The following is a 98,024-nucleotide window of genomic DNA, read 5'->3' as shown; positions in this document are numbered from 1 at the left end:
GATCCCATCCCGAACTCAGTAGTGAAACGATGCATCGCCGATGGTAGTGTGGGGTTTCCCCATGTGAGAGTAGGTCATCGTCAAGATTAAATTCCAGAACCCCTGTCTGCTCATGCAGACAGGGGTTTTGTCGTTTAGAGGGTTTATAAACTTTGTAAGCGAGCAGATACGCCTACCCAGCTCCAAACATCAGGTTCATGGCGCCAGTCTATTTTTTAAAAGCGCGACACAGGTATTAATGAAAATTTGTCGCACCGTTTGAAGGGATGAAGTCCTTACACCTACATCTTGTACGACAACCTTTGGTCGGCTTCCTACGTAAAAAGACGATTCGTCCCACAATTCCCTAAGTTTTCCTCCTGCTTGGCCGACAGCCTGATGAGCCATGAGTGCACCGAAATAGAGCGGCCCAAGACGCCGCCTATACCGTTACATGGAATGTTCCTCTCGGCACGCTCACCCCCTTTGGCAAAAAGAAGTCGATGAAATGAATCTCAAGTTCAGTCATAAAATTCTGTTGGCCGCGTCAGGCGTTGTGGTTCTGGCCTTCGCGTTATTCACCCTTTACAACGATTATCTGCAGCGCAGCACAATCAAACAGAATCTGGAGTCGTCTATCCAGCAATCCGGCGAGCTCACCGCCAGTAGTGTGCAGAACTGGCTCAGTGGTCGAATACTGGTGCTCGAAAGTCTGACGCAAAACGTTGCCCATCAGGGTAGCGCTGCTGATCTCCCGGGGCTGGTCGATCAACCGGCGTTCACTTCGAACTTCCAGTTCACCTACGTTGGTCAAACCAACGGTGTGTTCACCCAGCGCCCGGACGCAAAAATGCCTGACGGCTACGACCCTCGTCAGCGTCCCTGGTACAAGCAAGCCGTGGCTGCCGATAAACCCATGCTCACGCCGCCCTATATGGCCGCCGTAGGTGGGCAGATCGTAACTATCGCTATGCCGGTGAAAAAGAACGGTGAGTTGCTCGGTGTGGTCGGCGGAGACCTGAGCCTGCAAACTCTGGTGAAAATCATCAATTCGGTGGACTTCGGCGGCATCGGCCATGCGTTTCTGGTCAGCGGAGACGGCCAAGTCATCGTAAGTCCTGACGAAGACCAGGTGATGAAAAACCTCAAGGACATCTACCCAGGCACTAACGTCCGTATTGAGAAAGTTAATCAGGACGTAGTTCTCAAGGGCCAGGATCGCATTCTGTCGTTCACGCCTATCAGTGGCTTGCCCGGTGCAGATTGGTATATCGGCCTGTCGATTGATAAAGACAAAGCCTACGCACCGCTGGGTAAATTCCGTACGTCTGCATTGATCGCCATGCTGATCGCCGTAGTCGCGATTGCCGTGCTGTTGAGCCTGCTGATTCAAGTGTTACTGCGGCCCTTGACTACCATGGGCATTGCCATGCAGGACATTGCCCAGGGTGAGGGCGACCTGACTCGCCGCTTGACGGTCACCAGTAAAGACGAGTTCGGTGAAGTGGGCAGCGCGTTCAACCGGTTCGTGGAGCGTATCCACGCCTCGATTTCCGAAGTGTCTTCTGCAACACGTCAGGTGCATGACCTGTCTCAGCGTGTGATGGCATCATCCAACGCCTCGATCATCGGCTCTGATGAGCAAAGCGCACGCACCAACAGCGTGGCCGCCGCAATCAACGAACTGGGGGCTGCCACCCAGGAAATCGCGCGTAACGCCGCCGATGCTTCACAGCACGCCAGCGGTGCCAGCGAGCAGGCCGATGATGGGCGTAAAGTGGTCGAGCAAACCATCCTGGCAATGTCGGAGCTGTCGCAGAAGATCAGCCTGTCCTGCACTCAGATCGAAACCCTGAACGCCAGCACCGACAATATCGGCCACATCCTTGATGTGATCAAAGGTATCTCCCAGCAAACCAACTTGCTGGCACTGAACGCTGCGATCGAAGCAGCACGTGCCGGGGAAGCCGGACGCGGGTTTGCCGTGGTCGCCGACGAGGTGCGTAACCTGGCTCACCGTACCCAGGAGTCGGCTGAGGAGATTCATAAAATGATCACTTCGCTGCAAGTGGGTTCGCGTGAGGCAGTGACCACCATGAATGCCAGCCAGACCTCCAGCGAGGAAAGTGTCCAGGTTGCCAACCAGGCCGGTGAGCGCCTGGTCAGCGTAACGCAGCGAATTGTCGAGATCGACGGCATGAACCAATCCGTCGCTGCGGCCACCGAGGAACAAACTGCCGTGGTGGAAACCCTCAACGTCGACATCAACCAGATCAACCTGCTGAACCAGCAGGGCGTGACCAACCTCAACGAAACCCTGAAAGACTGCGATGCGTTGTCGCAACAGGCCAATCGGTTGAAGCAGCTGGTCGACAGCTTCAAGATCTGACCCGCTGAGTGTACGAGTAGGAGCGAGCCGTTTCGCTCCTACCGCTTACCCAGCAAGCGGCGAACATTGTCCAGCGCGCTGTCGGCGAAGCCCTGCACAAACTGTTCAAATCCTACCTGTGCCGTGTCCAGGGGGTCGGCAATGATGGTCCAGGTTGCTCTGGAGCAGTGCGCTCCAAGCGCTTCTACTTTGATCGACGCCCACAACCTGGCCACGCCCAGGGTGTTGTAGATCATGGTCCAGGTCATGTGCATCGCGTGCTCTTCCCGGCTATTGAGCTGTTCTACGACGCGGTTGCCATCGCGGAAAAATTTCGTGCGTAAAGCGCCCACTCCGTTGCCGGTCATTTCGATATGCGTCAAGGAAGGGATGAACGCATCGAAGCCTGCAAACTGCCCCACTAGGTTCCACAGGCGGGAAGCATGGCAGTCGATCACCACAGAGGACATTATCGGCTGGCCGTTCGGGTTATGAATTAACGTATCGGGTTGCAGCGGTTTCATGAAGTTGTCCTGAATCGGTTCAAAGAAAGCCGATGGCCTTGAGGTAGTTGCAGCCTTTACTCAGCAGTGCCGGGTCTTTTTCGGGGTATTGCTCACCCATCTGCTGAACGCCGCGTTGCGCGTTGTCATGGAGGATCATCGAGGTGTCACCGATGTCTTCATCCAGTCGATCAAGGTAAAACCCGAGTACACCAAACATCGCATTGTCCTGGCTCACCGTTCGCAGCGTCTGCTGCCAATACGCAGTACTGACCCGCTCGAACCTGTGGCCCGCCCGGTTGAATGCATCCAGGTAGTGCTCCCAGCTCAGTGGTTGTGGGTTATGCAGGTTGAATACGCTTCTATCGGCTTGAAAGCGATTGCAGTGGAACGCAATGAAGCGAGCAAGAAAGTCCACGGGCATCAGGTCGAAATTCAGACCCAGCCTCGGCAGCATGCCCAACTGCAGCGACCCCTTGAGCATCAACATCAGGCGATTCTTCTGTGGCTGGCAGACTCCGTTATGGCTGTTGAAGCTGATATTTCCAGGGCGATGGATGTTCACCCAAGCTCCTTGCTCAACTGCACGTCCCAGGACCCGCTCGGCTACCCACTTGGAGAGGTTGTAGCCATTTCGGATGTACAGGGGCAGGGTGTCTGCCGCCGGAGCTTCGAGCACATGCCCCATCGTGCCGATGCTGCTGGCGGCCGACAACGTCGAGACAAAGTTGAAGACTTTTTTGCAGCGGGTTTCGCACAGGCGCAGGCATTCGAATATGGGGTCGACGTTGTCTCTGGCCAGTGAGGCGTAGTCCATTACGTGGTTGACCCTTGCTGCGTTATGCACCAGCGCGCCAAAGTCTGCGGCGAGTGCGTCATACGCGTCACAGGCCAAACCCAATCGCGGCCGGCTGATATCGGCGGCAAATACTCGTACCCGGCTCAGGTCCAGATGTTCCAGTTGGTAGTCATGCAACGCCTGGGTAAAACGAGCCATCGCAGGATTCCCCGGCAAGTCACGCACCAGGCACGCGACCTCGGTGGCACCGGCGTTCAACAACGCCTCGACAATATGGACGCCGACGAAACTGTTGGCCCCCGTCACGATCACCTTGTGCGGATTGCCTGCGCGGTCCCCTTGCAACGGATTGATCATCCACTCCCGTTGAGCGTCCATGACCGCTTGGGCAGAGGATGCGTCGGGCAGTTCACCATCCTCCATCAGTGTTGCGAGCGTACGGATAGTCGGTACTTCAATGAAATGGCTCAACGCGAAACTACGGCCAAATTGCTCGCGAACACGCAACAACAGTGTCGACAGCAAAATCGAATGGCCGCCCAGTGCGAAGAAGCTTTCATCGATGGGCAACTGGCTGGTGGGCAAGCTCAGCAGCTCACCCCAAAGGTCGCTCAATCGCGCTTGAAGTGGCGTGTGCGCAGCGCGGGGAGTGGCCTGCAAAATGGGGTGGAAGGGGCGCGACAGCAGCCCCTTGCGGTCGACTTTGCCGTTGTTGCTGTGCGGCATGGCTGGCAGTTCCACCCAGAAACCAGGTTGCATGTAGTTCGGTAGCCACTGGCGCGCATGCTGCTGCAAGGCCACCAGCGTAGCGTTGGGTTCGGGCTGGGCGACAAAGGCGCAGATCCTGCTTTCATGGTCGATCACCACGGCCAGCTCACGATAGAGCCTGCTGCTGCGCAGGCATTGTTCAATCTCCCGGGGGTCGACCCGAAAGCCGCGGATCTTTATCTGATCGTCGCGACGCCCACCCAGCACAATGCCTTCGGCGGTCCACTGCGCCAAGTCGCCGCTGCGGTAGGCCCGCAGCGTTTGGCCGCCTGGCACCAGCAGTTCGACGAACGGGGTGTCAGCCTGCCGCGGCGCATTCACATATCCCAGGCTCACTCCGGGCCCGACGATGTACAGCTCACCCATCACCCGCTCGTCCACCGGTTGCAGATCGTCATCGAGGATCAGCACCTGGCTATTGGCGATGGGGTGGCCGACATTACGATTATTGTCATCGGGGTCGAACGTCCGGTGCGTAATCAGTACTGTGGTTTCGGTGGGGCCATAGAGGTTGTGCAACTGACACTGTCCTGCCAGACGCTCGATTACATGGGGTTCGCAGGCATCGCCACCGGTGAGCAGATGCGTCACGCCCAGGGGGGGATCCAGCGGCAGGATATTGAGCAGCGCAGGCGGCAGGAAGGCATGAGTGACACGCTGTCGGCGGAGCAATTCCACCAGTTGTCCAGGGTCGTGTCGCTGTTCCTCGCTGGGTACGATCAACTCGGCGCCGGCAATCAGGGCGGGGAAGATTTCGATCAGTGACGAGTCGAAACCCAAGGGCGAAAATTGCAGGACGTGGCTCCGTTCATCTAGCGTTATGCACGACCCGAACCAGGCCGTGAAATGTGCCAGGTTGCCTTGGCTGAGCAGCACACCCTTGGGCTGGCCCGTACTACCCGATGTATAGAGCACCATGCACGGTATATGCGCGCAGGGGCGATTGTGCATCAACGAGGATGCTGAGTTGGCGTTGAGCGGCTCGACTGCGCTGACATCCAGAGAAATGAAACGCTCCCGTAATGGATGCTGGCCTGCATCCAGCAATACACTCGCCCCGGCGTTTTCGAGCATGGCCCGGTGGCGTTGGGCGGGCTGATCAGGTCCCAGTGGCAGGTACACCGCACCACTGCCCAGCACGGCAAGAATGCTGGCATACAACTCCATGGACTTTTCCAGGCATACACCGATCACCGGTGGCGCCTCAAGCGCCTCCAGCAGCGGGCGCAATCGCTGCTGAATCGCCATGGCCCGCAGGTGTAGTTGGCGGTAGGTCACGGTGTGCCCCGCCATGTTCAGCGCCGGCCGGTCGGCGAACAGATTAAGGCTGGCCTGCACCCGCTCGATCACCGGCACCTGGGCTTCCCGGATCAGATCGGGGTCTGCCGTGCGATTGAATCGATGCATGAATGCCAACGGCTCTAGCCCGTGCAAATCGTGCTCGGGCCAGTCAGTGGCAACCGCGCTCCTAGAGAGATACTCGGGGTCACGTGAGAAGCCACTGACGAGTAGCGCGACCCAATCCACCAGCGCAGTTGTTGCCTGCTGACGCAGACGCTGGCCGTTACCACTGGGCTCCTCGGCAATGCCCAGCGCGGCAAACAAACGTCGGTCATGGTCATAGGCGCGCAATTGCAGCGTGGGTAACCCGCTGCTGGTTAACGGGCCCACCCCCAGGCGCAGGCATATACAGGTGGTTTCGCCCAGGTCATCCGGCAACGGCAGGCTACCGTCTTCAATCCACAGGTCGGTGGCCTCATCCCCCGACACATGGCCGTACTGTTCCAGTATTAGCCTGATTTCGCCAAGTGCCTTGCTTGTGCCGCACCAGCCGATGGTCAGGCACCTCATGGCGACACCGACAGGTAGTCGTTCAGCACCTGCCCCACACTCGGCGTTTGCAGCAAGCCGCTGTGTTGCAGGAAGCCCATGATATTGCTCATCAACGGGTGCTGGCGGGTGATGGGGAACGCCAGCGCTGATATTTCATCGCGCAGCACACCGCGCAGGCGCTCGCTGATGTCGAGGTGTTCGATCAGGTGCAGGTCGAAGTTTTTCTGCAGGTCGTTGGTCAGATAGTGCGCCAGGAATGTTGGCAGTACCTGGGCGATGCTGTCACGGTCGTCCGGGCTCGCGGCTTGCCAGTAGATGCGCACCAGCCGCGTCCAGAACTGCGCGTGGCGACCTTCGTCAAACAGGTGGTCGTCCATCAAACCTCGTATGGAGGCCTTGACACTGCGGTCCTTGGAAAACGCTGCTACATCGTGGGTCACGGTGTTTTCGGCGATGGCTACGCCAATCAGCTCTACTGCATCGCTCAGGTGTGCCGGAGCCTGCGCCTGCGCCGCCGGCAGCGCACGACTCAGTTCGATATGCCCGGGCAGGTCGAGCGGTTGTACGCCCGTCATTGCGACAGTCTGTTGCATGAAATCCAGGGCCACCAAGGCGTGGTAGTCCTCGTCCACCACAACCGTCATCGCATCAACGCGACAGGCGAGGGGGAAGGGCAGCGAGAAGCGATTCTTGGCAATGCTGCGCGCGGTCTTGTCGACGATTTCGGTTTCGAAAATAACCACGTCGTGGATGAATTTGTAGAAGCTCTGCACCAGCACGAAGTCGCGCCACTGCGGGCAATGTTCCATGAAGGTCTCGCTGAGTACCAAGGGCTGACGACACAGTGGGTAGATCAGCTTGTCATCGTCTTCCAGCAAGCGGCGAGGGCGGGTTCGGATGGTTGCGCGGCGTTCCCAGTCGTCGGCGATGGTGGTGTAGCCAGCCGTATTCATGGGTGCACCTCTTGCAGTGCGGCCTGCACCTCGTCCCAGAACGTGATACGGCTTTCTACGGCGGCAAGGGCTGCGTCGTGGGCCTGCTGCGGATAAGTCGGGTCGGCACCCACCAGGCGTTCGAGCAACTGCTCTGCTGCTCGCCCATGATGCTCAGTGTCCACCTCAATGTGGCGCTCGAAGTAACCACACAAGGCGGATGCCTGGCGATGGATGAGCGTGTCGGGCTGCAGGAGGTGTTCGAACATACTTGGGATGACGCGCTCACGCCCATGAAGGAATGCGGCTGCTACGCAATGTGTAGGGGCTTCCAGCGCCATGCGCAGCGTGTCACTGACGAAGCGCGCTGCGCCAGCAGGAACATCGGCCATGCGCAGGGCAGTGCTTGCTTCCACGCCTTCGTGCTGCAGTGCAATGAAACGGTGTATCGCCGAGGTGCTGGCGCCGACTTCGACCATGGCTTCCAGGTACCACTCGAAGTGGCTGCAATGGCCTTGCCTGGGGTGAGAGTCTGATTCTTCGCCCAGCACAATCTCATTGATCAGGCGTGCAGCTTGCGGGTCGGCCGGTGGCAGCCAGGGTAGGCGAGTGCAGGTCAGGTCCTGTTGCAGGCGTTTGGTGAGCGTCATGAAGTCCCAGACAGCGAAAACATGGTGTTCCATGAATAGTTGTAACTTTTCCAACGAACTTATTTCCAGAAATAACGGATGGCTGCACAACAGCCGTTTTCTTTGTTCCAGCAAAGGTTGGTACATGGTTGATGCCTATAAGTTATTGCGTCTGCCGCTAAAACAGCATTGGACTTTTGTATGCGGCAAGAAGATAAAAAGATGTAAACCAGGCTTTGCGCGCACGAGCTCTCACGCAAGTGGGGCTGCACGGTCGATTTGAGTGTCTGGTCTAGTAAGGAAAGATAATAAGCGGGCTAAACAAATTGGCGAGTATATGAATGCATTAGATGTTTTTCTAAATAATATAAGCTGTCGGCAACTTACTTTATAAGAGTGGGAACTTTCTTCTGCGCGGGGCGCCACCGGTCAGGTAGGGAACCCCGCGGCGCTCGGCGGGCAAGATAAGAGACCTGACACCTTGTTAGAGAGTCTTCGCTCCGCTGGCATCCAGGTTATTGAGATAGGTTGTGATCACTTCCATCCCGCGCATCAAGTGATTACGCAGTGTCAGGATACTTTCCTGGACTTTCTTTTGTGCCACAAGGTTCAGCAGTTCGCGGTGGTCTTCCTGGGATGTCTCGCCCAGCCCCATCGCCTCAAGGTTGAAGCGCAGGAAGCGCTCCTCCTCATTCAGCCCGTGCTCCACCAGCTTGAGCAACCTCTGGTTGGGAGCCTTGCTATACAGGGTCATGTGAAACAGGCGATTGAGACGGCCAATCTCGGTGTAGTCTTTTTCCTGTTCCAGGGCACAGATGAACGTGTCTGCCTCGGCGATATCGGCTTCGGTCAGCAAGGGAATCGACAAGCGCAGGGCTTCAGACTCCAGCAACATTCGCAGCTCATAGGTTTCAGCCGAATTGTCTTCGATCAACGGTGCAACCACGGCGCCCTTGTGGGTGACCACGTGCAGCAGCGACTGGGCCTCCAACTGGCGCAAGGCTTCACGCACCGGCATGCGGCTGACCCCGAACAGGCTGGCCAGCTCCTGCTGACGCATGGCGGTACCGCAGGGCAAGCGGCCATCAAGGATGGCATTGCGCAAGGTTTCTTCAATCACGGAGCGAGCAAGATGGGCGGGAATAGGACCGCTGACCTTGATGCTGTTCAAAGGATTCGGCTTCTGCGTCACGGTTACGCTATCGTCCTTATTAAAATAGTGGTGGCTAATTGGATCCAATGCACACTAGAGGCTGCCCATAAGCTTGTCAAACCAGCACAGTTTCGGCTTGTAAGCGTTTCAACGCGTGATTCCGGCGGCCCACATGCAGGCTTTGCGGGGTCTGACGCGCCAGCGCCATGTTGCGACATTCCCCTATATCGATATTCTTTAACGGTATTTAAATTGCCGTTCTTATATCTATAAAGTCACTCTCCTGACTGATCGGGAGTGACCTCATGTCCGCCACCTCTACTGTTCCAACAGCGACCCTCTGCGCCCAAGCATTCGAGATTCGACCACTGCCTGGCAGCGTGGGTGCCGAGATCATCGGCCTGGACTTGTCCCGCCCGGTCAACGATCAGGATTTCGCCCGCATTCACCGCGCGCACCTGAACCATCACGTCGTAGTGTTCCGCGACCAGCGCATCACCCCCGAACAACAGATCGCCTTCAGTCGCCGCTTTGGCGTACTGCAAATCCACGTGCTCAAACAGTTCCTGCTGGCCAACCACCCGGAAATCCTGATCGTCTCCAATATCATCGAAAACGGCCAATCCATCGGCCTGGGTGACGCAGGCAAATTCTGGCACTCGGACCTGTCCTATAAAGAGCTGCCGAGCCTGGGCTCGATGCTCCACGCCCAGGAGCTGCCGTCCGAAGGCGGCGATACCCTGTTCGCCGACATGCACAAAGCCTGGGATCAACTGCCCGAGCACCTGCGTAAAGCCGTTGAAGGCCGCAGTGCCGCGCACTCTTATACCGCGCGCTACAGCGAAACCAAATTCGAAGGCAACTGGCGGCCGACGTTGACGCCCGAGCAGCTTGCCCAAGTCGCGGAAGTGGTTCACCCCATCGTGCGCACCCACCCGGAAAACGGCCGCAAGGCGCTGTTCGTCAGTGAAGGCTTCACCACCCGCATCGTCGGCCTGCCGGAAGACGAAAGCCGCGACCTGCTGGCCCAGCTCTACGCCCACAGCGTGCTGCCGCAGAACACCTACCGCCACCAATGGCAGCCCCACGACCTGGTGTTCTGGGACAACCGCTCGCTGATCCACCTGGCCGCCGGTTGCCCGAGCCATCTGCGCCGCAAGCTCTTTCGCACCACCATCCAGGGCGACGCGCCTTTCTGATTCGGAGCATGACCATGTCCAGGAACATTCCATTTGCACGGCTGGCCGCGACTGTCGGCCTGAGTGTCAGCCTGTTGGCCGGCAGCCTGGTCGCGCCGACGTCCGCGCAAGCCGAAGGCGAGATCCGCATCGCCGAACAGTTCGGCATCGTCTACCTGCTGCTTAACGTGGTGCGCGACCAGAACCTGATCGAAAAATATGGCAAGCAGGAAGGCCTCGACATCAAGGTCGATTGGACCCAGCTGTCCGGCGGCGCCGCGGTCAACGACGCACTGCTCTCCGGTTCTATCGACATCGCCGGTGCCGGCGTCGGCCCGCTGCTGACCATCTGGGACCGCACCCACGGCAAGCAGAACGTCAAGGCCGTGGCCTCCCTGGGCAACTTCCCCTACTACCTGGTGAGTAACAATCCCAAGGTCAAGACCATTGCCGACTTCACCGACAAGGACCGTATCGCCGTGCCGGCGGTGGGCGTGTCGGTACAGTCGCGCTTCCTGCAATATGCCGCCGCCAAGCAATGGGGCGACAAGGAGTTCAATCGCCTTGACAAGTACACCGTCGCTGTCCCGCACCCGGATGCCACCGCTGCCCTGATCGCTGGTGGCACCGAACTGACCGGGCACTTTTCCAACCCGCCATTCCAGGACCAGGCCCTGGCCAACCCTAACGTGCATGTGGTGCTGAACACCTACGACCTGCTGGGGCCAAACTCGCCGACGGTGCTGTTCGCCACCGAAAAATTCCGCAACGACAACCCGAAAACCTACAAGGCGTTTGTCGAGGCGTTGACCGAAGCCGCGCAGTTCGCCCAGAACGATAAAGGCGCTGCGGCCGACACTTACATCCGTGTCACCAAGGCCAGGATCGACCGCGCCGAGTTGCTGAAAATCATCGACAACCCGCAGTTCGAATTCAGCGTCACGCCGAAAAACACCTACCCGCTGGCGGAGTTCCTCTACCGCGTCGGCGCCATCAAAAACAAGCCTGAATCGTGGAAGGACTACTTCTTCCAGGACGCCAAGCCCCTGCAAGGAAGTTGAGATGAACGCGCCCTTGCAAGGCCACACGGCCAGCAACCTGCACACCCGCTTGCCATTGCTGGCGGTGGATAACGTCAGCCTGGAATACCGCACACCGGAGCGCGTGGTGCGGGCCACTCATCAAGTCAGCTTCGAGATCGACCCGGCGGATCGCTACGTGTTGCTCGGCCCATCGGGTTGCGGCAAATCCACACTGCTCAAGTCCATTGCCGGGTTTATCAAACCTTGCGAAGGCGAGATCCGCCTGCTGGGGCAAAAGGTCGAACAGCCGGGCCCCGATCGCATCGTGGTGTTCCAGGAGTTCGACCAGTTGCCGCCGTGGAAAACCGTCAAACAGAACGTGATGTTTCCGCTGCTGGCGTCGAAAACCTTACCGCGTCGCGAAGCCGAAGAGCGGGCACTGCACTACCTCGACAAAGTCGGCCTCACCGCCTTTGCCGACGCTTACCCGCACACGCTTTCCGGCGGTATGAAAGCCCGCGTGGCCATCGCCCGCGCCCTGGCCATGCAGCCGAAAATCCTGCTGATGGATGAGCCCTTCGCCGCCCTCGACGCCCTGACCCGGCGCAAGATGCAGGAAGAATTGCTGCTGCTCTGGGAAGAGGTGCGCTTCACCCTGCTATTCGTCACCCACTCCATCGAAGAAGCGCTGGTGGTGGGCAATCGCATCCTGTTGCTGTCGCCGCACCCGGGGCGCGTGCGCGCGGAAATCCACAGCCATCAATACGACCTGCACAGCCTCGGTGGCGTGGAGTTCCAGGCGTCGGCGCGACGGATTCATCGCCTGCTGTTCGATGAAGCGCCCGAGGCCGAACGTGAGTTGGGTTTCGCCGATATCCGCATCGCTTACTAAGGGGACAACCCAATGCGCCAGGAATACGAAATTGCCCTTGAGCCGCTGCTCAGCGTCCCCGTTGAACGCGAACTGCCCCTGCGCCAACGCCTGTGGCAACAAGGCTGGCTGCGCAAGGGTCTGATCCTGATCGTGCTCGCGATCCTTTGGGAAGCCGTCGCGCGCTACCAGAACAACGACCTGCTGCTGCCGAGTTTCCTGCAGACCTTTCACGCGCTCTACGACGGCCTGCTCAGTGGCGAACTGCTGAGCAAGGTGAGCATCTCGCTGGTGGTGCTGATCAAGGGCTACCTGATCGGCATCGTGCTGGCGTTTGCCCTGACCACCCTGGCCGTGTCGACGCAACTGGGCCGTGACCTGCTGAGCACTCTGACTTCGATGTTCAACCCGCTGCCGGCCATCGCTTTATTGCCGTTGGCGCTGCTGTGGTTTGGCCTGGGCCAGAACAGCCTGATCTTCGTGCTGGTGCATTCGGTGTTGTGGGCGCTGGCGCTCAACACGTATTCGGGGTTTCTCGGCGTGTCCGAAACCCTGCGCATGGCCGGCCGCAACTATGGCCTCAACGGCATGCGTTTCGTGGTGTTCATCCTGATCCCGGCGGCACTGCCGTCGATCCTCGCCGGCCTGAAAATCGGCTGGGCCTTCGCCTGGCGCACACTGATCGCCGCCGAGCTGGTATTCGGTGCGACCAGCGGCAAGGGCGGTCTGGGCTGGTACATCTTCCAGAACCGCAATGAGCTGTACACCGACAAGGTATTCGCCGGGTTGGCGGTGGTGATCCTGATCGGCCTGCTGGTGGAGAACCTGGTGTTCGACACCTTCGAGCGGCTCACCGTGAAGCGTTGGGGCATGCAGCGCTGATACACCCATCCTGCTACGATTGCGGCCAGCTCACTCCCGACTGATCATGAGTGCTTGGCATGCAACTACCCGACATGAACCTGCTGGTCGCCCTCGACGCCCTGCTCGACGAGGGCAGCGTGGTGGGCGCCGCGCGGCGGATGAACCTCAGCCCGGCGGCCATGAGCCGTACCCTCACACGTATTCGAGAAGCGGTGGGCGATCCGATCCTGGTACGCGCCGGTCGCGGGCTGGTACCCACGCCCAAGGCCTTGCAGTTGCAGAGCCAGGTGCGCAACGTGGTGGAGCAGGCGGCGTTGTTGTTTCGCTCGGCGGATCAGGTTGACCTGAGCACCCTGCGCCGTCGCTTCAGCGTGCGCGCCAATGACTTTTTCATCGGCGTGTATGGTGGACGCCTGTTCGACACCATGGAGCGCATGGCGCCGCTGTGCGAGCTGTGTTTCGTGCCTGAAGGCGACACCGATGATGAAGCCCTGCGCGAGGGGCGGCTGGATCTACGGGTGAGCAACACTATGCCGGTCACCCCGGAAGTGAAGGTGCAGAACCTGTTTTCCACCACCTTCGTGGGCCTCGCGCGCGAGGACCATCCGTTGTTTGACGAAGAGATCACCGCAGCGCGCTTCGCCAGCTATTCCCATATAAGCATCTCGCGGCGTGGCATCGCCCGTGGCCCGATCGACACTGCACTGAATGCTCAGGGCCTGGAGCGACGCGTGGCGATGATTGCCCCGGGCTTTCACGGTGCGATGTTCATGTTGCCCGACTCCGACCTGATTCTGCCGGTGCCCAAAGAGGCGCTCTACAGCGCCAATCGCCTGAAGCTGCCACTGCGCGCGTTTGCGTTGCCGATCTCGCTGCCGACGTTGGTATTGGCCCAATCCTGGCACCCGCGCTTCGACAAAGACCCGGCTCATAGGTGGTTGCGCGAGACGATGCGTGAGAGCTGCCACGCCACCTGGCTGGAAGCACAGCCGACCTGATTTACAAGCCATGCACGGTCAAAATGTGGGAGGGGGCTTGCTCCCGATTGCTGTGTGCCAGACCCAGATTTTCTATCTAATCCACCGCAATCGGGAGCAAGCCCCCTCCCACAAGGGTTCTATAGTGAATCCAGGATTGTGTCTGGCGCACTTATACCCTGCCAACATGTAACTTTTTGTCATGCATGTACCTGATTAAACTGCTCGGGTATTTCTAATTCCGAGTTACCTGTTCATGACTTCCCTCGCTGCCCCCACCCTTGCGGCTGCAGCCAAACCCACCGCTATCACCCCGCCTGTATTTGGCTCGCGCATCATCATCGGCCTGGTCGGCGTGTTGCTGGCGGTACTGGTGTCCGGTCTCAACGAGATGGTCACCAAGGTGGCCCTCGCGGATATTCGCGGTGCGCTGTACATCGGTTTTGACGAAGGCACCTGGCTGGTCGCTGCGTACACGGCCACCTCCGTGTCGGCCATGGCCTTTGCGCCCTGGTGTTCGGTGACGTTTTCCCTGCGGCGCTTCACCCTGTGCGCCATCGGCCTGTTCACCGTGCTTGGCATCCTTTGCCCGTTTGCGCCCAACTACGAAAGCCTGCTGCTGCTGCGTACCGTCCAAGGCCTGGCGGGTGGCGCATTGCCGCCGATGCTGATGACCGTGGCGCTGCGCTTCCTGCCGGCCAACGTCAAGCTGTATGGCCTGGCCGGCTACGCGCTTACCGCCACGTTCGGGCCGAGCCTCGGCACGCCGTTGGCGGCGCTGTGGACTGAATATGTCGGCTGGCAGTGGGCGTTCTGGCAGATCGTCGGGCCGTGTCTGCTGGCGATGGCCGCCGTGGCTTACGGCTTGCCGCAAGACCCGCTGCGCCTGGAGCGCTTCAAGCATTTCAACTGGCGCGGCCTGCTGCTGGGGTTTCCGGCGATCTGCATGCTGGTGATCGGCATTCTGCAGGGCAATCGCCTGGACTGGTTCGAGTCGGGCCTGATCACCTTCCTGCTGTGCGGCGGCAGCGTGCTGCTGGTGCTGTTCATGTTCAATGAATGGTCGCACCCGATGCCGTTTTTCAAGTTGCAGATGCTCGGCCTGCGTAACCTGGCTTTTGCCCTGATCGTGCTGGCAGGCGTGCTGATGGTGCTGACCTCGGTGATCATCATCCCCTCGAGTTTCCTCGCTCAGGTCCAGGGTTATCGCCCCCTGCAAACCGCGCCGGTGATGCTGCTGATGGCGCTGCCGCAATTGATCGCGCTGCCTCTGGTGGCTGCGTTGTGCAACCTGCGTTGGGTCGATTGCCGCTGGGTACTGGGGATCGGGCTGGGGATGTTGGTGCTGTGCTGCGTGGGCAGTGCGCACCTGACCTCGGCGTGGATTCGCGACGATTTCTACGGCCTGTACCTGCTGCAAATCTTCGGGCAGCCCATGGCGGTGTTGCCGCTGCTGATGCTTTCCACCGGCAGCATCCAACCGGCGGATGGGCCGTTCGCCTCGGCCTGGTTCAACACCGTCAAAGGCCTGGCCGCCGTGATTGCCACCGGTGTGCTGGATGCGCTGACCACCCAGCGCCTGCACTTTCACTCGACCATGCTGGTGGACCGCCTGGGTAACTCGCCGCTGGCCGACGGCGATGCGCCGGGCCTGGCCCACCGCCTGCACGAGCAGGCCGTGGTGCTGACTTCTTCGGATCTCTATTACGTCATGGCCGCTGTCGCGGTGGCGTTGATCCTGCTGATTTTCTGGATGCCCACGCGGATTTTTCCGCCTCGCGCACCAACCTAGCCACAAGGACTTCCCATGAAACGCAAAGACAAAATCGCCGTCTCCGTTATCGCCGTGTTTGCCGTCGGGGTGCTGGTGTACCTGGTTGCGCCCGGCCTGTTGGGCAACAAGCGCCAGGCTACCAACGACGCCTTCGTCGCCGCCGATTTCACCCTGGTGGCGCCACGTGTGGCGGGCTTTATCAAGGAAGTGCTGGTGGAAGACAACCAGCGCGTCAAGGCCGGCCAACTGTTGGCGCTGATCGACGACCGCGATTTTCGCGCCGCCGCCCAGGCCGCCGACGCCGACACCCTGGTCGCCCAGGCCCAGCTGAAAAACGCCACCGCGACCCTGGAGCGCCAAACCTCGGTGATCGCCCAGGCCCAGGCCACCGTGGCGGCAGACCGCGCCGAAGTGGCCTTCGCCGAACACGAACTGAACCGCTACAACCACCTCGCCGGCGTGGGCGCGGGCACCGTGCAGAACGCCCAGCAAGCCAAGACCCGCATCGACCAGGCCACCGCGCGCCTGGCTAACGCCACGGCGGTGCTGGCGGCCGAGCGCAAGCAGGTGGAAATCCTCACGGCCCAGCGCGATGCCGCCGAAGGTGGGCTCAAGCGTGCCCAGGCCGCGTTGGAAATGGCCAGCTATCAGCTGTCCTATACGCGCATCGTCGCGCCGGTGGATGGCATGGTCGGTGAGCGCGCGGTGCGGGTGGGGGCCTATGTGACCCCGGGCAGCAAGATCCTAGCGGTGGTGCCGTTGGCCGAGGCCTACGTGGTCGCCAATTTCCAGGAAACCCAGCTGTCCCATATGCACGCTGGCCAGGCCGTGCAGGTGCGGGTCGACAGCCTCGACGGGGAGCTGCTCAACGGCCATCTGGAGAGCCTTGCGCCCGCCACGGGTGTGACCTTCGCGTCGGTCAAGCCGGATAACGCAACCGGCAACTTCACCAAGGTGGTGCAGCGTATCCCGGTGAAGATTGTCCTCGAACCCAACCAGCCGCTGACTGAGCGCCTGCGGGTCGGCATGTCGGTCGAGGCCAGCGTCGACACCCAGCCGGTCGCGCAGCAGCGTGAAGTGGCCCAGCAATGAAACACCTCGCCTGGCTCACCCTGAGCGTTATCAGCCTGAGCGCCTGCACCGTGGGCCCGGACTTTCAGCGCCCGCACACCTCGCAAGCCACGCAATGGAGCGAACCTCAGGGGCGACAAGCCGCCAGCCGCGCTGTCAGCGAGCCGCTGCAAGAGCGCTGGTGGGACGTGTTCCACGATGAGCAACTGTCGGCGCTCACACGCCGCGCGCTCAGCGATAACCTCGACCTGAAACTGGCCAGCAGCCGTCTGCAACAAAGCCGCGCCGTGCGCCAGGTGACCACCGCCGAGCGCTATCCCACTGTCGACGCCACGGGTGCCTACCAGCGCAAACGCAACAGCGGCAAAGGCTTGAACGACCCCTCCGGCGAAAACGGCCGTTCCGCGTTCAACCAGTGGGACGCGGGGTTCTCGGCGTCCTGGGAGCTGGACTTCTGGGGCCGGGTCAAACGCGAAACCGAAGCCGCCGACGCCACCCTGCAAGTGGCGGAAAACGACCGCCGCGCCGTGTTGTTATCGGTGCTGGCCGAGACCGCCCAGGACTACATCCAACTGCGCGGCGTGCAAAATACCCGCGCGGTGACCGAGCAAAACCTCGACGTCGCCCGCCACAGCCTCAAGCTCTCGCAACTGCGCCTGGCCGACGGCGTGGCCACAGACCTGGACGTCGCCGAAGCCGCCGCCCAGGTCGCCGCCATCGAAGCGCGCCTGCCGGATCTGCAGCAACGCCAGGACCAGTTGATCAATGCCCTCAGCCTGCTGATGGGCGAGCCACCTCAAGCCCTGCACGCGCAATTGTCCAAGGATGCTGCCGTGCCGCAGACCCAACGCCAGGTCGCCATCGGCCTGCCGTCAGAACTCGCCGAGCGCCGCCCCGACATCCGCCAGGCCGAAGCGCGCCTGCACGCCGCCACCGCCAGCATCGGCGTGGCCAAGGGCGACTTTTACCCGCGCATCACCTTGTCCGGCAGCCTCGGCTCCCAGGCCATGCAACTGTCGGATTTCGGCTCCTGGGGCTCCCGCGCGTTTGCCTTCGGCCCGCAAGTGAGCCTGCCGCTGTTCAATGGCGGCCGCCTGCAAGGCATGCTGAACCTGCGCGAAGCCCAGCAACAGGAAGCGGCCCTGGCCTACCAGCAAACTGTGCTGCGCGCCTGGCATGAAATCGACGACCAATTGACCCGCTACAACGCCAGCCAACTGCGCCGCGACAGCCTCGCCGAAGCCGTGCGCCAGAACCAGATCGCCCTGACCACCGCGCAGCACCAGTACGTCGAAGGCGTGGTGGATTTCGTCAACGTGCTCACCGTGCAAAGTGCGCTGCTGGCCACGCAGGAGCAGTGGGTGGAGAGTTCTACCGGCGTGTCGTTGGCGATGGTGGGGCTGTACAAGGCGTTGGGGGGAGGGTGGGAGTCGGTGTATCCGCTGGCAGAGGTTCGGCGCTGAAATTGGAGCAGAAGTCGCTGTGAAGCAGCGAGAGAAACCCAGTGCTACTTCTAAGACTGCAATAGCATGAAGGTAACATCATCTTCCGTTGAGCAATTTTCGAGGGTTTGCCCTGCGATAGCCTTGAACTGGTCTGCGGCTGAAAGCTCGGCCCAGAACCCATCGGTAGCCAAGATCCATGTTGTACCTTGGGTGATCTGCATGGATTGAATATGAGGCTCATGGGCCCGTCGGTGGCTCATGCAGTTGAGCAGCGTTTTGCGCGCGGGGCTGCTGGCGATGAATGAATGGCTCAGATCACCTTTCCAGTTGGGGCCGCAATGAGGTGGGCTCAGCCAGTTCATGCTTTGATCTGTCTCCAGGTAACCCAGACAGCAGTCACCGGCGTGAATGGAGATGGCCGTTTGGCCAACCACCAGCATTACGAGATAGCTGGTGGAGGCAAATGGAAAGTCTGGGCATATATTCGAGTGCACTTCGTCCAGTGAAGTAAGTACCCGTTTCAGGGCGTGATCGGGACAAGACACGACAGAAGGTTGCGCGCCGGAAAAGCACTCAAGCAGATGGTGGCTCAAGGCTCTCGCTAATTGCCCGCTGCCTGGTTTTGAGGTGCCGTCGGCAATCACGTAGAGGTACGCACCTGAGTTCTGTGTGGAACCGCTTGCATCGCGATTTTCTGTTCTATGAGTTCCTTTGCGACTGAGGCTCGCGTGCAGGATCAAGCGGCCACTCCCAGCTTAATCAATGCCTTCAGGCGTCCGTAAATCAACGCCTCACGATCGTGATCTTGAGCGGTGCTTTGGATTACGTCGTGAAATGCGGATAGCGACAGTAATGCGGTGAATTGTTCGCTCACGAACTGCCGCAGGTCGATGGGTGCACACTTCACCTCTTCAATGAGTTCTTCCCTGCCGTCCAATAGCGCGATGATGTCTTCTATGTCGTTGGACATCAGCACATCGCCACGACCGCGACCCTGATAAGCCTGCAGTTTTGCGGCGAGAAACCACGGTGCGGCAAATACCTTGATGAGCGTTCCGTTGGGTAGTGTGTAGTCGACGGCATTTTCCAATCCGCCGATGAACCAAGTATTGGCAAAGCCCAATACCTTCTGCTCGGTGGGCATAAAATCGACTTTCAGATTGCCCAGTCGTAAACGACAGGTTACCGAGTCTTGGCCGGTATTTTTGAAGCCTCGGTGTTTCAGCGTTTCTTCCAGGCGATACCAGTCAGTGGTGCCGGCCAGGTGAATGACCAAATCAACATCATCCGTGCCGCGAATCGATTCCAGGGTGTATTCATCGGTGATAAGCAAAACGGTGGTGCAACCGCCGACGAAGGCGACTTGCGTGCGCAACTCTTCGCCCAACGCCTCAGCAACCTCCTCAAGCATTTGCAGCATCATTGTTCTGTTGGACGTCACAGGATCCACTCCCGCAGCATGGCATCGGCCACTTTGGCTTCGCGAGGGCCCCCGATGCGGATGGCGTCAACGAGGGCCAGGAAATGATAAAGAAGCTCATCTTTCTTCACCGCGCCAGGAACCGTTTTATACAACGGTGTGATTTCCTGACCTTTGCTTTTTCCGTATGCGTCCGGCCAGACGGGAATGAGGTCGCCGCCGCTCATCACTTTTCCCGCCAAGACTGGTGCGGCGAAGGCTGTCGGAATACCGCGAACGATAGGGCCTGGTTTAACCGGGAAAATATAGCGGATGCCGTACGTGACCAAATCAAGCAGTGCCTTGCTTCTTACCAAAGGAATTCCGTCGGTGTGGCTCGTATAGATCAAGCCAATTTCCCTGCAACGATTCAGGGATGAGGAAACCTCTGTTTTGCTTAGGCCCAACGCTGAGGACAGCGCTCTCACAGAATAGGTTTGTGAGCTGTGTCCTTCAAAGTCTTCGTCTACTCCATCCCAGCCCCGCCAGTCATCAATTGACGAAAGTTGAACAGTTTCGAAGTTTTGAATGTAATCCGGAAGATTTTGAAACCCGAGGCTCGCGCTCTCTTTTTCCACAGAGAACACTCGTTTTTTTACGCGCTCCCCTTTGGCCTGTAGTTCCAGGCTGATCAGTTTGAACAGGATGACGATGTCTTGACTTTTCATGGGGCTCCAAAAGCGAGTGTCCTCTGTCCGCGGACAGAGGACACTTTCTTGCACAGGGTTGACACTCATGTCAACGGTTTTGCAAAAACACCACATACCCCCGAAACCACTCACTCTCCTGCAAATACCCCGGCTCCTCCCACTCCCCGCCCTGAATCAAACCGATTTTGAACGGCAGCCCCATCCGGTTCATCCGTGGCAGATACGCCGCGTAATCCGGAATGCTCTGGCGGCCCTGATACGTCTGTACCACCACTTCATCCACCACGCCCTTGAGCTGGGCGATGGCGGTGGGATCGGCGTTGCTGCTCCAGTCCATCAGGCCGGTGATGCTCAGTTTCAGATCGGCCGGCAGGCGCTGGCGCAGGTCGCGCAGGAAGTCGGCGTACTCGTGCAGGTATTGGGTGCGGGCGTCGAAGTCGATCTGGATGCCGACCACCGGGTTGCCTGCGTCGCGCCAGCGTTGTACCTGGCCGAGCAATTGGGTGTAGACCTGTTCGGGCCAGTGCAGGGTGTGGGCGCGGTAGACCACCCAGACCTCGCCTCGGGTGAGGCGCGGCACGCTGATGCCTTGGGCGATCAGTTGCACACCACGCTGGGGCGCGCGGCGGGTGGCGTTGATCTGGCCCTGGAGGATGTACAAGGTCTTGGCCTGCTTGAGTACCGGCTGCGGAGTGACGCCGCTCCACAGCCAGAAGGCGTCATAGTCGCGGGCATCGACGGCACCGAATGCCGGGCTTGCCAGCAACAGCACGCCCAGCCACAGGTGTTTCACCAGTAGTACTGCAGCGATTTGCCCCACTGGGTGTCGGCGAAACCACTTTTCAGTTGGCGGAACCAGGCTTTGCGCACGGCGGGCTCGACGTCCTGGCCGCCGCAGCTGTTGTAGCCGGCCGGCGCGTAGCAGTTGATGGCGCGAAACAAGGCGTAGGCCTTGTCGTTTTTTGGCGCCTTGGCGTTGGCGATGACCTGCTTGTAACCGTCGAGCCGCGAGAAGGTTTCACCCTTGAAGTCCGATGCGCTGCTGCCCAGGCTGCCGGCGGCACGGGCTTGTTCCAGGGGCATGCCGTCCAGGCCGTTGCGCAGGATGAATTCGCCGAAGCAGTTCAGGGCCTGGGGGTTCTTCGCGTCGGTCTGCAAGGTCGCGGCGGTTTGCGCGATGCTCGGGCAGGCGTAGCCGGATTCGGCCTTGTCGCCGTTCCACTGGAACAGCTTAAGCGTCTGGCTGGCGCTGTAGACATAACCCAGGCTGGTGCCCAGCTTGTCCTCGGGGGCCTGGGCCGGCAGTTGCTTGAGGTCCTCGGCGAACGTGGCGAACTGGCCGTGCAGCAGGTCTTTGTAGAGCAGCACGAATTGCGCCGTCTGGCGCTCCAACGGATCGCTGGCCTGGGCGATCTGCTGGCGCAGCAATTCAGGCCCGGCGACGTTGCGCAGCAGGATGTAGCGCACTTGTTTGGCGCTGATCGGCGAATCGCTGGCGAACACCTTGGCCAACTGGCCGCTGCGCTCGTAGTTCATGGCCAGGGCCAACTCCAACTGGTCGCGTTGCAGCGGCAGTTTTGCCAGTGGCAACAGCTGCAGCCACAGGGCCTCGGCGCCTTTCCAGTCCTGCTTGGCTTCCAGTGCCAGGGCGCGCAGGGTCTGTTGGCTGAAGGCAAAATAGTTCAGGTTCGACGGCACGCTCTGCGGCAACTGCTTCAAGGCGGCGTCCGGTTGATGCTCGATATACAGCGCGCACACGGCCAGCAAGTACTCATAGAGCTCTGGCTCGCTGGCGAACACGGCCTTTTGCTTCTCAAGGTCTGCGCGGCTGATGGCCGGCTGGTTGCCGCCGCGCATCACCATCAGGTCGCTGACGAGCTGGATCATCGGGGTCTTGACGGTATCGCTGTTGACCATCAACAGCTTGAGGTCAGCTTCTTCTACCAGCTCATCCTCAGACACATTGCGCTGCTCGTCGGTGGCCGTCAGTGCCCAGGCGAACGCGTCGGCGAGCTGGGTGTTGTCGTCGGCCAGCCAGTACACCCGGCGCAGCAGACCGTGGGCCGAGGCCGCGTATTCGCCCTGTGGATAAGTCTTCAGGTAGGCGTTGAAGCCCTGCTCGGCCGTGGCCAGTGCGGGCTTATCCACACGGTCCAGGTGCGGCATGCCGTCTTCGTCATAGGTGTCGGCCTGGGCCTGGTTGAGCGCTGTGCGGGCGGTCATGTACAGCGCGGTTTCCTTCAGCCACGACGACTGGGCACTGCCGACGCCAGCAAAGCCTTGCGCGGCCTCGGCGAAGCGGCCGCTGTAGAAATCGGCGGCGGCTTGCAGGTAGGTGCGAAACAGTTGGCCGTCAGCTGACTGGATCTGCTGCGCCTCGGCGATCACCGGGCCATCCCAGGTGCAGGTGGTGAGCAGTTGCAGCCGCGCCTTCGCCAGCAGCGTGCGCTCGGCCGCCGGCATATCGGCCTTGACCACTTGGCGGATAAACGCCGTGGCGCTGTCATCGTCGTTGCTGCGGCAGCGGCTGCCTTCGCCATTGAGGAACGCTTCGCCGGCGGTTTTGTACGCCTCGCGCTTGATGCCCAGGGGCGTCAGCAGGGTGTCGAGTTCGGCGGTAGGCGAATCGTCCGAGTCGGGCTCAGTCTGGGCGCTGGAGGCAGCGGCCAGGCGATACACCGGGAACGGCACCGGGCCGAACCCCTGGGCCAGGTCATCTTCGCTCAACGCCTTGGGCGCCAACGGCGCGGCCTTTTTGTCGGCCAGCAACAGGCGCAGGTTGACCCGGCTGTCATTGCCTGGGCTCAGGAACGGCACGTTGTTGCAAGGGTCCAGGCTGTCACGCGAGACACGCCAGTCGGGGTAGCACGAATCGTCGGAGCTGGCCTGGGCCTGCTGGGAAATACCGGCCAGCAGGGCCAGTGCCACGGGAGAGAGAAAACCGATGCGCATGACGTGTCCTTGATCCTGGGGCCTTGGAGGGCGGCAATCATAGCTCGAACGATAAAAGATCTGGGGTGAAGACCTACACAAAAAACGGAATTCTCCGATTATGGTGAGTGGCAATTTAACTGCACTGACCTAGACTGCCGGCTACCACAGGGAGTAGTGATGTATGGAGCAGTTGCGTAGCTGGGCGTTGGGTTTTTCCTGTCTGTTGGGTGTGGCGCAGATGGCTATGGCAGAGGAGCCGTTGCTGGACCATTCCCCGCCGTCAGTCGATGCTGGGACCGCTGGCGAGGCCCGTGGCGTATTGCGCGCCCGCGACCAGGCGATGCTGGCCAGCGAATTGTCCGGACGCATCGTCGACTTACCGTTCAGCGAAGGCGAGTCATTCAAGAAGGGTGACACCCTGGCGCGCTTCGATTGTTCGGCCTACCAGGCCCAGCTCAACGCCGCATCGGCGGCCAGCCGCGGTGCCGGTGAAGAGCTGGCCCATAACAAGCAATTGGCTGCACTGAATTCCGTCGGGCGTTTCGAGGTGGCCCGCGCCGAAGCCAAGCTCACCGAAACCCAGGCCCAGTCTCAGGTCTACCAGGTGCAGGTCAAGCGCTGCAGCGTATTGGCGCCGTATGACGGCCAGGTGGTGCAGCGCAAAGTCCAGCGTTATGAAAGCGTTTCGGCCGGCGCGCCGCTGCTGGAAATCGTCGATAACCGCAGCCTGGAAATCCACCTGCTGGTGCCGTCTCGCTGGATGGGTAAGCTCAAGCCCGGCCAGACCTTCAGCTTTACCCCGGATGAAACCGGCCAGGCATTCAACGCCACCGTCAAACGTCTCGGCGCACGCATCGATGAAGGTAGCCAGACGCTCTTGCTGGTTGCCAGTGTGACCAATGCCACCGGATTGATGGCGGGCATGAGCGGTACTGCCCACTTCGCGCAACTGCAATGAACGCCCCGATGCCGGGCAATACCGAGCGGGTATTCGCCCAGTTTTTGGCGCTTGAGCACCAGACTCGTGCCGCCCGAACCACCGAGCAGTTGGCCTACAGCCTGGTCAACGACGGCCAGCCGTTGTTCGGCTATCGCCATGCGGCGCTGCTGATCGCCGGCAAAGTGCGGGCGGTGACGGCGGTGAGCAGTGTCGACCCGAATGCGCCGTTTGTGGCTTTTGTCGAGCAGGCTGTGGCGCAATTACACAAGCAGGCGCTGAGCCAGGCCGCACGGGTGGTACCGGCCGAGCAATTGAGCGCCCAGGTGCAGGCCGACTGGCAAAGCCTCTCCGCCGGCCATGTGTTCTGGCTGCCCTTGATTGACCCGCAAGGCCGTGTGTTCGGTGGTTTGTGGCTGGCGCGGGACACCCCGTGGAACCCTGCCGAGCAGGTGTTGCTGGCGCAGTGGGGCGATACCTGCAGCCATGCCTGGCTCGCCCTGCAACCGCGCCAGCCGTGGCGGCTGCGCCTGATCCGCAAGCGCCAGGTGCTGGTCGGGGTTGCGCTGTTGCTCGCGCTGCTGATCCCGGTGCGCCAATCGGTATTGGCGCCGGCCGAAGTGGTGCCGCTGGCCGGGCAGGTGGTGGCAGCGCCATTGGACGGGGTGATTGCCGAATTCCTGGTCAAACCCAACCAGGTCGTCAAGACCGGCGACCTACTGCTGCGCTTTGAAAGCACCACCCTCACGGCTCAGGCCGATGTGGCGGCGCGCGCCCTGGGCGTGGCCGAAGCGGAACTCAAAGCCAATGCCCAACGTGCCTTTGCCGATCCCGAATCCAGTTCGCGCATCGACCTGCTGGCCGCGCGGGTCGAGCAAAAACGTGCCGAACGTGACTATGCCCGCGAGTTGCTCAAGCGCAGCGAAGTGCGCGCCGAACGCGACGGTATCGCGGTATTCGCCGACGCCGAACGCTGGACCGGCAAACCGGTGCAGACCGGCGAGCGCCTGTTGCAGATCGCCGACCCCGCCCAGGCTGAGTTGCGCATTGAGCTGGCGGTGGGCGATGCGATTGCGCTGGAGCCGAACGCCGAGGTCGCGCTGTTCCTCGACAGCGACCCGTTGCAGCGCCATCTCGCCACCCTGCAACGCGCCGCCTACGAGGCCCAGCCCACTCCGGGCGGGCAACTGGCCTATCGTCTGGACGCGCAGTTCGATGAAGCGCCGCCGCGTATTGGCCTGCGCGGTACCGCGAAGATCTTTGGCGAACGTGCGCCGCTGGCCCTGTACCTGTTGCGCCGACCGCTGGCGGGCCTGCGCCAGAGTGTGGGCCTGTGACGAGCCTGCCCAAGCTGCGTGAGGACCTGCAACTGTCCAGCGCCGGCGCCGCCCTGGATGGTTCGCCGCGCTGGACCCTGGCCGACCCGGTACGCGGGCGCTATTTCAAGCTCGGCGCGACCGCCATCCGCCTGTTGCGCCACTGGGCATTGGGCGACCCGGAAAAAGTCCTGCAAGCCGCCAACTGTGAGCCGGGCCTGCCCTTGGGTGGCAGCGAGGTGGATGAGTTGCTGAGTTTTCTGCGCGCCCACGACCTGATCGCCGCCCTCGACCCCGAACAACGGGCCAGCTACCTGTCTAAAGCCGCCGCGCAGAAAAAAAGCCTGGGGAAAGTCCTGCTGCACCAATACCTGTTTTTCCGCATCCCGCTGTGGCGTCCGGACGCTTTTCTCAACCGGGCATGGCCGTGGCTGGCGCGCTTCGGGCCGGGTCTGTTGCGCTATGGTTTGCCGATCATCCTGGGGCTCGGCGTGTTTCTGGTCGCGCGGGATTGGCAGCGGTTCCTGGCGACCTTCCCGCACCTGTTCAGCCTGGGGGGCGCCCTGGCCTTTGGCACCGCGTTGTTTTTCGCCAAGCTGTGCCATGAGTTCGGCCATGCGTTCATGGCCAAGCGCGCCGGCTGCCGGGTACAGAGCATGGGCGTGGCGTTCATGGTGATGCTGCCGATGTTCTACACCGATGTGAGCGACGCCTGGCGCGTCAATGATCGCCGCTCTCGCCTGATGATCGGCGCGGGCGGGGTGATGGCCGAGTTGTTACTGGCCTGTGTTGCCCTGCTGGCCTGGTCGCTGTTGCCGGACGGTCCCGCCCGTACGGCGGCGTTCATGTTGGCCAGTGCCACATGGCTGACCACCTTGGCGATCAACCTCAACCCGTTCATGCGCTTTGATGGTTACTTTTTGATCAGCGACTTATGGGGTGTCGATAACCTGCAAGGCCGCGCCTTCGCCCTGTGCCGCTGGCGCCTACGTGAGTGGCTGTTCGGCTACAGCGAGCCGGCGCCGGAGCCCTGGTCGCCGACGATGCAGCGACGCCTGCTGTGGTGGGGCTACCTGGCGTGGTTGTGGCGAGCGGCGTTGTTCCTGGGGATCGCCTTGGCGGTGTACCACCTGTTTTTCAAATTACTCGGGATCTTCCTGATGCTGGTGGAGTTGGTGTGGTTCATCTTCCTGCCGATCTTCAAGGAATGGCGCGAATGGTGGAGCCGGCGCAGCCAGGCCTATGCACCGCGGGTGCTGCTGACCGGCCTGGGGTTACTGTTGATCCTGCTGGCGCTGGTGGTGCCATGGCGCAGCGCCGTGGAACTGCCGACGATGCTCGAGGCGGGACGCGCCAGTGCGCTGCATGCGCCGGTGGCGGCGCGGGTCAAGGGGCTGAAGGTCGTCGATGGGCAAGCGGTGACCCAGGGCCAGGTGCTGATTGAGCTGGAATCCCCCGACCTCGATGCGCGGCAAAGTATCGTGCGCCGCGAAGTGGAGATCCTGCAGTTGCAGATGCGCCGCCAGGCAGGGCGCATCGAAACGGCGGCGGACGCAGGCATCAACGACCAGCGACTGTCCCAGGCGCTGGCCGAGTACCGTGGCCTGGCCGCCCAGCGTGAGCGCCTGCTGTTGCGGGCGCCCCATGCGGGCATCGTGCGCGATGTGCTGCCGCAGTTGAGCGTGGGCCGCTGGCTGTCCCCCAAGGATGCACTGGCGCGGGTGGTGGAAGATGGCGCACGCCTGCGCGGCTATGTGGCCGAAGCCGAGTTGTGGCGCGTGGCGCCGGGGGCGACCGGGCGTTTTATCGCCGATGATCCGATGCACGCCGCCATCGCTGTGGAATTGACCGACATCGACGCCAATGGCGTGGCCTACCTGGATCAAGAGGCGCTGACCTCCGACCACCATGGGCCGATCGCCGTGCGCCGTGACGAAAACCAACGCCCGGAGCCGGTACAGGCCCAATACGGCGCTCGCTTGAAGAGTGTGCAACCGATCCCGACACCCCATCAGCCGCTGCGCGGTGTGGTGGTGTTGCAAGGGCGCAGCGAGTCGGTGCTGGGTGTGGCCTGGCGACGGGCCGCAGCACTGGGCGTTAGGGAAAGCGGGTTCTGACAGGAGTTGAACGCGATGTTAAACAAGGAAGGCGCTTTGGCGCAGGGCCTCTCGGTGCGCCCGTCACGCAGTACCGACGAGCCGTTTTTGCACAGGCTTTACCGCTCGGCACGCGCGGACTTGCAGTGGATCGATGGTGAGCAGGCCCTGGTGGAAGAGGTGATCGCCCAGCAGTTTCAGGTTCAGGAGCGCGGTATGGGCGAGCACTTTCCGGGTGCGCTGCATTACGTGATCGATAAACTCGATACCCCCATCGGCGCCTTGAGTGCCGACTTCGGGCCTAATGAGATCCGCGTGTTGTACCTGGCGTTTATCCCCGCCGCCCGAGGCCGGGGCTTTGGCCGGGCAGTGCTGCAGGGCGTGCAGCAAGCCGCACAACAGGTGTGTTGCCCGGTGGCCACGGTGGTCTGGGCGAGTAACCCCCACGCGCGCCAGCATTACCTGGCGCTGGGGTTCCGGGTGGAGGAAGAGACGCCTGCCGCTCAGCGCTTGGTGTGGTACCCGTCTCAGTTGAACACGATGCAGAAATAACCGCGCTGCGCGTCACGGCCCATGGCGGGCTCGCGGGACACAAACACGTGTTCCAGGCAGGTGTCCGTCAGTGGCAAACGGCACAGGCCATCGACGAAGTCGGTAGGTTCCAGGCTGTTGAGCAACACACTGAACGCCCCGCGAGGGCTGCCCGGCATGCTCGCTTGCGGCGCATCGTCCAAGCGCTGGATCTGGATCGGCAGCGCCGAACCATCGGGCAGGTACAGCACGCTCGTACGATTCAGCAACGGCCGAAAATGCTCAGGGGTGACCAGGTTCAACATAGGGAGCTCCGCGTCAGAAGGGCCGAGGCCTGCAAGCCTCGGCCACGTGCAGGTGTCAGCTGCGTGATGGAAAGATCCCGTTCAGGGCAATGCTGAAGTTGATCGCCAGGAACGGATTCATCGACCCCATGGGCAGGCCTTGGCCCGTGGGCGCGATGGTTCCCGTCACCGTGGAGGCGACGCCCTTGAGCGGTACCGGGTTGACACCCTGTTGGTCGGAGTAGATCGAGGCACTGCCCGGTCCTGTGCCGGAAGCACCGATAAACGCGTTGGTGGCGGTGGGCACGTTCACTGGGTTGCTGGTGACGCTGGTCAGTTGCACCGAGGTGCTGATGGCGAGGGTCGTTGCATCGTGGGTGTGGGCGGGCAGGTTGGCCAGGGTGGCCGTGATGCTTTCGGTGCCGGCGAATTCGCCCATGACCCGCGGCGACAGCGCTGTACCGTTGCCTTGGCCGATAGGTAGCCGACCTTGCAGGTCAGGCAGCTTGAACGTTTGCACGCCATCGCCGCCGTAGGTGACGCCTATCAGGGCGAACAGCGTTTGGAACTGGCTGAGTGAAAGGGTCTGACCGGCGCACAAGGCCCAGTCTCGTGGGGCGAAATTAAACGCGAAGGGTTGGATGGTGCCGATGAATACTTCCATGAATCGTTCATCCTTGTGTGGGCTTTACGGGGGTGTGACGCCAATCGACCGGGCGTCACCGCAGAGCGTAGACGCCGCTTTTGTTCGCTGCCTGCTGCTTTCGAAACAGCGAGCGAATCGGAGGCTTTTGACCTAGAGTGGCGACTGTTTGTGCATGCACGGGTTTTGCCTTGGAAACAAGCAATGGCAAGGGAATTGAGGTGCGACGGTCTGTGGTAGAGCAAGACGAAAAGGTTGCGGCCGTTGCCGCTTACAACGGCGCTTGGGCAGGTGCCGGATGGCTGAGCCGGCTATGGTGGTTTCCGATTCTGGCGCTGGCCATGGCCCTGCGTTTTTATGGCCTGACGGCGGCGGCGATCTGGGGCGACGAAGGCTCCAGCCTGCTGCTGAGCGAATACGCCGTGGGCGACCTGTGGTTTCACGCCGCGCACGATGTGCATCCACCCCTGTATTTTTTCATGCTGCGTGGCTGGATCGAACTGTTTGGCGACGGGATCTGGTCCATACGCAGCATGAGTGCGCTGCCCGGCGTGGTGGTTGTGGGGCTTGGCGTCTGGCTGACACGCCAGCTGTCGACCCAGCGTGCCGCCGTATTGGCCGGCGTACTGCTGGCGCTGATGCCCACGGCGGTGCGCTACAGCCAGGAAGTGCGGATGTATTCGCTGCTTGGCGTGTGGCTGCTGGCCGCCACGCTGGCGCTGGTGTATTGGGTGCGTCAGCCCGAACGCAGTCGCTGCCTGGTGGCCTATGTGTTGCTGATGGCCGCCGGTTTCTACACCCACTACTTCACCGCGTTGTGCGTGCTGGTGCATTGGGCGTGGCTGGGCGTGCTGTGCACGTCCCAGCGGCCTGGCGAGCGCTTGATTCTGCGTCGGCAGTGGTGGCTGGCCAACGTGACCATCGTGCTGTTGTACCTGCCTTGGCTGCCGAACCTGCTGGGCCTGGTGCAGCATTTCGATGAACTCAAGGTGGGCGGCGATGTAGGCTGGGAAGAACCGGTCAGCCTGCTCTCCGTGCCGTCGATGATCTGGCAGTTCCTGCTCCAGGATGAGGGCCTGGGCATTTGGGCGCCGCTGTTCTGGCTGTTCCCGTTGCTGCTGCTGGGCGTGGTCGGTGTTACGGCCTGGCGTGATCGCGAGCGTTATCGTCCGGCCAGCCTGTTGGCGCTGTTCTTCCTGTTGCCGCTGTTACTGGTCTACGGCGTGTCGTTTATCTCCCCGGTGTTTATCGAGCGTTACCTCACCGTATACGCCCTGGGGTTGCCGATTCTGGTGGCGATAGCCATCGACCGCTTGCCCTCGCGCCTGTCTTTGCCGGGTGCGGCGTTGTTCGTGCTGTTGGTCGGTGTGGAACTGCTGGGGTTGAAGAATAACTTTACGGTGGATGAACATGACCAGTTCAACGGGCCAGTGGAGTTCGTCAATCGCAACTACCAGGAAGACGACCGCATCGTCCTCAGCGACATGCTGTGGTACCTCAGCTACGTGTATTACGACCAGACCGACGCCCAGTTGCAGCTCTACACCCCGCCCAAGGCCGATGGCACGCCAACCCGGCCGAATGCCTACGGCTTTGGCACCCTGGTGGACCAGGACGGTGGGCGCATCTACCTCGACCGCTTGTCGGATTTGCCGGCCGATACCCGGCGTGTCTGGCTGATCAGCAGCAACGAACAACCGGACGAATTTGCGCCGCTGCCGGCGGATTGGCGACTGATCAGCCAACAAGACGGCGGCGGGGCGAGGGCGCGTCTCTACGTGCTATGCCGAGGGCCAGCGCCCTTGCGCCCGGAAGGTTGCCGCTAATACCCATTCGTTATGAAAGGAATGTCAAAATAGTGGCAACTGCGTCCTAGTGGTGCGTGCAATCCTCAGCTACTCTTCGACGACAAATGGATGTTGTCCTACAAAGTGGTGAACGGATGCAGTATCACTTTATCTCGGGTTTGCCGCGTTCCGGCTCGACCCTGCTTTCTGCGATCCTGCTGCAGAACCCGCGTTTCCACGCCGGCATGAGCAGCCCGGTGAGCCCTTTGTTCAACGGGGTTCTGGCGCAATGCAGCGCTGGCAGCGAGTTCGGCTCGGTGATCGATGCCATCACTCGCCGCCGTTTGTTGCGCGGTTTGTTCGACGCTTATTACGCGGATAAAACCTCCACCCCGGTGGTGTTCGACACCAACCGCCAGTGGTGTGCGCGGATGCCCGCACTGCATGACCTATTCCCCCAGGCCAAGGTAATCGCCTGTGTGCGCAACGTGGCGTGGGTCTTGGACAGCCTTGAACGCCTGTTCCGCGCCAATCCGTTCGAGAACACCAAACTGTTCAACGACGATGACGAGCGCAACACCGTCTACAGCCGTTGCGAAACCCTGGCCCAGCGCAATCGCTTGGTGGGCTTTGCCTGGACGGCGCTCAAAGAGGCTTATTACGGCGAGAACGCCGAGTCGTTGCTGATCGTCGATTACGACTTGTTGAGCCAGGCCCCGGAGCGCGTGATGCGGCTGGTGTATGAGTTCATCGGTGAAGCGTGGTTCGAACATGATTTCAACCACCTGACCTACGACGCGCCGGCCTTTGACCAGGCGCTGGGGCTTACCGGCCTGCACAAGGTCAAGCCCAAGGTCGCCCCACAAGCCCGGCGAACCCTGTTACCGCCGGACCTGTTTGAAAAGTATGCCGCATTGTCGTTCTGGCGCGATGGGTCTGCCAGTGCGGCCAATGTCATTCGTATGAAAACCGACGCCGCGATCAACTGATTGCGGCTTTTCTTTTTTTGCGTGTTCAAAGCGTTCGAGTTCAGGTGATCGTCATGTGGTGGAGCAAAGGCAAATCGCGGGTAACCGAGGGTGCACACGCCCTGGCATCGCCAATGATCATGTTCCTGGAGCCGCGAATGCTGTTCGACGGTGCGGTGGCGGCAACCGTGGCCGATGCCGCGCAGCCGGATGCCCAGCCCACGGCCGAGGCGGTCAAGACCCCCACGGCGGATCAGCCGGCGGACACTCACGCGCCCCAGGGCCAGGTCGATGCGACCCACGCGGCGGTGCCGGGTAAAAGCGTGCTGTTCGTCGACTCCCGAGTCAAGGATTCCGCCAGCCTGCTCGAGGGCGTGGCGCCCGGTACCCAGGTGATACAACTGGATGCGACCAAGGACGGTTTGCAGCAGATCGCCGATTACCTGGACAGCCACCAGGGCGTCAGCTCGGTGCAGATCATCGCCCACGGTAACGCCGGCGATTTGTGGCTTGGCAACAGTTACCTGTCGGCGGATAACGTCCAGACCCGCAGCGAGGTACTGGCGCAGATCGGCCAGGACATGAACGTCGGTGGCGACATCCTGATCTATGGCTGCTACACCGCCGAAGGCGAGCGTGGCTTGAGCCTGGTCGATTCATTAGCGCAGTTGACCGGCCGCGACGTGGCGGGGTCAAACGACCGCACCGGCCTGGGTGGCGACTGGGACCTGGAAATCGCCACAGGCAATATCGAAAGTGCCAACGTGTTGTCGGCCAGCGCCATGAGCGAGTATCAATGGGGCCTGGCCACTTGGACGGCCACCAACAATTTCAATAGCGGCGTGGGCTCCCTGCGCGCCGCCTTGGCGTCTGCACAGAACGGCGACATCGTCACCTTCAATGCCGGCATGACCATCGGGCTGACGTCGGTGCTGGTGGTCGATAAAAACATCACCATCGACGGTGACCTCAATAACGACAACGTTGCTGACGTGACCCTCGACGGCCAGTACCGCACCCAGATCATGAACGTGACGTCCGGCACCACGGCCACGCTTGATGGCCTGGTGATTACCCGGGGGATGAAGGCGGGCGATGGCGGTAACGGCGGTGATGGTGCGCTGGTGTCCCAGGGCGGCGGTATTTACAACGCCGGCACCTTGACCCTGAAAAACGTCACGGTGACCGCCAACGCCGCTTCGGGCGGTGGCGGCGGTGGGGGTGTAACGCCGCAGTACGCCGGTGGCGGCGGTGGTGGTGGTGGCGCGATCACCGGAGGTACCGGTGGCAGGGGGGGCGATACGCTCAACTCCACGGGCTCCAACGGCTCGGCGGGGCAAGGCGGTGCAGGCGGTGGCTTCTTCAACATCGGCGGGCGTGGCGGTTCCACCACCGGTGGTGCGGGCGGCGCGGCGTATCCGGGCTACAGCACCGGTTCGGCTGGCGGTAGCGCGGTCAGTGGCGGATTGTCCATTGGCGGCGGCGGCGGCGGTGACGGGTACAACGACATCGGCGGCGCTGGCGGCGGCGCGGTGGGGGGGATCTACAACGACACTGGCGCGACCCTGCGGATCATCGGCAACACGGTCATCTCCAACAACGTCGGCGCGGGCGGCGGCGGTGGCGGTGGCGGCGCGGGTGGTGGCTACTTGCAAGCGGGCGGAGCGGGCGGCGTCGGTGTCGGTGCCATCTGGAACAAAGGTTCGATCCTGATGACCGCAGCCAACTTCGCTGCCCTGGCCGGCAGCGTCAGCAACGTCGGCGGCAGTGGCGTGGGGGGCACAAGTGCGGGCACTGCGGGTGTTTCGCCTGCGTCGGTGGCCAACATCTACAGTGATGGCGGCACCCTCGACACCAACTATGTGCCGGACGAGACGCCACCCACAGCGACCGTCGTGGTCGCCAATACCAGCCTGAACTCCGGCGGTACGTCGTTGGTGACCATCACCTTCTCCGAAGCCGTGACCGGCCTCACTGCGGCAGACCTGACGGTGCAGAACGGCAGCGTCGGCACCTTGACCACTGGCGACGGCGGAATTACTTGGACGGGAACGTTGACCGCGGCCAGCAACATCGCTGACACCACCAATATCATCACCCTGAACAACACCGGCGTGGCCGACTTGGCCGGCAATGCCGGCGTGGGCACCACCGACTCGAACAATTATGTGGTCAACGATACCGTGGCGCCGACCGCATCCATCGTGATCGCCGACACGGCCCTCAGGATCGGTGAAACCAGCCTGGTGACCATTACCTTCAGCGAAGCGGTGAGCGGTTTCACCACCGCCGACCTGACCGTGGCCAATGGCTCTCTCACGGGCCTGAGCAGCAGTGACGGTGGTATCACCTGGACGGCCACGCTGACGCCGGACGCGGTGATCACCGATGCGACGAATCTCGTTGTCCTCAATAACACGGGTGTGTCGGACCTCAATGGCAACGCTGGCGTGGGGACAACCAACTCCAACAACTACGCCATCGACACACAACGCCCCACCGCCACTGTCGTGGTGAGCGACACCGCGCTGCGCATCGGTGAAACCTCCGGGGTGACCATCACCTTCACCGAGGCCGTGAGTGGTTTCACCCTCGCCGACCTGAGCGTTGCCAATGGCGTGTTGAGTGGGCTGAGCAGCAGCGATGGCGGCATTACCTGGACCGCGACGCTCACGCCGAGCGCCAGTATCAGCGACACCAGCAACCTGATCACCCTGGATAACACTGGCGTGAGTGACGCGGCGGGCAACGCTGGCAGCGGCACCACCGACTCCAACAACTACGCCGTCGATACGCAGCGCCCAACCGCCACCATCGTAGTGGCCGACACCGCGCTGAAGATCGGCGAAACGTCCTTGGTCACTATCACCTTCAACGAGGCCGTGACCGGCTTCACCCTGGCGGACCTGGCCGTTGTCAGTGGCTCCCTGAGCGGGCTTAGCAGCAGCGACGGTGGGATCACCTGGACCGCGACCCTCACGCCGAGTGCCAGCACCAGCGATGCCACCAACCTGATCACCCTGGCCAATACCGGCGTGGCGGACGCGGCCGGTAATGCTGGCAGTGGTACCACCAGCTCCAACAACTACGCCGTCGACACCCAGCGCCCCAGCGCTACCATTGTGGTGGCCGACAACGCTTTGAGCGTCGGAGAAACCTCGCTGGTGACCATCACCTTCAGCGAAGCGGTGACAGGTTTTACCAGCGCCGACCTGACGGTCGCCAACGGCACGCTTACCGGCCTGAGCAGCGGCGACGGCGGTATCACCTGGACCGGCACGCTCACGCCGAGCGCCAATACCAGCGATGCCAGCAACCTCATCACCCTGGACAACACTGGCGTGAGTGACGCGGCGGGCAACGCTGGCAGCGGCACCACCGACTCCAACAACTACGCCATTGATACCCTGCGCCCGACCGCGACCATTGTGGTGGCCGACAACGCGCTGAGCATCGGCGAAACGTCCTTGGTCACTATCACCTTCAACGAGGCGGTGACCGGTTTCACCCTGGCCGACCTGACCGTCGCCAACGGCAGCCTCAGCGGCTTGAGCACCAGCGACAACATCACCTACACCGCGACCTTCACCCCAAGCGTCGGCACCAGCGATGCCACTAACCTGATCACCCTCAGTAACACCGGCGTCGTGGATGGGGCGGGCAACGTCGGCAGCGGCACCACCGACTCCAACAATTATGCCGTCGACACCCAACGCCCCACCGCGACCATCGTGGTGGCTGACAACGCGTTGAGCGTCGGCGAAACCTCGCTGGTGACCATTACGTTCTCCGAGGCGGTCAACGGTTTCGACAATTCGGACCTGAGCGTGGCCAACGGCACGTTGAGCGCGGTCAGCAGCAGTGATGGTGGTGTCACCTGGACTGCCACCTTCACACCGGCCCTCGGTGTCAGCGACACGTCCAATGTGATTACCCTGAACAATACCGGCATCAATGATGCTGCGGGCAACACAGGTACCGGCACCACCAGCTCCAATAACTACCAGGTCGACACCAACGTGCCGACGGCGACCATCGTCATCGCCGATACCACGCTGAGTATTGGCGAGACATCGTTGGTCACGGTGACCTTCAACTCGGCGGTCAGCGGGTTCGACAATGCGGACCTGACCGTCAGCAACGGCACACTCGGCACCATGAGCAGCACCGACGGCGGCGTCACCTGGACCGCCACGTTCACACCGAGCTCCAGTATTTCCGACACCAGCAACGTGATCACCCTGGACAATACCGGCTTGGTCAACGGCGCAGGCAACGCAGGCGTGGGCACCACCGATTCGAACAACTACGCCGTCGACACGGTGCGGCCGACCGCGACCATCGTCGTGGCCGACACCGTCATTGCCGTCGGCGAGACCTCACTGGTGACCATTACCTTCAGCGAGGCCGTGACGGCGTTCACCAGTGCTGACCTGACCGTCGCCAACGGTGTGGTTTCGGGGCTGAGCAGCAGTGACGGCGGCATCACCTGGACGGCGGCCTTTACGCCGACCAATGGCGTCACCGACACCAGCAACGTCATCACGCTTAACAGTGGAAGCGTCGTTGACTTGGCCGGCAACGCCAACGTTGGCACCACCGATTCCAACAATTACGCGCTGGATACCCAGCGCCCAACCGCAACGATCGTGCTGGCCGATTCCAACCTGAGTGTCGGCGAAACCTCGTTGGTGACCATTACCTTCAGCGAGGCCGTGAGCGGTTTCAGCAACGATGACCTCAGCGTTGCCAACGGTACCCTGAGCACTGTCAGCAGCAGCGACGGCGGCGTGACCTGGACCGCAGTCTTCACCCCGACCCTCGGTGTGCGGGACACCACCAACCTGATTACCCTGGACAACACCGGCGTGAGTGACGCGGCGGGCAATACCGGAACCGGTACCACCGATGGCGCCAACTACAGCATCGATACGCAGGTGCCGACGGCAACCATCGTGGTCGCCGATACATCGCTGAACATCGGTGAAGCCTCGCTGGTAACCATCACCTTCAGCGAAGCGGTGAGCGGTTTCGACAACAGCGACCTGGCCGTCAGCAATGGCACGCTGAGCAACGTGTCGTCCTCCGACGGCGGCATCACCTGGACGGCCATGTTCACGCCGAGCGCGAGTATTTCCGATGCCAGCAACGTGATCACGTTGGACAATGCCGGCGTGAGCAATGTCTCCGGCAACGCAGGTGTCGCCACCACCGACTCCAACAATTTCACGATAGACACCCAGCGCCCAACCGCGACGATCTCCGTGGCTGACAACAACCTGGGCATCGGGCAGACCACCACGGTGACCATCGGCTTCAGTGAAGCGGTCAGCGGTTTTGATCTGTCGGACCTGAGCGTGGCCAATGCTGTGTTGTCCAACCTGGCCAGCAGCGATGGCGGTAAAACCTGGACCGCCACCTTGACGCCGACGGCGGCCATCAGCGATGCCACCAACCTGATCGTAATGGATACCAGTCTGGTGAATGATGCAGCGGGTAACGTCGGCAGCGGAATCGTAATTTCCAACAACTTTGCGATTGATGGGGAGCGGCCTACTGCGACCATCAGCCTAGCTGACCCCAGCCTGACAGTTGGCCAGACCACCACCGTGACCTTCACCTTCAGCGAGAAAGTCACCGGTTTCGACCTGGATGACCTCAGCGTCGCCAACGGCACCTTGTCCAATCTGGCCACCAGCGATGGCGGCAAGACCTGGACCGCGACCCTGACGCCGACGGCGAATATCAACGACCCGAGTAATTTCATCACCCTCGACACCAGCCTGGTGGCTGACCTGGCTGGCAACGCCGGCAGCGGTTTTGCCAACTCCGATAACTTCGGGGTCAACACCCTTGCACTGACCGGCGACCCGCTGTTTCGCGTCACCGACCCGGTTGCGCCCCAGGACGCGCCGAACCCGCCGTTGCAGCCCATCATTTTCGGCCGCCCAAGTGGCGACCTGGGTTCGCCCATCGGCTTTCCGCCGCTGTTTGAACAACGTGAAATGGGCGCAGGCCTGCCGCCGATCGGCCGTATTTTCATCAACGACGGCGCCTCGTCACCCAGCTATATCGCCCAGGTGTTCAGTACCGATGGCAGTGGCGACGGCAGCGGCAGTGGTTTCCTCGGCTTCGGCGGTGGCGACGGCGGGGTGTTTGGCTCAAGCACGTTGTCGGGCCTGTTCAACCGCGACACCGGTGGCAACGATAGCGGCTTCAAGGCGTTCGACAGCAAGTCGATCAAGGGCGGCGGCGAGGCGGCCCAAGGCCTGCGCGGCGTCTTTGGTGCACCGACCCTTGGCCAGCAATTGCAACAGCTCGACGACAAACAACATCGCCAGGTAATCGACCTGGCCCACGCACTGCAACAGATCGGCATCAGCGAAATGCAGGCTTGAATACAACTAATTTCGAGGCAGGAACAGGGGCAGTACAAGGATGAATACACGTCATAAGGTGTTCGGCGCCAGCTTGCTGGTGCTGGCGATCAGCGGTTGCGCGGTCACCAGTAAGCCGATTGAACGCAGTGTCAGCGAGCAACGCGCCCGCAATGATCTGCAAGGCATGTACACGGGACAGGAACCCCTCAGCGGCCCGCTTACCTTGCACCAGGCCATGGCCCGCGCAGTGAAATACAACCTCGAAGGCCGCTTGAAGGTGATGGAAGAAGCCTTGGCCAAGCGCCAGTCGGACCTGTCCAGCTTTGACATGCTGCCGCGCATGGCGCTGTCCGCCGGCTACGCCGGGCGCAACAATACTAACGCCTCCAGCAGCCAGAGCGTGCTCACCGGTACCCAGTCCCTGGAACCCTCGACCTCTCAGGACCGCGACCGTCGTGTGGCAGACTTGACCATGGTGTGGAACGTCCTCGACTTCGGCGTCAGCTACATCAGTGCCAAACAGCAGGGCGACCAGCGCCTGATCATCCAGGAGCGTCGCCGCAAGGTCATCAACACCATCGTCCAGGACGTGCGCTCGGCCTATTGGCGAGCGGTGGCGGCCGAGCGTCTGCTGACCCAGATCGACAGCCTGATGGCGCGGGTCGACCAGGCCCAGACCGACAGCCAGAGCATGAGCGAGCAGCGCATCGGCGACCCGGTCCAGGCCCTTGGCTACCAGCGCTCATTGATCGAGGCCACACGCCAGTTGCAGGAACAGCGCCGCGCCTTGTCCCTGGCCAAGACCGAACTGGCAACCTTGATCAACCTGCCCATGGGCACTGACCTGAAACTGGCCACGCCGGACGATTACGTGGTGCCCCAACTCAAGGTCAACCTGGCGAGCCTGGAACAGGAAGCCCTGGCCAATCGCCCGGAATTGCGCGAGCAGGACTACCAGACCCGCATCAGTGCTGCCGAAACCCGCAAAGCCATGCTGCGCCTGCTGCCCGGCCTGGAGTTTTCCGCCGGTGGCCACTACGACAGCAACTCGTTCCTGGTGGACAACCGCTGGGCCGACTACGGCGCCAAGATCACCTGGAACCTGTTCAACGTGATCTCCGCCCCGGCCGCCATCGACGTCGCCAAGGCCGGTGAAGAAGTCGCCACTGCAAGGCGCCAGGCCATGTCCATCGCGGTACTGGCCCAGGTCTACGTGGCCAACGCCAACTTCCAGGATGCCGTGCGCCAGTTCAAGACCAACGAACAACTGGCCAATATCGACGGGCAGATCCTCACCCAGCTGCGCAACCGCCACCAGGCGGCGGGCCTGGGCGAACTCGACCTGATCCAGGGCGAGCTCAACACCCTGCAAGCCGACCTGCGCCGTGACCTGGCCTACGCCGACCTGCGCAACGCCTACGGCCAGATCTTCGCCAGCGCCGGGCTCGACCCGCTGCCGGAGCAACTGGACTCCGACCGCGTGCAAAGCATCGCCACCGCCCTGGCCAGCCGTGAATCGGCCTGGGCCGCCGGCAACATCGCCGCACCGGTGCCGCGTGCCGTCGCCCAATAACCTGGTGGCGCCGACGGCGAGCATCACGCGCCGTCAACGCGAGGCGCGCAATGGCCATCGCGCAGTGGCGATCCTGCTCACCGGCTTGCCCGCCTCGGGCAAGTCGACCCTGGCCCAGGGCCTGCAGGCCGCGTTCTTCGAGCAAGGGCGCCAGAGCATCGTGCTCGACGGCGATGCCTTGCGCGTGGGACTCAACAAAGACCTGGGCTTTGCCGAGAGCGACCGCCTGGAAAACATCCGCCGCGCCAGCGAACTCGCGGCGTTGCTGGTGGACAACGGGCAGATCGTGATCCTGGCGCTGATTGCGCCCCTGGTGCAATTGCGCGAGGTCTTCGCCGAGCGCCTGGGCGCCGATTATCGGGAAGTGTGGTGCAATGCTTCGCTGGCGGTTTGTGAGCGTCGCGACCCCAAAGGTCATTACGCCCGCGCACGCCGGGGCGAACTACCGGGGTTTACCGGCATTGGTTCGCCGTACGAGCCACCGCCCCACGCGTCGCTGGAACTGGATACCGGCGTGCTGTCGGCACAGCAGGGCGTCGAGCGGTTGTTGGCCTGGTTGGCGCCTGAACTAGACTCTGGGCATTCATCTTCTTAGGAGCCCGCCATGCAATCGCCCGTGCACAGTTTGCCGTCACTGTTCAAACAGCTTGGGCTGCCGGATGACCGGGTCAGTATTGATCAGTTTGTGACCGCCCACTCGCCACTCAAGCCGGATCTGAAATTGGCAGAGGCGTTTTTCTGGACGGAGAGCCAGAAAGCGTTTTTGCGCGAGGAAATTCTGGACGATGCGGATTGGGCGGAAGTGGTGGATGAGTTGAATCTGATATTGCGGGGTGGGCGAGGGGTGTAAATGTGGGAGGGGGCTTGCCCCCGATGGTGGTGGATCATCTAACGAATCTGTTCACTGACACTCCGCTATCGGGAGCAAGCCCCCTCCCACATTCGTCCAGCGGTGTTGCCACTGAATCGCTCCACCCATCGCTAAATTGTTTCAAAACTTGACGCATCTAGCGCCTTTCTTCATATTGATAGTTAGCAAACTAACTGTATGCGAACTATCCAGTGCCTCAATCCCTCGAACAACTCCAGATGAACCTCAGCAGCAGCATGGTGGTAGGCGCCCGTAACTGGCGCAAAATCTGCCAGAGCACGCTGGTCAGCTATGGCATCTCCGAAGCCTGCGCCGTGCCGCTGTTGATGATCGGCCGCCTGGGCGACGGGGTGCATCAGGTCAAAGTGGCCCAGGCGTCGGGGATGGAAAGCCCGTCGCTGGTGCGTCTGCTCGACCGGCTGTGCCATGACGGCTATGTGTGCCGTACCGAAGACATCCACGACCGCCGCGCCAAGGCCCTGAGCCTGACCGAGCGTGGTCGCCAGTTGGTGCAGGCGGTGGAGGTGCAATTGGTGCGCCTGCGCCGCGAAGTGCTGGCGGACCTTCCGACCGCCGATATGGAAGCCGCACTGCGCGTACTGCGGGCCTTTGAGGCGGCGACGCTTTGAACGGATTTTTTACCGGTTTTCCGCCCGCCCGTGACTGGTTCTATGGGGTTCGTACCTTCGCCGCGTCGATGATCGCGTTGTACATCGCCATGCTGATGCAAATGCCGCGTCCGTACTGGGCGATGGCTACGGTGTATATCGTCTCCAGCCCGTTTGTCGGTCCTACCAGTTCCAAGGCGTTGTACCGCGCCATCGGCACCTTGATGGGGGCGGCGGCGGCGGTGTTTTTTGTGCCGATGTTTGTGCAATCGCCGTACATCCTGGTGGTGGTGATCGCACTGTGGACGGGCACCTTGCTGTTCCTCTCCATGCACCTGCGCACCGCCAACAACTATGCCTTGATGCTCGCCGGCTACACCTTGCCGCTGATCGCCCTGCCGGTGGTGGATAACCCGCTGGCGGTGTGGGATGTGGCCGAGGCGCGCACAGAAGAAATCTTCCTCGGCATTGCGGTCGCAGCGGTGGTGGGCGCGATGTTCTGGCCATGGCGGCTGATGCCGGTGTTCGATGGCGCGGTGGCCAAGTGGTTCAGCGACGCCCAGGTCTACAGCCAGCGCTTTCTCACCCGCAATGTGCAGCCGGAAGAAGTCAGCACCCTGCGCGGCGGCATGGTTGCCACCTTCAATACCCTTGAATTGATGATCGGCCAGCTGCCCCACGAAGGCGCGCGGCCGCAGACGGTGCGCAATACCAAGGAATTGCGCGGGCGCATGATCCACCTGCTGCCGTTGGTGGAGGAACTCGACGATGCGCTGTATGCCGTCGAACAGCGTGCGCCGCAGTTTCTAGAGCAACTGACGCCGCTGCTGGAAGCCATCCGGCAGTGGCTGGAAAACACCACCGAAAGCGCACCGCTGGAACGCTGGCGCGCCCTGCGTGACCAGGTCGACGCCCAGCAACCCCACGGCGAAGCTTTGGATGACCGCCACACGCTGCTGTTCTCCAACGCCCTCTACCGCCTCGGTGAGTGGATCGACCTGTGGCAAGACTGTCGCAGCCTGCAAGCCGCCATCCAGTGCGAAAGCCAGGACACCTGGCGTGCCGTGTACCGCCACTGGCGCCTGGGCCGGCTCACGCCGTTCCTCGACCGTGGCCTGATGTTCTACTCGGCGTTTTCCACCGTCACCGCGATCATCGTCGCTTCGGTACTGTGGATTCTGCTGGGCTGGACCGACGGCGGCAGCGCGGTGATCCTGGCAGCGGTGGCCTGCAGCTTTTTCGCCTCGATGGACGACCCGGCACCGCAGATATATCGGTTCTTTTTCTGGACCGCCATGTCGGTGCTGTTCGCCAGCCTCTATCTGTTCCTGGTCCTGCCCAACCTGCATGATTTCCCGATGCTGGTACTGGCGTTCGCGGTGCCGTTCATCTGCATCGGCACGCTGACCGTGCAGCCACGTTTTTACCTGGGCATGCTGCTGACGCTGGTGAACACCTCGTCGTTCATCAGCATCCAGGGCGCCTACGACGCAGACTTCCTCAACTTCGCCAACGTCAACCTGGCCGGGCCCGTGGGCCTGCTGTTCGCCTTTGTGTGGACGTTGATCGCACGGCCCTTCGGCGCCGAACTGGCGGCCAAGCGCCTGACCCGTTTCAGCTGGCGCGACATCGTCGGTCTGACCGAGCCCGCTACTCTGAACGAACACCGGCACCTGGCCGCGCAAATGCTCGACCGCCTGATGCAGCACCTGCCGCGCCTGGCGTTGATCAACCAGGACACCGGCAGCGCCCTGCGCGACTTGCGCGTGGCACTCAACCTGCTCGACCTGCTGGCCTATTCGCCGCGCATCCTCGGCGTACCGCGGGTGCTGCTCAACCAAGTGGTGGAAGGTGTGGGCGGTTACTTCAAAGCCTGCCTCAAGGCGGGTGAACGCTTGCCCGCGCCCAGCGGTCTGCTGATGACCCTCGACCGCACGCGCCGCGCCCTCAACGGCCAGGGCCTGCAAGACGAAGACGATACCCGCCTGCACCTGCTGCACGCGCTGGCCGGCCTTCGCCTGGCCTTGTTGCCGGGTGTGGAATTCATTGGCGGCACGGAGATGGAAGCGCCGCTACCCGATGGAGCGCCTTTATGATCGGTGACCTGGACATCAGCGGGGTGTTCCTGCCCACGCTGCTGGTGCTGATGGGCATTACGTACGTGTTATTCCTGGTGGTTCACGGGCTGTTGACCCGCGTCCACTTCTATCGCCTGGTCTGGCACCGGGCATTGTTCAATGTGGGGCTCTACGCGCTGTTGCTGGGCGCGGTGGACTCACTCAGTCGATACCTGATGACATGAAAAAACCTTTTTTGACCATCGGCCGTGTAGTCCTGACGTTGTTGATCGTGAGCTTCGCGGTCGTCGTTGTGTGGCGCATGGTCATGTACTACATGTTTGCCCCCTGGACCCGTGACGGCCACATCCGTGCCGACATCGTGCAGATCGCGCCCGACGTGTCCGGGCTGATCCAGCGCGTCGATGTACGCGACAACCAACTGGTGACCAAGGGGCAGGTACTGTTTGCCGTGGACCAGGACCGCTTCAAGCTGGCCCTGCGCCAAGCCCAGGCCGCCGTGGCCGACCGCCAGGAAACCCTGGCCCAGGCCCAGCGCGAGTACAAGCGTAACCGTGGCCTCGGCAACCTGGTGCCCAGCGAGCAACTGGAAGAAAGCCAGTCCCGCGTTGCCCGCGCCCAGTCGGCCCTGGCCGAAGCGCAAGTGACGGTGGATTCGGCCCAACTCAACCTCGATCGCTCCGTCATCCGCAGCCCGGTGGACGGCTACGTCAACGACCGCGCGCCGCGTACCCAGGAATTCGTCACCGCCGGGCGGCCGGTGCTGTCGGTGGTGGACAGCAATTCCTTCCATATCGACGGCTACTTCGAAGAGACCAAACTCGACGGCATCCACGTCGGCATGGGCGTCGACATCCGTGTGATCGGCGACAACGCCCGTCTGCACGGCCATGTGCAGAGCATCGTCGCCGGTATCGAAGACCGCGACCGCAGCAGCGGCTCGAACCTGCTGCCCAACGTCAACCCAGCGTTCAGCTGGGTGCGCCTGGCCCAGCGGATTCCGGTGCGCATCGCCTTTGACGATGTACCGGCGGACTTCCGCATGATCGCCGGGCGTACGGCGACCGTGTCGATCATTGGCGACAAACCCAACGAGGGAGCCAAGCCATGAAGCAGCTTTGGGCAACCGCTGCGCTGGGGTTGTTGCTGTCGGCCTGCCAAGTGGTGGGGCCGGATTACAAGCTGCCGCCAACGTCTGCCGTCAACCGCGCTGACCTGCAAGGGCAACTGGCGGGCGAGGGCAACAACGTGGTGTCGGCGCCAGTGCCGGCCGACTGGTGGAAGCTCTACAAAGACCCGCGCCTGGACGAGTTGGTGCGCCAGGCCATGGCCTCCAACACCGACCTGCGCGTGGCCGCTGCCAACTTGCAGCGCGCGCGTTATCAGACCCAACAAGCTGAATCTGCCGGCGGCTGGAGTGCCGGCGCCAAGGCCGAGGTGCAGCGCCTGCAGGAATCCGGCGAAGCGTTTTTGCAGGCGGACAAAGTGCCGGTGGACAACATCGGCAGCGTGGGCATTACCACCTCGTATCAATTCGACCTGTTCGGCACCTTGCAACGTGGCATCGAAAGCGCCCAGGCCAGCGCCGATGCGGCCCAGGCCGCCGCCGATATCGCGCGCATCACCCTGGTGGCCGATGTGGTGCGCTCCTACACCCAGGTGTGCGCGGCCAACGAAGAACTGGCGATTGCCAACGAGTCCCTCGACCTGCAAGCCCAGAGCACCAAACTGACCCAACGCCTGCGTGACGCGGGCCGTGGTGATGAAACCCAGGTCACCCGCTCGCAAACCCAATACAAATCCTTGCGCGCCGACATGCCGCGCTATGAAGCGGCGCGCCAGGCCGGGCTGTTCCGCCTGTCGATGCTGCTGGCCAAGCCAGTGGACCAACTGCCGGCGGGCACCGGCACCTGCGCCGAGCTGCCGCACATCGCCCAATTGTTGCCGGTGGGCGACGGTGCGGCACTGCTCAAGCGTCGCCCCGACGTGCGCCAGGCCGAGCGCCAACTGGCCGCCGCCACCGCACGTATCGGTGTGGCCACCGGCGCCTTGTACCCGGACATCGCCATCGGCGCCACGGTGGGCACCGTGGGCCTGCTCGACAACCTCGGCCAGCCGGCGACCAACCGCTGGGGCTTCGGCCCGATGATCAGCTGGACGGTGCCGACCAACGGCGCCCGTGCGCGCATCCACGAAGCCGAAGCCGCGACCCAGGGCGCCCTGGCGCATTTCGACGGCGTGGTCCTCAACGCCATCCGCGAAACCCAGACCGGCCTGGCGCAATACACCGCCGTGTTGCAACGGCGCGAGGCGCTGGCGGACGCCGAGCACTCGGCCCAAGAGGCTGCGGACCAGACCCACCGGTTCTTCCAGGCCGGCCGCGAATCGTTTCTCGCCGACCTGCAAGCCACCCGCACCTACACCGCGATGCGTGCGCAGCTGGCGGCGGCAAACACTCAGGTTGCCATGAGCCAGATCGATCTGTTCCTGGCCCTGGGCGGCGGCTGGGAAAGCGGACGAACGCAAGCGTCACAGCCCGGCAAACCCTGAGCGAATGACTATGCTTTGTCAGGTGGAGCGCACTGCGGTTTGACGGGCAGGTGCTCCCCTGACACTGCTCGCGTTTGCTCATGGGGATTCCAATAATGAAAAACCCTTATGCTCCCGCTTTCTGGTGCGTGCTCTTCGCACTGGTGTTGTTATCGGCCGCGTATTTCTACGGCGTCATGCTCGCCCATCAACTCGACAAGGCCATGGTGTTTCTCGACAGCGCCTGCCTGGTGATCGGCACCCTGTCCATCGGCGTCGTCGCCTGGGCCTCTTACCAAAATCAACGGGTCAAGAAAAAACTCCTGGAACAAGGCAAGACCCGCGTAGCGATCTGGGACACCAAGGTCGCGCTGCGCCGGGTCGAAACCGTGTTCGACCGCTATTTCTGGGGCAGCTATTGGCAGCCTGGGCGCACCTTCCAGGAGGTCATGGGCGACCTTACCGGCACGCCCCTGGAAAAAAGCCTCGAAGTCCTGAAAAAACAGTGTGTATTGCTGGATCGGCAGGTCGCCGAGGGCCGGCATTGGCTCAATAACGCGCGGGAATTGTCCGACGTTGCCACGCAGATGGCCCGTGAGCGCTACCAACTGGACTTCTGCGACCCCAAGTCCGACACCCCCGGCAATGCGGTCATACACCGCGAGTTTGAGGTGCTGGTATACACCTGGACGGCACGCCTGAAGAGTTTCGACCACCAACTCGACGAGATCGAATTGGAGTATTCGTGAACCAACTGCACGCCTGACCCCTCTGAGAAAGCTGGGCCGTTCGCGGCTGCCAGTGCTAATCTTCTCCCCGTTTTCGGCGGGCTTGAGCCAACCCCAACAGGGTTCAAGGAAGACAGCCCACTTCTCACAGGATTTGATCAGGTCACTTCATGAATAAGCCAGCAGTCGTTCTTTTGGGTTTTGTTGTCGCCGTAGGCGTCGTCAGTGCAGGCGGCGCCTGGTACACCGGTAAACAGCTGGAGCCGGTGCTGCAAACCGCGATCCAGAACGCCAACAAGGAACTGCAGACGTCCATGGCCGGCGTCGATGGCACCGTGGCCCTGGAGCTGGTGTCCCTGGAGCGTGGCGTATTCAGCAGCACCGCCCATTACCGCTTGAAAGGCCAGGGTTCGGTCTTCGGCGAAGAAAACCCTAATCCGGAACTGCTGTTCGTCGACCATATCGAACACGGCCCGCTGCCGTTCTCGCGTCTGGTGACGCTCAAATGGCTGCCGGTCATGGCCACCAGTCACTACGAACTGGAAAAGAACGCCACCACCGAGAAGTGGTTCGCCGCCGCCAAAGACGTATCGCCGCTCAAGGGCGTGGCCAATATCGGCTATAGCCGTTCGGTCAACGGCAACATCGAATTGCTGCCCCTGGAGTTCAAGGACGCCGCAGCGTCGGCGAGCTTCTCTGGCGCCAACCTGAATTTCGACAGCACCGCCGAAGGCCAGAAGGTCAAGGCTGACGGCTTCATGAACAGCTTCAAGATCGCCGGGCTGGATGGCAAGGGCGAACACTTCGAAGCTGAATTGTCTGGCCTGACCATCGCCAGCAACCTGGAAAAATCCACCTTTGGCTTCTACACCGGGCAAAACACCGTTGAGCTGACCGACAGCAAGTTCACCTTCGGCCCGCAGAAAGCCGTGTTGACCGTCAAAGGCTTCGAGCAGAAAGACTCCAGCGAAACCAAGGACAACAACCTGGCCGGCCGTGTCGACTACAAGATCGACGAGATCGGTTACCAAGGCAAACCCGTGGGTTCGGCGGCCATGGCCCTGAGCATGAAGAATGTCGACATCCCGGCCATGCTGGTGCTGACCAAGCTTTACCAGGACAAGATGCAGCCGGTGCAAGCCGCCGCCGCAGCGGGCGAGCCTGCACCTGAGCTGCAACTGAACGAAGCCGAGCAGGCCCTTGCCGAAGCGAACGTCAACCAGGTACTGGCCGCCAAGCCGCAACTGGCGGTGGAAAACCTGTCCCTGAAAACCACCCATGGCGAAAGCAAGTTCAACCTGCTGGTGGACCTGGCCAAGCCGGCGTCCATGGAGCTGCCGCCGGTTGAACTGGGCAAGCAGATGATTGCATTGCTGGACGCCAACCTGACGCTGTCCAAGCCGATGATAGGTGACGTCGCCGCCCTGCAAGCGCAACTCGGTGGCGTGAGCGACCCGAAAGCCATCGAACAGCAGTCCCAAATGGCCGCCGAGATGGTCAGCGGCATGGCGGTCGGCACTCAGTTGGCGACCCTGGTCGGCAGCGATGTGGTGTCCAAGCTGCACTACGCCAACAATGAAGTGACCTTCAACGGCCAGAAAATGACCGTCGAGCAGTTCATTGGGTTTGTGATGGCCAAGTTCGGCGCGGTCAGCGGCGCTCAGTAATATTTCGCCATCGCCCCGAAGTAAATAATGTGGGAGGCCCCACTACCTTTGCGACCTAGCGCTGTCGCACAGCAAACTGGGTCTCTGTGGCGAGCGGGCTTGTCCCGCGTTGGGGTGCGAAGCGCCCCTGATGAAGGCGAATGCGCTATATCAAGCACTCCTCGCCTGGTTTTGGGGCTGCTGCGCAGCCCAACGCGGGACAAGCCCGCTCGCCACAAGGCTGGCACCCCGTTATCGCAGGCAAGTCCGCTCCCACATTCACATTTCAGGCGGGCCGCGCAATTCTGAACAATTGTTCTGAATTGGTCTTCTTCCTACTTTCCTGAGAGATAGTTCGCACAGGAAAGCTAGGCCGGGTCATTAGACGCCGGCACCCTGCGGCAACTCGCTCAGGACTACTTATCGTTACAGCTTTCCGTGTGTAAGGAAGCTCACGATATGTTGCGAAACCTACCACTCAGTGCATCAGGCCGGTTGCGACTGCTCGTCGGGGCAGCCTTATGCAGCCAATTACTGATGCCTGCCTTCGCCATGGCCGATCCGGCCTATGACGCGCTGATTATTCAGGCGCGCAACGGCAACTTCACCCCCGCCCTGACCCAATTGCGCCAGTTGTCTGCCGAACGCCAGACGCCAGGCCAGGTCAGCGATCATGTGGTGATCGCCGGTTGGGCCGGCCAGGATGCCGAAGTGTTGAAGGTGTACGAGGCCCAGGGCAAACATCGCAACCTCAGCACCCAGGCGCTTGCCACCGTCGCGCGTACCTATCGCAACCAGCAGCAATGGTCCCAGGCCGAGGCGGTCTATCGCCAGGCGTTGCTGCGTGAGCCGAATAACGTTGACCTGCAATTGGGCCTGGCCCTGACCCAGGCCGACGGCGGCAAGGCTGACGAAGCGCTAAAACGCACCCGCGCATTGGTCGCCGCCAAGCCCGATGACCCTAACCGGCGCATGGCCCTGGGGTACGCGCTGACCCGTGCCGGCTTGGACTACGACGCGCTGTTTGAATTCGACCAGGCGTTTATCCGCGCTGGCGACAAGCCTGAAGTCGCTCGCGAATACATCGTCGCCCTGCAAAAGGCTCGTCTGCCGGAAGCGGCGTTGCGCCTGTCCGCCCAGCGTCCGGGCCTGGTGGACGCGGTGACCCAGCGCCGCCTGGAAGGTGACCTCGCCGCCGAACGGGTGCGCATGGCCGAGTTCGCCACGCGCACCGAAAAAGAACGCTACGTGATTGCCGACCGCGCCCTGGCGGATTACGACAAACTGCTCGCCCGCTGGACGCCTGACGCCAGCGCCCATGACGATGTGGTGCGCTGGCGCATCGACCGCCTGGGTGCGCTCAAGGCACGGGCACGCACTGCCGAAGTGATCAGCGAGTACGAAGCCCTTACGGCCCAAGGTGTGCAGCTGCCGACGTACGCCGTGCGTTGGGTCGCAGCGGCCTACCTCGACCAGCGCCAGCCAGAAAAGGCTGCGCCGCTGTATCGCCAGGCGGTGACCGCTCCGGACGCAGACGTAGGTGATCATGTTAAAGACAGCAGCGCCCTGTTCTACGCCTTGTTGGAAAGCGACCAGGTGGAAGAGGCGCGGGCAGTCGCCAATAACCTGGCCAGCACCGAGAAGCCCCGGGTTGAACTCAAGGGCCTGCCCATCGGCAACCCTAACGATGAATGGATGGACGCCCAGCAGCTGGCAGCCCAGGCCGGTACGTATGGCGCTGACCTCAACGCCAGCGAAGAAAGCCTGGAGGCCCTGGGCAATAAAGCCCCCGGCAGCATCGGCGTACGTCTGGCCCAGGCCGAGATGTACCGTGCCCGTGACTGGCCGAGGCGCGCCGAAGATTCACTCAAGGAAACCGAAAACCAGAGCCCGCGCGACATCGGCGTGGAAATGTCCCAAGGCTTCACGGCGTTGGATTTGCAGGAGTGGCGCCAACTCGACCTGCTCACCGACGATGTCGTCGCCCGCGCGCCGGAAAATCGCCAGGTACAGCGCCTCAAACGCCTGCGCGATGTGCACGACATGGCTGAAGTCCGCGTGGAGGCCTACACCGGTAAAAGCTTCGGGGGCGGCAACGACCAGGAAGCCGGTGCGGTGTCCGGCAGCAGTGACTGGGGCATTGAAACCGTGATCTACACCCCGCCCATCGACGAAGACTGGCGCCTGTTCGCCGGTGTCGGTTATGGCACCGCCGACTTTGCCGAAGGCACTGGTCATCATCGTTGGCAACGCGTCGGCGTGGAGCGGCGTACCCGTGACATGACCCTCGAAGCCGAGGTCTCCAACCATTCCTACGGCTTTGGTTCCAAACAAGGCGCGCGGCTGTCGATTGCCCGGGACATCAACGACCACTGGCAATACGGCGGCAGCCTGGATTACCTCTCGGCCACTACTCCGTTGCGGGCGCTTAATACCGACGTCACGGCCAACGGCGGCAGTGGTTTTATCCGCTGGCGCGCCAATGAGAGCCGGGAGTGGAAACTCACAGTCAGCCCGTCCCATTTCAGCGATGGCAACGACCGGGCCGAAGCCTTGCTCACCGGCCGCGAGGGTGTCTACAGCTCGCCCAAGGTGCAAGTGGAGTTAGGCCTGGACGTCAGCGCCAGCCGCAACAGCAAGGAAGATACGTTGTACTTCAACCCCAAGTCGGACTTCGGCGTGTTGCCCACCGTCACCGTCAACCATGTGCTCTATAACCGCTACGAGACCCAGTGGAGTCAGCAGTTCCAGGTCGGTGCGGGCACCTACAGCCAGCGAGATTATTCCACCGGCGGTGTCGGCCTGATCGGCTATGGCCAACGCTTTCGCTGGAACGACGTGCTGGAAGCCGGCGCCAACCTGAGCCTGGTCAGCCGACCTTATGACGGTGAGCGCGAACGCGATCTGCGCCTGCTCGTCGACCTCACTTACCGTTTCTAGAAGAGCCTGACCATGACCCTCCTCAGCCGTTGCTTGTTGGTCCTGGGTGTATTGCTGGCCGCCGCCTGCGCCCAGCAACCCGCGCCATTCACCCCGCCCGCCGAGCGGCCGATCCTGGCCGCCGAAGCGCCGTGGCCGAAGAACCACTTTTTGGGCATTGCCTACCACGATGTCGAGGACAACGATCCCGACCAGGCAGTGGTGGCCGTGCGCACCGAACGCTTGATCGAGCAGTTGGCCTGGCTACGGGAGAATGGGTACCAGGCGGTCAGTGTGGACCAGGTCCTTGCCGCTCGCCGGGGCGGGCCGACACTGCCGCCCAAAGCCGTCATGCTGAGCTTCGACGACGGTTATTCGAGCTTCTATACCCGCGTGATGCCGATTCTGCGGGCGTATCACTGGCCGGCGCTGCTGGCGCCAGTGGGTAGCTGGATCGATACACCGCTCAACCAACCGGTGGATTTCGCCGGTACGCCCCGGCCCCGTGGCGACTTTCTGACCTGGCAGCAGATTCGCGAAGTGTCCCAGTCCGGCCTGGTGGAAATCGCTGCCCACACCGATGCCAATCACAAAGGCATCCTGGCCAACCCCCAGGGCAACCTGGAGCCCGCCGCCACCACACGGCGCTTTGATCCGGCGACCAATCGCTACGAAACCGAGGCACAGTTCCAGGCACGGATGCGTGCCGACGTGGTCGCGATTTCCAACAAAATCCGTACGGTCACCGGCAAGGCGCCTCGGGTATGGGTATGGCCGTATGGCGCTGCCGACGGCACCTCGCTGGCGGTGGTGGGTGAGCACGGCTATGAGATGGCGCTGACCCTGGACGACGGCCTCGACGACTCGAAAAAACTGATGAACAGCCCGCGCTTCCTGGTGGATTCCGACCCGGACGGCGAGCACTTCGCGAGCAGCATTGTCTCGGTGCAGACCAAGGCCCCGCTGCGCGTACTGCATGTGGATCTGGATCACGTCTACGACCCCGATCCGGTGCAACAGGCGCATAACCTCGACGTGCTGGTGCAGCGTGTGGTGGATATGGGCTCCGTGACCGTGTTCCTGCAAGCCTACGCCGACCCCAAAGGTGACGGCCTGGTACGTTCGCTGTACTTCCCCAACCGGCACCTGCCGATGCGGGCCGACTTGTTCAACCGTGTCGCCTGGCAGTTGCACACCCGTGCCCGGGCCAGCGTGTTTGCCTGGATGCCAGTACTGAGTTTCGACCTTGATCCCAAACTGCCACGCGTCACACGCTGGGATCCGGAAACCGGTAAGGTCGGCCCTGATCCCGACCAATACCAGCGCTTGTCGCCGTTCGATCCGAAAGTGCGGCAGATGATCGGCGAGATTTACCAAGACCTGGCGAGCACCGGCAACAGTGCCATCGATGGCGTGCTGTACCACGATGACGCGCTGCTCAGCGATTTCGAAGACGCCAGCCCCGCAGCGCTCAAGGCCTATGCCGCCAATGGCCTGCCCAACAGCATCGCTGCGCTGCGCGCCGATCCGGCCATCATGCAACGCTGGACCCGTTTCAAGAGTCGCTACCTGATCGACTTCACCAACGAATTGACCGCCAAGTTCCGCGCCATCCGTGGTCCGCAGATACAAACCGCGCGCAATCTCTTCGCCGAGCCGATGCTCAACCCCGGCAGCGAAGCCTGGTTCGCACAGAACCTCGACGATTTCCTCCAGACCTACGACTGGACTGCGCCGATGGCGATGCCGCTGATGGAAGGCGAGACACTCGAGAACTCCAATGCCTGGCTGGAAAAACTGGTGGCGACGGTCAAGGCGCGCCCCGGCGCACTGGAGAAAACCGTATTTGAGCTGCAAGCCAAGGACTGGCGCACCAAGGCCGCACCCGATATCAGCGGTACGCAATTGGCCGAATGGATGAATGTGCTCAAGCGCCAGGGTGTCACGAGTTTTGGCTACTACCCGGACAACTTCCTGGAAAACTCCCCGGACTTGAAGACAGTGCGTCCGGCCCTTTCCAATCAATGGAACCCTTGACCATGTTCGACAGAATCCTGGCTATATTCGTACTCGCGCTGGTATTGGGTGTGCCCCTGGGCCTGATCTTTCTGGTCACCGGGCAGTTCCTGATGGACTTCGTGTTCTTCTATCCGCTGTTCATGTCGGCGTTGTGGATCGCCGGCGGGCTGTACTTCTGGCTGCACTGGGAGCGCCACTGGCCCTGGGAAGAAGACACCCCGGCGCCAACCCTGGCCGGCAACCCGCTGATCTCGATCATCATCCCTTGCTACAACGAAGGGGATAACGCCGCCGACACCATCCATGCGGCGCTGGGCCAGCTGTACCCGAACATCGAAGTGATCGCGGTCAACGACGGTTCCAAGGACAACACCGCCGCCGTCCTCGATGCCCTGGCGCTGGAGCATCCACGCCTGCGGGTGCTGCACTTGGCGCAGAACCAGGGCAAGGCCGTGGCCCTGCGCATGGGCGCGGTGGCCTCGCGCAGCGAATACCTGGTGTGCATCGACGGCGATGCGTTGTTGGATAAAAACGCGGCGGCCTACATGGTCGCGCCGATGCTCGACAACCCGCGCCTGGGTGCCGTGACCGGCAACCCACGCATCCGCACACGTTCGACCTTGATCGGCCGCGTGCAGGTGGGCGAGTTCTCCTCGATCATCGGCTTGATCAAGCGCACCCAGCGCGTATTCGGGCGGATCTTCACGGTCTCGGGTGTGGTGGTGGCGTTCCGTAAAAAGGCGCTGGACCGTATCGACTACTGGAGCACCGACATGATCACCGAGGACATCGATGTCAGTTGGAAGCTGCAGCTCGACCACTGGAGCATTTTCTACGAGCCGCGTGCACTGTGCTGGATCCTGATGCCCGAGACCGTCGGCGGCCTGTGGAAACAGCGCCTGCGCTGGGCCCAGGGCGGTGCTGAAGTGTTGTTCAAAAACATCCGGGGTATCTGGCAGTGGCGCCATCGCTACCTGTGGCCGCTGATGTTCGAATACTGCCTGTCCACCGGTTGGGCCTTCACCTTCCTGCTCTCGGTGATTTTCTGGGGCCTGGGCAAATTCATTGTGCTGCCACCGGCGATCACCGTGGACTCCCTGGTCCCGCCGGCCTTTACCGGCCTGGTGCTGGCGATGGTGTGCCTGGTGCAGTTTGCGGTGAGCATCCTGATCGACCGTCGCTACGAGAAAGACCTGTGGAAAACCCTGTTCTGGACTGTGTGGTACCCGATGGTGTTCTGGCTGGTCAGCCTGTTCACCACCCTGGTCAGTTTCCCCAAGGTGCTGTTCAACCAGCACCAGAAGCGCGCGCGCTGGGTCAGCCCGGATCGCGGTATCAAACCTGTTGAAGAGGAGGCGTGATCATGAAACTGGTCAGAACCCGCCAAAGTACCGTGATGTGGCTCATCGATGTGTTGTTGACCCTGATGGCCTGGGCCGGGTTGGTCTGGCTACTGGCGCGCGGGATCACCTCGATGCTGAACACCCACGGCGGCCCACGCATCGAGGCGCCGATTTTCGCGGCGCTGAACACCTTGCAGATCTACCTGTGGATCGCACTGTTCAACGCCGTGATCCTGGTCACCTGGGCACGCTACCAGCAACGCAAGGGGCGCAAGTTCGCCCAGCGGCGCGCCGAGGCCAAGGCGCTCAGCGATCAGAACCTGAACGAGAGTTTCAGCCTGGCCGAGGGCGACCTGGAGCAACTGCGCCGACCGGGTGTACTGGTGATTCACAACGACGAAGACGGCGGCGTGGCGGAAGTCAAAGCCCACGTCTCCCGCGACGTGGAAAAACAAGGATTGACCCTGGTGCCCGAGAAAAAAGACGTCAGCTAAGGACTGTAAATCCAATCCAATGTGGGAGGGGGCTTGCTCCCGATAGCGGTGGTTCAGCTAATGAATACTTGGCTGACACACCGCTATCGGGGGGCAAGCCCTCTCCCACAATTGTCTATCCACTCGACCTCGAACATGAATGTCGACAAGTGGGACCCAATTCACAAAAACGCCGCGAACTATTCGGTTCTTTTCGGTACTAACTTATCTCGGAAGAACTTAGTGGCCAAATACTGGCAGTTATAAGTTCATTCGATAAATCGCCATCAAAAGAGCTGCCGCCTGTCGGAATAGTACTTCGAGTTTCAGGCCGCCTGTATTTTTGATGATTATTTATTGTTAGTAATCAACTAGTTGTGAGATTAACGAGTGCGAATGTGCAACTGGCTCAGCTTCTTGGGTTGGCGCAAGTTCAATGTTAGTTTCGCGGCCCTTGATTTTCGACGGACCGAATATGTTTTTTTTATTGCCACGGACTCGGTATTTCCTCTGCACGTTGCTGCTCGCCTATATGAGCGCAAACAGTGCCATGGCCGCTCCTACGCCCGGGGACCAGGACCTGATCCGCGACCGTCAGAATCGCCTACTCGAAGAGCAACAGCGGCGCCTGCAGGAACTCCAGGATCTGCCCGGCAAAGCGGCCAAGCCCGAGGCCCCGGCCACGCCGGCAGATACCCGTTGCTTCCCCATCCAGGACATCGAACTCAAGGGCGCCGACAGCCTGTCCGCCGCCGACCGTACCCGCCTGCTCAAACCGTACATCGGCCAATGCCTGGGCGTTACCCAGCTCAACGAACTGCTCAAGGTCATCACCGACTACTACATCGCCAAGGGCCACGTCACCAGCCGCGCCTACCTGCCGCAGCAGGACCTTTCCAGCGGCCATCTGCAGGTGCTCGTAGTCGAAGGCAAACTGGAAGGCATCAAGGGCGCCCAGGGCAGCACGGTCACCGACCGCGAGCTGGCGATGGCGTTTCCCGGCAAGGTCGGTGAAGCGCTCAACCTGCGCGAAGTCGAACAATTGGTGGATCAACTGAGCCGCCTGCCGTCCAAACAGGCGCAAATGGAACTGACCCCCGGCACCCAGATCGGCGGCAGCGAAGTGCTGGTCAAGAACCAGCCGCAAAAACCCTGGCGCGCCAGCCTGTCGCGCAACAACGACGGCCAGAAAAGCACCGGCGAACAGCAATGGGGCGCCGGCCTTGAGTGGGACAGCCCGCTGGGCCTGGCCGATCAACTGATCCTGCGCGGCGGCCACGACGCCATCAGCGACCATCAGAAAACCTCGAAAAACAGCATGCTGTATTACAACGTGCCGTGGGGCTGGTGGAACTTCAGTTACACCTACAGTGAGAGCGAGTACCGCACGCCGGGCGACCTTGACGGCTACAAGTACAAGCAAACAGGCGACAGCCAGAACCACCAGCTCCGTGCCGAGCGCGTGGTGCATCGCGATGACGTGAGCAAGACCTCGGTCAACGTCGGCCTGACCCATCTGCGCACCAACAACTACTTCAACGACGAGCGCCTGGACGTCAGCAGCAACCGCCTCAGCGAGTTCCAGGTGGGCATCAACCACGGGCGCCGCATCGGTAGCGCCTTCGTCAACCTGGATGTCGGCATGCAGAACGGCACCGGTGCCTTTGACGCCCAAAAGGACGACCAGGAACGCATCCGCGGCAACCTCACCCCAACCCCGCGCTACCGCAAATACACCGCCACAGTGAGCTACCTGCAACCCTTCATGCTGTGGGGCGAATCGTTGAGTTTTTCCAGCCTGGCCACCGGACAGCGCAGTGAAGACGTGCTGTATCCGGCGCAACGCATGAGCCTCGGCGGCTCGTACTCGGTGCGCGGGTTCAAGGACCAGCAACTGACCGGCGACAGCGGCGGCTACTGGCGCAACGAAGTGCGCTGGGCACGCCCGGTGACCCTCGACTGGATGCGCCCCGCCTTTGCCGAATACGGCGCCAGCGTCGGCTATGACCAGGGCGTGATTCGCAACGATCGCTACAACGATGACCAGCACGGCAGGGTGTCGAGTAACTCCCTGGAGCTGTTCGCTCGCGGCAAAAACGTCAGCACCAGCGTGACCTTTGCCCACTCCCTGGAGCGACCTGGCGTGATGACCGAGCGCGAAGCGCCGATCTATTTCCGCCTGGATTTCTACCTGTAATTCAACGCCCCCAGCCTTTGAGATTTTGAATATGGACGTTCGCCCCGTTACCGCCCTGAAAACCCTGAGCCAACGCGGCCTGGCCTTGATCCTGGCCAACGCGCTGTTCTGGCAGCCACTGCTGGCCCAGGCCGAAGGGATCGTGGTCAGTGGCCCGGGCACCACGGTCGGCCAGGCGGGAAACGGCGTGCCGGTGGTGAACATCGCCACGCCTAATGGCAGCGGCCTGTCCCACAACCAGTTCAAGGACTACAACGTCGGCCCCAACGGCGTGATCCTCAACAACGCCAACAGCATTGTGCAAAGCACGCAACTGGGCGGGATCATTGTCGGCAACCCGAACCTCAAGGGCGGCGCGGCGAATGTCATCCTCAACGAAGTCAAAGGCGGTAGCCCCAGCCAATTGCGCGGCTACACCGAAGTGGCGGGCCAGTCGGCCAAGGTCATCGTCGCCAACCCTTACGGCATCAGCTGCAACGGTTGCGGCTTTATCAACACCCCCAACGTCACCCTGACCACCGGCAAGCCAATTATCGATCAGGCCGGGAAACTGAAAAGCTACCAGGTCGACGGCGGCGCCGTGACCATCGACGGCCAGGGCCTGAACGCCAGCAACGTCGACCGCTTCGAGATCATCACCCGCTCGGCCAAGATCAATGCGCAAATCAACGCGCGCCAGTTGACCGTGATTGCCGGGCGCAATGACGTCGACGCCCAAAGCCTGAAAACTACCGCGCGCGCCGACGACGGCAGCGCCAAGCCGGAACTGGCCATCGACTCGTCGGCCTTGGGCGGCATGTATGCCGGTGCGATCAAACTGGTGGGCACCGAAGCCGGTGTGGGCGTGAAGCTCGACGGCACCCTGGCGGCCAGTGGTGGTGATATTCAGCTCGACGCCAACGGCCACCTGAGCATGGCCCAGGCCGCCGCCAGCGGTGCGGTGGACATCAAGGCCGCGAGTCTGGAGACCAAGGGCGCGGTGTACGCGGGCACCACCCTCAAGGCACAGACCAAGGGCACCCTGAAAAACAGCAAGACCCTCGCCGCGCGTGACAGCATCACCCTGGCCAGCAATGGCCAGTTGACCAACAGCGGCATCGTCGAGGCCGGGGTCAACGCCGACAACACGCGCAACACCGTCGGCGACGTCAAGCTCGAGGCCCAGCACATCAGCAACACCGGCACGATGATCGCCAATCGCGAGCTCAGCGCCACCGCCAATACCCTGGACAACCAGGGCGGTACCTTGAACGCCAAACAGGTGCTGAACGTCACGGCCGGCAGCGTCGATAACCGCAATACAGGTCGACTGCTCAGCGACGGTGCACAAACCCTCAACGTCAGCGGCCTGCTGGACAACAGCCAGGGCGGTATCATCGACAGCACCGGTGCGTTCACCCTCAACGGCAATACCCTGGATAACAGCACCGGTAGCCTGACCGCCGGCGGGGCGATCACCCTGGATTTGATCGGCGACCTGATCAACCGTAACGGCAAGCTGGCCAGCGCCGGGCCGCTGCTGATCCAGCGCGCCGCGCACATCGATAACCAGGGCGGCAAACTCGCCAGCCAGGGCTTGCTGACGGTATTCGCCAACAGCATCGACAACCGTAACACCGGCACCCTGGCCGCCAACGATGGCCTGACCCTGACCACCAGCGGCCTGTTGCAAAACAGCGGCAACGGCCTGATCCATAGCGAAAACTCTGGCGTGACCATCACCGCCGGTACGCTCGACAACGACGGTGGCCGCATCGCCGCCAAAGCCGGTGATGCGCAGATCGACGCCACTGACTTCAACAACGGCAGCGGCGCGCTGTTTGCTCGGGATCGCGTGCACCTGACCGGTAAGAATGTGGATAACGGCGGCGAGATCGCCGGCAACCGGATCGACGTCAGCCTGGACGGCGCATTGACCAACCGTGGCTTGATCGAAAGCGCCACGACGCTCGATGTCGCGACCGCCAGCCTCACCAACAGCGGGCAAATGCGCGCCCTGGGTCCCAGCGGTAAAACGCGCTACGCCATCGGTGGCCTGCTCAACAACAGCGGTAGCCTGGAGACCGCCAACGAGCAATTGAGCCTCGCCGCCACTCGCTTCCAGAACACCGGTGGCAAGGTGTTGCATGTGGGCACCGGGGTGCTCGACCTCAGTGGCATCAGCCTCGATGACGTGGGTGGCAGCCTGGTCACCAACGGCGACCTGACCTTCGACAAAGTCAATTGGACCAACAGCACCGCGATCCAGGCTGGGCGCCTGACCGTCAACGTCGATAACCTGCAACAGACCGCCACCGGCAAACTGCTCGGCACCCGCGCCCTGGTCGGCAGCGGCAAGGACTGGACCGTGGGCGGCAGCGTCGCCAGCCAGGGCAGCCTGGATCTTTCGGTGGGCAACCTGCTCAATGACCACGGGCTGGTCTTCAGCGGCGGCGACATGAACCTCAAGGTCGACCGCCTGAAAAACCTCGGCGCCGCGATCTACGCCATGGGCAACCTGCGCGTCGACCGCGACGGCCAGGGCGGCCTGGCCGCCAGCATCATCAACAGCTCGGGCACCATTGAAAGCGAGCGCAACCTGATCCTGGCTGCCAGCACTATCAACAATATCCGCACCGTGCTCACCACCGAGTCTGGCATCTACAGCGCCTCCATCACGCCCATCGCCTGTATCGACGGGGTGACCGGTGGCGACTGCGAAGGCGGCAAGCAGAACCGGCCGTTCCAGATTACCCAGCGTGATCACTTCATCGTCAGCGATGCCACGGCAGCGTCCAGCATTACCTCGGGCGGCAACATGCTGCTCACCGGCGGCACCTTGCTCAACAGCAGCAGTAGCATCGCTGCCGGGGGCGCCATGACCGTGCGCGTCGACCAACTGAGCAACGTCGGCCTCGTGACCCACGACACCCAATACGACCGCATCTTCACTTCCGAGCGCGAGCGCAAGCCGGGGGGCTGGAACCGCGAGGCGGCGGCCTTCACCCAGCGCTATTCGGCGGGCAACAACATGGACGGTGTGGAAGCCGCCATGGCCGCGTTCATCGGCAAAATGGAGAGCGAAAAGACCGACCTGCGCAAAACCACCCAACTGATGGTGCCCGACCAGAGCTACGCCGCCGTCATCCAGGCCGGCGGCAGCGTAGACGTGAAGGCCCAGGCCGGCATCGACAACAGCGTCGTGCAAGGTGGCTACACCTACGTCGGCAGCGGCGCCAACACCAAAGCGCCGGGTTACTCGACCCAGGTCACGCTCAACCCGCAATTGCCGCCGGACGTTGCCCAGCAACAGGTCAACCCGCTGGGCCTGCCCGGCTTCGACCTGCCCACCGGCCAGAACGGCCTGTTCCACCTCAACGACCGCGATGGCGCAACCGGGCTGCCCACCAGCCAGTTCGCGGCCAACCCGCACAAGTACTTGATCGAAACCAACCCGCTGCTCACCGACATGCGCAAGTTCATGAGCTCGGACTACATGCTGACCAAGCTCGGCTACGACCCCGACACCGCGCAACGTCGCCTGGGCGACGGCTTCTATGAACAACGCCTGATCCAGCAAGCCGTGCTCGCCCGCACCGGCCAGCGTTTCATCGATGGCCAGACCAGCGACGCCGACCTGTTCAAGCACCTGATGGACAACGCCATCAGCAGCAAAAGCGCGCTGAATTTGTCCGTAGGCGTGAGCCTCACCGCCGAACAAGTCGCCGCCCTGACCCACGACATCGTGTGGCTGGAAAACGCCACCGTCGCCGGCCAACAAGTGCTGGTGCCGGTGCTGTACCTGGCCCAGGCGAATAACCGCCTGGCGCCCAATGGTGCGTTGATTTCCGGCACTGACGTCAACCTGATCACCGGCAGCAACCTCAACAACGCCGGTACGTTGCGCGCCACCGGCAGCTTGTTGGCGAACGTCGGTGGCAACCTCACCAACAGTGGGTTGATGGAAGCCGGTGGTCGCCTCGACCTGCTCAGCGGCAACAACCTGACCAACCGCGCAGGCGGTGTGATCAGCGCAGGCAACGTCAACCTCGCCGCCGGCGCCGACCTGCTCAACGAACGCAGCGTCACCACCCACGAAAGCGCCAGCAACTACCGCACCGAACGCAGCGACTTCGTCGACAGCGCCGCGCGCATCGAATCGGCCAACGATTTGGCCATGCAGGCTGGCGGCAACGTCAACAACGTCGGCGGCGTGCTCAAGAGCGGTGCCGACACCACGGTCAAGGCCGTGGGCGACGTCAACATCACCGCCTCGAAAACCCTCGACAGCGGCGCCATCGGCAACCGTTCCAGCTTCACCACCATCGCCCAACAGGGCTCTGTGGTCGACGCTGGCCGCGACTTGCATGTGATCGCCGGGCGCGATATCAGCGCCATCGCCAGCCAGGTCGAAGCCAAGCGCGACGTCAACCTGATTGCCACCCGCGACCTCAACGCCATCGCGGCAGCCAACGAGCAACACTCCACGGGCAACACGAAAAAGGTCAAGAGCATCGAAGACCACGTGCAGCAAGTGTCCAGCGTGATCAAGGCCGGCGGTGACGCCACCCTGAGCGCCGGGCAGAACCTGCAACTGGTCGCCAGCCAGGTCAATGCCGGCAACGAGGCGTACCTGGTATCCGGCAAAAACCTCGAGCTCAAAGCCGCCGAAAATCAGGACTACAGCTTCTACAGCAAGACCAAGAAAACCTCCCAGGGCAAAAAATTCCGCCTGGATGAAACCGACGTCGTGAACAACGTTGGCAGCCTGGTCAGCGCGGGGACGAACAGCACAGTCGTCGCCGGTGCAGACCTGCTGCTGGCCGGCAGTGCCGTCACTGCCGAAAAAGGCGCCACGCAACTGGTCGCCGGCCAGGACGTGAACATCCTCGCCGTCAGCAACGCCGACAGCGCCCGTCACGAACGCAAGGAAAGCAAAAGCAGTTGGGGCGGCCTGAAGTCGAGCAAAGTCCAGGACAAAGTCGACGAAAAACGCACCACCGCCATGGGCAGCATGGTCTCCGGCGAAACCGTCACCGTCGCCGCCAAACGCGATGCCACGGTCACCGGCTCGTCCCTGGTCAGCACCGGCGACCTAGCCGTCCAGGCCGGCCGCGACCTGACCATCGACGCGGCGCAAAACACCTTCGCCCGCACCGACATGCACAAGGAAAAAAATCGCGACCTCACCGGCGTGCTGACCGGCAACAAGCTCGGTTTGGACGACATGACCGGCAACCAGAAGCTGTACATCAACAGCTCGAAGCACAACGGCACGGCCAATGAAATGACCTTGACCGGCAGCACGATTGGTTCGAGTGCGGGCAATGTGTCGTTGACGGCGGGGCGTGAGTTGAAGGTGGTGGCCAGTGATCTGGTGAGCACCAAGAACATGGAGTTGAGTGGGGCTGATGTCACCGTTACTTCGGGGATGGAGACGGCCAGTCAGACCAGTAAGGACAGTTCCAAGAGCTTGGCGGTTGGGCGGGTGATCGCGGGCTCGGTAGTGGACACCGCCACCAGCATGCGCGACGCCGTCAAAGCGGCCCGTAGCGCTGATGACCCACGACTCAAGGCAGTCAAAATCGCCCAGGCAGCCCTCGCCGCCTACAACCTGAATGGCCAGGCTTCGGACGCCAATGCGCAAAGCTCCGGCTTCAAAAACAAAACCGGCGGCACGCCCGGCAACGGTTCGTTGATTAAGATCGGCACCGAACTGGCCAATAACCGCAGCAAGAACAGCAGCGAATTCAACAGTTTCACCGCCAAGCAGAGCACGCTCAACGCAGGGCAAGACTTGTCGATCGTTGCCACGGGCGCTGCGGCGGGTACTCAGGGTGATATCCAGATCACCGGCAGCAGCTTGAAAGCCGCCAACACGTTGTTGTTAGCCAAAAACGATGTGTTGATGCAAAGCGCACAGAACACCACCGACCGCAAAAACGAAGGGTCGAAAAATAAAACCGCCATTGGCGCCAGCTTCAATATTGGCGAGCAAAACGGCTTCACCCTCGACCTCGGAGCGCAGGGTGCCAAGAACAATGGCAACGGTAACTCCGTCACTCAGGTCAATAGCACCCTCGATACAGGCAGCCTGTTGTTACAAAGCGGTGGCGATACCACCCTCAAAGGCGCCCAGGTTCGCGCGGACCGTATCAAGGCAGATATTGGCGGCAACCTCAATATCATCTCCCTCCAGGACACCGAGTCGTCGCGCAGCAAACAGAGCAGCGCAGGCTTCGGCGCGAGTATCTGCGTCCCTCCGTTCTGCTACGGCTCTACCGTAGCGGGCTCGGCGAACCTTGCCGCCGCGAATATGAACAGCGACTACAAGGGCGTGACCGACCAGAGCGGTTTGTATGCGGGCACGGGCGGCTACGACATCAATGTCGGCAAGAACACCACCCTGCAAGGCGCGGTCATTGCCAGTGGGGCGTCAGCTGATAAGAACCGCCTAAGCACTGACCGCCTGATCGTCAGCGACATCAAGAATGTCAGCGAAATCAAAAGTCAGTCTGCCGGTATTTCGGTGTCTTCCAGCAGTACCAGCGGTGCGTCGATGGGCGGCAGCATCCCGATAGCGCTCAAGGAGAAAGACCATAGCTACACCCGTAGCGCGGTCAGCGAAGGCACGATTGTGGTTCGCAATTCCGAAGGCGCCAATGACCTGGTGGGGCTAAATCGCGATACCGCCAACGCCAATCAGAAACTCGACCGGCCTGATGAAAAGGCCATGCAAGAGCGTATTGACCTGATCCAAAGCTCGGCGCAGTTGGCCAGTGGGGTGATCAGTGCGGTAGGCAGGGCGAAAGCCGATGAGGCCAAGAAGCTTGGGCAGGCGGCGAAGGAACAAGCAGACGCAGGCGCGCCTGGTGCTGCTGATACCGCCCGTGCCGCCGATCTGGCTTATTCGGAAGCCAAGCGTTGGCAGTTCGGCGGCGACAAGAAAATGATGGCCGATATCGCGACGGGACTGATCGCCGCGGGCCTTGGTGGCGCGCCCGTCGGTACGACAGTCGGTATCGTTGCCAATACCGCTTCCAGCGAGATCTTCAAACGAGTGGGTGATTACGCCGAGGCGCAATCCCTGAACCCGAAATCGGACGCGGCCACCCGAGCCGCATGGGCAGAAGGTGGAGCAGCACGCGTCATGTTGCACGCGTTGGCAGGTGCCGCCATGGGGTTGTCCAGCGGCAGCGTGCAAAGTGGCGCGTTGGGGGCCGGTGCTTCCGCCGCGTTGATGCCCTCGATTGCAAAGGCGCTGGAAAACAGCAAATTATCTGAGGCCAGCCAGGACAACATCGCCGCGTTGGTAGCGACCGGGATAGGCGCTGGAGCAGGTGCCGGGAATGGTATCGGCGGCGCGGCTGTCGGGAGTGGGACAGGTTACGGCGTCGAAGTATTCAATCGCCAACTTCACCTGACCCAAGAGGTGCCACTACTCAAGAAGAAAGCTGAAGAGTTAGAGAAAACTTGGCGCAAGCCAAAATCGGATGCCTCGTGGGAAGACTTGCTGCGTATGGCAGCAGGATCAAAGGTCGATGCCGTCGAAAACGCCCGTTTAGATGCGCTTGAAAAGAACTGGGGCAATGACCCGACGCGGGATTGGCTGGATCGTGATTTGGCGATTGCCAGAGACGCGATTCAAGAATTGGCGGACCAGAAAATTCCATTAACGTGGAAAGACGGCACCGCAATTATTGCCAATGGTTCTGCAGTTTATGCGTTCAACTCCACCAAAGAGCAGTTTGTAGACACGAGCCTTTTTAATGGCTTGGGCGACGGCCTTTATGGCGAATTGAGCTCATTTGACAAATGGGTTCAATACGGTCGGGAGCAGGCAGATGCTCATGCGACAGAAATCATTAACGTCTCGACCAACGAAATGGCTTCAAAAGACGCGATGTCGAGGCTGTTGTTATTAGCTAGGAAATCGGCTGAACCGGTCACGGCGGTGGATGAGGCGGCCCTTTCGCTCACAGGTGTAGGTCTGGGAGCGAGGATTTCGGCGGCGATTGCCGCTGCCTTTGCGAAAAGGAAATTGGCGACGGAGGCGTCAGGTGAGGTTTTCGTCCTTGGGGCAAACGGTGCAAAAGCCGGTTCTCCAGAAACTGTCACCTACTTCAGGGTTGAGGGCGGCGGATCTGGCACTAAGACCAGTCAGAACCGTATTACTGCCAATGAGGATGGAACCATCACCATCAACCCTGGTTGCGCAGGGCAAATTTGCGTAAGTGTTGGCAATGCCGATCACGCTACGTACTACTTGACGAACAAGCGACCTGATGGCTCTGTAGTGGTTTTTGACGTTAATGCTGGTCTTCATAAGGAAATTATGGACAGAGTAGTCCCTCAGCGGCCTGTCGCTGGTATGACGAAGGATCCTGATGCACCTAAGAGGGTAGACAAGGACCAGCCCGGTTACTCCCTCGAGCTACCCAAGATTTGGGAGTCGCTACTCGAAAAGAACTCTAGTAATGCTCGTGTTTATACACAGGATGAATTTTTCAAGGAGTTCAAGCAATGAAGGTGAACCAGACAGTTTTTGATGATCTTTGGAATGGAGAGAGAAGTATCTGCTTTTTTGTACACTCTGGAAGATGTTATTGGGTGATAGATGAGAAATATAATTTCTCCCTTGACGCGGAAAAAGACTATCGCGCCTATCTTGAAGATGGCGATATAACCCAGGAGCAATACGAGCAGTCTTGCAAGAGCTTCAGGGGCGGTATTCTGAAAATGACTTCGGAAAATTTTCCGCAGTATCTAGATGATTCAAGTGAAAAGATTCTAACTTCAAGCGATTTGAAAAATTTTATAGAAGCGGATTATGAGGTTTTTGAAAAAGCAGAACATTATTTTTTAACCGGTGAGGGTTTGTCACCAGCCCTATTTAAAAAGGCCAATATCATTCATTCCAGGTTTCCTAAGTTCTACATAAATTTCGACAGAAAGATTTTTATGCATATGGATGACGTGCGTGCTCATGAAAATCTAGCGTATTCGGACTGGATTGCTGAATGCTTTGATTTTAGCTTTTTGATCCCTGCTCGTGAGCGGTACTGGATAGTGGCGGGTAATGACTATTGGAAACTTCGGTTTATATAAAGCGAGAAAGGTGCCAAAGGGCCGGGTTCTGCTGGTACGGGCACGACGGCGGGGAGTGATGTTGCAAGTACAACGCTTAAAGCTGGTGTTTTTTGGAATAAAACAACAGTTCTACGAAAATAGGGGTCAAACCACGGTTACATTAATGGTGGTCTGACCCCTATTTTCTCGCGATTCCGCTCCCCAGCTCGGTTCATAGTAAGCAACCGGGATGGGGTATTTGGCATCCCGAACATTCAGGTTAATAGGTCACGTGATGATTAATGATTTAGGTGGGCTAATAAAATATTCCGAAAAAATAGCTGCTAGGTTTTCCGTCATTGCCTCAGAAATAAAGCTGTGTTCTCCTGGTTACTCAAAGAATTATTTGTCCTCGCTGAGGGAGGATGGACAACATTTTCCTGATGACTATCTGGTGTTGCTTGAGCGCGTGCAAGTGCTCGGCGTTTCAATAGGCCAATTGAATTTATGGCCAGTACCTTACGGGCGGCGCGAGTTATCGTCCGTCCTGATAGAGGCAAACAGAAGCCCTGAAAATCCATGGCTTACATTTTACAATGATAACGAAATTGTTGAGGTTGCACGTTGGGAAGCCAATATTATTTGTTTAGGGCGAAAAGACTCCAGTAATAACGGCAAAGTCTACTTCTTGGATATAAGTTCTGGTCGTAAGTTGAGTTTGCGGCCAATGGCAGACTCTTTTGAACAACTGATTATTGTCGCGAGCAATTTGCATGAAGTCTCAATAGATTATGAGGAAGAACCAGAATCCGGCGTACAGGCGTTTTCTTTGCGCTTAGTAACTCTTGGAATTAAGGCGGATTCTTCCGCTTTATGGCTTGAGCTGTTGAATGAGGCACTTTACTAATGGAAAGTCGCCCGTCGGTGTCTCTTTTCTAGTTAATAGGTCGGGAAATCAGAAGTCGGGGGCAGACCACATTTTTATAAAGTTCCCAAGTAAGCGGGAAAATTTTCTTGGTGGCGTGGCGGGCGTAATTACTGTAGTTATTGATGCTTTTTAAAAATCCATTTTTTTGGATTGTTTTTTTCGTGGGTTTTATATGCGGCTATGCTTAAGTCTCTGAAATTTTAAGGGGTTAATGTTGGAATAGGGGCAGACCACGATTAGTGCACCAATGTATATTGGTGGTCTGACCCCTATTTTCCACTAACTACTGGTGGGGTGAGCGTCGGACTGCCAACGGTTCAATGGCCGTATCCTTCTTGTCAGGCTACTTGAAAGACGAACTTCCAGAGGCTGCCACGAGTAACGCGCTAAGTATGGGGTTTGAAAAATTTGCAGTCGCGAAAGGTGTAACACCTGAAAACGCTTCGAGACTTTCTAGTGCTTTAGGAACAGCGGGGGCGTGGGATAAGTTGGTTGAAGGGCTCAGGGATGCTATTAAGGGTGAATAATATGATCGAAAATTTTTACAGATATAGGCATGGCATTGGCCTAGTTTTATTGCTAGGTGCGCTACTGAATGGGTTTTTACGCTTTGATGGTAGTTGGAAAAGATTTTTTACTATGGTTCTGGTTCAGTTGTGGTTTGGCCAAGCGGTCTACAATTATGCGCGGGGACATAGAGTCGCTATAGCGCCGGGAGGTATGAGTAGAGATGCCAACCCGGAGTGGCGAGCGGTATTAGCCGGCTTTGCGTTATTTCTGTATGGTGTCGTCTTCTTTTTGGGGTTTTGATACCTAGTAGAAAGTGAAAGATCGGGGCAGACCCCTATTTTTCATTTTCACTCGCCAAGTGATTTTTTGCCATAAAATCAGGGGGGTAATTATGAGTTATGAGCATAAAGCATTTATTTTTGATATTGATGGTTTCAATCGTGAGCTTAAGCCGTTGTTGGAGAGCTGTTTGCGCTCGGGAAGTATCGATCAGGTGCGGGATTTCATTGTTTCTAATAGGCAGTCTCTAGTTGATCCATATGAAGGTTTCGCGTTAGAGGATGGCTGGGAAGATATGCTTGAAAGCAAGGATGTTCATCAGTATGGAGATTTCGCACTTACGAAATATTATTCGCCCACTGATGACCGAGGGCTTGGCTTATGGTGGAGTATTTCTCAAGAACTGTTTTCTGATAAGGGTAAATTAAGTTTCTTGCCTTTTTTAGGTGCTCCGTTAGGTTCGGGATCAAATTTCTTTGATCCTGGGAAAATGGGTTCTTACTTTCAGGCTCAACATGAAGTGAGCGAAAGCCTAAGTAAGGTTTTGGAGGTCGAAGTAAAAGTTCCAGATGATGCGCTTGAGGCTGTTAGAGAATTTAAAAAAATGCTTGAGCAGTCGATCGACGAAAAAAAGGGGGTGTATATAACTTTTTAAAAAAGAAAAATCGGGGTCAGACCACCGTTATAATCCTTAGCCAGCTAACAGCGATTAAAGGTTATGTGGATTGGCGAGCCCAGCAGTAATATGCGCGGCGCCAGCATTTGCATTATTAAGGATGATCAATGAAACCCGCAAAATTCTCCCTCCAGGCCTTCCTGATGGCCTGCCTCATACCCGGCTGGGGCCTGGTGTATGTAGGTCGCACGCAGTGGGGTATCCGGGTCGCAGCGTTGTTGCTCGGCGGGGTCGCGCTGATGGGCGCCTTGGGGTTGGTCACTACGCCCCTTGGGCTGTATGCATTCTTCGCTTTCGTCATCACGGTCAAACTGACCTCTGCCATTGTGTCCGCCGTGTTGGCCCGTCGCTACAGCGGTCCGCCCAATGTGCCGCGTAAACGTTTCCATGCTCTTTACGTCGGTGTGGTGGTGATCCTGGTGCTGACGCTGGACGTCTTTCGGGTGCCGTTGCTGGGCTTCAAAAACTATTACATTCCGTCGGGGTCGATGGCTCCGACGTTGTCGATTGGCGACTACATCATGTCGGACCTGCGGGCTGGCGATCCCAAAGTGGCGGATATCGTGGTGTATCGCTGGAATGGCACCGAGGCGGTAAAACGGGTGGCGGGAATCGGTGGTGACACTCTGGCCATCGTCCATGGCGAGTTGATCCGCAACGGTGAGAACCTGGGTTTGTTTCACGCACCGGCTGAGCGCGTCAAAAAGGACTACTCCCTTGAGTTGGCGCCACTCCAGGTAGCGCCGGGGCATGTGTACCTGTTGGGCGACAACCGGGATGTCAGCAACGACAGCCGCTTCATGGGGCAGGTCGCGCTTGAGGATGTGGTGGGCAAGGTCACCGGCATCTGGTTCTCGAATGAACGAGCGCGTATCGGGACGACGTTTCCATGAGCCTTTCGAGTATCGGCTGTCGGATCGCCCAGTGGCTGTGCCTGCTGCTGATGTGCGTCAGCGCCATCGCGTTCATCCTGGCCTGGGCCTACCTCTATCGTGATTCGTCTTGGTTGGGCACGGCCGCGGCGGGTTTCGTCTGGGGTGGGATCGGGTTGTTGTTCGCGTGTGTGTTTGAACGGTCTCGAACCGCCGCCGCCACGCTGCGATTCATGCTGACTCGGACATCGGCGTTGCTGGTGTTTGCGGCCGGGGTGGCCTATCTGGTTGGCCTGCTGTGGGTCGGGCCGGAGCAGGACTTTATGGACGCTCAGTTAAAGGGCGCGTCGTGCGGTAAGTACACGGGCACGATTGAGAAAGGGTGGGAGCAAATCTGCGCCCGTTCACATTCAGAACAGCCACAAACGCCATGAGGTTAAAGTCACCGCGTATGGACGCGAGCGGGCATGTACAACGTGTGCCGGCCTCAATGACATCTCTTCGACTTTTGGATAAATGACTGTATGAGCGAATCAGTATCGGCCGCAGGCACCTGGAATCTCGCCAGCCCAGGCAAGCGCCTGCTCGGCTATTTCATCGATATGGCCGTGGTGCTTTTCCTGCTGTTTTTGAACCGAAACCTGGACTACGCCTATTTCTATCTGGGCTCTGCAGGAGGCCCGGCATTGTTTGATGCCCTCCACTATGTGCTGCTGTTTTCAGCCTTCGGGTACTACTTGTTTTGCGATGCCTTGCCCAATGGCCAGAGCTTGGGCAAGCGGGTATGCGGCACGGCCGTGGTGGGTTACCCGTACCCCACGAACTGCACGCTGTTCCAGTCGTTCCTGCGCAATTTTCCGAAGCTGCTGTTCAGTGTGTTGGACGGTCTTTTTGTACTGTTCGGCCTGCGTCGTCGCTTGGGCGATATGTTGGCCAAGACGATCGTCGTCAATACCTGAGCAGGGCGGCCTGGACGGGCCGCCCGGTTTAACTCAGGACGGGTTGGCGTTCAGCCTGCGACTGATCACATCCAACAAATCACAGCCGTCGCGCAGCGGAATCGCCAGCAGATGGGCAAAGTCCTGCAGCACCACGGCATCGCTGCTGAGCTGATCGCGGAAGGCCAGGTTTTCCAGGAGTTGGGTGACGGCTTGGATGCGATGCACAGCGGCGTCGTGGAGGACGTCGAGGGGGGCTTGGGTGTCGATGAGCAGGGCGGGGACGGTGCAGTCGTGGCCGGTCAGGGGCATGTAACGGTTCATAATTGGCACTCTGTTAAGTGGTTGAGGCCACCACTCAATCGTCGCCAAACGAATGGGTGGCAGCTGTACGCAGGTTGGCGAACCGGCAACAGAGTAAACCGGCAGACCCGAAGGTCTCCCGCGCACAGCCGCCATAAAAGGCACGGCTTTGCGGGTGCAAAAACACCTGCATGAAAGCGGATTGCTTTTGCACTCTGTTGTCAGGTCGCCAAACCTGATCGCCATTTGGACGACGGCCGGACTATAAGCCCCTCACCCAAAACCGCGCAAGGCATCAGGGTAGTGGCACAATGCCTCATGCAATGCCATCCGCTGCCGACACACTGGCGATGCACAGACGCATCAAAAATCTGAACCGGCCTTCGCCGGCGTTTTCGAAACCGCCCCACCGCTACCCACAAGGAAGAAATACATGATCAAGTTGTTCTGCAAAGCCGCTGTCGTTGTGTCCCTGGCCACGCTGTTTGGCTGTTCTTCGACGCCGTCGGTAGAGAAGATGCAGGCTGACGTGGCGAGCTATTCGCTGCCCAAGGCTGCTGTGGCCGATAAAGGCTTGGTGTATGTCGTACGCCCTAGCAACGTCGGGATGCTGGTACGGTTCAACGTGTTTCTGGATGACAAGGAAGCCGACTCGGAGATGGGTTACAACCGCGGTAACCAATACATCTATTTTTTCGTGACGCCGGGCAAGCATGTGATCAGCTCCAAGGCTGAAAACTGGGCGGACATGCCAATCGACGTCAAGGCCGGTCAGGTGGTTTACCTCAAGCAGGAAGTCGAAATGGGCTTCGCCGTGGCGCGCAACAGTCTCAAAGTACTGAGCGATCTGGAAGGCCGTTATCTGGTCAAGGATGCGTCCTTGGGCACCGTGGCAAAAGAAAGCAAGTAACTAAAAACGCTTTAGACGGCCGGGCCCCGAGCTCGGCCGTTGTCGCTGTTCATCCGCCCTGCACACTTAGCTTGATAAGGGGCTGACACGCGATTCTTCAACCCTCGTTGACTGACCACGACATAAGCCGGAGTGGCACCGTATGGACGCAAATCCCCCGCTAAGCGCCTGACCCTTCCGGCCCGCAATTATTTAGACCCAAGGAAGCTGTCAATGAAACTGTATCGTCTGTTTATCTCACTCACTGCACTGGCGACCTGCACCAGCAGCTTCGCCGCGGCGCCTGCCCTGCAAAGTTTTCTCGCCTGCGACCAGAACTCCCTGGCGGTGGTAAGCCAGTCAGGGCTCAAGGAACGTGTTGCCCATAAGCTGGAGAACGGCAAGATCACGCTCAGCGGCGGCACACAATCCGATATGGGCCAGCGCTGGATGTTCGACACGCCACTGACGCTTGACGGTATGACCTTGACCGGCTTTTTCGCCGAAGACCAGGACCTGATGGGCTCGCGCATCATCAACTGGGGTTTCTACACCGAGCAGGCGCCCGACGCGCTTTACGCACAACTGAGTAAAGTACCGGGTACGGCGTTGGAGAAAGCCAACGGTATCTACGCGCGTGCGCAGATCTGGTCGCACAAGCAATCAGCCTGGGTGCCGGAAGGCGGCGATGACAACGCGGGCAAGCTGGTCACCGATACCGCCGAACGCATCTTGATGGTCGAGCCCGCACCCGGTGACCTGGCCAAGGCCAGCAATGGCATGATCACCTGTTCGGTTCAGGGTGCGGTGAGTGCAGCGATGCTCAAGACCACTCGACCTGACCTGATCAAGTGAACTGAGACCGGCAAGGATACCGCGGGCATGCTCAATGCCTGCGGTGTTCTCTGGTTTTTCGCGAGCAAGCTCGCTCCTACAGGGGGCGGGGTTACAGCAACTTGCGCTGCACCGGTTCATCCAGCGTACTGCGCGTCAGCGCCTCGACCACTTCCCGTGTATCGCTCTGGAACGGGATGCCCACGATCTGCACCAGGCACGTACGCCGGGTGCAGCGCGCGATGGCCCTGGAGGGCGGTCATGTTGAATTTGAGCGTGACGTCCTGCTCGCCCATAACTTGAGGGAATGTGCGCCACCGCACGGCATCCGACGAAACACCTTGAGAAGCGCCCTCAACCCCGTAAAATGCCGCGATTGTTTAAAGCACGATACTTTTCAGGGATGAATTCAGACATGCGCGCGTTTGCCGTATTCCTCTGCGTCTGCCTACTGGCGGGCTGCGCCTCCAAGCCGGAGTACTACATCTCGCCGGCGCCGGTCACCATTCCCAAGACAGCCACTTACTGGCTCGACACGTTTGATGTTGAGGTGGTGGGCAAGAACGAGCGTTTCTTGCCGGATGACAAGGTTCGCCAGCAACTCGGTGTCGATCTGGTCGACCGCCTGCTCAGCGCCAAGCGCTATGCGACCAGCAAGGAAAAGGCCGATTACCTGCTGGATATCAGCATCGTCTACACGCGCCATATCCCCGACTCCAAAGGCGGCCTCTCGACGTTGATCGTTGATGACAACACCATTCTGGCCGCTGTCGATTTCAGTTATCGGGTCAAGGTCAGGAAGGGGGCTGGCGAGGTCCTGCATTTTGCCAAGACGCGTAACAACCTCGTGCCTGCCGGTGTGATGGGTGAAGCGCAAAAATGGAAGACCATGGGCGGCATCATCACCAACTCCGGTAACTCGAGCGTCGAGCGTTTTTATACCGGCGTGTTGAGCCGCGACATCGTCGATGATCTGCGCGACATCCCGTCTCGCTAACGTTGCCCACTACCGATTTATCACCCCCAGGAGCACTACGTGAACACACTGTCCAAAATCCTGCTGTCGGGCCTCACCGCCGCAGCGCTGTTGACCGTGGCCGGTTGCGCCACGGAGAGCAACCGCGCCATGCCGGTGGAACAAGTCGCCAGCGCCAACGTCGCCTATTCCGGCGTGCGCGTGCCCATCGCCGTAGGCAAGTTCGACAACCGCTCCAGCTACATGCGCGGCATCTTCTCCGACGGCGTCGACCGCCTCGGTGGCCAGGCCAAGACCATCTTGATCACCCACCTGCAGCAGACCAACCGCTTCAGCGTGCTGGACCGCGACAACATGGGTGAAATCTCCCAGGAAGCCGCGATCAAAGGCACCGCGCAGAAGCTCAAGGGCGCTGACTACGTGGTGACCGGCGACGTGACCGAGTTCGGCCGCAAAGAGACCGGCGACCGCCAGCTGTTCGGCATCCTCGGCCGTGGCAAAACCCAGGTGGCCTACGCCAAAGTCGCACTGAACATCGTCAACATCAGCACCTCCGAAGTGGTGTATTCCACCCAGGGCGCCGGTGAATACGCGCTGTCCAACCGTGAAGTGGTCGGCTTCGGCGGCACCGCCAGCTACGACTCCACCCTCAATGGCAAGGTCTTGGACCTGGCCATGCGCGAAGCCATCAACCGCTTGGTCGACGGCATCAACGCCGGTGCCTGGAACCCACGCAACTGATCAGCAACCTCTCAAGGAGCAGTACACGGATGAGCAAGGCAGTGAAGTTGGCGCTGATGCTGACAGCAATCGCGGCGGTCGCCGGGTGCCAGACGGCGCCCCAACCCCTGTATCAATGGGAAAGCTACCAGCCGCAGGTTTACGAGTACTTCAAGGGCGAGCCCAAGGAAGCGCAGGTCGAGGCGCTGGAGCGTGATCTGCAAAAGATCAACGCCAGCGGCCGCAAGGCGCCGCCGGGTTACCACGCGCACCTGGGCATGCTGTACCTGAGCATGGGCAAGGATGACCAGATGGTGCAGGAGTTCCGCACCGAGAAGGCGCTGTTTCCCGAGTCTGCCTCGTACATGGACTTCCTGCTGAAAAACGCCAAGACCGGAGTGGCCACTAAATGAGCCTGTTAAAACTCACCGGCGCCTTGCTGGCCCTGGCTTTGCTCGGCGGTTGCGCAGCCCCCAAGACCATTGACTACACGGCGTACAAGCAGGCGCGGCCCAAGTCGATCCTGGTACTGCCGCCGATCAATGAGTCGCCGGAAGTGCAGGCCTCGTACAGCCTGGTCTCGCAAGTGACCTACCCGCTGGCCGAAGCCGGCTACTACGTGTTGCCGATTGCCCTGGTGGACGAAACCTTCCGCCAGAACGGCCTGACCACCGCCAACGATATCCAGGGCGTGCCACCGGCCAAGCTGCATGACATCTTCGGCGCGGACGCGGCGCTGTACATCACCGTCAGCGAGTACGGCACCAAGTACATGCTGATCTCCAGCGACACCGCGGTGACGGCCTCGGCCAAACTGGTGGACCTGCGCACCGGCACCACCCTGTGGACCGGTTCGGCGCGTGCCTCCAGCGAGGAAGGTAACAACAACAGCGGCGGCCTGATCGGCATGCTGATCACGGCGGCGGTCAAGCAAGTGATCAACAGCTCCACCGATGCGGCGCACCCGATTGCCGGCATCACCAGTGCACGCCTGCTGTCGCCGGGCCAACGCGCCGGGATCCTGTACGGCCCGCGTAACCCGAAGTACGGCACGGACTGATATCCGGGTTCTGAGAACACCACGGTCCAAATGTGGGAGGGGGCTTGCCCCCGATAGCGGTAGATCAGTCAGTACATGTTTGACTGACCCACCGCCATCGGGGGCAAGCCCCCTCCCACAGTTGGACTGTGGTGTTATTTGAATCAGGGTTAACCCGAACCACCCGCACCTTGCGTCTGACCTTGTGAACGGATCATTCATTCACGAGGTTCAGCCCATGTCCCGTCCTCTGCTTTTCCTGCGTCCTGCCACCCAAGGCTTTGCCGTCACCATGGTGGTGGCGCTGGCCGGTTGCGGGCTGTCTTCGCCCCCTGAGTTGGCCAAACCGGCCGAGCCCGTCGCCGAGTTGCAACGCGCGTCACCCCAGGGCGCCTTGGTCAAACGCATGGCAATGCCCGCGCCAATGCGCATGCAGGAATCAGCGGCGATGGACTACCGCAGCGAACCCCGCGAGCAATACGCCAACCTGCCGGACAACCCGGTGCATCGGGTGGCCGAAACGCCGGTGTCCACCTTCAGTGTGGATGTCGACACGGGCAGCTACGCCAACGTCAGACGCTTCCTCAACCAAGGCAGCCTGCCGCCCGAGGGTGCTGTGCGACTGGAGGAAATGGTCAACTACTTCCCCTACCACTACGCCTTGCCCACTGACGGCTCACCGTTTGGCGTGACCACCGAAGTCGCCGCCACACCGTGGAACCCGCACACCCAACTGCTGCGCATCGGCATCAAGGCGTCCGACCGCGCCGTGGCGGACCTGGCGCCGGCCAACCTGGTGTTCCTGGTGGACGTGTCCGGCTCCATGGATCGCCGCGAAGGCTTGCCCTTGGTGCAAAGCACCCTGAAATTGCTGGTGGACCAGTTGCGTGATCAGGACCGGGTTGCGTTGGTGGTGTATGCCGGTGAGTCCCGCGTGGTGCTCAAGCCTACGTCGGGTCGCGACAAGGCCAAGATCCGCAATGCCATTGATCAACTCACCGCCGGCGGGTCCACGGCAGGCGCATCCGGCATCGAACTGGCCTACCAGATGGCCCGCGAAGGCTTTATCGACAAGGGCATCAACCGCATCCTGCTGGCCACCGACGGTGACTTCAATGTGGGCGTCAGCGACTTCGACAGCCTCAAGCAAATGGCCGCCCGGCAGCGTAAAAGCGGCGTGTCCCTGACCACCCTCGGCTTCGGTGTGGATAACTACAACGAACACCTGATGGAACAACTGGCCGATGCCGGCGATGGCAATTACGCCTATATCGACAACCTGCGCGAAGCCCGCAAGGTGCTGGTGGACCAGCTCAGTTCAACCCTGGCAGTGGTCGCGCGGGATGTGAAGTTGCAGGTGGAATTCAATCCGGCACAGGTCAGCGAGTATCGACTGCTGGGCTATGAAAATCGCGCCCTCAAGCGTGAGGATTTCAACAACGACAAAGTCGATGCCGGTGAGATCGGCGCAGGGCATACCGTGACCGCGCTGTATGAAATTGTGCCGAAGGGCGAGAAGGGCTGGTTGGAACCATTGCGCTACACCCGCGTGCCCGCCGCTGAAGGCGGTGCCAATGAGCTGGCGATGTTACGTGTGCGCTACAAGCCTGCCACGGGCGGTGACAGCCGCTTGATCGAACGGCCCATCCGCCCCGAAACCACCCAGGCCAGCGACGACCTGCGCTTCTCGGCGGCGGTGGCCGCCTTCGCCCAACAGCTCAAGGGCGATGGCCGCTACACTGGCAGCATGAGTTTGAAGGACACTGCCGCACTGGCCCGCTCGGCCCGGGGCGATGACCCCTTTGGTTTGCGCAACGAGTTCGTGCAACTGGTGGAACTGGCCCAAAGCCTGAAACCTTGATCTCGACCACGACACGGATCAAATGTGTGAGGGGGCTTGCCCCCGATGGCAGTGGGCCAGTCAATACATCTGTTACTGATACACCGCCATCGGGAGCAAGCCCCCTCCCACACGTGAACAGCGTTAAATTTATAAAAGGAGTTCGCCCCCTACATGGCTGTTCCAGATGACCCACCCAGCGACGAATCGCTGCTGGCCCGTTACCGAACCGGTGACGCCGCCGCGTTCGAAGCCTTGTACGCACGGCATCGCCAAGGCCTCTACCGCTTCCTCGTGTCCCTGAGCAACAAGGCTGAACTGGCCGAGGAAATCTACCAGGAGACCTGGCTCAGCCTGATCCGCAGCAGCACCCAGCCGCAAGGCCGGGCGAGCTTTCGTACATGGCTGTTCCAGATTGCTCGCAACCGCCTGATCGACCATTGGCGCAAGCACGGCATCCACAACCCGCTGCACGACAGCTACGATGAGCAACTGCACGCCCAGGCCGACGACAGCGCCGGCCCTGAGCAACAACTGAGCCTGAGCCGCGACCAGGCGCGCCTCGACGCCGCCCTGCAAGACTTGCCCGAAGACCAGCGCGAAGTCTTCCTGCTGCGCCTGCACGGCGACCTCGAAGTGCCGCAAATCGCCGCCCTCACCGGCGCCCCGCTGGAAACCGTAAAAAGCCGCCTGCGTTACGCCCAGCAGAAACTGCGCCGCCTGCTGGCCGAGGAGATACTCGCATGACCGACTCCCGACACACTCCCGACTCCGACGACGTGCTGATCCAGCATTACCGTCAACACAGCACCGGCGAGCCGCCCGCGTCCCTCGATGCCTTCATCCTCAACGCCGCCCGCCGTGAAGCCCCGGCGCCGCCACCGAGCCTGTGGCAACGCTGGCTGCAAGCCTGCCAACGTCCGCGCTGGCAAATGGCATTCGCCACCGTGGCCGGCTTGGCGCTGATGATCGGCGTGGTCACGCGCTCGCCAGTACCGCAACCCGAAATATCCACCGCGACCTTCTCCGCTATGCACGAGGAAGCCGCCCGCCCGGCGCCGCAAGCGTTGTCCGCACCGGCGCCGATGGCGCGCATCGCCGCCGCGCCCAAGGCTGAAAGTGCGCCGGTTCAGGCTGAAATTGCAGGTGCGATGGCAGATGAATCGAGCGCCAGACTCAGCAAGCGCGCGCCGTCAGCGTTGCCGTCGCTGGAGCAAGAGTTACAGGCAATAGTGCGCTTGCGTGAAGCGGGTCAAAGCAAAGCCGCGGATGAAAAACTGCTGGCGTTGCACGCGCGTTTCCCCGAAGAAGACCTGCCGGCGCGGCTGGAGGCGTTGCGCAAGCATTGACCACAAAAGACAGAACGGGCCACAGGTTACCGGTGGCCCCGCGTTCAACGCCGCGCATCAAAAGCCATGCGCACCGCCAGACCTGCCAGCACCGTCCCCATCAGCCAGCGCTGTACCAGCTGCCATACCGGCTTGGCCGCCAGAAACGTCGCGATGGAACCGGCCATGATGGCGATCACCGCATTGACGCTCACACTGATCATGATCTGGGTAAAACCCAGCACGATGGATTGCGTCAGCACGCTGCCGTGGCCGGTGGGGGCGATGAATTGGGGCAGCAATGACAGGTACATCACCGCCACTTTCGGGTTCAACAGGTTGGTCACAAAACCCATCATGAACAGCTTGCGGGGACCGTCCCTGGGCAAGTCGCGCACATGAAACGCCGAGCGCCCGCCGGGCTTGACCGCTTGCCAGGCCAGGTACAACAGGTAGAGCGCACCGCCGAGCCTGAGCGCGTCATACGCATACGGCACCGCCATCAGCAACGCGGTAATACCCAGCGCCGCGCACAGCATATAGACGACGAAACCCAGCGCCACGCCGCCCAGTGAAATCAACCCGGCCAGCGGCCCCTGGCAGATCGACCGCGAAATCAGGTAGATCATGTTCGGGCCGGGCGTCAGCACCATCCCAAGCGAAATCAGACCATACGCCAGCAGGCTCGACAGTTCGGGCATGGGTTTACTCCTATAGGTTGAGCGCGTCGTTGCGCAGGTTGAATGCGCTTGATGGTAGGGCGGGAGAAAGGCGCGCGTTAGATACAGATCGGCTGACAAAACGTCATACAGGGCGCTTGCACTCATACCAACCTGTGGCGAGCGGGCTTGCCCCGCGTTGGGTTGCGCAGCAGCCCCAAGACCAGGCGCAGAGGAGTGCCTGATACACCCCATTCGTCTTCATCAGGGGCGCTTCGCACCCCAACGCGGGGCAAGCCCGCTCGCCACAGGTTACTGTTTACCCTTTCTACTTCTTAACTGACTGGCATTAGGGCTTGCGCTGAGACGCAACGTCTCACGGTCTCGTCGCTACCGTGCGCGATCTGGCATGGCGCGTCTCGTTTGACCTCGATGCCGGCCACCCTTGGGTTTGCATCCGGCGGCTCTAAGAAAGGCGTGTCCAGGCGTTTTTGCACAGCTGGCACCGGCCTTGCTCTGGCCCCTGGCAACCCATCCGGCGCGCCAGTGCCAACCGTTTCAAGGAGACTTCGCTATGAGCCTTTCGAGCAACTCGCAACGCAGCATGCGTGCCGCTGTCTGGCACGGTCGTAACGACATCCGCGTCGAAGACGTGCCGCTGCCCGTCTCGCCGCCTGCCGGTTGGGTGCAGATCCGCGTGCAATGGTGCGGCATTTGCGGCTCCGATCTGCATGAGTACGTGGCCGGCCCGGTGTTCATTCCGGTCGACGCCCCGCACCCGCTGACCGGGATAAAGGGCCAGTGCATTCTCGGTCATGAGTTTTGTGGCGAGATCGTCGAACTCGGTGCCGGCGTGGAGGGTTTCAGCGTCGGCGAGCCGGTGGCGGCCGATGCCTGCCAGCATTGCGGCACGTGCTACTACTGCACCCACGGGCTCTACAACATTTGCGAGAACCTGGCCTTCACCGGCCTGATGAACAACGGCGCCTTCGCCGAACTGGTCAACGTGCCCGCCAACCTGCTGTACAAGCTACCGGCGAACTTCCCCGCTGAAGCCGGTGCACTGATCGAGCCTCTGGCCGTCGGCATGCACGCGGTGAAAAAAGCCGGAAGCCTGCTCGGGCAAAACGTCGTGGTGGTCGGTGCCGGCACCATCGGCCTGTGCACCATCATGTGCGCCAAGGCGGCGGGCGCGGCGCAGGTGATCGCGCTGGAAATGTCCGGCGCGCGCAAGGCCAAGGCCAGGGAAGTGGGGGCGACCCATGTGCTCGATCCCAACGAATGCGATGCCCTGGCCGAAGTACGCCGCCTCACCGGCGGGCTCGGCGCGGATGTCAGTTTCGAATGCATCGGCAACAAACACACGGCCAAACTCGCCATCGACCTGATCCGCAAGGCCGGCAAGTGCGTACTGGTGGGCATCTTCGAAGAGCCCAGTGAATTCAACTTCTTCGAGCTGGTGGCCACGGAAAAACAGGTGCTCGGCGCACTGGCCTATAACGGGGAATTCGCCGACGTGATCGCGTTTATCGCGGATGGGCGGCTGGACATCTCGCCACTGGTGACGGGGCGCATTCAGTTGGAGGAGATCGTGGGGCAGGGCTTTGAGGAGCTGGTTAAAAACAAGGAACACAATGTGAAGATCATTGTGTCGCCTGCCAGGGTCTGACGCGCACGCTCACCGCCGCAGTCTTTGCCCCACTCCTGACTCCCCAAGCAAGACAGAGGAGGGGAGTGGGGCCCGTGTGGGCGCGACTGAAAAACTCGGCCCGTCGAGATCACCGTGAGGACGTGCGTGAGCGTGAAGTGGCGATGACCGCCCCCGTAATGATCAACACCGCGGGGATCATCAGGATCTGCTTGGCCTCGCTTTGCCCCACGGCAATCAGCAGCAGCGTGGAGAACAGCGGCGCCAGGTAAGACAGGGCGCCCAGCATCGATAGGTTTCCGTGCTTGGTCGCGTGGTCCCAGGCGAAAAAAGCCAGGCCTACCGGGCCCAGCCCCAGGGCAATGATCGCCGCCCACTGGCCCGGCTCAGGCCGCACCGTGGTTTCGAAAGCCAGGTGGCAGAGCCCCCCGGCCACAGCCACCAGCCCGCAGATTCCCCCGATGATGCTGCTCGGAACATGGCTGAACCGCCGGTTGAACACCGAATAAATCGCCCAGACCCAGGCACACGCAAAGGCTGCGGCGTAACCGATAACCGGCATCGACGCACCGTCACTCCGGGCCCGCAGCTGCATGATGAAGGCCGTCCCCGCCAGGCCGAGCAAGGCGCCCAACAGCTGGCGCTTGCGCAGCGACTCGCCGGTGGCAAAGCTCGACAGCAGCACGATCAGCAGCGGCCACAGGTAGGCAATCAGGCTGGCTTCAGCCGCAGGCGCGGCCTTCAGGGCAAAGAAATACAACGCGTGATAGACGAAGATCCCGGCAAACCCCGTCGCCCACACAGACCAGGGCTGGCGCCAACTGCTGAACCCTGCTGCGCCACGCAGCCCCAGCACGCACAGGCTGGCCACGAACGCGACCGCGAAGCTCGACGCCAGCAACTGAAAGGCCGGGATCCCGGCGGTCAACGTGGTCAGAAGCGCCAGGCACGCCCACAAAAACACGGCAATCACCCCGATCAGCGTCGCACTGGCGGCGCCCTTGGCAAGGGTGATGGATGGGTTGGAAGTGCTCATGCAAGCCCCGTCTGCGGAAAATCCTCAAGCGCGAACAATAGAAAGGTCGAGAGACCGAGTATTGATCAGGCCCGCCAAAGAATTGTTCGGGACTGCTGTTTTTTCAGGGGGTGCGCCCTTGTTTACGCACCACGGCCGGCGTCAGATGGCGGGCTTTCTTCAGGGCATGGGTTAACGCACTCTGGTCGGCGTACCCGGCGCGATGCGCAATATCAATGATCGACAAAGACGTTTCGCGCAACAGGTCAATGGCCAGATTCAGGCGCAAGTTCGCGATATGCGAGAACGGCGTTGTGTTCAGGTGCTGCCCAAACAGCACATACAAACGCCGCTCACTCGTGCCCGCATAACGCGCAATATCATGCGCCGTCAGGGCCGTGCCCAAGTGCTGCTCGATGTAGGCCAACGCGCGAGCAAGAATGAACTGGCCGGGATCACTCCGCGCAACCTCGGGCTGCAATAACGAACACAACAGCAACCGACTCCAGGACTCGGCCATCGCGAGCGAGCCGACCAATCGTGACCCGTTGCTGCTGGCGTAATCGAGTAAATGCCGTATATCGGGCCTGACCGCAAAAAAGCGCTTGTCGTTGAGTGGGTCAAATGACGCAACCGCGCCCTGCTGCGCTTCGCCACCGTCGGTCGAAACGTCCAGCACCAGGAAACGGTTATGGGGGTTGGCCAGAAACGTATGCCGGGCCCCGGCAGAAATCACCACCCCCTGACTCGCATCGACCTTGCCGCCTCGTCCGTCGACCTCAATCTCCATCGACCCGGATTGGGGGAGTACGACTTGATGAAAGTCATGCTGGTGAAGCTCAACCTGGCCGGAGTAAGAGCGCAATGACAGGGAGAGCAATTGGGGGGTGGGGGTGCTCATCCGTGAGTCTCCGGGGGTGAGGGGGGTATCGTATGTCAGCGGTCTGTTTGGATGCCAGGCTGTATCTGGGGAAGATTTTGGATGGGGGGTGTTGTTATTGTTGTACGCTTCCAGGCCGTCGATGGATTTTTGGAAGTCGACAGACTTGTGACACAGATACATTTTTCTACTTTTGTATCAGGTCGCATCATGGCAGACCGGCTCCAGAAAGAAATCGGGAGCACAGCATCCGGGTTCATTTGCTAGCTTTGAATGCGTAGTTCATAGAGCGGTTAGAAGAGTATGAGCGGAGCACCGATCATGGAATACGACGATAAACTAATTGAAGAAGCCGTGCTTGCCCTGTTGGCAACCTTCAGTTTTGATAACGGTAATGCTTGGAAAGGGTTCGACTTTGAGACCATGAATCGATTACATGAAAATGGTTTCATCAGTAATCCGATGAACAAGAGCAAATCGATCTGGTTGACGGCTGAAGGGTTGGAGCGAGGTCGGCAGATAGCCGATCGGTTGTTTGGAGTAGGAACCCAAGTGAAACATATATGCGAGTCGGACACCTGACTTCATACGACGGACATCCGTTAGTTGGGATTTATGGGTCGCATATGAGAAAGAAAAGCTAGCAGTTAAAAGCTGTTGACGCTGCACAAACGCTTTCCTAAGAGGATTTTCCTGCACAGTTAGAGTGTTGCTTAATAGGTAAATTAATTAGGTTATTCACATAAGCCTAATATTGGGTGGAGATATTGGGTTTAAGAGGAGTAATTATGATATTGCCATTACAAGTTTTAATTTAAGCTGTTCAGAAAAATCGTCTTCATAGATCATAGAGGTAATTAGCTCATGAAGTAGGTCTCTGCCGACCACGTTGTCTGCCACCCATACCGCGATATTCTCCATTCTAGATATGAAACCTGAAACTGCATAGTCATATCCGTTAAGCTCTAAAAAATAAGCTCCTAGAGCAATGGAGGAGCGTTTATTGCCATCATTGAAAGCATGGTTTTTATTTATCGAATAAACTAAGAATGTGAGTTTGTCCTCTATTTGTGGGTAGTAATCGTCATTTTTTACATGTTCAAGAGGGCTGTCTATGTTGCCAATGTTAAGAGTGCCCGCTCTGCCTCCTGAGTTTGTAATGATCCAGTCATGAATGCCAATAGCATGGAAGGTGTCAAAGTAGAAAAACATGGTTTTATCGGTCTTTCAGTCTTTTGAATACGGCAAGCATTTCTGGGTCAGCTAATCGCTCCTCCAGCGATTTACTCGTTTCCCCCAAGAAACGCTCAAAGTCCCCTTCAGGAACTGTTTGAATATAACCTTCTAGTTTCTCGTGCAACGCCTCCCTGAAACAGAGATCTCTACTGGCCATTTTAATTCGGGCTTCATTCAATACTGGTTTCAGATATGGATTGTTTTCAGCGTTCTTTATCAGCTGATCTAGTTCTGCAGGTACTAGTTTTCTATTGTATGCATCATGAATTTGTTTCATTTCACTAGCTAAGCCGCTTTCAAAGGCGGAAATCGCTCGAATTACTTCCGCGTATAATGTCTCTCGCATATTATCTTTTTCGGCTAGCTTCAGTATTCTTTTATACTCTATCGCATTTTCATGGAAGATGGCTTGATATATTTTATTGGTGTATATGCCATATTTCACTGGCCCCATTTCTAGATAAGCGCCCAGTGCGGCGGTAAACTCTGCTCGATGACTATATTCTTGAAAAGCGGCGGGTAAGTAATCCTGATCTCTTTGATTAATAAATTTTGTATGCCCACCAGATCTTTCGGCCATTACGTCTATAACTATATCCAGCAAACGCGAACGAATGATTTTTGCTTGCTCGCTCTCCGTGAGTAACATCGCCAAATTGAGTAGGGAGCGAAATGAAAACAGGCCCAATATACTGGTTTTGGTACCCTCGCTGATGAGGGTACCATGAGCTAACTCCTTGAAATCTCTAAGGTTTTTTCCTCTTATCAGGCGATAGCCGTTTGCCTTTAATTCGTCGGCATGGCCTGTGATATAGCGTTCAATCGTAGCCTCGCTAATGTCGAATAACTCGATTAACTGCTGCTTGGTAAAAACTGTTTCCCCATTGTAGGACACGCCGCCTAGTGCCAGATGCTCTTCGGCATGGGTAAGAGCAAATTTGTTGTTCAGCACGTTCTGCCTTTCTTTCGCTGATGTGGTGAAATCGGTAGCCATAAAATCCCTTTGTAATCAGTAGATTATGTGGTTTTAAAAAAGCCTTTCGGTGAGCTCAATCTATTGAGTGAGTCTATTGGATTTTTGTAGGCCTTGGACAGTGCGCGTTTAGGTAATTTGGGCGAGGACTAAAGTGTTTGCAGGTTTATATAATCTGAGTTGCGTCTTAATAAATGCAAAAAGCCCCAGGCCTTTCGACCTGAGGCTTTTTCATCTGTATCTGGTGCACCCGGCGGGATTCGAACCCACGACCCCTGCCTTCGGAGGGCAGTACTCTATCCAGCTGAGCTACGGATGCTTGTGCGGGCGACATCATACCCATGTCGACCTTGGGCGTCCATGCCGGTCTTTGGCCGTTTCCCAGTAGGAATTTGCCGGTGGAAGGCCCTGCGCCGGGCGCCGTTGGTCAATGCGGCGGAACGCGCTCAAATCACGCTGATCTGAAAGTTCCGGCAAATGCGCCGTTTTCGTTCTTTTTTTCGAACAGACTATTGCCCTGTACCCCCATTGATCCTAGGATTCGTTTGAGATTTCAAACGCTCTGTCTCTCGTGCGCTATTCGTTGATCGCGCGCGCGGGGGCTGATTTCCCTGACGGCAGCCCACAAGGCGCCTTTCAACAACTCTAATTCGCTCCGCGTGCGCGCGGTGCTGTTAAGGAAAGCCGACATGCAGCTCAAAGATTCCCAGTTGTTCCGCCAGCAGGCCTTTATCGATGGCGCTTGGGTGGATGCGGACAACGGTCAGACCATCAAGGTCAATAACCCTGCCACGGGCGAGATTATCGGTACCGTGCCAAAGATGGGCGCTGCGGAAACCCGCCGTGCCATCGAAGCTGCCGACAAGGCGCTGCCGGCCTGGCGTGCGCTGACCGCCAAGGAGCGCGCCAACAAGCTGCGCCGTTGGTTCGAGCTGCTGATCGAAAACCAGGACGACCTCGGTCGCCTGATGACCCTCGAGCAAGGCAAGCCATTGGCTGAGGCCAAGGGTGAAATCGTCTATGCCGCGTCCTTTATCGAGTGGTTCGCCGAAGAAGCCAAGCGCATCTATGGCGACGTGATTCCCGGCCACCAGCCTGACAAGCGCCTGATCGTGATCAAGCAGCCTATCGGCGTGACCGCCGCCATCACCCCGTGGAACTTCCCGGCCGCGATGATCACCCGTAAAGCCGGCCCGGCCCTGGCCGCCGGTTGCACCATGGTGATCAAGCCTGCCTCGCAAACCCCGTTCTCGGCCCTGGCCCTGGTTGAGCTGGCGCACCGTGCCGGTATCCCGAAAGGCGTGCTGAGCGTGGTCACCGGCAGCGCCGGCGACATCGGCGGCGAGCTGACCAGCAACCCGATCGTGCGTAAATTGTCCTTCACCGGCTCGACCGAAATCGGTCGCCAGTTGATGGCTGAATGCGCCAAGGACATCAAGAAAGTTTCCCTGGAGCTGGGCGGCAACGCGCCGTTTATCGTGTTCGACGACGCGGACCTGGATAAGGCCGTCGAAGGCGCGATCATCTCCAAGTACCGCAACAACGGCCAGACCTGCGTCTGCGCCAACCGCCTGTACATCCAGGATTCGGTGTACGACGCGTTTGCGGAAAAACTGAAAGTCGCGGTGGCCAAATTGAAGATCGGCAACGGTCTGGAAGAAGGCACCACCACCGGCCCGCTGATCGACGAAAAAGCCGTGGCCAAGGTCCAGGAACACATCGCCGACGCCCTGAGCAAAGGCGCCAAGCTGTTGGCCGGTGGCAAGGTCATGGAAGGCAACTTCTTTGAACCGACTATCCTGGTCGACGTGCCGAAAAACGCCGCCGTTGCCAAGGAAGAAACCTTTGGCCCGCTGGCACCGCTGTTCCGCTTCAAAGACGAAGCCGAAGTGATCGCGATGTCCAACGACACCGAGTTCGGCCTGGCTTCCTACTTCTACGCCCGCGATCTGGGCCGTGTGTTCCGTGTGGCCGAAGCCCTGGAATACGGCATGGTCGGGGTCAACACCGGGTTGATCTCCAACGAAGTGGCGCCGTTCGGCGGCATTAAGGCCTCGGGCCTGGGCCGTGAAGGCTCCAAGTACGGGATCGAGGACTACCTGGAAATCAAATACCTCTGCCTGGGCATCTAAGCCGGGAAGGGATTGCAGTAAACGCAAAGGGCACGAGAGCGCTGACCCTTTGCGTGTTTCACACCGTTTTTCGTAGTGGCCGGGAAAGCTGTGGCAGTCGATCATCGCATGCTGCCGTAGTTGCCTCCCCGCCACGTATTCCTTGAGCAACGCCACCCGATGAGTGGCGAATGAGGACTTTATGAGCAAGACCAACGCTTCCCTGATGAAACGCCGCGAAGCCGCTGTACCGCGCGGTGTTGGCCAGATTCACCCGATCTTCGCCGAATCCGCGAAGAACGCCACCGTGACCGACGTTGAAGGTCGCGAGTTCATCGACTTCGCCGGCGGTATCGCCGTGCTGAACACCGGCCACGTGCACCCGAAAATCATCGCCGCCGTGACCGAGCAGCTGAACAAGCTGACCCACACCTGCTTCCAGGTACTGGCCTACGAGCCGTACGTCGAAGTGTGCGAAAAAGTGAACGCCAAGGTTCCAGGCGATTTCGCCAAGAAAACCCTGTTGGTCACCACCGGTTCCGAAGCCGTTGAAAACGCCGTGAAAATCGCCCGTGCCGCGACTGGCCGTGCCGGCGTGATCGCGTTCACCGGCGCCTACCACGGCCGCACCATGATGACCCTGGGTCTCACCGGTAAAGTCGTGCCTTACTCGGCCGGCATGGGCCTGATGCCAGGCGGTGTGTTCCGCGCGCTGTACCCGAACGAACTGCACGGTGTCAGCGACGACGACTCCATCGCCAGCATCGAGCGCATCTTCAAGAACGATGCCGAGCCGCGTGATATTGCCGCCATCATCATCGAGCCGGTACAAGGCGAAGGCGGTTTCTACGTCGCGCCGAAGCCGTTCATGAAGCGCCTGCGTGAACTGTGCGACAAGCACGGCATCCTGCTGATCGCCGACGAAGTGCAAACCGGTGCCGGCCGTACCGGTACGTTCTTCGCCATGGAACAGATGGGCGTTGCCGCCGACCTGACCACCTTCGCCAAATCCATCGCTGGCGGTTTCCCGTTGGCCGGTGTGTGTGGCAAGGCCGAATACATGGACGCCATTGCCCCAGGTGGCCTGGGCGGCACCTACGCCGGTAGCCCGATCGCTTGCGCCGCTGCGCTGGCAGTGATGGAAGTGTTCGAAGAAGAGCACCTGCTGGACCGCTGCAAGGCTGTCGGCGAGCGCCTGGTGACTGGCCTCAAGGCGATTCAAGCCAAGTACCCGGTAATCGGTGACGTGCGTGCCCTGGGCGCGATGATCGCGGTCGAGTTGTTTGAAGACGGCGACAGCCACAAGCCAAACGCTGCGGCCGTTGCCGCTGTAGTGGCCAAGGCGCGTGACAAGGGTCTGATCCTGCTGTCCTGCGGCACCTACGGCAACGTGTTGCGCGTACTGGTGCCGCTGACCTCGCCGGACGAGCAGTTGGACAAAGGCTTGGCGATCATCGAAGAGTGCTTCTCCGAGCTGTAAGCGGAAGTTGGCCTGATCGATAGAAAAACCCGCTTCGGCGGTTTTTTTTGTGCGCTTGCAGCACCTTCAGACCTCGTCGCACCGCGCCTCCCACAGTGATCGGCATTCAGCCTGCGATCACGCGATTCTTGCCCAGGCGCTTGGCCTCATACATGGCGGCATCGGCGCGGGCGAACAGGCTGTCCAGGGTGGAGTCCTCCTCGGTCAGGCTGGCCAGGCCCTGGCTGATGGTCACGCTGAACGCCTGGCCTTCATAGCTGAAGCTCAACTCCTGGATCTCTTTGCCCAGGCGTTCAGCCACCTGCAACGCCATCTCCGGCGCGCAACCCGGCAGAACTGCGGCGAACTCTTCGCCGCCAATGCGCCCGAACAGATCGCCACGGCGCAGTACCCCGCGACCGCTCTCGGCGATACGCCGCAGCACCTGGTCGCCCTCCAGATGGCCGTAGGTGTCGTTGACGTCCTTGAAGTCATCGATGTCCAACAGCAGGAAGGCCAGCGGCGCGCCTTGGGCGCAGGCGCTGTCGAAGGCCTGGTTGGCGCATTCGAAGAAGTGTCGGCGGTTGCTGCTTTGGGTCAGCACGTCGGTGGTGGCGAGACGGTGCAGCTCCAGTTCCATCTGTTTTTTTTCAGTGATGTCTTCGGCTATGCCGACCACGATCACCGGCTCGCCAGGTTCGACCTGCTGGTTGATGTAGCACTTGTCGCTCAGCCAGCGGATCTGCCCGTCGGCGGTGATGATGCGGTACTCGCGATCCTCCACGGCACCCTGCTCCAGCACGCGCGCCAGGCTGTGTTCGGCGTAATCGAGGTCTTCGGGGTGAATGCTGTTGCGCCATTCGCGGTGGTCGGCCAGCAACAGGCCGGCGGAACGTCCAAAAATCCGTTCGTATGCCGGGCTTACGTAGAGCACGCGGCGGGTTTGCCAATCGATGGCCCAGAGCACGGCATTCACACTGACCAGCAGCGAACTCAGTAATTGTTCGCGTTCGCTCAGTCGTTCGACTTCGCCCTGGGCATGTACCAGTGCCAGCAGGGTTGCTGCCGCAGCCGGACGCGGAGGGTCAGCGGTAGGGCTGTCGGTGGTGAAGGGCTTTTCGAGAACCATCGGCACAACTCTCTCTGGGCGCGCCGCAAGATCAAGCAGCGGTCACTACAAGGGGTCACCATGATGGCGAAGTGTTCATTGAGAGAGGCGAATTGCAGTGAAGTTCCGTCAATAGTATCGATTGACGGTGTCCGAGAAATGGCGCCAAAAAGCTGATGGGCGGGAGGGAGGGCCCTCCCGCCATGTTGTCATACAGATGCAGGTCGCAGCGAATAGGTCTTCAATTGGTGGGCAAAATCCCGCAGGGACTGGATGCCGCTGGCCTCGGCCTCGTGTACCCATTCCTTGATGGCCGCCAGCATATCGTGGCCGTTGGAGCTGGTCTTGAGCCAGATCTGCTGCAGCGCCAGGCGTTTTTCGTAGATCACTTTCAGCGCCTGGCTGTGTTCCAGCATGCTCTGGATACGCAGGTGGTGGCGGTCATCCAGCAGGCTGGTTTCCCGCGACAGCAGGCGTTTGGCGCGGTGGAACTGGTGGCGCACCGAGTGATCGACCTTCTCCAGCTCCTGCTTGACCAGCGGGCCAATCACCAACTTGCGGTACTGGGCCATGATCTGGAAGCGGTTGTTGAGGATCGCCATGGCGGTGTCCATGTCCAGATGGCCCTTGCCTTCCACGCGGTGGGCAATCGGTGCCACACGCTGCACCTTGGCCAGGCGCAGGAAGCTGAACACTTTGATCCACGCCCAGCCCAGGTCGAACTCCCACTTCTTCACCGACAGCTTGGCCGAGTTGGGGTAGGTGTGGTGATTGTTGTGCAGCTCTTCGCCGCCGACGATGATGCCCCACGGCACCAGGTTGGTGGCGGCGTCACGGCATTCGAAGTTGCGATAGCCGACGGCATGGCCCAGGCCATTGATCACACCGGCGGCCCAGAACGGAATCCACATCATCTGGATTGCCCAGATGGTGATGCCGATGGTGCCGAACAGCAGCAGGTCGATTACGCCCATGATCGCCACACCCAGCAGCGGGTAAGGGGTGTAGATCTTGCGCTCGATCCAGTCGTCCGGGCAGTTCTTGCCGTAGATGCGCAGGGTCTCGGGGTTTTCGGCCTCGGCACGGTACAGCTCGGCGCCTTTGCGCAATACGGTGGACAGGCCCTTGATCACCGGGCTGTGCGGGTCGTCGACGGTCTCGCATTTGGCGTGGTGCTTGCGGTGGATGGCGGTCCACTCGCGGGTGTTCTGCGCCGTGGTCAGCCACAGCCAGAAGCGGAAGAAGTGTTTCAGGCCAGCATTGAGCTCCAGGGAGCGATGGGCTGAATAGCGGTGCAGATAGACCGTGACCCCAACGATGGTCACGTGGGTCATCAACAGAGTGACTGCCACCAGTTGCCAGGCCGACAAGTCAAGAAAACCGTTGTACCACATAGGCTGTATGGCCCTCAGATAAAGAAAAGAACAGCTCACGCATTATCACTAAGCCTACAGAGAAAACCAGCGGCCCTTTCAGATAAGACTTACCAGATGTTACATATCCTATAATCCCCATTCTTTGTAGGATGATTCTTGGCTTTTAGTAAGGATTACTAGGCATATGCTGTTTTCATACCGTGGAGCCCTGCGTGCGGGGCTGGTATACCTGCTGGCTTCGAGCTTCTGGATAGGCCTCACTCATCGGATATTGATCGAGTTTCTCGATAATCCGACCGACCTGCACCGGTGGTTGCAGATGCGCGTCTATGTGTGGGTAGCGCTCAGCGCCCTGCTGATCTCCCTGATTTGTGCCCGGTCTGCTCAAGCCCACCAGCAGCAGCAACCCTTGAAAGAGAACCGCGAGCGCCTGCGCCAGGCTGCTGCCGTGTTCGATTGCACCCGCGAAGGGGTGTTGGTTACCGACGCCAAGGGCCTGATCGTGCATGTAAACCGGGCCTTCATGGAAATTACCGGCTACCAGTGCGAGGACGTCATGGGCCAGCAGCCGAGCCTGTTCAAGTCCGGTCGCCATTCGTCGAATTTCTATCAACAGATGTTCCAGACCCTGGAACACACCGGTGAATGGAGCGGTGAAATCTGGAATCGGCGCAAAAGCGGTGAGATTTATCCACAGTGGCAAACCATTCGCGTGATTCACGATGACCTGGGTCATCTCAGCCATTACGTTGCGGTGTTTTCCGACATCAGCGCCATCAAGGATTCCGAGCACGAGTTGGCCCACCTGGCTCACCACGACCCGCTGACCGACCTGCCCAACCGCCTGCTGTTCACCGACCGCGCCGAGCAGGCGCTGGCCTCGGCGCAACTGCACAAACGCGGCTGCGCCCTGCTGTTGCTGGACCTGGACCACTTCAAGATCATCAACGACAGCCTTGGCCATAACGTGGGCGACCAGTTGCTCAAGCTGCTGGGCGAGCGGCTCAAGGTGTTGTTCGGCCCCGGCGTCACCCTGGCGCGCCTGGGCGGGGATGAGTTCGCGGTGCTCGCGGAAAATTGCTCACAGGTGGTGCAGGCGGCGGCGTTGGCGCAGCGCATGCTGGATGAGATGAAACAGCCGTTCATCTTTGATGGCCATCAACTGTTTATCAGCGCCAGCATCGGCATCAGCCTGTTCCCCAATGACGCCCTGAGCGCCGAGCAGTTGCTGCGCAACGCCGATTCTGCACTCTTCAAGGCCAAAAGCGTGGGCCGCGAAGGCTACGCCTTGTACACCGAAGAACTCACCGCCCACGCGCAGAACCGGGTGGAAATCGCCAGCGAGCTGCGCCGCGCCCTCGAACGGCAGGAACTGCGCGTCTACTACCAGCCTGTGCACGATTTGCACACCAGCCGCCTGATCGGCGTCGAAGCGCTGGTGCGCTGGCAACACCCCGAGCGTGGCCTGGTGCCGCCGGGCGATTTCATCCCCATCGCCGAACGCACCGGGCTGATTGCCGATATCGATGGCTGGGTGATGGACCAGGCCTGCCGACAGATGTGCCAATGGCTGGCCGACGGTTTGCCGTTGAGCTTTATCGCCATCAATGTGTCGAGCCGCCTGTTTGCCCGACGCGAACTTTACGATCAGGTCGCCCAGGTGCTGCACGATACCGGCCTGGACCCGGCTTTCCTTGAGCTTGAAGTCACCGAAAGCGCAGTGATGGATGACCCTGAAGTGGCCCTGGAACAGCTGCACCGCTTGCGCGAACTGGGCTTGCGCCTGGCCATTGATGACTTCGGCACCGGCTATTCCTCCTTGTTGCGCCTCAAGCGCCTGCCGGTGCAGAAGCTCAAGATCGACCAGGGCTTCGTCGCCGGGCTACCGTGGGACGAAGACGATGCCGCCATCGTGCGGGTGGTGATCGCCCTGGCGAAAAGCATGGGCATGCAGGTGCATGCCGAGGGGATCGAACAGGTGGAGCAGGCGCGGTTCTTGTTGGAGCAGAACTGCGATATGGGCCAGGGGTACTGGTTTGGACGGCCGATGCCGGCGCTGGAAATTGACTGGGACCGCGCACCCGCCATTCAGGCTTGAAATGCATTCAAATGTGGGAGGGGGCTTGTGCCCCCTCCCACATTTGGATATTCACAAGGCCTAATTTCTCCGCTCAGACACAAAACCCTCTCGCAACCCCACGCCCTACCAGAAAATTCTTTTTGGTTATATAAAAATTCTCAAATAGTCTTTTTAAGAATATCCGCGCTTATCTACTATCGCCCTACGCCGCAAGCAGTGCCGCCACTGCGAGGCACTATTCATTTCAGGAGCGAGACCATGAGCGCATCTCTACGTAGCGTCGACGGCCAGGACGAAGCAGCCATTTTGCGTGAGATCCAGAGCGCCTTGCGCGATCTGCGGTTTGGCGCGGTGGAAATCACTGTGCACAACGCCCAAGTGGTACAGATCGAACGCAAGGAAAAATTCCGTTTGCAGAACCCGGGTAACAAACCGAGCTAAGCAAGAACGGCGATAGACCCGCAACTATAAGAAAAAGCCAACACCCCAGAATTTCAGGAGCTTCTATGTCGTCGATTCGCCGTTATGCCCTGGCCGCCCTGGCCAGTGCCGTGTTTGCCGGTTCCGCGGTTGCCAAGGACTACGAGTTGCTCAACGTTTCGTACGATCCTACCCGTGAGCTGTACCAGGACTACAACGCTGAGTTCACCAACTTCTGGAAACAGTCTCACCCCGGCGACAACGTCAAGATCCAGCAATCCCACGGTGGTTCGGGCAAGCAAGGCCGGGCAGTGATCGACGGCCTGCGCGCCGACGTGGTGACCCTGGCCCTGGCCGGTGACATCGACGAAATCGCCAAGCTGGGCAAGACCCTGCCGGAGAACTGGCAGACCCGCCTGCCCGACGCCAGCACTCCATACACCTCGACCATCGTGTTCCTGGTGCGCAAGGGCAACCCTAAAGGCATCAAGGATTGGGGCGACCTGATCAAGAAAGACGTGTCGGTGATCACGCCTAACCCGAAAACCTCCGGCGGTGCGCGCTGGAACTTCCTTGCCGCCTGGGCCTACGGCCTGAAATCCGGTGGCAGCGAAGCCAAGGCCCAGGAATACGTGAAAGAGCTGTTCAAGCACGTGCCGATCCTCGACACCGGCGCGCGCGGTTCGACCATTACCTTCGTCAACAACGGTCAGGGCGACGTGTTGCTGGCCTGGGAAAACGAAGCCTTCCTGGCCCTGAAAGAAGACGGCGGCGCCGACAAGTTCGACATCGTCGTACCGTCCCTGTCGATCCTTGCGGAGCCTCCGGTGGCCGTGGTCGACAAGAACGCCGAGAAAAAGGGCAACACCGAGATCGCCACTGAATACCTCAAGCACCTGTACAGCCCGGCTGGCCAGGAGATTGCGGCGAAGAACTTCTACCGCCCACGCGATGAAAAAGTCGCCGCCAAATATGCCCAACAGTTCCCGAAACTGGACCTGGTGACTATCGACAAAGACTTCGGCGGCTGGAAAACTGCCCAACCGAAATTCTTTAACGACGGTGGCGTGTTCGACCAGATCTACACGGCGCAGTAAGCCAAAGTACCTGTAGGAGCGAGCTTGCTCGCGAAGAACTCAAGGGCACCGCGTTCATTCAGAATGCCCGCGTCATCGTTGACCATCTTCGCGAGCAAGCTCGCTCCTACAGTGGTTTCTACCTTTAACCAAGGACTCTTATGTCGCGTCGTATTTCCCCCGTCATACCCGGCTTCGGGCTGACGCTGGGCTACACCGTGGTGTACCTCAGCCTGATCGTACTCATCCCGCTGGCGGCGATGTTCGTACACGCCGCTCAACTCACCTGGGATCAGTTCTGGAACATCATCTCCGCACCCCGTGTGCTGGCGGCGTTGAAACTGAGCTTCAGCACCGCGCTGTACGCCGCCCTGATCAATGGCGTGATCGGCACGCTGCTGGCCTGGGTGCTGGTGCGCTACACCTTCCCCGGCCGCAAGATCATCGATGCGATGATCGACCTGCCGTTTGCCCTGCCCACCGCCGTGGCCGGTATTGCCCTGACGGCGCTGTACACGCCGACCGGCCTGGTGGGCCAGTTCGCCGCTGACCTGGGCTTCAAGATCGCCTACAGCCCATTGGGCATCACCCTGGCGCTGACCTTCGTGACCCTGCCGTTCGTGGTGCGCACGGTGCAGCCGGTACTCGCCGATATCCCCCGGGAAATCGAAGAAGCCGCCGCCTGCCTGGGCGCCAAGCCGTTGCAGGTGTTCCGCTACATCCTCGTCCCCGCGCTGCTGCCCGCCTGGCTGACCGGTTTCGCCCTGGCGTTTGCCCGTGGCGTCGGTGAGTACGGCTCGGTGATTTTCATCGCCGGCAACATGCCGATGAAAACCGAGATTCTGCCGCTGCTGATCATGGTCAAGCTCGACCAGTACGACTACCGCGGCGCCACCTCCATTGGCGTGCTGATGCTGGTGGTTTCCTTTGTCCTGCTGCTGCTGATCAACTTGTTGCAGCGGCGCATCGAACGTCCATAAGGAGGCGCGGAACATGTCCCAATCGTCTATTTCCGCGGCATCCTCGGCCAACGCAGCCCGCCGTGGCAGTGCTGTTTCCCGGCGCATCCTGATCAGCCTGGGGTGGCTGGTGTTCTTCCTGTTCCTGCTGCTGCCGCTGTTTATCGTGGTGTCTCAGGGCTTGAAGAACGGCCTCGGTACGTTTTTCACCGCGATCCTTGAACCGGACGCGTTGTCCGCACTGAAACTCACGGTGATCGCCGTGCTGATTTCGGTGCCGCTCAACCTGGTGTTCGGCGTCAGCGCCGCCTGGTGCGTGAGCAAGTACTCGTTCCGTGGCAAGAGCATCCTGGTGACGCTGATCGACCTGCCGTTCTCGGTCTCCCCGGTGATCGCAGGCCTGGTCTACGTGCTGATGTTCGGCGCCCAGGGCCTGTTTGGCCCGTGGTTGCAGGAGCATGACATCCAGATCGTGTTCGCCTTGCCCGGCATCGTGTTGGCGACCATCTTCGTCACCGTGCCATTCGTCGCCCGTGAACTGATCCCGCTGATGCAGGAGCAGGGCACCCAGGAAGAAGAGGCCGCGCGCCTGCTCGGAGCCAATGGCTGGCAGATGTTCTGGCATGTCACCGTGCCGAACATCAAATGGGGCCTGATCTACGGCGTGGTGCTGTGTACCGCACGGGCCATGGGTGAGTTCGGCGCGGTGTCGGTGGTGTCCGGCCACATTCGCGGCGTGACCAACACCTTGCCGCTGCACGTCGAGATTCTCTACAACGAATACAACCACGTTGCCGCCTTTGCGGTGGCGAGTCTGCTGCTGATCCTGGCGCTCTTCATCCTGCTGCTCAAGCAGTGGAGCGAGAACCGTATTAATCGCCTGCGCGCCGCTGCGGCTGAGGAATAAGTCATGTCGATCGAAGTCCGTAATGTCAGCAAGAACTTCAACGCCTTCAAGGCCCTGGACAGCATCAACCTGGATATCCAGAGTGGCGAGCTGGTGGCCTTGCTTGGGCCTTCCGGCTGCGGCAAGACCACCTTGCTGCGCATCATCGCCGGCCTGGAAACCCCGGATGACGGTAGCATCGTGTTCCACGGTGAAGACGTCTCCGGCCACGACGTGCGCGATCGCAACGTCGGTTTTGTGTTCCAGCACTACGCGCTGTTTCGCCACATGACCGTGTTCGACAACGTCGCCTTCGGCCTGCGCATGAAACCGAAAAAACAGCGCCCGAGCGAAAGCCAGATTGCGGCCAAGGTTCACGAACTGCTGAACATGGTGCAGCTGGACTGGCTGGCCGACCGTTACCCGGAACAGCTCTCCGGTGGCCAGCGCCAGCGTATCGCCCTGGCCCGCGCCCTGGCGGTGGAGCCGAAAGTGCTGCTGCTGGACGAACCTTTCGGCGCCCTCGACGCCAAGGTGCGTAAAGAACTGCGCCGCTGGCTGGCGCGCCTGCACGAAGACATCAACCTGACGTCGGTGTTCGTGACCCACGACCAGGAAGAGGCCATGGAAGTCGCCGACCGCATCGTGGTGATGAACAAAGGCGTGATCGAGCAGATCGGCTCACCGGGCGACGTCTACGAAAACCCGGCCAGCGATTTCGTCTACCACTTCCTCGGCGACTCCAACCGCCTGCACCTGGGTGAAGACAAGCACGTGCTGTTCCGCCCCCACGAAGTGTCGCTGTCGCGGCATGAGCTGGAAGACCACCACGCGGCTGAAGTGCGTGATATTCGTCCATTGGGCGCGACCACGCGGGTAACCTTGAAGGTCGAAGGCCAGACAGACCTGATCGAAGCCGAAGTGGTGAAAGACCACGACAGCCTGACCGGTTTGGCTCGCGGCGAGACCTTGTTCTTCAAACCCAAGGTCTGGCAGAAAGCCTGAGCCCCAAACAGAAATCCCAATGTGAAACAGGTTCAAGGTGGGAGGGGGCTTGCTCCCGATAGCGGTGTTTCAGCCAGCTTATCTGCTGCTGACCCACTGCAATCGGGAGCAAGCCCCCTCCCACATTCAGACCTGTCTCGGCTTCAGATCGCGGCGAACCACCGGTCCCGAGCGCTTCTCAATCTGTTGCTTGAGGCCCTGGCGCAACCCCAGCAAAAACGCCACCTCCGCCACCACAAACAACGGCCCCACAATCAGCCCCGATACGTCATCCACAAACGCGGGCTTCTTGCCTTCGTAGTAATGCCCGACAAACTGAATCACCCAACCCACCACAAACAGGCCGACGCCGCTGCTGAGCCACACCATCGTGCTCTGCGCCGCCAACGCATGCCCGGCCCATACCGACAAGCCCATCAACACCGTCATCAGCACCCCCAGGGCCAGTTCAAGCCGCAGGTAAAACCACGCCGAAAACAGCGCGACGATCACCGCCGGGGAAAGCCACAGCCCGCCCACCGCCCATTCGGGGCGTGACAGCAGCACGGCCACCGCGACCACAATCATCGGGATGCCAATGAAGTGGCTGGCGATATTGCGTGGGTCGCGGTGGTAGGCGGCGTATTGACTGAGGTGGTCGACGAGGCTTTTCATTGTTGTTCCTCCTGTAGGATGTTTGATCATGCCCTGTCAGCCTGGGACTAACTGTCAGCTGGGCGACAATCTTCGGAGTTCTCATGGACGCGACGCAATGGCACTCCCGGTTGGCCGTCGGTCACTGGTTCAGTCACCTGCCCGTACCTTTCCAGCATAGTCTG

The 98,024-nt window shown here is 60.4% G+C and carries 80 protein-coding genes, 1 tRNA gene and 1 rRNA gene (1 of these 82 only partly in view); 60 read left to right on the top strand and 22 right to left on the bottom strand.

Features of this window, described 5'->3' with window-relative positions; all coding sequences use genetic code 11:
• Both rrf and FBY10_RS10830 read left to right on the top strand, forming a co-directional pair.
• Positions 1-86 (top strand): 5S ribosomal RNA (gene rrf, locus FBY10_RS10835); the annotation flags it as partial.
• Positions 87-487: 401 nt separating this feature from the next.
• Positions 488-2,368: a methyl-accepting chemotaxis protein gene (locus tag FBY10_RS10830; RefSeq protein WP_027608051.1), complete on the top strand. Its 1,881-nt coding sequence runs from the start codon at positions 488-490 to the stop codon at positions 2,366-2,368.
• A 38-nt stretch (positions 2,369-2,406) separates the two neighbouring features.
• On the opposite strand, the gene FBY10_RS10825 is transcribed toward FBY10_RS10830, so the two are convergent.
• The 5 genes from FBY10_RS10825 to FBY10_RS10805 form a co-directional block, all read right to left on the bottom strand.
• Complete coding sequence (locus FBY10_RS10825; RefSeq protein ID WP_145335671.1) at positions 2,407-2,871, bottom strand: SRPBCC family protein; 465 nt, start codon at positions 2,869-2,871, stop codon at positions 2,407-2,409.
• Between the two features lie 19 nt (positions 2,872-2,890).
• Entirely contained in the window at positions 2,891-6,268 is a 3,378-nt protein-coding gene (locus FBY10_RS10820) for an amino acid adenylation domain-containing protein (protein ID WP_145335672.1), read from the bottom strand.
• Positions 6,265-7,203 (bottom strand): diiron oxygenase, encoded by a 939-nt coding sequence (locus FBY10_RS10815; protein ID WP_145335674.1) that lies wholly within the window; start codon positions 7,201-7,203, stop codon positions 6,265-6,267. The genes FBY10_RS10820 and FBY10_RS10815 overlap by 4 nt, the downstream gene beginning before the upstream one ends.
• A complete protein-coding gene (locus FBY10_RS10810; protein WP_145335676.1) occupies positions 7,200-7,958 on the bottom strand; it encodes a DUF3050 domain-containing protein in 759 nt (252 codons plus the stop codon). The genes FBY10_RS10815 and FBY10_RS10810 overlap by 4 nt, the downstream gene beginning before the upstream one ends.
• A gap of 337 nt (positions 7,959-8,295) precedes the next feature.
• The gene (locus tag FBY10_RS10805) at positions 8,296-9,003 is read right to left on the bottom strand and encodes a GntR family transcriptional regulator (RefSeq protein WP_131700471.1); all 708 of its coding nucleotides are present in this window, start codon (positions 9,001-9,003) and stop codon (positions 8,296-8,298) included.
• Between the two features lie 266 nt (positions 9,004-9,269).
• On the opposite strand from FBY10_RS10805, the gene FBY10_RS10800 reads away from it, so the two are divergent.
• From FBY10_RS10800 to FBY10_RS10765, 8 genes are all read left to right on the top strand, one after another.
• Positions 9,270-10,163 (top strand): TauD/TfdA family dioxygenase, encoded by an 894-nt coding sequence (locus FBY10_RS10800; RefSeq protein ID WP_145335678.1) that lies wholly within the window; start codon positions 9,270-9,272, stop codon positions 10,161-10,163.
• A gap of 14 nt (positions 10,164-10,177) precedes the next feature.
• Complete coding sequence (locus FBY10_RS10795) at positions 10,178-11,203, top strand: ABC transporter substrate-binding protein (RefSeq protein WP_145335680.1); 1,026 nt, start codon at positions 10,178-10,180, stop codon at positions 11,201-11,203.
• A gap of 1 nt (position 11,204) precedes the next feature.
• Positions 11,205-12,056 (top strand): ABC transporter ATP-binding protein, encoded by an 852-nt coding sequence (locus FBY10_RS10790; RefSeq protein WP_131700474.1) that lies wholly within the window; start codon positions 11,205-11,207, stop codon positions 12,054-12,056.
• 12 nt (positions 12,057-12,068) lie between these two features.
• Positions 12,069-12,917 (top strand): ABC transporter permease, encoded by an 849-nt coding sequence (locus FBY10_RS10785; protein WP_145335682.1) that lies wholly within the window; start codon positions 12,069-12,071, stop codon positions 12,915-12,917.
• A 59-nt stretch (positions 12,918-12,976) separates the two neighbouring features.
• Positions 12,977-13,897, top strand: coding sequence for a LysR family transcriptional regulator (locus tag FBY10_RS10780; RefSeq protein WP_145335684.1), 921 nt, complete (start codon positions 12,977-12,979; stop codon positions 13,895-13,897).
• 235 nt (positions 13,898-14,132) lie between these two features.
• Positions 14,133-15,668 carry an MFS transporter gene (locus tag FBY10_RS10775; protein WP_131700477.1) on the top strand — a complete coding sequence of 512 codons (1,536 nt, stop codon included), beginning with the start codon at positions 14,133-14,135 and terminating at the stop codon, positions 15,666-15,668.
• Positions 15,669-15,683: 15 nt separating this feature from the next.
• Positions 15,684-16,742 (top strand): HlyD family secretion protein, encoded by a 1,059-nt coding sequence (locus FBY10_RS10770; protein ID WP_131700478.1) that lies wholly within the window; start codon positions 15,684-15,686, stop codon positions 16,740-16,742.
• Positions 16,739-18,184, top strand: a complete 1,446-nt coding sequence (locus tag FBY10_RS10765; protein WP_131700479.1) for an efflux transporter outer membrane subunit — start codon at positions 16,739-16,741, stop codon at positions 18,182-18,184. Before FBY10_RS10770 ends, FBY10_RS10765 begins: the two co-directional genes overlap by 4 nt.
• A 50-nt stretch (positions 18,185-18,234) precedes the next feature.
• Here the strand turns inward: FBY10_RS10765 and FBY10_RS10760 are convergent, their stop codons facing one another.
• The 5 genes from FBY10_RS10760 to FBY10_RS10740 form a co-directional block, all read right to left on the bottom strand.
• Positions 18,235-18,906: a protein phosphatase 2C domain-containing protein gene (locus FBY10_RS10760; protein ID WP_131700480.1), complete on the bottom strand. Its 672-nt coding sequence runs from the start codon at positions 18,904-18,906 to the stop codon at positions 18,235-18,237.
• Positions 18,903-19,589 carry a hypothetical protein gene (locus FBY10_RS10755; protein WP_131700508.1) on the bottom strand — a complete coding sequence of 229 codons (687 nt, stop codon included), beginning with the start codon at positions 19,587-19,589 and terminating at the stop codon, positions 18,903-18,905. Before FBY10_RS10755 ends, FBY10_RS10760 begins: the two co-directional genes overlap by 4 nt.
• Positions 19,590-19,603: 14 nt before the next feature.
• A complete protein-coding gene (locus FBY10_RS10750; RefSeq protein WP_131700481.1) occupies positions 19,604-20,293 on the bottom strand; it encodes a hypothetical protein in 690 nt (229 codons plus the stop codon).
• 70 nt (positions 20,294-20,363) lie between these two features.
• Complete coding sequence (locus tag FBY10_RS10745) at positions 20,364-21,068, bottom strand: DUF3142 domain-containing protein (RefSeq protein WP_131700482.1); 705 nt, start codon at positions 21,066-21,068, stop codon at positions 20,364-20,366.
• On the bottom strand, positions 21,065-23,227 hold the full coding sequence (locus tag FBY10_RS10740) for an outer membrane assembly lipoprotein YfiO (RefSeq protein WP_145335686.1): 2,163 nt from the start codon (positions 23,225-23,227) through the stop codon (positions 21,065-21,067). The genes FBY10_RS10745 and FBY10_RS10740 overlap by 4 nt, the downstream gene beginning before the upstream one ends.
• Positions 23,228-23,447: 220 nt before the next feature.
• On the opposite strand from FBY10_RS10740, the gene FBY10_RS10735 reads away from it, so the two are divergent.
• The 4 genes from FBY10_RS10735 to FBY10_RS10720 are packed head-to-tail and all read left to right on the top strand — an operon-like array spanning position 23,448 to position 28,110.
• On the top strand, positions 23,448-24,167 hold the full coding sequence (locus FBY10_RS10735) for an efflux RND transporter periplasmic adaptor subunit (RefSeq protein WP_371920971.1): 720 nt from the start codon (positions 23,448-23,450) through the stop codon (positions 24,165-24,167).
• A complete protein-coding gene (locus FBY10_RS10730; protein WP_145335689.1) occupies positions 24,164-25,483 on the top strand; it encodes an efflux RND transporter periplasmic adaptor subunit in 1,320 nt (439 codons plus the stop codon). Before FBY10_RS10735 ends, FBY10_RS10730 begins: the two co-directional genes overlap by 4 nt.
• Complete coding sequence (locus tag FBY10_RS10725; RefSeq protein WP_145335691.1) at positions 25,480-27,579, top strand: HlyD family efflux transporter periplasmic adaptor subunit; 2,100 nt, start codon at positions 25,480-25,482, stop codon at positions 27,577-27,579. The genes FBY10_RS10730 and FBY10_RS10725 overlap by 4 nt, the downstream gene beginning before the upstream one ends.
• A gap of 15 nt (positions 27,580-27,594) precedes the next feature.
• Positions 27,595-28,110 carry a GNAT family N-acetyltransferase gene (locus FBY10_RS10720; RefSeq protein WP_145335693.1) on the top strand — a complete coding sequence of 172 codons (516 nt, stop codon included), beginning with the start codon at positions 27,595-27,597 and terminating at the stop codon, positions 28,108-28,110.
• Here FBY10_RS10720 and FBY10_RS10715 read toward each other — a convergent pair.
• Both FBY10_RS10715 and FBY10_RS10710 read right to left on the bottom strand, forming a co-directional pair.
• Entirely contained in the window at positions 28,086-28,394 is a 309-nt protein-coding gene (locus FBY10_RS10715; RefSeq protein WP_131700488.1) for a hypothetical protein, read from the bottom strand. The two genes, FBY10_RS10720 and FBY10_RS10715, sit on opposite strands and share 25 nt — an antisense overlap.
• Positions 28,395-28,449: 55 nt before the next feature.
• Entirely contained in the window at positions 28,450-29,037 is a 588-nt protein-coding gene (locus tag FBY10_RS10710; RefSeq protein WP_131700489.1) for a phage tail protein, read from the bottom strand.
• A gap of 200 nt (positions 29,038-29,237) precedes the next feature.
• On the opposite strand from FBY10_RS10710, the gene FBY10_RS10705 reads away from it, so the two are divergent.
• From FBY10_RS10705 to FBY10_RS10580, 26 genes are all read left to right on the top strand, one after another.
• Positions 29,238-30,842 (top strand): glycosyltransferase family 39 protein, encoded by a 1,605-nt coding sequence (locus FBY10_RS10705; protein ID WP_145335695.1) that lies wholly within the window; start codon positions 29,238-29,240, stop codon positions 30,840-30,842.
• 116 nt (positions 30,843-30,958) lie between these two features.
• Positions 30,959-31,792, top strand: a complete 834-nt coding sequence (locus FBY10_RS10700) for a sulfotransferase (RefSeq protein ID WP_131700491.1) — start codon at positions 30,959-30,961, stop codon at positions 31,790-31,792.
• Positions 31,793-31,845: 53 nt separating this feature from the next.
• The gene (locus tag FBY10_RS10695) at positions 31,846-38,169 is read left to right on the top strand and encodes an Ig-like domain-containing protein (protein ID WP_145335697.1); all 6,324 of its coding nucleotides are present in this window, start codon (positions 31,846-31,848) and stop codon (positions 38,167-38,169) included.
• A gap of 40 nt (positions 38,170-38,209) precedes the next feature.
• The gene (locus tag FBY10_RS10690; protein ID WP_131700493.1) at positions 38,210-39,724 is read left to right on the top strand and encodes a TolC family protein; all 1,515 of its coding nucleotides are present in this window, start codon (positions 38,210-38,212) and stop codon (positions 39,722-39,724) included.
• A complete protein-coding gene (cysC, locus tag FBY10_RS10685; protein WP_131700494.1) occupies positions 39,708-40,319 on the top strand; it encodes an adenylyl-sulfate kinase in 612 nt (203 codons plus the stop codon). Before FBY10_RS10690 ends, cysC begins: the two co-directional genes overlap by 17 nt.
• Positions 40,320-40,328: 9 nt before the next feature.
• Entirely contained in the window at positions 40,329-40,574 is a 246-nt protein-coding gene (locus FBY10_RS10680) for a DUF2789 domain-containing protein (protein ID WP_145335699.1), read from the top strand.
• Between the two features lie 239 nt (positions 40,575-40,813).
• Positions 40,814-41,224 carry a MarR family winged helix-turn-helix transcriptional regulator gene (locus tag FBY10_RS10675; protein WP_145335701.1) on the top strand — a complete coding sequence of 137 codons (411 nt, stop codon included), beginning with the start codon at positions 40,814-40,816 and terminating at the stop codon, positions 41,222-41,224.
• Positions 41,221-43,299, top strand: coding sequence for an FUSC family protein (locus FBY10_RS10670; RefSeq protein ID WP_145335703.1), 2,079 nt, complete (start codon positions 41,221-41,223; stop codon positions 43,297-43,299). The genes FBY10_RS10675 and FBY10_RS10670 overlap by 4 nt, the downstream gene beginning before the upstream one ends.
• The gene (locus FBY10_RS10665; RefSeq protein WP_012721577.1) at positions 43,296-43,505 is read left to right on the top strand and encodes a DUF1656 domain-containing protein; all 210 of its coding nucleotides are present in this window, start codon (positions 43,296-43,298) and stop codon (positions 43,503-43,505) included. Before FBY10_RS10670 ends, FBY10_RS10665 begins: the two co-directional genes overlap by 4 nt.
• On the top strand, positions 43,502-44,392 hold the full coding sequence (locus FBY10_RS10660) for an efflux RND transporter periplasmic adaptor subunit (protein WP_090401202.1): 891 nt from the start codon (positions 43,502-43,504) through the stop codon (positions 44,390-44,392). The genes FBY10_RS10665 and FBY10_RS10660 overlap by 4 nt, the downstream gene beginning before the upstream one ends.
• Positions 44,389-45,831 (top strand): efflux transporter outer membrane subunit, encoded by a 1,443-nt coding sequence (locus FBY10_RS10655; RefSeq protein WP_145335705.1) that lies wholly within the window; start codon positions 44,389-44,391, stop codon positions 45,829-45,831. Before FBY10_RS10660 ends, FBY10_RS10655 begins: the two co-directional genes overlap by 4 nt.
• A 95-nt stretch (positions 45,832-45,926) precedes the next feature.
• Entirely contained in the window at positions 45,927-46,559 is a 633-nt protein-coding gene (locus FBY10_RS10650; protein WP_131700499.1) for an NADH:ubiquinone oxidoreductase subunit N, read from the top strand.
• Between the two features lie 149 nt (positions 46,560-46,708).
• Entirely contained in the window at positions 46,709-48,205 is a 1,497-nt protein-coding gene (locus FBY10_RS10645; RefSeq protein WP_145335707.1) for a YdgA family protein, read from the top strand.
• A 438-nt stretch (positions 48,206-48,643) separates the two neighbouring features.
• Entirely contained in the window at positions 48,644-51,124 is a 2,481-nt protein-coding gene (gene pgaA, locus FBY10_RS10640; RefSeq protein ID WP_145335709.1) for a poly-beta-1,6 N-acetyl-D-glucosamine export porin PgaA, read from the top strand.
• Between the two features lie 12 nt (positions 51,125-51,136).
• Entirely contained in the window at positions 51,137-53,140 is a 2,004-nt protein-coding gene (pgaB, locus tag FBY10_RS10635) for a poly-beta-1,6-N-acetyl-D-glucosamine N-deacetylase PgaB (RefSeq protein ID WP_131700502.1), read from the top strand.
• Between the two features lie 2 nt (positions 53,141-53,142).
• Positions 53,143-54,483, top strand: coding sequence for a poly-beta-1,6-N-acetyl-D-glucosamine synthase (gene pgaC / locus FBY10_RS10630; RefSeq protein ID WP_131700503.1), 1,341 nt, complete (start codon positions 53,143-53,145; stop codon positions 54,481-54,483).
• Positions 54,484-54,485: 2 nt separating this feature from the next.
• Positions 54,486-54,959 carry a poly-beta-1,6-N-acetyl-D-glucosamine biosynthesis protein PgaD gene (gene pgaD, locus FBY10_RS10625; RefSeq protein WP_131700504.1) on the top strand — a complete coding sequence of 158 codons (474 nt, stop codon included), beginning with the start codon at positions 54,486-54,488 and terminating at the stop codon, positions 54,957-54,959.
• Positions 54,960-55,413: 454 nt separating this feature from the next.
• The gene (locus FBY10_RS10620; protein WP_131700505.1) at positions 55,414-57,135 is read left to right on the top strand and encodes a ShlB/FhaC/HecB family hemolysin secretion/activation protein; all 1,722 of its coding nucleotides are present in this window, start codon (positions 55,414-55,416) and stop codon (positions 57,133-57,135) included.
• 31 nt (positions 57,136-57,166) lie between these two features.
• Positions 57,167-65,641, top strand: coding sequence for a hemagglutinin repeat-containing protein (locus FBY10_RS10615; protein WP_256663404.1), 8,475 nt, complete (start codon positions 57,167-57,169; stop codon positions 65,639-65,641).
• Positions 65,638-66,222 carry a hypothetical protein gene (locus FBY10_RS10610; protein ID WP_145335711.1) on the top strand — a complete coding sequence of 195 codons (585 nt, stop codon included), beginning with the start codon at positions 65,638-65,640 and terminating at the stop codon, positions 66,220-66,222. The genes FBY10_RS10615 and FBY10_RS10610 overlap by 4 nt, the downstream gene beginning before the upstream one ends.
• A 253-nt stretch (positions 66,223-66,475) precedes the next feature.
• Entirely contained in the window at positions 66,476-67,090 is a 615-nt protein-coding gene (locus FBY10_RS10605; protein ID WP_145335713.1) for an SMI1/KNR4 family protein, read from the top strand.
• 549 nt (positions 67,091-67,639) lie between these two features.
• On the top strand, positions 67,640-67,921 hold the full coding sequence (locus FBY10_RS10600; RefSeq protein ID WP_145335715.1) for a hypothetical protein: 282 nt from the start codon (positions 67,640-67,642) through the stop codon (positions 67,919-67,921).
• A gap of 91 nt (positions 67,922-68,012) precedes the next feature.
• Positions 68,013-68,555 (top strand): hypothetical protein, encoded by a 543-nt coding sequence (locus tag FBY10_RS10595; protein WP_145335717.1) that lies wholly within the window; start codon positions 68,013-68,015, stop codon positions 68,553-68,555.
• Between the two features lie 128 nt (positions 68,556-68,683).
• Positions 68,684-69,469 (top strand): signal peptidase I, encoded by a 786-nt coding sequence (gene lepB / locus FBY10_RS10590; protein WP_145335719.1) that lies wholly within the window; start codon positions 68,684-68,686, stop codon positions 69,467-69,469.
• Positions 69,466-69,882: a hypothetical protein gene (locus FBY10_RS10585; protein ID WP_145335721.1), complete on the top strand. Its 417-nt coding sequence runs from the start codon at positions 69,466-69,468 to the stop codon at positions 69,880-69,882. Before lepB ends, FBY10_RS10585 begins: the two co-directional genes overlap by 4 nt.
• 90 nt (positions 69,883-69,972) lie before the next feature.
• The gene (locus FBY10_RS10580; RefSeq protein WP_145335723.1) at positions 69,973-70,407 is read left to right on the top strand and encodes an RDD family protein; all 435 of its coding nucleotides are present in this window, start codon (positions 69,973-69,975) and stop codon (positions 70,405-70,407) included.
• A gap of 33 nt (positions 70,408-70,440) precedes the next feature.
• Here FBY10_RS10580 and FBY10_RS10575 read toward each other — a convergent pair whose 3' ends face one another.
• Entirely contained in the window at positions 70,441-70,698 is a 258-nt protein-coding gene (locus FBY10_RS10575) for a hypothetical protein (protein WP_145336111.1), read from the bottom strand.
• 508 nt (positions 70,699-71,206) lie between these two features.
• On the opposite strand from FBY10_RS10575, the gene FBY10_RS10570 reads away from it, so the two are divergent.
• From FBY10_RS10570 to FBY10_RS10525, 9 genes are all read left to right on the top strand, one after another.
• Positions 71,207-71,599: a DUF2846 domain-containing protein gene (locus FBY10_RS10570; RefSeq protein WP_178116736.1), complete on the top strand. Its 393-nt coding sequence runs from the start codon at positions 71,207-71,209 to the stop codon at positions 71,597-71,599.
• A gap of 213 nt (positions 71,600-71,812) precedes the next feature.
• Positions 71,813-72,433: a hypothetical protein gene (locus FBY10_RS10565; RefSeq protein ID WP_145335727.1), complete on the top strand. Its 621-nt coding sequence runs from the start codon at positions 71,813-71,815 to the stop codon at positions 72,431-72,433.
• 394 nt (positions 72,434-72,827) lie between these two features.
• Positions 72,828-73,409, top strand: coding sequence for a hypothetical protein (locus FBY10_RS10555; protein WP_145335731.1), 582 nt, complete (start codon positions 72,828-72,830; stop codon positions 73,407-73,409).
• A 39-nt stretch (positions 73,410-73,448) separates the two neighbouring features.
• Positions 73,449-74,129, top strand: coding sequence for a CsgG/HfaB family protein (locus tag FBY10_RS10550; RefSeq protein WP_027608087.1), 681 nt, complete (start codon positions 73,449-73,451; stop codon positions 74,127-74,129).
• Between the two features lie 29 nt (positions 74,130-74,158).
• Entirely contained in the window at positions 74,159-74,521 is a 363-nt protein-coding gene (locus FBY10_RS10545) for a DUF4810 domain-containing protein (protein ID WP_145335732.1), read from the top strand.
• Positions 74,518-75,168 carry a DUF799 domain-containing protein gene (locus tag FBY10_RS10540; protein WP_131697032.1) on the top strand — a complete coding sequence of 217 codons (651 nt, stop codon included), beginning with the start codon at positions 74,518-74,520 and terminating at the stop codon, positions 75,166-75,168. The genes FBY10_RS10545 and FBY10_RS10540 overlap by 4 nt, the downstream gene beginning before the upstream one ends.
• Positions 75,169-75,385: 217 nt before the next feature.
• The gene (locus FBY10_RS10535) at positions 75,386-77,008 is read left to right on the top strand and encodes a VWA domain-containing protein (RefSeq protein ID WP_145335735.1); all 1,623 of its coding nucleotides are present in this window, start codon (positions 75,386-75,388) and stop codon (positions 77,006-77,008) included.
• A 153-nt stretch (positions 77,009-77,161) separates the two neighbouring features.
• Positions 77,162-77,734, top strand: a complete 573-nt coding sequence (locus FBY10_RS10530) for an RNA polymerase sigma factor (RefSeq protein WP_145335737.1) — start codon at positions 77,162-77,164, stop codon at positions 77,732-77,734.
• Positions 77,731-78,336, top strand: coding sequence for a hypothetical protein (locus tag FBY10_RS10525; protein WP_145335739.1), 606 nt, complete (start codon positions 77,731-77,733; stop codon positions 78,334-78,336). Before FBY10_RS10530 ends, FBY10_RS10525 begins: the two co-directional genes overlap by 4 nt.
• A 44-nt stretch (positions 78,337-78,380) precedes the next feature.
• Here FBY10_RS10525 and FBY10_RS10520 read toward each other — a convergent pair whose 3' ends face one another.
• A complete protein-coding gene (locus FBY10_RS10520; protein ID WP_145335741.1) occupies positions 78,381-79,016 on the bottom strand; it encodes a LysE family translocator in 636 nt (211 codons plus the stop codon).
• A gap of 562 nt (positions 79,017-79,578) precedes the next feature.
• Between FBY10_RS10520 and FBY10_RS10510 the strand changes: the two genes are divergently transcribed.
• Positions 79,579-80,643 (top strand): 2,3-butanediol dehydrogenase, encoded by a 1,065-nt coding sequence (locus FBY10_RS10510; RefSeq protein ID WP_237683137.1) that lies wholly within the window; start codon positions 79,579-79,581, stop codon positions 80,641-80,643.
• Positions 80,644-80,752: 109 nt separating this feature from the next.
• On the opposite strand, the gene FBY10_RS10505 is transcribed toward FBY10_RS10510, so the two are convergent.
• Complete coding sequence (locus tag FBY10_RS10505; RefSeq protein WP_145335745.1) at positions 80,753-81,658, bottom strand: DMT family transporter; 906 nt, start codon at positions 81,656-81,658, stop codon at positions 80,753-80,755.
• A gap of 103 nt (positions 81,659-81,761) precedes the next feature.
• The gene (locus FBY10_RS10500) at positions 81,762-82,538 is read right to left on the bottom strand and encodes an AraC family transcriptional regulator (RefSeq protein ID WP_145335747.1); all 777 of its coding nucleotides are present in this window, start codon (positions 82,536-82,538) and stop codon (positions 81,762-81,764) included.
• Positions 82,539-82,838: 300 nt separating this feature from the next.
• On the opposite strand from FBY10_RS10500, the gene FBY10_RS10495 reads away from it, so the two are divergent.
• Positions 82,839-83,099 carry a DUF6429 family protein gene (locus tag FBY10_RS10495; protein WP_145335748.1) on the top strand — a complete coding sequence of 87 codons (261 nt, stop codon included), beginning with the start codon at positions 82,839-82,841 and terminating at the stop codon, positions 83,097-83,099.
• Between the two features lie 204 nt (positions 83,100-83,303).
• Here FBY10_RS10495 and FBY10_RS10490 read toward each other — a convergent pair whose 3' ends face one another.
• From FBY10_RS10490 to FBY10_RS10480, 3 genes are all read right to left on the bottom strand, one after another.
• Positions 83,304-83,729, bottom strand: a complete 426-nt coding sequence (locus FBY10_RS10490) for a type II toxin-antitoxin system death-on-curing family toxin (RefSeq protein ID WP_145335750.1) — start codon at positions 83,727-83,729, stop codon at positions 83,304-83,306.
• A 4-nt stretch (positions 83,730-83,733) separates the two neighbouring features.
• Positions 83,734-84,747, bottom strand: coding sequence for a DNA-binding protein (locus tag FBY10_RS10485; protein ID WP_145335752.1), 1,014 nt, complete (start codon positions 84,745-84,747; stop codon positions 83,734-83,736).
• Between the two features lie 221 nt (positions 84,748-84,968).
• Positions 84,969-85,045: transfer RNA gene (locus FBY10_RS10480), tRNA-Arg, on the bottom strand.
• Between the two features lie 370 nt (positions 85,046-85,415).
• On the opposite strand from FBY10_RS10480, the gene gabD reads away from it, so the two are divergent.
• Positions 85,416-86,858 (top strand): NADP-dependent succinate-semialdehyde dehydrogenase, encoded by a 1,443-nt coding sequence (gene gabD, locus FBY10_RS10475; protein WP_027607874.1) that lies wholly within the window; start codon positions 85,416-85,418, stop codon positions 86,856-86,858.
• Positions 86,859-87,039: 181 nt separating this feature from the next.
• Positions 87,040-88,317: a 4-aminobutyrate--2-oxoglutarate transaminase gene (gene gabT / locus FBY10_RS10470; protein WP_131697013.1), complete on the top strand. Its 1,278-nt coding sequence runs from the start codon at positions 87,040-87,042 to the stop codon at positions 88,315-88,317.
• Positions 88,318-88,423: 106 nt separating this feature from the next.
• Here gabT and FBY10_RS10465 read toward each other — a convergent pair whose 3' ends face one another.
• Both FBY10_RS10465 and desA read right to left on the bottom strand, forming a co-directional pair.
• Positions 88,424-89,425 (bottom strand): sensor domain-containing diguanylate cyclase, encoded by a 1,002-nt coding sequence (locus FBY10_RS10465; protein WP_145335754.1) that lies wholly within the window; start codon positions 89,423-89,425, stop codon positions 88,424-88,426.
• A gap of 188 nt (positions 89,426-89,613) precedes the next feature.
• Positions 89,614-90,798, bottom strand: a complete 1,185-nt coding sequence (gene desA / locus FBY10_RS10460) for a delta-9 fatty acid desaturase DesA (protein WP_131697011.1) — start codon at positions 90,796-90,798, stop codon at positions 89,614-89,616.
• 166 nt (positions 90,799-90,964) lie between these two features.
• Here desA and dibA point away from each other — a divergent pair, with 166 nt between their 5' ends.
• From dibA to FBY10_RS10425, 6 genes are all read left to right on the top strand, one after another.
• Positions 90,965-92,878 (top strand): phosphodiesterase DibA, encoded by a 1,914-nt coding sequence (dibA, locus tag FBY10_RS10455; RefSeq protein ID WP_145335756.1) that lies wholly within the window; start codon positions 90,965-90,967, stop codon positions 92,876-92,878.
• A gap of 240 nt (positions 92,879-93,118) precedes the next feature.
• Positions 93,119-93,301 (top strand): sulfur starvation response protein OscA, encoded by a 183-nt coding sequence (oscA, locus tag FBY10_RS10450; protein ID WP_003170956.1) that lies wholly within the window; start codon positions 93,119-93,121, stop codon positions 93,299-93,301.
• Between the two features lie 65 nt (positions 93,302-93,366).
• On the top strand, positions 93,367-94,377 hold the full coding sequence (locus FBY10_RS10445) for a sulfate ABC transporter substrate-binding protein (protein WP_131697009.1): 1,011 nt from the start codon (positions 93,367-93,369) through the stop codon (positions 94,375-94,377).
• A gap of 140 nt (positions 94,378-94,517) precedes the next feature.
• Complete coding sequence (gene cysT / locus FBY10_RS10435; protein WP_027607868.1) at positions 94,518-95,336, top strand: sulfate ABC transporter permease subunit CysT; 819 nt, start codon at positions 94,518-94,520, stop codon at positions 95,334-95,336.
• A gap of 13 nt (positions 95,337-95,349) precedes the next feature.
• Positions 95,350-96,222 carry a sulfate ABC transporter permease subunit CysW gene (gene cysW / locus FBY10_RS10430; protein ID WP_131697008.1) on the top strand — a complete coding sequence of 291 codons (873 nt, stop codon included), beginning with the start codon at positions 95,350-95,352 and terminating at the stop codon, positions 96,220-96,222.
• 3 nt (positions 96,223-96,225) lie between these two features.
• Positions 96,226-97,206, top strand: coding sequence for a sulfate/molybdate ABC transporter ATP-binding protein (locus FBY10_RS10425; protein ID WP_131697007.1), 981 nt, complete (start codon positions 96,226-96,228; stop codon positions 97,204-97,206).
• Between the two features lie 126 nt (positions 97,207-97,332).
• Here FBY10_RS10425 and FBY10_RS10420 read toward each other — a convergent pair whose 3' ends face one another.
• Complete coding sequence (locus FBY10_RS10420; RefSeq protein WP_145335758.1) at positions 97,333-97,860, bottom strand: DUF962 domain-containing protein; 528 nt, start codon at positions 97,858-97,860, stop codon at positions 97,333-97,335.
• A gap of 83 nt (positions 97,861-97,943) precedes the next feature.
• Here FBY10_RS10420 and FBY10_RS10415 point away from each other — a divergent pair, with 83 nt between their 5' ends.
• Positions 97,944-98,024: the start of a Crp/Fnr family transcriptional regulator gene (locus FBY10_RS10415; protein ID WP_145335760.1), read on the top strand. Its footprint extends 606 nt past the window's final position; only the first 81 of its 687 coding nucleotides appear in the window; the start codon lies at positions 97,944-97,946; the stop codon falls past the right edge of the window.

It is taken from the genome of Pseudomonas sp. SJZ103 (assembly GCF_007828335.1).
Classification (GTDB): domain Bacteria; phylum Pseudomonadota; class Gammaproteobacteria; order Pseudomonadales; family Pseudomonadaceae; genus Aquipseudomonas.
The sequence above is the reverse complement of the archived record's forward strand: the minus strand, read 5'-3'. Positions and strand labels throughout refer to the sequence as shown.

What these genes read in the sequence shown, in the direction of transcription:
- FBY10_RS10830 (WP_027608051.1), top strand. Translation starts at nt 488, where the DNA reads ATGAATCTCAAGTTCAGTCATAAAATTCTGTTGGCCGCGTCAGGCGTT.
- FBY10_RS10825 (WP_145335671.1), bottom strand. Translation starts at nt 2,871, where the DNA reads ATGAAACCGCTGCAACCCGATACGTTAATTCATAACCCGAACGGCCAG.
- FBY10_RS10820 (WP_145335672.1), bottom strand. Translation starts at nt 6,268, where the DNA reads ATGAGGTGCCTGACCATCGGCTGGTGCGGCACAAGCAAGGCACTTGGC.
- FBY10_RS10815 (WP_145335674.1), bottom strand. Translation starts at nt 7,203, where the DNA reads ATGAATACGGCTGGCTACACCACCATCGCCGACGACTGGGAACGCCGC.
- FBY10_RS10810 (WP_145335676.1), bottom strand. Translation starts at nt 7,958, where the DNA reads ATGTACCAACCTTTGCTGGAACAAAGAAAACGGCTGTTGTGCAGCCAT.
- FBY10_RS10800 (WP_145335678.1), top strand. Translation starts at nt 9,270, where the DNA reads ATGTCCGCCACCTCTACTGTTCCAACAGCGACCCTCTGCGCCCAAGCA.
- FBY10_RS10795 (WP_145335680.1), top strand. Translation starts at nt 10,178, where the DNA reads ATGTCCAGGAACATTCCATTTGCACGGCTGGCCGCGACTGTCGGCCTG.
- FBY10_RS10790 (WP_131700474.1), top strand. Translation starts at nt 11,205, where the DNA reads ATGAACGCGCCCTTGCAAGGCCACACGGCCAGCAACCTGCACACCCGC.
- FBY10_RS10785 (WP_145335682.1), top strand. Translation starts at nt 12,069, where the DNA reads ATGCGCCAGGAATACGAAATTGCCCTTGAGCCGCTGCTCAGCGTCCCC.
- FBY10_RS10780 (WP_145335684.1), top strand. Translation starts at nt 12,977, where the DNA reads ATGCAACTACCCGACATGAACCTGCTGGTCGCCCTCGACGCCCTGCTC.
- FBY10_RS10775 (WP_131700477.1), top strand. Translation starts at nt 14,133, where the DNA reads ATGACTTCCCTCGCTGCCCCCACCCTTGCGGCTGCAGCCAAACCCACC.
- FBY10_RS10770 (WP_131700478.1), top strand. Translation starts at nt 15,684, where the DNA reads ATGAAACGCAAAGACAAAATCGCCGTCTCCGTTATCGCCGTGTTTGCC.
- FBY10_RS10765 (WP_131700479.1), top strand. Translation starts at nt 16,739, where the DNA reads ATGAAACACCTCGCCTGGCTCACCCTGAGCGTTATCAGCCTGAGCGCC.
- FBY10_RS10755 (WP_131700508.1), bottom strand. Translation starts at nt 19,589, where the DNA reads ATGATGCTGCAAATGCTTGAGGAGGTTGCTGAGGCGTTGGGCGAAGAG.
- FBY10_RS10750 (WP_131700481.1), bottom strand. Translation starts at nt 20,293, where the DNA reads ATGAAAAGTCAAGACATCGTCATCCTGTTCAAACTGATCAGCCTGGAA.
- FBY10_RS10740 (WP_145335686.1), bottom strand. Translation starts at nt 23,227, where the DNA reads ATGCGCATCGGTTTTCTCTCTCCCGTGGCACTGGCCCTGCTGGCCGGT.
- FBY10_RS10735 (WP_371920971.1), top strand. Translation starts at nt 23,448, where the DNA reads ATGGCTATGGCAGAGGAGCCGTTGCTGGACCATTCCCCGCCGTCAGTC.
- FBY10_RS10730 (WP_145335689.1), top strand. Translation starts at nt 24,164, where the DNA reads ATGAACGCCCCGATGCCGGGCAATACCGAGCGGGTATTCGCCCAGTTT.
- FBY10_RS10720 (WP_145335693.1), top strand. Translation starts at nt 27,595, where the DNA reads ATGTTAAACAAGGAAGGCGCTTTGGCGCAGGGCCTCTCGGTGCGCCCG.
- FBY10_RS10715 (WP_131700488.1), bottom strand. Translation starts at nt 28,394, where the DNA reads ATGTTGAACCTGGTCACCCCTGAGCATTTTCGGCCGTTGCTGAATCGT.
- FBY10_RS10710 (WP_131700489.1), bottom strand. Translation starts at nt 29,037, where the DNA reads ATGGAAGTATTCATCGGCACCATCCAACCCTTCGCGTTTAATTTCGCC.
- FBY10_RS10700 (WP_131700491.1), top strand. Translation starts at nt 30,959, where the DNA reads ATGCAGTATCACTTTATCTCGGGTTTGCCGCGTTCCGGCTCGACCCTG.
- FBY10_RS10695 (WP_145335697.1), top strand. Translation starts at nt 31,846, where the DNA reads ATGTGGTGGAGCAAAGGCAAATCGCGGGTAACCGAGGGTGCACACGCC.
- FBY10_RS10690 (WP_131700493.1), top strand. Translation starts at nt 38,210, where the DNA reads ATGAATACACGTCATAAGGTGTTCGGCGCCAGCTTGCTGGTGCTGGCG.
- FBY10_RS10680 (WP_145335699.1), top strand. Translation starts at nt 40,329, where the DNA reads ATGCAATCGCCCGTGCACAGTTTGCCGTCACTGTTCAAACAGCTTGGG.
- FBY10_RS10675 (WP_145335701.1), top strand. Translation starts at nt 40,814, where the DNA reads ATGAACCTCAGCAGCAGCATGGTGGTAGGCGCCCGTAACTGGCGCAAA.
- FBY10_RS10665 (WP_012721577.1), top strand. Translation starts at nt 43,296, where the DNA reads ATGATCGGTGACCTGGACATCAGCGGGGTGTTCCTGCCCACGCTGCTG.
- FBY10_RS10660 (WP_090401202.1), top strand. Translation starts at nt 43,502, where the DNA reads ATGAAAAAACCTTTTTTGACCATCGGCCGTGTAGTCCTGACGTTGTTG.
- FBY10_RS10655 (WP_145335705.1), top strand. Translation starts at nt 44,389, where the DNA reads ATGAAGCAGCTTTGGGCAACCGCTGCGCTGGGGTTGTTGCTGTCGGCC.
- FBY10_RS10650 (WP_131700499.1), top strand. Translation starts at nt 45,927, where the DNA reads ATGAAAAACCCTTATGCTCCCGCTTTCTGGTGCGTGCTCTTCGCACTG.
- FBY10_RS10645 (WP_145335707.1), top strand. Translation starts at nt 46,709, where the DNA reads ATGAATAAGCCAGCAGTCGTTCTTTTGGGTTTTGTTGTCGCCGTAGGC.
- pgaA (WP_145335709.1), top strand. Translation starts at nt 48,644, where the DNA reads ATGTTGCGAAACCTACCACTCAGTGCATCAGGCCGGTTGCGACTGCTC.
- pgaB (WP_131700502.1), top strand. Translation starts at nt 51,137, where the DNA reads ATGACCCTCCTCAGCCGTTGCTTGTTGGTCCTGGGTGTATTGCTGGCC.
- pgaC (WP_131700503.1), top strand. Translation starts at nt 53,143, where the DNA reads ATGTTCGACAGAATCCTGGCTATATTCGTACTCGCGCTGGTATTGGGT.
- pgaD (WP_131700504.1), top strand. Translation starts at nt 54,486, where the DNA reads ATGAAACTGGTCAGAACCCGCCAAAGTACCGTGATGTGGCTCATCGAT.
- FBY10_RS10620 (WP_131700505.1), top strand. Translation starts at nt 55,414, where the DNA reads ATGTTTTTTTTATTGCCACGGACTCGGTATTTCCTCTGCACGTTGCTG.
- FBY10_RS10615 (WP_256663404.1), top strand. Translation starts at nt 57,167, where the DNA reads ATGGACGTTCGCCCCGTTACCGCCCTGAAAACCCTGAGCCAACGCGGC.
- FBY10_RS10610 (WP_145335711.1), top strand. Translation starts at nt 65,638, where the DNA reads ATGAAGGTGAACCAGACAGTTTTTGATGATCTTTGGAATGGAGAGAGA.
- FBY10_RS10600 (WP_145335715.1), top strand. Translation starts at nt 67,640, where the DNA reads ATGATCGAAAATTTTTACAGATATAGGCATGGCATTGGCCTAGTTTTA.
- FBY10_RS10595 (WP_145335717.1), top strand. Translation starts at nt 68,013, where the DNA reads ATGAGTTATGAGCATAAAGCATTTATTTTTGATATTGATGGTTTCAAT.
- lepB (WP_145335719.1), top strand. Translation starts at nt 68,684, where the DNA reads ATGAAACCCGCAAAATTCTCCCTCCAGGCCTTCCTGATGGCCTGCCTC.
- FBY10_RS10585 (WP_145335721.1), top strand. Translation starts at nt 69,466, where the DNA reads ATGAGCCTTTCGAGTATCGGCTGTCGGATCGCCCAGTGGCTGTGCCTG.
- FBY10_RS10580 (WP_145335723.1), top strand. Translation starts at nt 69,973, where the DNA reads ATGAGCGAATCAGTATCGGCCGCAGGCACCTGGAATCTCGCCAGCCCA.
- FBY10_RS10575 (WP_145336111.1), bottom strand. Translation starts at nt 70,698, where the DNA reads ATGCCCCTGACCGGCCACGACTGCACCGTCCCCGCCCTGCTCATCGAC.
- FBY10_RS10570 (WP_178116736.1), top strand. Translation starts at nt 71,207, where the DNA reads ATGCAGGCTGACGTGGCGAGCTATTCGCTGCCCAAGGCTGCTGTGGCC.
- FBY10_RS10565 (WP_145335727.1), top strand. Translation starts at nt 71,813, where the DNA reads ATGAAACTGTATCGTCTGTTTATCTCACTCACTGCACTGGCGACCTGC.
- FBY10_RS10555 (WP_145335731.1), top strand. Translation starts at nt 72,828, where the DNA reads ATGCGCGCGTTTGCCGTATTCCTCTGCGTCTGCCTACTGGCGGGCTGC.
- FBY10_RS10545 (WP_145335732.1), top strand. Translation starts at nt 74,159, where the DNA reads ATGAGCAAGGCAGTGAAGTTGGCGCTGATGCTGACAGCAATCGCGGCG.
- FBY10_RS10540 (WP_131697032.1), top strand. Translation starts at nt 74,518, where the DNA reads ATGAGCCTGTTAAAACTCACCGGCGCCTTGCTGGCCCTGGCTTTGCTC.
- FBY10_RS10535 (WP_145335735.1), top strand. Translation starts at nt 75,386, where the DNA reads ATGTCCCGTCCTCTGCTTTTCCTGCGTCCTGCCACCCAAGGCTTTGCC.
- FBY10_RS10530 (WP_145335737.1), top strand. Translation starts at nt 77,162, where the DNA reads ATGGCTGTTCCAGATGACCCACCCAGCGACGAATCGCTGCTGGCCCGT.
- FBY10_RS10525 (WP_145335739.1), top strand. Translation starts at nt 77,731, where the DNA reads ATGACCGACTCCCGACACACTCCCGACTCCGACGACGTGCTGATCCAG.
- FBY10_RS10520 (WP_145335741.1), bottom strand. Translation starts at nt 79,016, where the DNA reads ATGCCCGAACTGTCGAGCCTGCTGGCGTATGGTCTGATTTCGCTTGGG.
- FBY10_RS10510 (WP_237683137.1), top strand. Translation starts at nt 79,579, where the DNA reads ATGCGTGCCGCTGTCTGGCACGGTCGTAACGACATCCGCGTCGAAGAC.
- FBY10_RS10505 (WP_145335745.1), bottom strand. Translation starts at nt 81,658, where the DNA reads ATGAGCACTTCCAACCCATCCATCACCCTTGCCAAGGGCGCCGCCAGT.
- FBY10_RS10500 (WP_145335747.1), bottom strand. Translation starts at nt 82,538, where the DNA reads ATGAGCACCCCCACCCCCCAATTGCTCTCCCTGTCATTGCGCTCTTAC.
- FBY10_RS10495 (WP_145335748.1), top strand. Translation starts at nt 82,839, where the DNA reads ATGGAATACGACGATAAACTAATTGAAGAAGCCGTGCTTGCCCTGTTG.
- FBY10_RS10490 (WP_145335750.1), bottom strand. Translation starts at nt 83,729, where the DNA reads ATGTTTTTCTACTTTGACACCTTCCATGCTATTGGCATTCATGACTGG.
- FBY10_RS10485 (WP_145335752.1), bottom strand. Translation starts at nt 84,747, where the DNA reads ATGGCTACCGATTTCACCACATCAGCGAAAGAAAGGCAGAACGTGCTG.
- gabD (WP_027607874.1), top strand. Translation starts at nt 85,416, where the DNA reads ATGCAGCTCAAAGATTCCCAGTTGTTCCGCCAGCAGGCCTTTATCGAT.
- gabT (WP_131697013.1), top strand. Translation starts at nt 87,040, where the DNA reads ATGAGCAAGACCAACGCTTCCCTGATGAAACGCCGCGAAGCCGCTGTA.
- FBY10_RS10465 (WP_145335754.1), bottom strand. Translation starts at nt 89,425, where the DNA reads ATGGTTCTCGAAAAGCCCTTCACCACCGACAGCCCTACCGCTGACCCT.
- desA (WP_131697011.1), bottom strand. Translation starts at nt 90,798, where the DNA reads ATGTGGTACAACGGTTTTCTTGACTTGTCGGCCTGGCAACTGGTGGCA.
- dibA (WP_145335756.1), top strand. Translation starts at nt 90,965, where the DNA reads ATGCTGTTTTCATACCGTGGAGCCCTGCGTGCGGGGCTGGTATACCTG.
- oscA (WP_003170956.1), top strand. Translation starts at nt 93,119, where the DNA reads ATGAGCGCATCTCTACGTAGCGTCGACGGCCAGGACGAAGCAGCCATT.
- FBY10_RS10445 (WP_131697009.1), top strand. Translation starts at nt 93,367, where the DNA reads ATGTCGTCGATTCGCCGTTATGCCCTGGCCGCCCTGGCCAGTGCCGTG.
- cysT (WP_027607868.1), top strand. Translation starts at nt 94,518, where the DNA reads ATGTCGCGTCGTATTTCCCCCGTCATACCCGGCTTCGGGCTGACGCTG.
- cysW (WP_131697008.1), top strand. Translation starts at nt 95,350, where the DNA reads ATGTCCCAATCGTCTATTTCCGCGGCATCCTCGGCCAACGCAGCCCGC.
- FBY10_RS10425 (WP_131697007.1), top strand. Translation starts at nt 96,226, where the DNA reads ATGTCGATCGAAGTCCGTAATGTCAGCAAGAACTTCAACGCCTTCAAG.
- FBY10_RS10420 (WP_145335758.1), bottom strand. Translation starts at nt 97,860, where the DNA reads ATGAAAAGCCTCGTCGACCACCTCAGTCAATACGCCGCCTACCACCGC.